Origin of the sequence: Achromobacter pulmonis (assembly GCF_021733725.1) — a bacterium.
GTDB lineage: Bacteria > Pseudomonadota > Gammaproteobacteria > Burkholderiales > Burkholderiaceae_B > Achromobacter > Achromobacter pulmonis.
The window spans coordinates 2,320,709-2,434,164 of the sequence record NZ_JAIFOT010000001.1; the positions used below are offsets into that span (position 1 = coordinate 2,320,709).

The window sequence follows — 113,456 nt, forward strand, 5'->3', positions numbered from 1 at the left end:
TGTCCGCGCGCAGCGCCACCGGGTCGGGGCGCGCCGAGAATTCATCGACGGCGCGGCGCAGGCGGGCATCGGCGTACAGGTCGCGCAACCGGTCGACGTTGACGGCGGGGGGCGCGGCGGCCGCGAGGGCAGCCGCGTGGGATGGCGTGTTTGTGACGGCGCGGGTCGCATCGGCGTCATCCGCCCGCGGCGAAGCGGCGGTGCGGGCGATGCGCTGGGCCTGCCAGGCGGCCTGGGCCTGCGCGCTGCGTTGCGCTTGGCGCGCGGCGGCGTTGCGGGCAGCCCATTCGGCCTCCCAGACGGGGCGGGTGTCGTCCAGCAGCGGAATGCGCGCGGCATACGGCGGGTCGACGCGGGCGATGGGGGAGACGGCGGTCACGTTCATGCGTGGGCTCCCTGTCTGTGGGGTCTACCAGTTGGTCCGGCGGGGACTTCGAAAGTTCAATATAGACGGCGGCGGGCGGGACGGTATGTCGATCTGTAAGAAAAAAAAGCCCCTGGCAAGCGCCAGGGGCGAGCGGCGGGTCCAAGCGGGCGCGCCGTACCGGACGGCCGTTGCGCCTGGAGCCCGGCGGGATCTCCAGGCCTGGCGGCCACCCAAACCGGAGCGGGTCAGGCGGGCGGCAGCGTGGCCTGCATCGAGGGGCGCTGGTTGAACGTCTTGAACCAGGCGGCGACGGCGGGGTGGCCGGCGCGCCAGTCGAAATCGGGATAGCGGAAGTCCAGGTAACCCAGGGCGCAGCCGATGGTGATGGTGCCGATGTCGAGGCGGCCTTCGAGGCTGGCGGCGGTTTTTTCCAGCAGCGCCAGGCCGTCGCGCACCTTGCCCATCTGGCCTTCGTACCAGCCGTCCCAGCGCAGCGGCTCGGGCCGCAGCGCGGTTTCGTAGCGCGCCAGCAGCGCCGCGCCCAGCATGCCGTCGCCCAGCGATTGCTCGGTCAGCGCGTGCCAGCGGGCGGCGCCGGCCGGGAACAGCGCGCCTTTGCCCAGGTCGTTCAGGTATTCGCAGATGACGCGGCTGTCGAACAGGCGCTGGCCGTCGTCGGTGATCAGCGTCGGCACCTGGCCCAGCGGGTTGTCGGGGATGATGGTCTGGTCGCGCGCCACGGGGCCGGCGGCGCTGGGCAGCTTTTCGATGCGGTCGGCCAGCCCCAGCTCATGGGCGATGACCATGCATTTGCGCACGAAGGGCGAGGCGGGCGAGAAGTAGATCTTCATGGGAGTCCTTGTCAGGGTGGAGCGTCAGTGTTGGCCATGAGCCAGATGTTGTCCAGCGACCCAGCCGAACGTCAGCGCGGGTCCGAGCGTGATGCCGGGCGCGGGGTAGGCGCCGCCCATGACCGAGTGCATGTCGTTGCCGGCCACGTACAGGCCGGCGATGACCTGGCCCGTGGCATCCAGGGCCTGCGCGTTGCCGTTGGCGGCGATGCCGCAGGCGGTGCCGATGTCGCCGGCATAGACTTTGACCGCGTAGTAGGGACCGGCGCCGAGCGGCGCCAGGCAGGGGTTGGGTTGGTGTTCCGGGTCGCCCAGGTAGCGGTTGTAGGCGGTGCCGCCCTTGCCGAAGTCGGGGTCCTGCCCCTGCGCCGCGTGTTCGTTGTAGCGCGCCACGGTGGCGCGCAGCGCGTCGGCCGGCACGCCCAGCTTCTGCGCCAGTGCTTCCAGCGTTGGCGCCTGCAACAGGTAGCCAGCGTCGATCAGGTGCTGGCGCGGGCGTCCGCCCGGCAGCGCCAGGCCGAGGCCCCAGGTGTCGATGAAGCGCTGATCGCACAGCAGGAAGGCGGGCACTGTCGGCGCCTGTTCGTGGCTGCGGTACATGGCCTGCACGAAGGCGTGGTACGAGGTCGATTCGTTGACGAAGCGGCGGCCGGCGCCGTTGACGGCGATCAGTCCCGGCTTGGCGCGGTCCCATACCAGGTGGGGGTAATGCAGCCGCTTGCCGCCGGGCTGCTCCAGGATCGAGACTGGGGCCCAGAAGGCGGGGCTGGAATAGCCCTGGCCCAGCGTCGCGCCGGCGGCTTCGGCCAGGCGGATGCCGTCGCCGGTGTTGTCGCGCGGCGCCATCGACCAGTCGCCGGTGGGATGCGGGTAGGTCTGGCGACGGCGGGCGGAATCCCAGGGAAAGCCGCCGGTGGCCAGCACCACGCCGCGGCGCGCGCGGATGTTCAGGCGCCGGCCTTGGTGTTCGACGGTGGCGCCCAGCACCGCGCCGCCAGCGTCGCGCAGCAGGGCCAGCGCCGGCGTGTTGAGCCAGTACGGCACCTGGCGCGCCAGCATGGCGTGGAACAGCTGCGCGGCCAACGCGTTGCCCAGCAGCAGGCGGGTGCCGCGGTGATAACCGCGCAGGCGGTCGGCGCCGTAGCGCAGCACCAGCTTCATGGCATGGCGCCAGGACGCAAACGCGCGGGTGGCGCGCAGCAGATGGCGCACGTCGGTGATGCTGACCATCATGCCGCCCAGCACCGTGAATTCCTTGAGCGGATCGCGCAGCGTCTTGAAATGGCGGCCCAGTTTGCGGCCGTCGAATTCCACCGGGTCGAGCGAGCGGCCGCCCATGGCCGCGCCGGGCCGGTCGGGGTAATAGTCGGGCGAGGCGGTGCGCGCGGCCACTTGCAGGAAGCCGCGCGCGACCAGGTCGTCCAGCATGCGCGGGCCGGCCTCCAGGTAGGCGCGCTTCATGGCGTCGGCAGCGCCGTCGCCGACGGTCTCCGTCAGATAGGTCCAAACCTTGTCGAAGCTGTCCGGATGGCCGGCGGCCTCGGTCTGGGCGTTCAACGGTATCCACAGCGCGCCGCCGGAAATGGCGGTCGAGCCGCCGATGCGGCCGGTCTTCTCGATGAGCAGCACGTCCAGCCCCGCCACGCTGGCGGTCAGCGCGGCGCTCATGCCGCCCGCGCCCGAGCCGACCACGAGCGCGTCGACTTCCTTGTCCCACTTGATGCTGTCCATGCTGCCTATGCTCCCGACCCGCCCAGCGACTTGCCGCCGTCCACGAAAATCACCTGGCCGGTGATGAAGTCCATTTGCGGCGAGGCCAGGAACGCCACCGCGTTGGCCACGTCCTGCGGCCGGCCAGCGCGGCCGGTGGGCTGCAGCGCCAGCTGGGCGGCCAGGCGCTCGGCGCTCAGGTTGCGCAGCAGCGGCGTGTCGATCAGGCCGGGGGCGATGGCGTTGACCAGGATGCCGCGCGGCGCCAGTTCCATGGCCGAGGCGCGGGTGTAGCCCACCAGCGCGGCCTTCGAGGCCACGTAATGGGGATGATTGCGGGCGCCCAGGTAGGCGCGCGAGGCGATGTTGACGATCCTGCCGCCGGCGGGCATGTCGCGCGCGGCCTCCTGCGTCAGCGTGGCCACCGCCAGCAGGTTGACGTCGTACATGCGGCGGTAGTCGTCGCTGGTGACGTCAAAGAACTTGCGCTCGTCGAACAGGCCGGCGTTGTTGACCAGCGCCGCCAGCGGCGCCAGTTCGCGCGCCAGGGCGCGGGTGGCGTGCTCGTCGGCCAGGTCGACCACGCGGTAGTCCACGTCCAGGCCTTGCGCGCGCAGCGCCTGGGTTTCCTGGTCGGCCAGGGCCGCGTTGCGGTCGGCCATGACGACGCGAAAGCCATCGCGCGCCAGCCGTTCGACGATCGCCAGGCCCATGCCGCTGGCGCCGCCGGTGACCAGCGCGGTGCCGGGGGAGGTGAGAGGTTCCATTTCGATTCCTATACGGCCAGGTAGCCGCCGTCCACCGGCAGCACCACGCCATTGACGTAGCTGGCCATGTCCGAGGCCAGGAACAGCACGGGGCCGACGATTTCGTCGGCGCGTCCGGTTCGCGCCATCGGCGCGCGCCGCAGGTACCAGTCGGTGCCGTGGGCCTGGGCGCGCTGGCCGGCGGTCATCTCGGTTTCCATCAGGCCGGGGGCGACGGCGTTGACGCGCACGCCGTGCGGCGCCAGGTCGCGCGCCAGCACTTCGGTGAATGAGCGCACGCCGCCCTTGGACACCACGTAGCCGGCGGTCGAGATGCCGCAGCCATAGGCCACGATCGAGCACAGGTTGACGATGGCGCCGCGGCTGGCCTTGAGCTGTTCGACGAAGGCGTGGGTGACGTTGAAGGTGCCTTGCAGGTTCACGTTCATCACGCGTTCCCAGATCTGCGGGGTCTGGGGATCGTCGAACGGCGCGCGCGCCGAGATGCCGGCATTGTTGACCAGCACGTCGAGGGCGCCGTGGCGCGCTTCGCATTCGGCGGCGAAGGCGCGCACTGCCTGCGCATCGGTCACGTCCAGCGCGGCATCGACGGCGCGGCCGCCCGCCGTGGCGATGGCCTGGGCGCTGGCGCGCGCCAGCGCGGGGTCGAGGTCGGCCACGATCACCGTGGCGCCTTCGCGGGCGAAGCCCTGCGCGATGGTGGCGCCCAGGCCGCGGCCGGCGCCGGTGACGAGAACCCGCTTGTCTTGCATCATGCCCATGGTGTTCTCCCTAGCCGCCCAGGTAGGCGCGCTGCACGCCTGCGTCGCTGGCCAGCGCGGCCGATGCGCCTTCCAGCGCGATCTCGCCGTTCTCCAGGATGTAGGCGTAGCTGGACACGGACAGCGCCAGCTTCACGTTCTGTTCCACCAGCAGGATGGTGATGCCTTGCTCGCGGTTCAGGCGCAGCACGATGTCGAAGATCTGTTCCACCACCAGCGGCGACAGGCCCATGGACGGTTCATCCAGCAGGATCATGCGCGGGCGCGCCATCATGGCGCGCCCGGTGGCCAGCATCTGCTGCTCGCCGCCCGAGAGCGTGGCGGCCTTCTGTTCGAAGCGCTCGCGCAGGCGCGGGAAGGTGTCGCAGACCATGTCCAGGTCGGTCTTGACCGCCTGGCGGTCCTGGCGCAGGTAGGCGCCCATCTCCAGGTTCTCGCGCACGCTCATTTCACGGAAGATCTCGCGGCCTTCGGGCACTTGCACGATGCCGCGGCCGACGATGGCGTCGGCGGACTGGCGGTGGATGGCCTCGCCGGCAAAGCGCACGCTGCCGGCGGTGGGCGTCACCAGCCGCGAGATCACGTTGAGCGTGGTGGACTTGCCGGCGCCGTTGGCGCCCAGCAACGCGACGATGGCGCCTTGCGGCACTGTCAGCGAGACATCCTGCAGGGCGCGGATGTTGCCGTAGGCGGCGCTGACCGATTCGACTTCAAGCAGGTTTTCAGCCACCGGCGGCTCCCTTGCCCAGATAGGCTTCGATGACGCGGGGGTTGCTGCGCACCTCCGCGGGCGTGCCTTCGGCGATCTTCTCGCCGAACGACATGACGGTGATGCGATCCGAGATCGACATCACCAGCTGCATCACGTGTTCGACCAGCAGCACCGTGATGCCGTCACGCTGGCACAGTTCGGTCAGGATGCGGTCGAGCGTCTCGATTTCTCGGTTGCGCAGGCCGGCGGCGGGCTCGTCCAGCAACAGCAGTTTGGGCGAGATGGCCAGGGCGCGCGCCAGCTCCAGCATCTTCTGGCGGCCGAAGTCCAGGCTGCACGCCGGTGTGTCGAGGAAGTCGGCCAGGCCGACGCGCTCCAGCAGGTGTTCGACGCGCTCGCGCGCCTCGGCATTGGCCGGGCGCAGCAGGCGCGCGGCCGTGTTGGCGCCGTTGGCATAGGTGCCCAGCAAGGCGTTCTCGCGCACGCTCAGGGCGCTGAACAGCTCCAGGTTCTGGAAGGTGCGGGCCACGCCCAGCGCGGCCATCTCGTGCGGCTTCTTTTTCGTGATGTCGACGCCGTCGAAAACGATGCGGCCCTGGGTCGGCCGGTAGTAGCGCGAGACGCAGTTGAAGGTGGTGGACTTGCCGGCGCCGTTGGGGCCGATCAGCGCATGGATGCGGCCGCGCTCGACCTGCATCGACAGGCCGTTGATGGCGGTCAGGCCGCCGAACTTCACCGTCAGGTCCTGGACGTCGAGATAGGGGTGGGCGCTCATGCGGCGCTCCTTTGCGTCGGTTTGGCGGCGGCGTCCTGGCGCGCGGGCAACGGCGCGGCCGGGGGCGGCGCGCGGCGGCGGGCCTCGCGGCCGGCGAACAGGCCCTTGGGCGCGAACATCATGAAGCCCATCAGAATCACGCCGTAGATGATTTCCTGGAACGACAGCGCCTGGCGCAGCAGTTCCGAGATCAGGCCGAAGCCGATCGCGCCGGCGATGGCGCCGCGCACCGAGCCGATGCCGCCCACCACCACCATGGTCAGGATCAGGATGGTGGTCTGGAAGCCCAGGCTTTCCGGGTGGATGAACGAGGCGAAGGTGGTGTACATGCCGCCGGCGATGCCGGCGTAGGCGGCCGACAGCGTGAAGGCGGTGCGCTTGATGGCATTGACGTTCACGCCCATGGCTTGCGCCGCCACGTCGCTCTCGCGCACGGCGCGAAAGGCCGAGCCCAGCTGCGAGCGCGACAGCGCCACGGTGGTCCACAGCAGCAGCGCGGCGATCGCGACCACGAAGGGGTAGGCCTTGATGTCGGACACCAGTTCATAGCCGAACAGCGTGGCCGGCGAGATGCGAAAACCGTTCGAGCCGTTGGTCACCGACTGCCAGTTCAGGAACACCCATTGCATTGCCTCGCCGAAGGCAAAGGTCGACAGCGCCAGGTAGATGTCGCGCATGCGCAGCGCCAGGGCGCCGATGACGTAGCCGAGCAGCGCGGCCAGCAGTCCACCCGCCACGATCGAGACGAAGAAGGGCGGATGCCACAGGTTGTTGATCAGCCCGGCGGTATAGATGCCGACGCCGTAGAACGCGGCGTGCGACAGCGCGAACTGCCCGGTCTCGCCGATGACGATATGCAGGCCCAGGGCCAGCACCACGAACACCATCAGCAGGTTGACGACATAGATCACGTAGCCGCTGGCCATGAACGGCAGGGCCGCCAGCACCACGGCCATCAGCGCCAGCACGGCGCGGTCGGTCTTGGATTTCATACTTTTTTCACCTGCAGTTTGCCGCCCAGCAGGCCTTGCGGGCGCAGCAGCAGCACCACCATGATGGCGACGAAGGGCGCCACGACGATGGCGTTGGTCGAAATGAACAGGCCCACCAGGTTCTCGGCCACGCCGATCACGAAGCCGCCGACCACCGCGCCGGGCAGGCTGGTGATGCCGCCGACGATGGCGGCCGCGTAGGCCAGGATGGCGATGTGGCCGATGTCCGGCGTGATCAGGATCTTGGGCGTGATGAGCAGCGCGGCCACGGCCGAGATCAGCCCGGACAGCGCCCACACCATCATGCGGATGCGCGTCAGGTTCACGCCCACCAGGCGCGCGGCCTTGGGGTTCATGCCGACGGCGCGCATGGCCTTGCCCACGCGGGTATGGGTGAACATCGCGTACAGCAGCAGCATCACGGCCACGGCCACGGCGAAGATCACCAGGTCCAGCTGTGTCAGCACCGCGTCGCCGATGAGGATGGCGTCGGTGGGGGCGAGCGGCGGCAGCGAGCGCGGCGTGTCGCCCAGCCCGCTCTGGCGCACCAGCCCCTTCAGGGCGTAGGCCAGGCCCAGCGTGGCGATCACCATCTGCACGCCCACGCCCTTGGAGGCGATGACGCGCTCCATCACCACGCGCTGGAACAGGCCGGAGACCACGGCCACCAGGGCCAGCGTCACCGGAATGACCACCAGGTAGGGCCAGCCCATCACCAGGGTCAGGAACAGGGCGATGTAGCCCCCGACCATGAAGATCTCGCCCTGGGCGAAATTGGGCACGTCGGTGGTCTTGAAGATAATGACGACGGCGACCGCCAGCAGCGCGTACACGCTGCCCGTCACCAGTCCCGACAGCACCCCCTGCTGCAGGAACAACCAGATATCGGCAAAGCTCATGATGGTCTCCGGCGGTCCGCGCGGCGCTGCGCCGCGGCGCGGACCGGGTGTGCTGTCCCGCAGATACGCCCGCACGAAATCCACCCCTTGACGCCATGGCGTCGTTGCAAATCCTCGCGCTACCTACGGGTAGCACTGCGGTTTGCGCCTAGCCCTGACGCCAATGGATGAATTTCGTCATGCGCACGTATCTACGGGACAGCACACTGCCTGTGGCGGCGGTTACGGTTGGTACTGCCAGACGCTCTTGAAGGCGCCCGGCACGAGCGACATGTTGCTGCCGTCGAACTTGATGTAGATGGCCGACTCCTGCGCGGCGCGGTCGTTCGGGCCGAATTCGATCGGGCCGGCCATGACGCCGGAATCGAACTTCATGGTCTCCAGCGCGGCCAGCACCTTCTCGCGGGTGGGCTGCGGGCCGGCGGCCTTGAGCGCGTTGGCCACCGCCATCGCCGACGGCAGCCCGTAGGGCATATAGGTCTGCGGATGGCCGGGCTTGGCGGCCAGGTCCGGATAGGCCTGTTTGTACATGTCGTAGACCCAGCTCAGCTTGGCGCCGCCAGGCATGTCGCTCAATACTTCCTGGATGTAGACGTTCTTGAAGGCGTCCTTGTTGCCGACGTTCTCGACCAGTTGCTTCAGGTCGGCGGTGCCGTTGACGGCCAGCACGATGGGCTTGTTCCAGCCCAGTTCCTGCGCCTTCTTGATGATCAGCGCGGCGGGCCGCGCGTAGGTGGTCAGCAGCAGCACGTCGGGGTTGCCGGCGCGGATCTTCAGCATCGGCGCGGTAACGTCGGTGATGTTGGGATTGACCGACTGCACCTGCAGGCTCACGCCGCCCAGGTGCTTGGCCTGGGCCTGGGCGGCCTCCAGGTTCCAGCCGCCGTAGGCGTCGTCGTGATTGATGTAGCCGATCTTCTTGCCCTTGAGGTGCTCGGCGGCGAACTGCACCATCGAGCCGCCCACGGCGTGTTGCGAGATCGAGAAGGCGCCGTAGATGTACTTGGACGGCGGGTACAGCGCGCCGTCGCCGGAGGCGTTGAGCATGACCAGCGGCACCTTCTCGCGCTCGACGTATTCGCGCGCGGCCACGACGGCGGCCGAGCATGAGCCGCCGTTCAGCAGGAACACCTTGTCCTGCTCGGTCAGCTTCTTGACCGCGGCCACCAGGTCGTTGGCGTTGCAGCGGTCGTCCTCGATCACCAGTTCGATCTGGCGGCCGTTGATGCCGCCTTCCTTGTTGACCTTGGCGTACCACATCTTGGCAGCGTTGAGCACGTCGAAGCCATAGGCCATGCCGCTGCCCGAGAGCGGGGCGAACAGGCCGATCCTGATGGTCTTGTCGGTGATGCCGGGTTCCTGCTGGGCCTGGGCGGAGGCGCCCAGGGCGAGGGCGCATAGCGCGGCAGCCGCATGGCGGCGAAGGTGCTTCATGGTTTGTCTCCCGTTTTATGTGTGCGCGCCTTTATCCATGGCGCGTTGCTGCGAGGGCGGCGGAGCCGCCGGATTGGGTTCACTGCATGCGGTAGCCGCCGTTGACGTCGATGACGCTGCCGGTGATGTAGCCCGCTTCTTCCGAGGCCAGGAAACGCACGGCGGCGGCCACGTCGTCCACGGTGCCGATGCGCCCCAGCGGAATCGCCTGCGCGGCGGCCGCGAGCGCGCCGCTGCTGGTGACGGTGCTGCGCAGCATGTCGGTGTCGATCAGGCCGGGCGCGATGCCGTTGACGGTGACGCCCAGGTGCGCGGACTCGCGCGCCATGGCCTTGGTCAGACCCAGCACGGCCGACTTGGCGGCGATGTAGGAGGCGCTGGAGCGGTAGCCGCCCAACTGCGCGGCGACCGAGGTGAAGGTGACGATGCGGCCATGCCGCAGCGGCGCGGCTTCGCGCCGGCGCAGGTAGGCGCGGCCGCACAGGAACACGCCGCGTGCGTTGACGGCGAAGCTGCGTTCCCAGATGTCGAGCGGGGTGTCCTTGATCAGCGGGCGTTCGCCGTTGGGCTGGAACAGCAGCAGGCCGGCGGCGCTGACCAGCACGGCGATGGGGCCGTGGGCCTGTTCGATCTGGTCGAACGCGGTTTCGACGGCGTTTTCGTCGCTGACGTCGAAGGCGTGGGCGCTGTGCGGCGGGCCCAGTTCGTCGGCCACGCGGGCGGCGCGGCGGGCGTCCAGGTCGGAGACCACCACGCGATAGCCGGCGCGGGCCAGCTCCTGGCAGATGGTGGCGCCGATGCCGCCGCCGCCGCCGGTGACGAGCGCGAGCCGCGCGGCCGGGCCCGCGGCCGGCGTGGATACATTGGACATGCTGTCTCCTGTTGCACGGATTCGCCTGCCTTGGAGCAGGCGTCCGTCGATCTGAATTTTTGGCGATTATGTATACATGAGCATGGTGCAGGTATAGGGGCTTTCCCGTAGTGGTGCGCTGGCTTTGATTGTTCTCATTGGGGAAAGCCCTAGCGGGGTGGTAAGGAGCGGTATCGCATGTATTCTTCATGTATACAATGCGGGCATGGATACGCTATCTCAACACGTGACCGATACGCTGCGGGACTGGGTGCTGCATGGCAAATTCAGCCCGGGCGCCCGCCTGGAGGAAATCCCGTTGGCCGAGAAGCTGGGGGTGTCGCGCACGCCGGTGCGGGCGGCCCTGGCGACGCTGGGCAATGAAGGGCTGCTGGAGCATTTGCCCAAGCGCGGCTATACGGTGCGGGCCTATGACCTGGCGGAGATCGTGGCGGCCTATGAGGTGCGCGCGGCGCTGGAGGGGCTGGCCTGCCGGCAGGCGGCGCTGCGCGGACTATCGAACGACGCGGTGGCGGTGCTGAAGAATTGCCTGGACGAAGGCGATCGGATTCTCGGCAAGGGGGTGTTGCTGGCGGAGGATCATCTGCCTTACCAGCAGGTCAACATCACGCTGCACAACGGCATCCTGGAGGCGGCGGGCAATCCGTGGGTGAAACGGTTCGCGACGCAGGCGCAGGCGATTCCTTATGCGTCGGATCGGATCATCCTTTGGGAAGATCACGGGATCATCCTGCGGTCGCATGACGATCATCACCGGATCGTCAATGCCATCATTGCGCGGGATGGGGCGCGGGCCGAGGATCTGATGCGCGAGCATGTCTACTACGCGGGGATCATTCTCAAGGGGAATTACGAGAGGTTGGCGCAGGCCTATCGGGTTTGAGGGGGATTGTTGTCGCTGTGGGCGGGGCTGTTGGGTTCTTTAGGCGCGGGTGACGGCTGTTCCTTCAGATTCCCTCGGGCGCATCTACACGCCCCGCCATCCCCCGCCGGCCCCGTCACCCGCTCGCGATGAGACTTAACGGCGGCCGTTGGGGCGGGCTGGCTGCTTGGCGTTTGGGGGGCTGGCGTCGGGGCGGTGGCGCTGCGCGCTGGCCGGGCCGCCGCGTTCGCGGAGCGATCAGCCGGGCAGGCCGGTATCCAGGCAGGGGCTGAATTCGCCGGTGGCGGGGTCGCGCAGGAACAGGACGCCGGTGGCGACGCCGAAGTAGGTGCCGTGCAGCTCCAGGTCGCCGTTTTCGACGCGGCGGCGGATGGAGGGGAAGGTCATCAGGTTGTTCAGGCTGTGGCCGATGACGGCGAGTTCGAGGCGTTTGAGGTCGGCGGCGCGGTCGTCGCCGCCGGGGCCGAGTTCGTCGGCGACGGGGGCGATCTGGGACATCCACTTGCCGATGAAGTCGCCCTTGGTGAGCGGCTTGGCGTCGTCGAAGAAGGCGCGGATGCCGCCGCAGGAGGCGTGGCCGAGGACGACGATGTGCTTGACGTTCAGGCCGTTGACCGCGAACTCGATGGCGGCGCTGGTGCCGTGGTACGAGGATTCGGAATCGGGATCACAGGGCGGGACCAGGTTGGCGACGTTGCGCACCACGAACATCTCGCCGGGGCCGGCGTCGAAGATGGCTTCGGGCGAGACGCGCGAGTCGCAACAGCCGATGATCAGGATTTCCGGGCTTTGCCCAGTTTCGGCCAGTTTTTCGTAGCGGCTGCGTTCGGAATGGAAGCGGCCGGCGAGAAAGGATTGATAGCCTTCGGTGAGTCTTTTGGGAAACATGATCTTTTCACTTCCTTGGTAACGAGGCCGGGCATGCCGGCGTGCCGGCGGACGCAACAAGGGGCTTCGTGTGGAAGCCCCTTTTGTCGAGTCGGCTGCCGAATTTTCCCACAATTGGGCGGCCGCCCGCTTGACTAAACCCTATCCAGATAAGGGTTTTTTGGTCACCGGGCGCGAATGTCCAGGGCGGTGACTTTGGCGAATCGCAGTGGCGTGATGGCGCGGATCGTCTTGATCTGGCCCGGCGCCAGCGGGCCGATGTCGTCGTCGCGCACGCGGCCGACTTCGCGGCCCTGTTCGTCGTAGAGGACAAAGGTGAGCATGACGTAGTTGACGGCGCGCATCGATTGGTTGGCGAGCGAGCCGGTGATGGTCGACAGGTTTTCGTTGGTGTCGCGGATGGCCTGGATGTTGCCCAGCGTGATGCCGTACAGGCTCTGCGCACCGGCCGCGCCAGTCAGGCCGGCCAGCAGTGCAAGGGAGGCAAGAGCGGTTCTCATGGCGGTCTCCTGTGGGACCCGGGTACCGGGTTGTCCGCGTCGCGGCCTCTGTGGGCCGCGTGTCCGGGGACATGTGCCTATCTCACACCTTTCCCGCCCGCCGCACAACGGCTCAAATGGATGAATGGGTAACAGGTTGCAGGGGATAGCCGCAGATTCTTCCGCGGATGCCACAAATGCGTCGGAATGTCTCCAATTTGTGGGGGTTGGCGGGGGGCTGGCGCCTGGCTGCCCCTGGCGCGCCGGCGTTGGCATTTATTGTCTTTTCGACGCTTGCGTCGTGCCCGGCTTTGTTCGATGATGACCACGCCGGCAATGTGGCCGGTGGATCTTGCGGCCCGGTTGCGCGCCAGGATGGCGTCCATGGGCGCTCAAGGGAGGAACTCATGCTTTCCCGTACCAGCCAATTGGCCTCGGCCATCGTGTTGTCCGCCTGTTGCTTTGGCGCCGTCAACGCCCAGACCTCCGCGCCCGCGCCGGCCAAGAAACCGACCGCGCAGCAGCAACGCATGGCCGACTGCAACAAGTCGGCCGAAGGCAAGAAGGGTGACGAGCGCAAGGCGTACATGAGCGCCTGTCTCAAGGGCGAGGCGCCGCCGCCCGCCAAGCAATTGACGCCGCAGCAGCAGAAGATGAAGGACTGCAACGCCAAGGCCAGCGAGCAGAAGCTGACCGGCGACAAGCGCAAGACCTTCATGAGCACCTGTCTGAAAGGCTGAATACCGCCTCATGCGAAAAGCGCCGGCCGTGCATTCGGACCGGCGCTTTTGTTTGCGCCGCTGGTCACGCCGTGGCGATCGGCGTGACCGGCGAGCCGATCGCGCGCGGCAGGCGCAGCGGCGGGCCGCTCATCGGCCGCGCTGCATGGCCTATTGCGTGAGGAAGTCGAGCACCGCGCGGGTGAAGGCTTCCGGTTGTTCCCAGTTGGAGATGTGGGAGGTGTTCAGTTCGAGGTAGCGCGCGCCCGGGATGGCGCCGGCCAGTTCCTGGCCCTGCGCGGGCGTGGCGGCCAGGTCGTGGGTGCCGCCGATGACCAGCGTCGGGGCCTTGATGGCCGACACCTGCTCGCGGAAATCGGCGTCGCGCAGCGCGGCGCAGTTGCCCGAGTAGCCGGCGTCCGAGGTGCGGCGCAGCATGTCCACCAGCACTTGCGCCAGGCCCGGCTCGGCGGCGCGGTAGCCGTCGGTGAGCCAGCGTTCGACCAGGGTGGGCGCCATTTTTTCCAGCGTCTGTTCGGCCACGGCGGCGATGCGGGCGCTCCAGCCTTCGGCCGAGCCGATGCGCGCGGCGGTGTTGCACAGGATCAGTTTGCCGATCAGTTCGGGGCGGTTCAGCGCCAGCCACAGGCCGGTGGGGCCGCCCATCGACAGGCCGCAGAAGTGCGCGCGTTCGATGCCCAGGTGCGCCAGCAGTTCGGCGACGTCGTTGCCTAGCTGCGCGAAACTGTATTCGCCGTCGGGGATCGAGGATTTGCCGTGGCCGCGGGTGTCGTAGCGCAGCACGCGAAAGTGCTTGCTCAGTTCGGGAATCTGGCGCGCCCACATGTCGGCGCAGGTGCCCAGCGAATTGGAGAGCACCAGCACCGGCGCGTCGGCGGGGCCATCGATGACGTAGTACAGCCGTGCCTGGCTGAGATCGGCGTAAGACATGCGGGAAATCCTCGGGGAATGAAGGCGCGGCCGCCCGCGGGCGGCCGCGTGGCGATTACAGGTGGCAGGTGCCGTCGACGTAGGCCTTGCGCCAGCGCGTGATGGTCACGCGCTGGAACAGCTGCGCCTGGGCGAAGGGGTCGGCGTCGATGAACTGCTGCGCGGCCTCGCGCGTGTCCAGGTCGACGATGTACAGGCCGCCGCCCAGGTCCGTGCCGTCATCCTGCAGCTTGGCGCCGCAGGCCAGCAGCAGGTGCTTGTTGGCGTCCAGGTATTCGAGGTGCGCGGCGCGATGCTGCTGGCGCACGGCCTGGTGGTCCGGCTTGTCGAAGGTCTCGATGATGTAGGGCATGGGCGGCTCCGTTCAGATGGCCGAGGGATGGCGCGCCAGCGCCGTCACCTGGATGTCCATGTAGGGGAACAGCGGCAGCGACGACAGCAGCGTGTGCAGTTCGTCGTTGTCCTGCACGTCGAAGATGCTGACGTTGGCGTAGCGGCCGACGACGCGCCACAGGCTCTTCCACTTGCCGTCGCGTTGCAGTTGCTGCGCCAGGGCCTTTTCGTCGGCCTTGAGCTTGTCGGCTTGCGCAGCCGGCATATCGACGGGCAGATTGACCTGCATTTGAACCATGAACAACATGATGGGTGTCTCCAGGAAATCGGCCCCGGCACGGCCGGGGCGCGGGGGAAGGATCAGTTGGAAAACTTCAGCGGCAGGCCGGTCAGGCGCAGCAGCTCGTCGGCGGTGATGTCGCCGAACATGTCGATCACCGTGACGCCGTCGGCGCGGATGTCGAACACCGCGACGTCGGTGTACACGCGCGACACGCAGCGCACGCCGGTCAGCGGGTAGGTGCAGGCGTCGACCAGCTTGCTCTGGCCTTCGCGGGTCTGCAGTTCCATCATGACGAAGACGTCCTTGGCGCCGATGGCCAGGTCCATCGCGCCGCCGACGGCGGGGATGGCGTCGGGCGCGCCGGTGTGCCAGTTGGCCAGGTCGCCGTGCTGCGACACTTGGAAGGCGCCCAGCACGCAGATGTCCAGGTGGCCGCCGCGCATCATCGCGAACGAGTCGGCATGGTGGAAGAACGAGCAACCGGGCAGCTCGGTGACGGGCTGCTTGCCGGCGTTGATCAGGTCGTAGTCTTCCTCGCCCTTGGCCGGCGCCGGGCCCATGCCCAGCATGCCGTTCTCGGTGTGCAGGATGACTTCGCGGTCGGCCGGCAGGTGGTTGGCCACCAGCGTCGGCAGGCCGATGCCGAGATTGACGTAGGCGCCTTCAGGAATGTCCTGGGCGACGCGGGCGGCGATCTGGTCGCGGGTCAGTTTGGTGCTCATTGCTGCTCCTTGGCGGCCTGGGCGGCGTCGATCTGCACGACGCGCTGCACGAAGATGCCGGGGGTGACGACGGTTTCCGGATCGAGGGCGCCCAGTTCGACGACTTCACGCACCTGGGCCACGGCCACGCGCGCGGCGCTGGCCATGATGGGGCCGAAGTTGCGCGCGGTCTTGCGGTACACCAGGTTGCCCCAGCGGTCGCCGCGCTCGGCCTTGATGAGCGCGTAGTCGGCGTGCAGCGGATATTCCAGCACGTACTGGCGGCCGTTGATCTCGCGGGTTTCCTTGCCGTCGGCCAGCGGGGTGCCGTAGCCGGTGGGCGAGTAGAAGGCGCCGATGCCGGCGCCGGCGGCGCGGATGCGCTCGGCCAGGTTGCCCTGCGGCACCAGTTCGAGTTCGATCTTGCCGCTGCGGTACAGGCCGTCGAAGATCTGCGAGTCCACCTGGCGCGGGAACGAGCAGATGATCTTGCGCACGCGGTTGGCGCCCAGCAGGGCGGCCAGGCCGGTGGTGCCGTTGCCGGCGTTGTTGTTGATGATGACCAGGTCCTTGGCGCCTTGTTCGAGCAGGGCGTCGATCAGTTCCATGGGCTGGCCGGCGGTGCCGAAGCCGCCGATCATGACGGTGGCGCCGTCGGGGACGTCGGCGAGGGCGGCCGCCGCGCTTGCAACAAGCTTAGAAATCATGGTGTTCGCTCATAGGTGGCGTGTCATAATTTGTTCTTAATTAGAACTTTCGTTCTTCTGAAGAACATCGTTTCATGGGGATGGTCGACCGTCAAGGCAAGCCGGCGCGGTGCGATCCCCCCCGTTCAGGGTTGCCGGCAGCGGCAACGTTTTTTCTCGCGGTAGACGGATGGCCGAGCAAGCAACCCAGCAACCCAGCGACAGCTACGTTCAATCTTTTGCGCGCGGCCTGTCCGTGATCCGGGCGTTCGGCCCGGAACGTTCCCAGATGACGCTGTCCGAGGTGGCGGCCGTGACCGGGCTGACCCGCGCCGGCGCGCGCCGCATCCTGCTGACGCTGGAACACCTGGGCTACGTCACGGTCGAGGACCGCAAGTTCGCGCTGACCCCGCGCATCCTCGAACTGGGCTACGCCTACCTGTCGGGCACGCCGTTGTGGAACCTGGCGCTGCCCTACATGGAAGAAGTGGCCGAGCAGACGCGCGAGTCGTGCTCGGTGTCGGTGCTGGAAGGCCCCGACATCGTCTACATCCTGCGGCTGTCGACCCACAAGGTCATGACCATCAACCTGGCGGTGGGCAGCCGCCTGCCGGCCTGGGTGACGTCGATGGGCCGGGTGCTGCTGGCCGGATTGCCCGCGGCCGAACTGGACCGGGCGCTGGCGATGAGCCAGATCCGGGCCTACACCAAGGACACCGTTACCGATATCGCCGCGCTCAAGGCCATCCTGGCCGGCGTGCGCGCCGACGGCTACGCCTGCGTGGCGCAGGAACTGGAACCCGGCCTGCAATCCGTGGCGGTGCCGATCGTCGATCGCAGCGGCCGCGTGATCGCCGCGATGAACGTCAGCGGCCATGCCAACCGCTTTACGCGCGAGGAAATGCTGGCGGCCTTCCTGCCGCCGCTGCGCCACGCCGCCGACCAGATCAACCACGCGCTGTTGCGCCGTTAGGCGGCGCGGGCGGGTGGGGGCGACCAAGCGGGCGGACATGGCGGCGGGCCTCAGATCGGGGCGACGCCCAGCGTCGTGCCGCCGCAGACATACAGCATCTGGCCGGTGACGAAGCCGTTGTCGGGCGACAGAAAGAACATGGCGGCGCGCGCCACGTCCTCGGGCGTGCCCAGGCGCTTGACCACGATGCTGTTGATGATGCGTTCGGTCTGCGGCGCGCCGGCCGGATTGCTCTTGGTGAACAGATCGGTGGCGATGGGGCCGGGGCCGATGGCGTTGACGGTGATGCCGTCGCCGCCCAGTTCCATCGCCAGCGTGCGCGTCAGGCCGACCAGGCCGGCCTTGGTGGCCGAATAGACCACGCGCTCCGGTTTGCCCAGCGCCGCCCGTGACGACATGTTGACGATGCGGCCGAAGCCGGCCGCGCGCATCGCCGGCAGCGCGGCCTGCACCAGGATCAGCGCGGTGCGCAGGTGCAGGTTGACCACGTAGTCCAGGTCGGCCAGCGTGGCGGTGTCGGCGGTGCCCGGACGGGTGGCGCCGGCATTGTTGACCAGGCCGACGATGTCGTAGGCGGCGGTCACTTCGGCGGCCACTTCCCTGGTGCGCGCCTCGTCGGTCAGGTCGGCCTGGTACGACACCAGTCCGGCCGGCGGGTGCTTGGGCAGGCGGTAGTCGATGTTGACCACTTTGTGCCCGGCATCCAGCAGCATGCGGATGATGGCGGCGCCGATCCCGGCGCTGCCGCCGGTCACCAGATACGCGGTAGGTTTGCTCATCTCAGCTCCCAATTCAATTCTCAATCGCGACATTCTCAAGAACACCGCCTTTCACCATTCCATCTGCCTCCCCAGCGAGGACACCGCCAGATCCGGCGCTGCCGGTCTTGCAGGTGTCGCCCCCTGGGGGGCGGGCGCAGCGCGTACGGGGGGCCCTCTCAATGGGTCAAATAGCCCCAAGCGAGGACGGCGGTGATGTGGATCACGCCGACCCACAGCATCATGATGACCGTATAACCCATCACGTCGCGCAGCTTGAGCTTGGACAGCGCCAGCGCCGGCAGAATCCAGAACGGCTGCACCAGGTCGTTCCAGGCGTTGCCCAGCATCACGGCCATGGTGGTCTGGTTGAGCGCGCTGCCGATCTCGCGGGCGGCGTCGATCATGAACGGCCCCTGGATGACCCAGTGGCCGCCGGCCGAGGGCGCGAAGAAGTTGATGACGAACGAGCTGATCAGCCCCCAGAACGGCAGCGTGGCCGGCGTGGCCACGTCGACGAACACCTTGGAGATCGACGTCACCAGGCCCGAGGCGGCCATGATGGCCATGATGCCGGCGTAGAACGGGTATTGCAGGATGATGCCGGAGATGGTCTTGATGCCTTCGGTCAGCTTGGCCACGTAAGCGGCCGGCGTGCCCAGCAGGATGATGCCCAGGAACAGGATGATGAAGTTGATCAGGTTCAGGTCGAGCGAGCCGCCATCCATGAAATGGAAGACGACATAGGCCACGCCCAGCGCGCCGATCAGCAGGCTCAGGAGGCGGCTGTTGTTGAGCTTGGAGGCCAGCGTGCCTTTTTCCAGCAGGTCGTCGGCGCCGCCGGCGGCGTGGGTGTCGCGGTCGATGGCCGGGTCCACTTCGACGATCTTCTCGCCCTTTTTCGGATGCAGCCAGGCGTTCAGCAGCGGCAGCGTCACGATGATCACCAGGCTGGTGATCAGCATCGGCACCGAGAAAATGGTTTCCGTCAGCGGAATGGTGCCCATCTGCTTGGCGGTCGGGTGGCCGGGGGTGGCCACCAGCACCGGGATGCTGGCCGACAGGCCCAGGCCGTACATGGTGAAGCCGCTGTAGGCCGCGGCGATGATCAGCGGGTAGTGCACGCCCTTGACCTTGAGCGCCAGCTTCTTGGCGACGATGCCGCCGATGACCAGGCCGAAGCCCCAGTTCAGGTAGCTGCCGATGCCGCCGACCAGGGTGGCGACGATGATGGCGGTGTGCGGCTTGTGCACATGGCTGACGATGCGGTTGAGCAGGCGGTCGGTCAGCGGCGCGGTGGCCAGCACGTAGCCCATGGCCAGGATCACGGCCATCTGGGTGGTGAAGGCCAGCAGGCTCCAGAAGCCCTTGCCCCAGGCGCGGGTCACGTCGCCGATGCTCTGGCCTTCGATGCCCATGGCCAGCAGCACGGTGAGCAAGGTCAGCGCGATCGCGAAGACAAAGGGATCGGGCAGATACTTGCGCATCAGCTCAGTGAAAAAAGATGCCAATTTATTCATGGTGCCTCCAACGAACTCCGGTAAGGCCTATTGCTCTGGTGTCTTGCGCCGTGGCGCGCCGGGTGGGGGCGCGGTGGCGGGACGGTCGGTTTCTTTGCGTGGTTGGGCCGGTGGCCCGCTGGCGCGTCGGGCGGGTCGCCGCGCGCCTTATGGTGTAGGTATTCGGTGCAGTGGTCGCCGCGTCAGGAGTCGCCGGCCTTGGCGTTGAGCCACGCGGCCAACTCGCCGAGCGCCGCGCTCTTTTCGCGCAGCACCTGTTCGCGGCGCTCGGGGCTCCAGGCATAGAAGCCCTGGCCGCTCTTGGCGCCGAGCTGGCCGTTTTCGACCTTGCTTTTCAGCAGCTCGGACGGCTCGGTGCGGTTTTCCAGATCTTTGTAGAGATAGCTGGCGATGGCGTAGTGGACGTCGATGCCGTTCATGTCGCGCTGCTCCAGCGGTCCGGACAGCGCCAGGCGGATGCCCAGGCTCCACTTGACCACTTCATCGATGTCCTCGGCGCTGGCCACGCCCTTTTCCAGCAGCGAGATCGCCTCGCGCGCCAGGGCGTGCTGGATGCGGTTGGCGATGAAGCCGGGGATGTCCTGGCGCACCAGCACGGGGCGCTTTCCGCCCTGCCGCAAGGTGGCCATGACGCGCGCCACGGTCTCTTCCGAGGTGGCGTCGTTGCGCACCACTTCCACCAGCGGGATGACGTCGGCGGGGGTGAAGAAATGCGTGCCGACGAAACGGTCGCGGCGCGCCACGGCGCTGGCGATGGCGTTGATCGACAGGCCCGAGGTGTTGGTGGCGAAGATCGCTTCGGGCTGGCACAGCGTGTCGAGCTGAGCGAACAGGCCGCGCTTGAGTTCCAGGTTCTCCGGCACCGCCTCGATCACCAGATCACAGGCGGCGGCCGCGTCCAGGCCGGGCGCCATGCGGATGCGTTGCATCACGGCGTCGATCTGGCCGGGGGCGTAGACATTCAATTGGCGCTCGATGACCGCGCGGGCGCGATCCAGCGCGCCGTCCATGGGATCGACCAGGACTACGTCCAATCCCTTCGACGCGAAGAGCGCGGCGATGCCGCTGCCCATGGCGCCGGCGCCGATGACGGCCAGATGCTTGAGGGGAGTATCCATGAGGGTTCGCTTGCAGCCTTACAGGCCGGTGCGGCAGAAGGGCACGGGCGGAACCAGGGAGCTGCGATCTGTCTCTTCCGTCGGTGTCTTCCTGTGCGCGGGCCAGAAAAATCGTTGTGTTCTATATACGAACATTTGTGCGTATATAGAATTTCTGGCGAAGATAGTACTAAAAGTTGCCGGGAGCGGACAAATACGCGATTTGAGATGTTCGTCTGGTGGACGTAATGGCGCGTGACGCGCCGGCGGCGGGGCACCAGGCCGGCAGGGACGGGCATCGCGCCCGCCCCTGCCGGCCTTCAATCTTCACCCCGAGTTGCGCAGCCCGGCCGCGATGCCGTTGATGGTCAGGTGGATGGCGCGCTGCACGCGTTCGTCGCCGTCGCCGCCGGCCGACTTCTGCGCCGCGCGGTGGCGGCGGATCAGTTCGACCTGCAGGTAGTTGAGCGGGTCGATATAGGCGAAACGCTCGCGCAGCGAGGCTTGCAGCGCGGGATTGTCGGCCAGCAGTTCGCGCCGCGTCAGCAGTTTCAGCATGGCCAGGGTGCGGGCGTGTTCGGCGCTGATCATGCCGAAGATCTTCTCGCGCAGCGCGCGTTGCGGCACCAGTTGCGCATAGCGCGCGGCGATGGCCAGGTCGGACTTGGCCAGCACCATCTCCATGTTCGACAGCAGGGTGCGGAAGGCCGGCCAGTCCTGCGCCATTTCGCGCAGCTGGGCCAGGCGGGCGCGCCGCGAGCGCGGCGCCCCCGGCGCGCCGGTTTCCAGGTAGGCCTCGATGGCCGAGCCCATGCCGTACCAGCCGGTCAGCATCAGGCGGCATTGGGCCCAGGAAAAGCCCCACGGGATGGCGCGCAGGTCTTCGATGCGCTGGCCCTTCTTGCGCGAGGCCGGGCGCGAGCCGATGTTCAGCCCGGCGATCTCGGCGATGGGGGTGGCCGCGAAGAAGTATTCGGCGAAGCGCGGCGTGTCATAGACCAGGCCGCGGTAGCTGCGCTGCGCGGCCTCCGACATGAACGACATGGCCGGGCCGTGCTGGGCCATGTGCGCGTCTTCGGCGCTGGTGGCCGCGGCGCGCGGCGCCAGGCTCGATTCGAGGGCGGCGGCGACCAGCAGTTCGAGGTGCCAGCGGCCGACCTCGGCGTCCTTGTACTTGCTCTGGATGACCTCGCCCTGTTCGGTCAGGCGGATCTGGCCGGCCACGGTGCCCGGCGGCTGGGCCAGGATCGCATCGAAGCTGGAACCGCCGCCGCGGCCCACCGAGCCGCCACGGCCGTGGAACAGGCGCAGGCGCACGTGGCGGCTGGAGAACACGTCGACCAGCGCGCGCTCGGCCTGGTACAGCGACCAGTTGGACGTCAGGAAGCCGCCATCCTTGTTGCTGTCGGAATAGCCCAGCATGACTTCCTGGGCGCCGTTCTGGGCGCGCTTCACGCGCTCGCGGATCTCGGGCAGGTCGAGCCAGGCGGCCATGATGCCGGCGCCGCGCTGCAGATCGGGGATGGTCTCGAACAGCGGCACCACCATCAGGCCATCCTCGGGCAGGATGTCCTGGCCGGGAGGGGCGGTCAGGCCCGCTTCCTTTTGCAGCACCATCACTTCGAGCAGGTCGCTGAGGGTTTCCGTGTGCGAGACGATGGTCTGGCGCACCGCCTGTTTGCCGTAGCGCTGGCGGCCGGCGGCGGCGGCGCGCAGCACCGCCAGTTCGCGCGTGGTGTCTTCGCTGTAGGCGATCCAGGGCGAGGCCAGCGGCCGCGCCTGCGCCAGCTCGGCGCGCAGCAGCGCCACCCGCGCGTCTTCGTCCAGCGCCAGGTAATCGAGCGGCCGGCCGTCGTGGGTGGCGCCGGCGCGGCTGAACAGTTCGGCCAGCGCGCGTTCGTGCACGTCGGAACTCTGGCGCAGGTCGACCGTGGCGAGGTGAAAGCCGAACACTTCGACGGCCTGCTGCAACCCGGCCAGCCGCAGCCGGGCGACGGGCGCGCCGTGGTGCGCGGCCAGCGAGGCGGCGATGACGGCCAGGTCGGCCGACAATTCCTGTGGCGTGTCGTAGGGCTGCGCGGCGACGGTGCTGCGGCGCGCCAGGTTCTGGCCGGTCAGGCGCAGCGCGGTGGCGGCCAGGCGCGCATAGACGCCGACCAGCGCGCGCCGGTAGGGCTCGTCGCTGCGATGCGGCGAGTCGTCGCCGCTGCGCTCGGCCAGTGCCTGCAGCGCCGGATCGACCGCGATCAGCAGCGTGGTGATGGACAGCTCGGCGCCGAGCGCGTGCACTTCCTGCAGGTAGTGCTCGAACAGCACGGTGGCCTGGCGCAGCAGGGCGCGTTCCAGCGTGCCGGCGTCGACATTGGGATTGCCGTCGCGGTCGCCGCCGATCCAGCTGCCCATGCGCAGGAAAGGTTCCAGCGGCGGCGGCGGGGCGCCGAACGGCTTGGCATCGCGGTTGAGCAGCTTGGACAGGTCGCCGTAGACGCGCGGGATGACCTGCAGGAAGGTGCTGCGGTAGTACGAGAGCGCGTTCTCGATTTCGTCGGCCACCGTCAGGCGGGTGTAGCGCAGCATGCGGGTCTGCCACAGCGTGGCCACGCGGCCGAGCAAGGCGGCGTCGAGTTCGGCCAGCTCTTCCGGCGTCAGTGGCTGGTCGCGCTGCGCCAGTGCGGCGGCGATTTCACGGTGCAGGTCGAGTGTGCTCTTGCGCTGCACTTCGGTGGGATGGGCGGTCAGCACCGGCATGACGCAGGCTTCGGCCAGCAGGCGGCGGATGCGCGCCGGCGTCACGCCGTGGCGGCCCAGGGTCTGCACGGCATCGCGCAGGCTGCCGCGCGCGGGCGCGTCGCCGGCCAGGGCGCGGGCCCGCTGGCTGCGGTTCTGGTCGCGGTCCTCGGCGATGTTGGACAGATGCAGGAAATAGCTGAAGGCGCGCGCCACCGAGTTCGGGTCGCTGCCCTGCAGGAGCTTGACGCGCTGTTCCAGCAGCTTGCCATCGGCCTTGTTGCCTTCGCGGCGGAATTTGACGGCGGTGCGGCGCAGGGTTTCGATGGTGTCGAAAACCCGTCTGCCTTCGCATTCGGCGATGACTTCGCCAAGCAACCGGCCTAACAGCCGGATATCGTGACGCAAGGGTTCTGCGGAGTCGGACTGCGGGCGGCTGGCATTCATCGGGCGGGGGATCCGTCGGGCTGCTGGAGAAAGAGGAAGGGTCAGGTGATGCGCACTGCGGGGTAAACCGTGAACGAGAACAGCATCGATTTTACGCAGGCTTCCTTACGGGCCAGGCCGCTGGCTGCGGTAAAGTCTGGCCTATCCCTTTGTCTTTGCAGAAGCCCCCTTTTATGCTGAATCACCAACGTCGCGCGCTCGTGCTGTTTTCGGGCGGCCAGGATTCCACCACCTGCCTGGCCTGGGCGCTGGAGCGCTATGCCCATGTGGAAACCGTGGCGTTCGATTACGGCCAGCGCCACCGCATCGAACTGGACGCGCGCCTGAACGTGCTGCGCGAGATCCGCGCGCGCTTTCCGCAATGGGCGCCGCGCCTGGGCGAAGACCATCTGCTGGACCTGAAGGTGCTGGGACAGGTGGGCGACACCGCCATGACCAGCGACCGCGCCATCGAGATGCAGGCCAACGGCCTGCCCAACACCTTCGTGCCCGGCCGCAACCTGCTGTTCCTGACGCTGGCGGCCGCCTTGGGCTACCGGCGCCAGCTGGACGTGCTGGTGGGCGGCATGTGCGAAACCGATTTCTCGGGCTACCCCGATTGCCGCGACGACACCATCAAGGCGCAGCAGGTGGCGCTGGGCCTGGGCCTGGGCAGCCGCGTCACCATCGAGACGCCGCTGATGTGGATCGACAAGTCCGAAACCTGGGCGCTGGCCCGGCAACTGGGCGGCGACGCGCTGGTCGAGACCATCGTCGAGGAAAGCCACACCTGTTACCTGGGTGAGCGCGGCGCGCGCCATGCCTGGGGCTATGGCTGCGGCGAGTGCCCTGCCTGCAAGCTGCGCCGGGCCGGCTGGGACAAGTGGCAGGCGCAGGGCGAAGCCTGAGCCGTCCGCCGGCCAGGCAATAACAACGAATCCCCGTGCCGGGATGTGCCAGGCGGCCCGCCGGGACGCGTTGCCGACTGACGCCGCAATGGCGTCAGAATCCGCGCGGACCGTAGCGGCGCGCGTGTCGCTACGTTTCACCAACCGGTGAGTTTTATTTCGATATATTGAATTCCACTCATTTAATAATGAGTGAAATTCAATTATTTTTGACTTTGCGCGGCAACACAGGGGGTTGAGCGCTTTTTTTTTGCGACCCTGTTCAAGGTATGGAGATGCAAAAAAACATTTCAATACCGTTCGATGGAAAGCGTTTTTCTCCAGGGCTCAATCATCATGAATCGGTCGCGCATTATCCTTATTTTCGACAATGAATTCGCCAAGCAGGGCATTTCCGATTCGCTCCAGCAGATCGGCTTCGTTCTGAATCCCGTATCGCTCCAGGAACCGGCGCCGGCGCGTCACGCTGGGGAAATCCAGGTGCACCTGTGCCTGCCACGGGACCTGGACATCACGATCGGCCAATTGCGCGCGCGTTTCGCCCATTCGACCATCATCGCCATCCGCCATATCGAAAGCCCGGCGGTGCGGATCAATGCGCTGCTGGCCGGCGCCGACAGCTGCTACGGCGCCAACATCAGCTACAGCGAGGTGGCGGCGGCGATCCAGTCGGCGCAGCGCAAACTGACCTTGTGCCAGCCCCCCGCGGCGTCCGCGCCGCGCCGGCCGGACGTGGTCGCCGGCGCGCCCGTGGCGGAACAAAGCTGGCGGCTGTGCGAGAACGAATGGACGCTGGTGTCGCCGGGCGGCCAGGGCATCACCCTCACGCCCATGGAGCGCGCGGTGCTCAAGGGCATGCATGATCACCCCGAGCGGCTCATCCGCCGCGCGGATTTTGCCGTCGCCAGCCTGGACATCGCCGGCAACGGCCGCGCGCTGGACCTGGTCATCAGCCGCCTCAAGCGCAAGGGCGCCGCCGCCGGCATGGCCATCCCGATCCGCAGCCTGCGCGGCAAGGGCTATGCGTTCTCGGCCGCGCTGTCCCAGGACGGCGAGGCCCAGGAAACCCCAGCCGCCCGCAAGGAGGGCGCCGTGTCGCCGCTGCTGGCCGCGATCCAGGGCGACCGGCTGCAGTTCCATTACCAACCCATCGTCACCGCCACGGATCTGGAGATCGTCGGCGCCGAAGCCCTGTTGCGCTGGCGCGCGGCCGGCGGCGAAACCATGGGCATCGATGGCCTGCTACGCGAAACCTGCGCCCCGGAGGCGGCGCAGGCCCTGATCAGTTGGGGCCTGCACACCATTGCCCGTGACCAGACGCGCTGGCGGCAGGCGGCGCACGGCTCAGGGCTGGCGGTGAACATCAAGATCTCGCCGCAGAGCTTTGCCCGCCGCGATTTCGTCGGCGCGATCCTGCGCGACATCGCCGCTTGCGGCCTGGCGTACGGCGATATCCGCATCGAGCTGACCGAAGAGGCGGCGCTGCACGCCGGGTCCGCCGACATCCGGTCGATGCTGGAAGCCTTCACCAGCCGCGGCATACAGGTGTGGCTCGATGATTTCGGCAAGGGCTACAACAACCTCGAGTGGCTGTCGACGCTGCCCCTGGCGGGCCTGAAGCTGGACAAGTCGATCATCTGGAGCGCCGCGCGGCAGGCGGAGGCGCAGAAGGTGCTGGCGTCGATCTGCCGGCTGGCGCGGGACCTGGACATCACCACTGTGGGCGGGGGCATCGAGACCGAGGCGCATTGCCGCGCCGCGCGCGAAGCCGGCTGCGACCTGCTGCAAGGCTTCCTGTTCTTCCGGCCCGGCACGGCCGATGAGCTGGCCGCGGCCCTGGCCGAGCAGCGCTGGCGCCGCGCCGGCGTGGCGCGGCCTCGCGGGCGCCCGGCGCCGGCCGCGGCGCTGCGCGACGGCGGCGCGCCGCTCAGTTCCGCGTCCGGGCAATAAAGCGCCACCGCAACGCCAGCGCCGCGGCCAGGATGAGCGTGGCCAGGCCGGCCGACAGCCCCATCGCGGCCTGCGCCCCGTGCCGCCCGACCACCCAGGCATAGGCCAGCGGCGCGGCGGCGGTCAGCAGGAAGCTGGGGATCAGCAGGACGCCGACCATCGCGCCATAGCCGCGCAAGTCGAACAGCGCCAGCGGCAGCGTGCCACGCGTGATGGTCAGCAGGCCGTTGCAGGCGCCATACAGCAGCGCGTAGGCGGCCAGGGCCAGGAGGTGGCCGCCAGACAGCAGCGCCAGCACGAAGCCCAGCGGCAGCAGGGCGGACACGGCCAGCGTCAGGGTCAGCGGATGCAGGCGCGAGCCCAGCGCGACGTCGGCCAATCGCGAGGCGAACTGGCCCACGCCCCACAGCGCGGCGACGTTGACCGCCAGCGCCTTGGCCAGGCCCAGGCCAGACAGCAGCGGGATCAGGTGGGCGGCGTTGCCGGCCGCCAGGAAGTTGGTGAGCATGGCGATTGACGCGTACAGCAGGCTGGCCAGACGCCGTTCGGAGGCGTTGCGTGCCAGGCCGGCGCCAGCCTGGCCGGCGGCCGGGACCGGCGCGGCGTAGCGGGCGCGCGGCAGCGCCAGGTACAGGGGCACGGTCGCCAGCGCCAGCGCGCCATAGGCCAGCACCGCGCCGCGCCAGCCGAGCCAGTCCGACAGCGCGTGGCCCACCGGCCACATGACGGTCGAAGCGAGGCCGCCGAACAGGGTGATCTGCGACATCGGCCGGCGTGCTGCCGGGCCGGCGGCGCGCGCCAGCGCGGCGAACGCCGCGTCATACAGGCACAGCCGCATGCCCACGCCCAGCAGCATCCAGGCGGCGAAATAGGCGGCCAGGCCATGCGCGGCGGCCAGCGCGGCGCAGGCGGCGGCCGCCAGCGTCGCGCCGACCGGCATGACACGGTGTCCGCCCCATTGGTCGACCGCGCGGCCGGCCAGCGGCGACACCAGCGCCATGACCACGATGGCGCAGGAGAAGCCGCCGTAGATGGTGGCCGGGTCCCAGCCCAGGTCGGCGGCCATGTCGGGCCCCAGCGCGCCGATCAGGTAGAAGGTCACGCCCCAGCCGACCAGTTGCGTCAGCCCCAGGCAGACCACCGCGCGCGGCGGGATCATGGGCGTTGCGGCGGCGTGCTGTCGCCTTCGCCCAAGGCGCGCTGCATCAGCACCGTGTCGCGCCATTCGCCATGCTTGTGGCCCACCGAGCGCAGCGTGCCGACCGGGTGAAAGCCCTGGCGTGCGTGCACCGCCAGCGACGCGGCGTTGCGGCTGTCTCCCACCACCGCCAGCATCTGGCGCCAGCCGGCCGCGGTGCAGCGTTCGACCAGCATGGCCAGCAGCCTGCCGCCGATGCCCAGGCCGGCGCGGCCGGCCTTGACGTAGACCGAATCCTCGACCGTGTGGCGGTAGGCGGGGCGCGGGCGATAGGGCGTGACGTAGGCATAGCCCACGACCTCGCCGTTGATCTCGGCCACCAGGTAGGGCATGTCCTTTTCCAGCACGCTGGCGCGCCGCTGGCGCATTTCCTGGATCGACGGCGGTTCCAGTTCGAACGACGCGGTGCCGTGCTGCACGTGGTGCGCGTAGATGGCCTTGATGGCGGGCAGATCGGCATCCGCGCTGTCGCGGATCAGGAGGGTGGGGGCGGCGGGTTGCGGCATGGCGGGTTCGCGGTCGGAGCGTCAGGATGGGTGAAAAAAACCAGCCGCCAGTGTGGCGCAAGGTCATGCATAAACATAGCTTTGGTCTATTATGATTTTCATAAGCAAAACTTTGGATCAGGCGGAGGCGTGAGGGCATGCGGGGACTCAATCTGGACGCCCTGCGCACCTTTGCGCGGGTGATCGAACTGGGCAGTTTTTCCGCCGCCGCCGAACAGGGCGGCATCACCCAACCCGCGGTCAGCCTGCAGGTGCGCCAGCTCGAGCGCCGCTTCGGCCTGAAGCTGGTCGAGCGGGTCGGCCGGCGCGCCGGGCCCACCGCCGCCGGCCTCGAACTGCTGACCCACATCCGCGCCATCGACGCCGCGCTGGCGCAGGCCGAGCAGGCCATGACGGCGCACGCCTCGCAAGTGACCGGGCGCGTGCGCCTGGGTACCGGCGCCACCGCCTGCACCTATCTGCTGCCGCCGCTGCTGGCCGGCCTGCGGCGGCGTTTTCCGGCGCTGGACGTGGTGGCCAGCACCGGCAATACCGCCGACATGCTGCGCGGCCTGGAAAACAACACGCTGGACATCGGCCTGGTGACGCTGCCCGCGCCCGGCCGCATGATCGAGGCCACGCCGGTACTGGAAGACGAGTTCGTGGCCATCTTCCCGGCGCGCGGCCCCTTGGGGATTCCCGACGCGGTGACGCCGCAGGCGCTGGCGGCGCTGCCGCTGGTGCTGTTCGAGCCGGGCGCGCGCACCCGCCGCCTGGTGGACGATTGGTTCGAGCAGGCGGGGGTGGCGGCCAAGCCGGTGATGGAACTGGGCAGTACCGAGGCCATGAAGGAAATCGTGGCCGCTGGCCTGGCCTGCGCGGTGCTGCCGCGGCTGGCAGTCAGCGGCGCTGGCCAGCGCGCCAGCCTGGCGGTGCGTGCGCTGACGCCGCGCCTGGCGCGCACGCTGGCCGTGGTGGTGCGCCGCGATAAGCCGCTCAGCCGCGGGCTGCGGCACCTGCAGGAAGCGCTGCTGGCGTTGCGCACGTGAACGCATAGGGGTGGAACACGTCCACCGGCAACTGGTTGCAGGCCTCGACGCAGTCGCGCACGGCCGCCATGTCGGTGAAGTTCAGGCCGCTGGCAATGCCCTGGCGGTCCAGGTTCAAGGCCAGCGTCACCAGGTCGACGTTGCCGGTGCGCTCGCCGTTGCCGAACAGGCAGCCTTCGACGCGCTCGGCGCCGGCCAGCAGCGCCAATTCGGCCGAGGCCACGGCGGTGCCGCGGTCGTTGTGCGGATGCACGCTCAGCACGATGCTGTCGCGCCGCGCCAGGTGGCGGTGCATCCATTCAATCTGGTCGGCGTACACGTTGGCGCTGGTGCATTCCACCGTCGACGGCAGGTTGACGATCATCTTGCGCGCCGGGGTCGGCCGCCAGATGGCGCTGACGGCATCGCATACCTCCAGCGCGAAATCCAGTTCGGCCAGGCTGAAGGTCTCGGGCGAATACTCATAGGTCCATTCCGTTTCCGGATGCGCGTCGGCCAGCGCGCGGATCTGGCGCGTGCCGGCCAGCGCGATTTCCTTGATCTCGGCGCGGCTCATGCCGAAGACGATGCGGCGCCATTGCGGCGCTATCGGGTTGTACAGATGCACGATGGCGCGCGGCGCGCCGCGCAGCGCTTCGAAGGTGCGTTCGATCAGGTCGGGCCGCGACTGGGTCAGGACCTCGATGGTGACATCGGCGGGGATGCGGCGTTCCTCGATCAGCTTGCGCACGAAATTGAAATCGGTGTCCGACGCGGACGGGAAGGCGACTTCGATCTCCTTCAGGCCCACGGCCACCAGTTGCTCGAACAGACGCAGCTTGCGCGCCGCGTCCATGGGGTCGATCAGCGCCTGGTTGCCGTCGCGCAGGTCGGTGCTCATCCAGACCGGCGGCGCGCTCGGGCGACGGGTCGGCCATTGGCGCTCGGCATAGTCGCGCGAGAAGGGCTGGACGGGGCGGTACTTGTGTTGGGGATGGTCGAGCATGGAAACCTCCGGCCGCGCGCGGGCGCGGCGTGTCTGGGGCCGCCGGTCTGCGGCGGCGGGGCGGGCAAGGGAGGTGGCGGACGGGCCCGTCAGAGGGCCCGGGGCTGCCGGGCGGCCACGGGGCGCAAGGCCCGGCAACCGCGCGCTAGTCGTAGCGTCGAGGGCACGGCGTCCGATGTCGCGGCCACGCGCGCGCGCCGGCCGTGCGCAGCGGCGCAGACGGCGGGGCAGTGGGAACGAAGACGCATGATCGGGGGCCGGTAACTGGAAAACGAAGGGGAAGTACGGCCAGCATAGGTACACTGGAAAAGACCGTCTACCGCCAGTTGGACATGAATCGTCGAGAAATGGACAAATCCAAACCCCCGCCACGCCCGTCCGGACCGCGCACGCCCGTCGATCTGGACCTGTTTCCGTACGAATCCTCGCTGCGCCCGGTGGCGGCGCTGGCGGTGGACTACGAAGACGGGCATCGCGTGCGCCGCCACCGGCACCGCCGCTCGCAGCTGGTGTATGCGATCTCGGGCGTGATGGTGGTGGATACCGACGCCGGCATCTGGGTGGTGCCGCCCACGCGCGGCGTGTGGGTGCCGGCCTGGGTCTCGCACGCCATCCGCATGAGCGGCGAGCCGCGCATGCGCACCGTGTTCGTCGAGCCCGGCGCGGCCGCGCACCTGCCCGCCGAGTGCTGCGTGCTGTCGATCTCGCCGCTGCTGCGCGAGCTGATGGTGGCGGCGGCCGAGGTGCCGCTGGACTGGAAGCCCGGCACCCGCGACGGCCGCCTGATGATGCTGTTGCTGGACGAATTGAAACAGGAACCGGTGCTGCCGCTGCACCTGCCGCAGCCGTCCGAGCCGCGCCTGGCGCGCATCTGCCGCGCCATCGTGCGCCACCCCGAGCGCCAGGCGGGCGCGGCCGACTGGGCGCGGGAATTGGGGGTGGATCCGAAAACGGTGCACCGCCTGTTCCTGCGCCACACCGGCATGACTTTCGGCCGCTGGCGCCAGCAGGCGCGGCTGCTGGCGGCGATGGAGCGGCTGGCGCGCGGCGAGCGGGTGCTGGACGTGGCGCTGGACCTGGGTTACGACAGCCCGAGCGCGTTCGCGGCCATGTTTCGCAAGGCCTTGGGCGAGCCGCCCAGCGCGTTCGCGGCGCGCGGCGCGGCGTCCGCCTGATGGCCGCGCGGCGGTCTTGGGGCGGCCTCGGCGCGGCCCGCGGCCGCTGTGGGCCGGAACCAGCGTATTATTTACCGTTTTGCCGCCCACGCTAATAGCCTGAGACAAGATCATGCCGCACTACCGTTCCCGCACCTCGACCCACGGCCGCAACATGGCCGGCGCCCGCGCCCTGTGGCGCGCCACCGGCATGAAGGACGGAGACTTCGGCAAGCCGATCATCGCGGTGGTCAACTCGTTCACGCAGTTCGTGCCGGGCCACGTGCACCTGCGCGACCTGGGCGCGCTGGTCGCCAAGGAAATCGAGGCCGCCGGCGGCGTCGCCAAGGAATTCAACACCATCGCGGTCGATGACGGCATCGCCATGGGCCACGGCGGCATGCTGTATTCGCTGCCTTCGCGCGAACTGATCGCCGATTCGGTCGAATACATGGTCAATGCGCACTGCGCCGACGCCATGGTCTGCATCTCGAACTGTGACAAGATCACCCCGGGGATGCTGATGGCCGCGATGCGCCTGAATATTCCCGTGGTGTTCGTGTCCGGCGGCCCGATGGAAGCCGGCAAGGTCAAGTCGCCGACCGACGGCAAGGTGATCGCCAAGATCGACCTGATCGACGCCATGATCAAGGCCGCCGACCCCAACGTGTCGGACGCCGACGTGGCCGAAGTCGAGCGCAGCGCCTGCCCCACGTGCGGCTCCTGTTCCGGCATGTTCACCGCCAACTCGATGAACTGCCTGACCGAGGCCATCGGCCTGGCGCTGCCGGGCAACGGCACCATCGTCGCCACGCACGCCTGGCGCAAGGGCCTGTTCGAGCAGGCCGGCCGCCTGGTGGTGGACCTGTGCCGCCGCTACTACGTCGAGGAAGACGCCTCGGTGCTGCCGCGCAGCATCGCCACCAAGAGCGCGTTCCAGAACGCCATGGCGCTGGACGTGGCCATGGGCGGCTCCACCAACACCGTGCTGCACCTGCTGGCCGCGGCGCAGGAAGCCGGCGTCGACTTCACCATGGCCGACATCGACCGCATTTCGCGCAAGGTGCCGTGCCTGTGCAAGGCCGCGCCGGCCACTGACAAGTACCACATCGAAGACGTGCACCGCGCCGGCGGCATCCTCGGCATCCTGGGCGAGCTGGCGCGCGCCGATCTGCTCGACGTGTCCTGCGGCAACGTGCACAGCGGCACGCTGGGCAACGCCATCGCGCAATGGGACGTGGCTGGCGGCGCCGGCGAAGCGGCGCAGAAGTTCTACCGCGCGGCGCCCGGCGGCATTCCCACCACCGTGGCTTTCAGCCAGGACGCCACCTTCCTGACGCTGGACACCGACCGCAAGACCGGCTGCATCCGCAGCAAGGAAAACGCCTACTCCAAGGACGGCGGCCTGGCCGTGCTGTACGGCAACCTGGCCGAGAAGGGCTGCATCGTCAAGACCGCGGGCGTGGATGAATCGCAGTGGGTCTTCACCGGCCGCGCGCGCGTGTTCGAAAGCCAGGACGACGCCGTCGAAGGCATCCTCGGCGACAAGGTGGTGGCGGGCGACGTGGTGGTGATCCGCTACGAAGGCCCCAAGGGCGGCCCCGGCATGCAGGAAATGCTGTACCCCACGTCCTACCTGAAGTCCAAGGGCCTGGGCAAGACCTGCGCGTTGTTCACCGACGGCCGTTTCTCGGGCGGTTCGTCGGGCCTGGTGATCGGCCACGCCTCGCCCGAAGCGGCCGAAGGCGGCACCATCGGTCTGGTGCAAGAGGGCGACACCATCGAGATCGACATCCCCAACCGCAAGATGCATCTGGCCGTGTCCGACGAGGAACTGGCCCGCCGCCGCGCCGCGATGAACGCGCGCGAGGATGGCGGCTGGCTGCCGGTGGGCCGCGAGCGCGTGGTGTCGCAGGCCCTGCAGGCCTACGCGGCGCTGGCCACCTCGGCCGACCGCGGCGCGGTGCGCGACCTGTCGCAGCTCAAGCAGAAGCGTTGATTCCCCGCCTGCCGCGGGTTCGATGACAAAGCGGCGCCTGGTGCGCCGCTTTTCTTTTGTCCGGGGCGATCGTGTTCCGGTCGTCCGGCGCGTGCCGCAAACCGGCGTGTTTGCCTTTTTTTGACGCATATCGCCGGGGTTCCCTGCGGGCGATGCCGCGATTGTCGCGGCCTCGCGCTATAAAATCCTGATACTTGTGATCAGGAGTCATGAATGGCGCTCAATTCCGAGGCCCTGCGGCTGTTCCTGGGCGTGGTCGACGCCGGCTCGATGAGCGCGGCCGCCGAGATGCTGGGCCAGACCGCGTCCGGCGTCAGCCGCGGCCTGTCGCGCCTGGAGGAAGACCTGGGCGTGACCCTGCTGAACCGCACCACGCGGCGCATGGAGCTGACCGCCGAGGGCGCGCACTTCCTGCAGAAGGCGCGCCAGATCGTGCAGTCGCTGGAAGAGGCCGAGGAGTGCATGCGCATCGTGCACCAGCAGCCGGCCGGCCGTCTGCGCGTGGATGCCTCGGTGCCGGTGATGCTGCATTGCGTGGTGCCGCATGTGGCCGATTTCCGCCGCGAGTATCCGGCGATTTCGCTGGAGCTGACCAGCAACGACCGCATCGTCGACCTGATCGAGCACCGCACCGACGTGGCCCTGCGCATGGGGCCGCTGAACGATTCCACGCTGCATGCGCGGCCCATGCGGCCGCGTCCGCGCTGGCTGATGGCCAGCCCGGACTACCTGGCGCGGCGCGGCGTGCCGCGGACCGTCGAGGATCTTGCCAGCCACGAACTGCTGGGCTTCACCCAGCCCGAAAGCCTGAACGTCTGGCCGCTGCGCCACGCCGGCGGCTCGACCTATCTGGCCACGCCCACGCTGGCCACCTCCAGCGGCGAGACCCAGCGGCACCTGGCGCTGCGCGGCGTGGGCATCGCCTGCCTGTCGGATTTCGTGTCGCGCGACGACCTGCGCGCAGGGCGGCTGGTGCGCATCATGGAAGACCTGCACACCGACTATCTGCAGCCGATGCACGCGGTGTACTACCGCAATACGCAGCTGTCGCGGCGTATTGCGTGCTTCCTAGATTTCTTCGCCAGCCGGTTGTAAAAACGGGCGTCTGGCGCGGCTGTTGACGGTCCGCGCCAGACGCCTTGCGCGTTGCCGCTTGCCTTAGCCGTGCAGCGCGCGGCCGAAGGCGGCCAGCACCGATTCGTGCAGCGTTTCCGACAGCGTCGGATGCGCGAACACAGTGTGCATCAGGTCTTCCTCGGTGGCCTCCAGCGCCGCCGCCACGCCGTAGCCGGCGATCAGTTCGGATGCCTCCGGGTGGATGATGTGCGCGCCCAGCAACTCGCCGGTCTTCGCGTCGAACACGGTCTTGACCAGGCCCTGGTCCTCGCCCATGGCAATGGCCTTGCCGTTGCCGGCGAAGGTGAACTTGCCCACGCGGATCTCGCCGCCCGTGGCCTTGGCGTGGTCGCGGGCGCGCGCCTCGGTCATGCCGATGCTGGCGACCTGCGGGTGCGAGTAGGTGCAGGCGGGAATGCGCAGCGGGTCGAGCGGATGCGCCGGCAGGCCGGCGATGGCTTCGACGCACAGCACCGCCTCGTGGCTGGCCTTGTGCGCCAGCCACGGCGCGCCGGCCACGTCGCCGATGGCGTAGACGCCGGGCTCGGCGGTGCGGCCCAGGCCGTCGGTGACGATGTGGGTTTTCTCCACTTTCACGCGGGTCTGCTCCAGGCCCAGGTTCTCGACATTGCCGACGATGCCGGCGGCGACGATGACGCGCTCGGCTTCCAGTTCGAACGATTTGCCCTGTTGCTCCAGCACGGCCTTCACGCCCGTGGCCGTCAGGCTGGACGACTTGACCGCGCATTGCGTCAGCACGCGGATGCCTTGCTTCTCGAAGGCCTTGCGCGCCAGCGCGGAGATCTCGGCGTCTTCCTGCGGCAGGATGTCGGCGGTCATGTCGATCAGCGTCACCTCCGCCCCGACCGCGCGGTAGAAGCTGGCGAACTCGGCGCCGATGGCGCCCGCGCCCACCACCAGCAGCGACTTGGGCAGCGCTGGCGGCGTCAGCGCCTGGCGGTAGGCCCAGATGCGCTCGCCCAACGGCAGCGCCGGCAGGTCACGGGCGCGCGCGCCGGTGGCCAGGATGATGTGGCGCGCCGACAGCGTGGCGCCGTTGTCGAGCGCGACGCGGCCGCCGCCGGCCAGCCTGGCGCTGGCGGCCAATACTGTCACGCCGTTCTTTTTCATCAGGTGCGCCACGCCCTGGCCCAGGCGGCCGGCGACCTTGCGCGAGCGCGCCACCATCGCGGCCAGGTCCGGCTGGGCCGCGCCCGCGCCGGTCACGCCGTACTGCTCGGCCTCGCGGCAGGCGCGCAGCACGGTGGCGCTGTGCAGCAGCGCCTTGGTCGGGATGCAGCCCCAGTTCAGGCAGATGCCGCCCAGCTCGGCGCGCTCGACCAGCGCGGTGGACAGGCCCAGCTGCGCCGCGCGGATCGCGGCCACGTAGCCGCCAGGGCCGCCGCCCACCACCACCAGGTCAAACGAAGTCTTGGTCATGGCGGGACTCACAGCAGGATGCGCACGGGGTTTTCGATCAGCGCGCGCAAGGCGGCCAGCCAGCGTGCGCCGACGGCGCCGTCCACCACGCGGTGGTCGGCCGACAGCGTCACGGTCATGACGGTGGCGGCCTTCAGGTCGCCGTTGTCGTCCACCACCGGGCGGCGCTCGGCCGCGCCCACCGCCAGGATGGCGGCCTGCGGCGGGTTGATGATGGCGGCGAACTGCTTGATGCCGTACATGCCCAGGTTGCTGACCGTCAGCGAGCCGCCGGTGAATTCCTCGGGCTTGAGGCGATTGACCTTGGCGCGGCTGGCCAACTCGACGATTTCGGCGGCGACGGCGGACAGCGGCTTGACGTCGGCGTCGCGCACGATCGGCGTGACCAGGCCGCCGTCGGTGGCCACGGCCACGCTGATGTCGGCGCCGGCGTGCAATTCGATGGCGTCGTCGTGCCAACTGGCGTTGACCTCGGGCACCTCGCGCAACGCCAGGGCGGCGGCGCGCACGATGAAGTCATTGACCGACAGCTTGACCGCGCCGCCCTGGTTGGCCTGCGCGCGCAGGGCCAGCAGCGCGTCCATGCGGCAATCCACCGTCAGGGTGAAGTGCGGCACCTGCTGCTTGCTTTCGGTCAGGCGGCGGGCGATGGCGCGGCGCATGCCGGAATGCGGCACGCGGCGGCTGGCGGCGCGGTGGGCTTGCGGCGCGGCGGGGGCGGGGGCGCGGTCGCGCGCGGCTTCGACATCGCGGCGCACGATGCGGCCGCGCGGGCCGGTGCCTTGCACGTCGAGCAGGTTCACATGCCATTGCGCGGCCAGGCGGCGCGCCAGCGGGCTGGCGAAGCGGCGGGCGCCGGGAGCGGGCGCCTCGGCGGCGGCGTCAGGCGCGGCGGGCGTGGCCGAAGCGGCGGAAGCGGCGGGCGTGGCGGCGGCCGGCTTGGCCGCCTGCGCGCCGCTTTCCGCCAGCGCCTGGTCGATCGCCGCGGCGTCTTCGCCCGGCGCCAGCAGCACGCCGATCACGGTGTTGATCGGCACCGATGCCGGGCCGGCCTGTACCACGATGCGGCCGAGTACGCCGGCGTGCTCGGCGTTGATCTCGACGATCGCTTTCTCGGTTTCGATTTCGGCCAGCGCATCGCCCACGGCGACGGTGTCGCCTTCCTGCTTGAGCCACTGGTGCAGCGTGCCGGTGTCGGCATCGGCCGCGACGGAGGGGAGCTTGATAAGGTGTGCCACGTGTCGTTCGTCCTATTCTGCGCGCGCGGCCAGGTCGGGCCGGTAGGCCGCCGGGTCGTCGTATTCGACCAGTTCCAGCACATTGCCTTCGGGGTCGCGGAAGAAGGCCAGCCAGGTGCCGGGCCGCACTTCCATCGGCGCCGGTTCGCTGTCGAAGGCCACGCCGCGCGCCCGCAGGCTTTCGACGGTGCCGGCCAGGTCATGCACGATGAAGGTCAGGTAGGTGTTGCCCTGGCGGTCGAGGATGGCGGCGCCGCGCGCCGCGGCTTGCGGCGCCACGGCCGGCTGCAGCAGCTTGATGCGCTCGCCGTATGAGGTCTGCAGCCGCGCCACGTCGTAGCCGTGCTGCGTCAGGCCGGTGGCGCGGGCCTTGTCGGCCGGTACGCTGACGCGGTTGACCAGGGTCAGGCCGACCACCTCGGTGTAGAACGCCAGTTGGGCGTCCAGGTCGGCGCAGCAAATGCCGACTTCCATCGGCACGCTCATGTGCAGGGCGGCGCTCATGCGCGTTCTCCCAGGTCGGCCAGCACGTCGTGCAGGCCGGCGATGACTTCTTCGGTATCGGCGAAGGCGGCGCGTTCCAGCACCTTGGAGATGCTGGGCGAGGCCTCGCCGCCGGTGACGCGCTTGACCGGTTGATCGAGCCAGTCGAAGTAGCGGCGCTGGATCTCGTCGGCCAGCATGGCGCCGTACGAGGTGCCGCGCGCGCCCTGTTCGACGATCAGCACGTTGTTGGTCTTCTGGATGCTGGCGCCGATGGTGTCCCAGTCGAGGTTGGCGCGGTCCAGCGTGCGCAGGTCGATGACTTCGGCGTCGACGCCGGTCTCTTCCGCCGCCTTCAGGGCGCGGCCGACCATCGACAGGTAGGTCAGCACCGTGACCTTGGAACCTTCGCGGCGCACGCGCGCCTTGCCGAACGGGATGGCATAGTCGAGGTCGTCGGCGGGCACTTCGCCCGACGAAGCGTACAGGTCGACGTGCTCGATCACCAGCACCGGGTCCTTGGAGGCCAGCGCGGTGTTCATCAGGCCGATGTACTCGTAGGGCGTGGACGGCGCGACGATGCGCCAGCCGGGCGCGGTGGCGAACACGCCGGCCGGGTCCATCGAATGCTGCGAGCCGTAGCCCGTGCCCATCGCGACCTTGGTGCGCAGCACGAACGGCACGTCGATGTCGCCGCCGAACATGTGGCGGGCCTTGCCGATCTGGTTGAAGATCTGGTCGGCCGCGACCCACATGAAGTCGGGGTACATGAATTCCACCACCGGTTTGTAGCGGCCGTCCATGGCCAGGCCGCCGCCCAGGCCGGCGAAGGCGTTCTCGGAGATCGGCGTGCCCAGCACGCGGTCGGGGTACTTGTCTTTCAGGCCGCGGGTGGCGCCGTTGGTGCCGCCCTTCAGGCGGTGCACGTCCTCGCCCAGCACCACGACGCCGGGGTCGGTTTCCATGCGGCGGTCGAGCACGTCGGCCACCGCGTCCACGAACTTGCGCTCGGCGCGGGCGCCGGCATGGTCGGCGGCGTCCTGGTAGCGCAGGCCGGCCAGTTCCGAGCCGTCGCTGCGCAGGCCCACGTCGCGGAAGTCGGGGCGCGGCCACAGATCGGCGCGCACGCGGCGCTTGCCGCCGTCGGTGGTCTCGGTCAGGCGGCCGGCGACGTCCGTCATCACGTCCTTGCAGCGCTGGCGCAGGGCATCGACCTCGGCCTGGGTGATCAGCTGGCGGCCGATCATCTCGGCGGCAATCTTGTCCAGCGGATCGCGGCGGCGCCATTGCGCTTCCTCTTCCTTGCTGCGGTAGCCGAAGGCGCTGCCGGGGAAGGGACCGTTTTGATGGAAGAAGCGGTAGACGTCCACTTCGATGATGGTGGGGCCGTTACCGGCGCGCATATGGGCCACGGCTTCCGACATGGCCAGGTGCACGGCCAGCGGGTCCATGCCGTCGACCCGCCAGGCCGGGATGTTGAAGGCCTGGCCGCGGGCCGACAGGCGCGGCTCGGCGGTCGATTCCTCGACCGTGGTGGACACGGCGTAGCGGTTGTTCTCGATGAAGAAGCACAGCGGCGTCTTCCACGCGGCGGTCAGGTTCATCGTTTCGAGCACCGAGCCGATGTTGACGGCGCCGTCGCCGAAATAGGTCACGGCCACGCGGTCGGTGCCAGCGTGGCGGTGGGCCCAGGCCGCGCCGGCGGCCAGCGGCACGCCGCCGCCGACGATGGCGTTGGTGCCGAGGGCGCCGGCTTCCAGCCAGCGCAGGTGCATGCTGCCGCCACGGCCGCGGCAATAGCCTTGCGCCAGGCCCATGATCTCGGCCAGGGTCTTGTGCAGCACTTCGTCGATGGCGGGCGTGAGCGGGTCGCGCGGGTCCAGGCCCCGCGGCGCGACGTGTTGCAGCGCCTTGGCTAGGAACTGGTGGTGGCCGCGGTGCGAGCCGTTGATCTGGTCGCCGGCGCCCAGCGCCAGCACCGAGCCGACGGCGCCGCCTTCCTGGCCCACCGACGAGTGGGCGGGGCCGTGCACCAGGCCCGCGGCGGCCAGGTCCAGCACCGCCTCCTCGAAGGCGCGGATCCAGTGCAGCTGCGTCAGCATGGTGGCCAGCAGCGTGGGGTCGGCCTGTTGCCAGTCCGAGGCCTCGACGGTCAGTTGCCGCCAGGGCGCCTGGGAGCCAAGCGGTTGGTAGGTGGCCATGAATGAATCTCCAGAATGTGGGTAAGCGTCGATGCGGCAGAGGTCAGAGGTAGCTGTAGCGGCTCCAGCCGCCGTCGGCCACCAGGGTGTGTCCGGTGATGTAGGCGGCCTGGCGCGATGCCAGGAACACCGCCAGGTCGGCCATCTCGCCCGGCTGCGCCAGGCGCCGCAGCGGTGTGCGCTGCTTGAGGCGTTCGGGGTCGAGGCGGCCGCGCGCGGCCAGGTCGCGCACCAGGTCGGTCTCGACATAGCCGGGGGCCAGCGCGTTGACGCGCACGCCCGCCGGGCCCCATTCCACCGCCAGGGTCTCGGTCAGCAGCACCACCGCGCCCTTGGTGGCGCAGTAGGCGGCGCGGTCGGGCGCGGCCACCACGCCGTACATGGAGGCCAGGTTGATGATGCAGCCCTCGCCCTTGGGCACCATGCGGCGGCCGGCGGCCTGGGCGCACAGGAACACGCCGGTCAGGTTGATGTCGACGGCGCGGCGCCATTCGTCGGGCGTGACCTCCAGCGACGGTTTGTTGGCCGAGATGCCGGCGTTGTTGACCAGCACGTCGATGCCGCCCCAGGCCTGCTCGACCTGGACGAAGGCGCGCTCGACCGCGTCGGCGTCGGTGACCGAAGCCTGCGCGGCCAGGGCCTGCCCGCCGGCCGCCTGCAGCCCGGCCACGGCGGTGTCCAGCGCCGCCGGGTCCATGTCCAGCAGCGCCACCCGCGCGCCCTGGCGCGCGAACGCCTCGGCGGTGGCGTAGCCGATGCCTTTGGCGCCGCCGGTGATCACCACGTTCTTGCCGCGCAGCTCGGCGTGGCGTACTTCGGGAGTATTGTCCAAGTGCTTGCCTCTACAGATAGGGCGGTCAGACCGCCAGCCATTCCTGGACCACGTCCTGGCGCTCATGCAATTGCGCGGGCGGTCCTTCGAAAACGATGCGGCCGTGGCCCATCACGCTCACGCGGGTGGAGACCTTCAGCGCGATGGTCAGCTTCTGCTCGACCAGCACCACCGACACGCCGCGCTGGTGGATGTCGCGGATCACATCGGCGATCACTTCCACGATCTTCGGCGCCAGGCCTTCGGTGGGTTCGTCGATCAGCATGACCTTGGGGTTGCCCAGCAGCGAGCGGCACATGGTCAGCATCTGCTGCTCGCCGCCGGACAGGTTGCCGGCGCGGGTATTGCGGCGTTCCTTCAGGCGCGGGAAATAGCCGAACATTTGCTCGATGGTCCAGGCCGGCGCGTCGGGGCGGACCGGCTGCTCGCCCATGCGCAGGTTCTCGTCCACCGTCAGGTTGGCGAACACCTCGCGCTCTTCCGGCACGAAGCCCAGCCCGGCGCGGGCGATCTCGAAGGGGCGCTTGTTGGTGATGTCGCGGCCTTCGATGGCGATGCGGCCACCGGTCACTTCCACCAGCCCCATGATGCTTTTCATGGTGGTGGAGCGGCCGGCGCCGTTGCGCCCCAGCAGACTGACCACTTCGCCGCGCCCGACCGCCAGGTCGACGCCGTGCAGGATGTGGCTCTTGCCATAGTGGGCGTGCACGCCTTGCAGGGCCAGCAGGGGGGATTGCATGCTCATACCGTTTCCTCTCCCAGGTAGGCTTCGCGCACGCGGGCGTCGCCGCGGATCTCGGCGGGCGTGCCGGTGGCCAGGATCTCGCCATAGACCAGCACACTGATGCGGTCGGCCAGCGAGAACACCACCTGCATGTCGTGCTCGACGATCAGCAGGGTGCAGTCGCGCGTCACGTCCTTGATCAGCTCGACGGTGTAGTCGACCTCGTGCTGCGACATGCCGGCCATGGGCTCGTCCAGCAGGATCACCTTGGGCCGCGAGGCCAGCGTCATGCCGATTTCCAGCGAGCGCTGCTCGGAGTAGTTGAGGTCGCCCGCGGCGGTATGCTGCTTGGGCGCCAGGCGCACTTTCTCCAGCAGTTGGTCGACGTTCTCGTTGACCGCGCGGTGGCGCGCGATGGGGCGCCAGAAGTTGTAGACCAGGCCGTGCATGCGCAGCACCGCCAGCCGCAGGTTCTCGCGCACCGACAGGCGCGGAAAGACGTTGGTGATCTGGAATGAGCGCGCCAGGCCGAGGCGGTTGATGCGCTCGGGCGGCAGGCCGCCGATCGGGCGCGAACGCAGGCTGATGTCGCCCGAGGTCGGCGCGAACGAGCCAGACATCAGGTGGAACAGCGTGGACTTGCCGGCGCCGTTGGGGCCGATGACGGCGTGGCGTTCACCGGCCTCGACCTGCAGGTTGACGCCGCGGATGATCTGCGCGTCGCCGAAGGACTTGCGCACGTCGGTCAGGGTCAGGATGGCGTGGCTCATTTTGCGGTCTCCAGCACGGGCGCGGCCTCGGTCTGGCCGCGCCACAGGGCCTGCGCCCAGCGGCAGGCCAGCAGGCCGCCCGCGAACAGCGCCAGCGGCAGCAGCCAGGTCGACAGCGCCAGCGGCGCCCAGTCGTGGCCGAACAGGGGAATGGCGGGCCAGCCGGCCTCGGGGTTCAGCGCCAGCAGCGAGCGGTAGTCGCGCGCGAACATGCGTTGCAGCATCTCCACCGTGAACACCGTGGCGCCGGTCAGCAGCAGGCCGCCGGCGACGGACACCGCCGCGCGCGGCAGCCAGTCGGCCAGGCCGCGCTGGCGCAGCGACTTGGCGGCGCGTTGCACCAGGCCCACCAGGCCATCCGGAACGAACAGCATCACCAGCACGAACAGGATGCCCTGGTACAGCAGCCACGAACGGGTGATATCGGCCAGCGTCTGCGACAGGAAGGTCAGGATCGAGGCGCCCAGCACCGGGCCGAGGAAGGCGTTGACGCCACCGATATAGGCGAACAGCACCGCGTCGGTCGACAGCTTGACCTCGAACAGCACGTAGTTGCCGGCCTCGATGTTCAGCGCCTGCAGGCCGCCGGCGATGCCGGCGAACATGGCCGACAGCGCGAACACCATGGTCTTGAGCGTGTGCGGCCGATAGCCCAGGTAGCGCAGGCGGTTGGCGTTTTCGCGCAGGCCCAGTGTCAGCCGGCCCAGCGGCGTGCGGGTCAGGCCATAGAGCGCGGCCAGCGACACCAGCACCCAGGCCAGCACCAGGAAGTACACCTCGATATCGGAGCCGAAGGTGAAGCCCCAGGCCGGCATGCGCATGGCCGACAGCCCGGCTTCGCCGCCGAACACGCCCTTCAGGTGCGGCGCCAGCGCGTGCAGCAATTCGGCCAGCGCCAGCGTGATCATCGAGAAGTAGACGCCGGCGCGCAGGGTGGCGAACCAGCCCGCGACCAGGCCGAACAGCAGGCCGGCCACGCCGCCGGCCAGCGGCATCAGCGGCGTCGGCAACAGGCCGGCGCCGCCCAGCGCATTCATGGCGTGAATGGTGGCGAAGGTGCCGACACCGAAGTAGGCGGCGTGGCCGAAGGACAGCATGCCGCCCTGGCCGGCCAGCAGGTTGAAGGCGCAGGCGAACAGGGCCGCGATCAGCATCTGCACCGCCGCCACCAGTTGGCCCGGCGGCAGCAGCCAGGGCAGCGCGCACAGCGCCGCCACGCAGACGAGCAGCAGCAGGGCGGCGCTGGCGCGGCGCGAGGAATTCTGGTTCATGCCTGCTCTCCCTTCAGGCCCGAGGGCTTGACCAGCAGTACCACCAGCATCAGCAGGAAAGGCAGCGTCGCCGCCAGGCTGGAGATCTTCACCGTCATCAGACCGCCAACGCTCTCGGCCCATTCGCCGGCGCCGAACAGGCCGAACAGGGTCGCCAGGCTGGCGTCGATGCCGACCGAGAACGAGCTGATCAGGCCGATCAGCAGCGAGGCGATCATGGCGCCTTCGAGCGATCCCAGGCCGCCCACCACGACCACCACGAACACCAGCACGCCCAGCTCCAGCGCCATGTTCGGATTGGTGGTGTAGAACGCGCCCGCGACCGCGCCGGCCAGGCCGGCCATCGCCGCGCCCACACCGAACACGCTCATGAACACCAGCGGCACGTTGTGGCCCAGGGCCTCGGCCATGCGCGGCCGATAGATGGCCGAGCGCACCACGATGCCGACGCGGGTGCGCGACAGCAGCAGGTAGATCACCGCGAACATGGCCAGCGACACGCCGCCCATCAGCAGGCGGTAGAAGGGATAGTCGGCATCGAACACGCGGAAGGCCGCGAAGTTCAGGAATTGCGGCACGCGGTAGTCGACCGGGAAGTCGCCGTAGAACAGCTTGATCAGTTCGGCCACGATGAACGCCAGGCCGAAGGTCACCAGCAGTTCCTGCGCGTGGCCGAATTTGTGCACGCGGCGCAGGAAGAAGCGCTCCACGCCCATGCCCAGCACGCCGGCGATGACGGTGGCCAGCACCAGCGCGGTCCAGAACCCGGTGACGGGCGTCAGGGTGTAGGCGGCATACGCGCCTATCATGTAGAACGAGGCGTGCGCGAAGTTGAGCACACCCATCATTCCGAAGATCAGTGTCAGGCCTGCCGACACCATGAATAGCAGCAGGCCGTAAATCACGCCGTTCAACAGCGAGACGGTAAAGTATTCCATGTCCGCTCCAAAATCCTTGCGCGCAGGCGCAGCGCGCCTGGCGATCCATCACGCCCTGGTTTTCCGGCCCCGCGCCGGCGAGCGTTTTATTGGCGGGTGACCGCGGGCGGCGCGCCGCCCGCGGCGACTCGCGGCATCAGTCCGGACGAACCATCTTGCAAGTGGCCTGCGGCGGCGCGGACACGTCCGCGGCGGACAGCACCTTGACCGGTTCGAAGCCCATGTCGGTGCCGTCGGCCTTGTACTTGGCGTTCTTGCTGACCTTGGACACCACCATCGGCAATTGCACCTGGTGGTCGGCCGCGCGCATGGTGTACGTGCCCAGCGCCGAGGTGTAGGTGACCTTCTCCAGCGCGCGCGCCAGGTCCGGCACCGACAGCTTGCCGTCCTTGGGCTTGACCTGCTTGAGCGCTTCGCCCAGGAAGGTGATGCCGATCACGGTCTGCGGCTCGGTGTAGCTCGGGTAGTGGCCGGTCTTGGACTTGTAGTCCTCGGCGAACTTGGCGCCTTCCTCGCCCGCGGCTTCGATGTTGTAGGGGTGGGCGATGTAATGGCCCAGCGCGACTTCGCCGGCGTTGGCGAGGTTGCCGACCTGGTCCAGGAACACGGTGGCAAAGCGCACCTTCAGCCCGGCCGACTGCGTCGCCTTCATCAGCAACAGCAGGTCGTTGGACCAGTTGCCGGTGATGACGGTGTCGGGATTGGCCGAGCGGATACGCGCCACGTAGGGCGCGAAGTCCTGAATCTTGTTGACTTCGTGCAGCGTCTTGCCGACCACTTCATAGCCGTACTGCTTGGCGAAGCGCTCAGTGGCGCCCTCCATGTCCTGGCCCCAGGAATAGTTCTGGTTGATGGCGTAGACGCGCTTGCCCAGCGTGCCGTCGGCCGCCATGACCGAGGTCAGCGCCTTGACGCGCAGGTCGGCGTTGGTGGCGAAGCGGAAATGGTAGAAGTGGCACTTCTGGCCGGTCAGTTCCAGCGCCTCGCCGCCCACGTTCAGGAACACGACTTCCTTGCCCGGGTTGCGCAGGTTGTGCTTGCGCACGTCTTCGGTGAGTTGGCCGGAGATGGCCGACGACGAGCCCTGCACCAGGATCTGCACGCCTTCGGCGGCCGCGGCGCGGAAGCGGTCGGAGGCGCCCACGGGGCCGCCCTGGTTGTCGAATTCGACCAGCTCCAGCGGTTGGCCATTCCAGCCGCCGGCGGCGTTGATGCGGTCCAGTTCGTACTTGACCGCGGCGCGGAATATCAGGCCGGTCGAGGCCTGCGGGCCGGACAGCGTCTCGATCAGGCCGATCTTGACGGGCGCGGCCTGGGCCGATGCGGCAATGCCGGCCAGGCACAGCAGGCCGGTGGTGAAAGCCAATTTCATGCGTGTCTCCTCCGTGGAACGGGAGTGGTAGGTCCGTGAATCAAGCAAGCGCGCTTTACCGCGGCTCTTCTATGCCCAGGAAGCGGGCAATTTCGGTGAGTTGTCCTTCCAGCATGTAGAGGCCGGGATGGGTGCGGCAGCCGCGCGCGGCGGCGGCGCGCAGCAGCGGCGTGTCGACGCGGCGCATTACGGCATCGGCCACCACGGCGCCGGTCGCCAGCGCATCCAGCTGGAAGGGCAGGGGATCGTTGTCGTCCAGGCCAAGCGTGGTCGCATTGATGGCGATGTCACAGGACTCGGGACGGGGACCGGCCAGCGAGATGGCCAGGCCGGGGAAGTGTTGCGCCAGGCGCGCGGCGAAGGCCTCGGCCTTGGCGGCCGAGCGGTTGTACAGGCGCAGGCTGGCCGGACCGGCCTCGGCAATGGCGCAGGCGATGGCCTTGCCGGCGCCGCCCAGGCCGGCCAGGTAGACATGGCGGCCGGCGGGGTCATGCCCCTGGCCGCGCAGGCCGGCGACAAAGCCCAGGCCGTCGAAGTTGCCGCCGGTCAGGCAGCCGTCGCGCACGCGCACGGCATTGACCGCGCCGATCAGTTCGGCGGCGGGGGTGAGGGCGTCGCACAGCGCGGCGGCGCTTTCCTTGTGCGGCACGGTGACCACCAGGCCGCCCAGGTTGGCCAGGCCGCGCAGGCCCGCGAACAGGCCGGGCAGGCCGGCGGCCGCGACGTGGAACGGCACCATGACGGCGTCGATGCCGCGCTCGCGCAGCAGGGCGTTGAGCCGCTGGGGCGTCTTGACGTGCACGATCGGGTCGGCCGCGATCGCGAATACGGTTGTGCTGCCGGTGATTTCCACCTGATTGTCCCCTGCCTGTCATGCGGCTATTGGCCGTGTTTTCTTGACGCCCTTGCTTGAAATCGCCAGTTGCTTTACGCTTTCAGTACAAGTTGTCAGGCAACTTTATTAAGTTGTCCGATAAATCATAGGGCAAGCGTTTTTCCCGTGTCAAGCGCTGCAATCAGCGGTTCAATCGAATTGCTGGCGGCGCCCCGGGCGCGGGCGCGGGCCGTCGAAAAAAGCTCTGGAGACAGCATGATTTCGTTTGAAGGACAGGTCGCCGCCATTACCGGCGCGGGCAATGGCATCGGTCTGGCGACCGCGCGGCTGATGGCCGCCCACGGCGCCCGCCTGGTGCTCACCGACATCGACAAGGCGCGCCTGGACGAGGTGGCCGCGGAACTGGACCCCAGCGGCCAGCGGGTGTTGGTGCAGGCGCTGGACGTGTCCGCCTCGCACGATTGCGACCGGGTGCTGGAACGCGCCGCGCAGCATTTCGGCGGCATCGACCACCTGGTGCACTGCGCCGGCATCTATCCCGAGCAACTGGTCAAGGACACCAGCGACGAGGCCTGGAAGAAGCTGATGGGGGTGAATCTGGACGGCACCTTCTACGTGTGCCGCGCGGCCCAGCGCCACCTGCGCCAGAATGGCTCGGTCGTGCTGTTGACGTCGTTGGCGGCGCAGCGCGGCAGCTACGCCCATGCGGCGTACTCGGCGTCCAAGGGCGCGGTGCAGAGCTTCACCCGCAGCCTGGCGCTGGAACTGGCGCCGCAGATCCGCGTGAACGCGGTGGCGCCGGGCATCATCGCCACCTCCATGACGCACGACCTGATCGGCCAGAAGGGCGCGCAACTGCTGGAAAGCACGCCGTTGCGGCGCTTCGGCACGGCCGATGAAATCGCCGGCGCGATCGCCTTCCTGTGCTCGCCGCTGGCCGGTTTCGTGACCGGCGAGGTGATGCAGGTGAACGGCGGCATCTATATCGCGTAAAGTCTGAAACGGCCGCGCCCCTGCATCCGGCAAAATCCTATAATTTTCAAGGGCGTGGCGGCAGTGAAACGTCGAAAATTCCTATAACCACGGGCTGGCGCGCCCCAGGGTCCCTCCGGTGCGAGCCGCCTTCACGTTTTAACGATTCCTCATGCAGCCCATTCATCCTCAGGACCGGCGCGACCCCGAGCCGCAGCGCGGGGCGCCGAAACACTCGCTCTCGGCGGGCGTGGCCGACGCGCTGGCCGAACAGATCCGCCAGGGCACGCTGGCGCCCGGCGACCGCCTGCCCACCGAAAAGCAGCTGACCGAGCTGTATTCGGTCAGCCGCGCCGTGGTGCGCGAGGCGCTGGCGCGCCTGAAATCCGAAGGCCTGATCACCTCGCAGCAAGGCAGCGGCGTGTTCGTCGATCCCAATTTCCAGCGCAACGCCTTCCGCATTGCCGCGCCCACGCCGGGCGATAACCAGGACCTGGAACACATCCTGGAACTGATGCTGTCGATCGAAGTCACCGCGGCGCGTTACGCGGCGCAGCGCCGCAGCGATGCCGACCTGAAGAAGATGCGGCAGGCGCTGGTGGGCATGGAATACGCGCTGATCAACGACAAGCTGGGCGATGAAGAGGATTATCAGTTCCACCAGGCCATCGTGCAGGCCACCCACAACCCGCATCTGGTGGCGCTGAACGATTACCTGGAAGCGAATGTGCGGCGGGTCATCCGCAGCGCCCGCAACAACACGGCGCGCATGTATGCTGAGCGCATGGCGGCGGTGCAGAGCGAGCACCAGGCGATCTTCGCCGCCATCGAGGGCGGCGATTCCGATGCCGCCGGCAAAGCGGCCGAGCAGCATCTGCGCAATGCGGCCGACCGCCTGCGCCTGTTCCAGGCCGAGCGGGCGCCCCCGGTCTGAGCCTCAGGCGAAGGTCTGCTCCATTTCGCGGCGGAACTGCACGGCGGCCGCGCGCTCGTCGTATTCGACGTCGCTCCAGCGGATCGCCTGCGACTGCCGCACCGGGTGCTTGAGCTTGACCTGGTGCGACAAGCCTAGCGGCAGGTAGCCTTCGTCGACCGAGTCGCGCGCCGGCATCAGCCGGCCATACACGGTATAGCCGCCTTCGCCGTCGAGCAATTGGCCGGCCTGCAGGTCGCGCTTGGCGGTGGCCACCACGTCGCCATGCCAGCCGGCGGGCGCGCCGGTGGGCTCGCATCGCAGGCCGACGCTGGCCACGCTGATGCCCAGTTCCAGGCCGATCAGGTGATACGGCTTGTACATGGCGGTGTAGTTGCCGCTGGGGTCGGTGACCAGGCCATATTCCTTGAAGCAGCGGCGCACGTAGTCGCTGTCGGCGGCCAGCGTCACGTACACGCCCCAGCGCAGGTCGCGGAACACCGGCCGGCCGTCGCGTTCCAGCGAGGAAATCACTTCCACCTGGCCGCGATGGTGCAGCATGCCGCCGTCCGCGCGCGGCCGCAGCACCCGCGCCAGGTCGTCGACGCCGCAGGGCGGAAAATGCAGGCCGGAGGGCGAGGGCAACAGGCCGGTGGCATTGGCGACCGACGCCATTTCGATGGCGCTCTTGGTGCCGTCCAGGAAGCTGTTGAACACCTGCGCGTTAAAGTCGCCGGCGGCCACCATCTCGGCGGTGAAGCCGTAGTAGGGCCAGACGGTGTCGGGCGTGGAGGTATGGAATTCGGGCAGGTACTTGGTGCCCTTGCCGGCGGCCATCACTTCGAAGCCGGCGGCGCGGGCCCAGTCGACCATTTCGCAGATCAGCGCCGGCTGGTCGCCGTAGGCCAGCGAATAGACAATGCCGGCCTCGCGCGCGCGCCGCGCCAGCAGCGGGCCGGCGAGCGCGTCGGCCTCGACGTTGACCATGATGATGTGCTTGCCATGCTCGCAGCAGGCCAGCACGTGAGCGATGCCGGCCGCCGCTTGCCCGGTGGCGTCGATGACGATGTCGACGTCCGGGCTGGCGATGACCGCGTGGGGATCGTCGGTGAAATAGACCTTGCCCTGCTTGAGGGCGTCGCCGGTGCTGGCGGCGTTGAGCGCCGTGGCCGGCCAGCCGACCCGGGTCAGCGCGGCACGGGCCCGGTCGGGCGTCAGGTCGGCCACCGCTACCAGCCGCATGCCGGGCGTGCGGGGGGCCTGGCTCATGAACATCGCGCCGAACTTGCCGGCGCCCAGCAGCGCGACACGCAAGGGCTTCTGGTCGGCTTCTCGCTGCTTGAGCAAGCGGTGCAGATTCATGGTGCAGGCTCCTCCGGGGGGTGGGGATACAGCACCACAGAATAGTCCCAACCCCGGCCGCTGAACAGGGCCGGGCGCGGCCGCGCCGGCGCTGTCCCCGGGGCGTCATCGGGCCTCGGGCCGGCCTTGCCGCGCAGCTTTCATTCGTCTGCCGTATACAACTCACCCGCCAGGACGTTGCGCCAGTTGCGCCAGGTGATGCGGGGGCGGTCGGCGACGTCGCGGTTATAGGGGGCGTCGAACAGGATGTGCTTCCAGCGCGGCTGGGCCGCGCCCTGGATCAGGGGCTTGTCGTCGATCAGCAGGTGGCCGTGCACCAGGGTCTTGTCCTTGGTCAGGATCAGCCGGTTGGTGGCTTCGCGCCCCAGGTGTTTCTCGACCCACAGGTATTTCTCGGCCACGCAGTTCTCGAACTGCGACAGCGGCGAGGTGCAGATGCGCACGTCCATGCCCAGCGCCAGCAGTTCCTTCACGGCCTCCAGCGCCCCCGGCACCGGCGGCAGGTCGCGGATGAAACCGGGCGCGGTGTAGATGGCCTCGGCCATGCCGCGCAGCTCGGGCGCGTAGTCCTCGCGGATGTAGAAGGACTTGCGATCCTCGAACGCCACCGGCGCGATGTCGGGGTGACGCGCGCGCCAGGCGTCGATGAAGGCGTGTTCGAAGTCGGCCAGCACGCCGTCTTGGTCGAGCAGGATGATCATGGCGATCCTAAGTCGTTGCGACGCGCTCGATTGTGCCAGAGCGCCGGGCCCGGTCTCAGCCGGGTTGCGGCCGGGAGCGGGCGACGACGCGGTAGCGGCTGCCGCCGTCGGTGGATTCGGACGCCACCAGCACCATGCGGTCATAGCGCCAGGTCAGGGGCGGCGGGGCGCTGGCGGGCGGATCGTGGCGTTCGATGTTGCGCAGCAGCGTGACGTGGGGGCGGAAGGGTTGGGCCGGCGGGGCGAAGCCGAAAGCCGACAGCCACAGCCAGAGGCCGTCATGGCTGGCCTGCAGCCCATCTGGCGTCTGCGCCGGGCCGGCCCACAGGATGCGGGGGCGGTCGAAGACGCCGTACCGATCGAGGGTGACGCTGCCGGGTTGCAGGCGGTGGTAGGCCGTGGCGTCGATCAGTTCGTCGGCGATTTCGCGTTCCACCTGCCCCAGGAAGGCCAGCGTCATGTGCAGGGTTTCGGTGCGCATGGGGCGGCCGTGGCTGTGCGGCTGGGCCAGGGCCGCCCAGGTGGACAGCGTTTGTGCCATGGGCGGATCGGGCCACAGGGCATAGAAGAGGCGGGCGGTGGGCATGACGGAATTGTAGGGCGCATTGCGGCGGTGCCGCCGGCCCGGGGTCAGATGATTCTGAATCACGCGTGCCGCGGCCGGCCTGGCAGGCGTACCGGAATTGTCTGATTCAAGAACAGGGTTCCCATTGCTGTAATGCGTTTCGCACCGCAACACGCCTACGCCGATGCGGAAAGTTCCCTCTCCCTTCACTGAGTCAGACCAGAGCAATCCTATGAAGAACACCCTCCTGAGCGCCGCCATCCTGGGCGGCTGCGCTTTTTCCGCCGCGGCGTTCGCTGCCGATCCGCCCGCCCCGACCTACTCCTCTGGCGAGGTGCGTGGCCAGCTTGCCGTCGAGCTGACCATCGGCAAGGGCTGCGAAGTGATCAACGGCACCGTCAACGGCGCCAATGCCTTCGGCACGCTGAGCTTCGGCGAGGTCTCGTCGCTGGCGAACAACGTGATCGACGCGCAGGCCAAGGGCTCGGGCGGCGCCATCGTCAAGCTCAACTGCACCAAGGACGTGGCCTATCGCGTGTCGCTGGATGACGGCCGCCACTCGGCGGGCGCAGGCGCCCGGCGCCTGGCGCTGGTCGGCGGCGCCACGGATGCCTTTGTGCCCTACAACCTGTACCAGGACGCTGCCCGCAGCAAGGTCTGGGACAGCCAGAACCCGTACACCGGAACGGGTAGCGGCGCCGCCGAAGAGATGGTGGTGTATGGCCGCATCCCGACCATGAAAGAGACGCCCGCCTCCGGCAAGTACGCGGATGTCGTCATGCTGACCGTCAGTTGGTAAATCGCCTTTGAGGAGGGGGCCGGGCCAACGCCGCGAGCCCCCGATCACCATGTTTCCCCGCGCTCTACTTTCCCTCGTCTGCATGTGCGCCGCCAGCTCCGCCGGCGCGCAGAGTTTCGCGTATTCCGGCAACGCCACCCTGGGCGTGCGCGTCGTCATCGCCAACCTGTGTTCCGCCGGATCGGCGGGCGCGGGCAGCACCGCGATCGCGTTCGGCAAACTCGACTTCGGCACGCATGCCAGCCTGTCGAGCGCGTTGAGCGGCCGCGGCGGCGCGGGCCAGGCCGGCATACGGGTGCAATGCGCCGTCGGCGTGCCGTATCGCGTCGTGCTGGGCGCGGGCGACAACGACGCGGGCCCGCAACGCCGGTTGAAAGGACCCAGCGGCGCGTTCGTGCGCTACGGGCTGTATAGCGATGCCTCGCTCAGCCGGCCCTGGACCGAGGCCGCGCCGGTGGCGCGCGCCGGGACCGGCGCGGAAGAGGTGATCCCGGTCTACGCTGCGATTGAACCCCAGGCCACGCCCGCCGCCGGTGTCTATCGCGACACCGTCAAGGTGACGATCCAATGGTAAGCGCGCCGCCTCGCCGGCGCCGGGGATGGGCGCTGGCCTTGCTGGCATGCGCCCTGGCGCATGCCTCGGATGGCCGTGCCGAGACCGTCACGCAGGTGCTGACGGTGCGCGCGGCGATCACGCCCGGTTGCTGGTTCGGCACCAGCCGCACGCCGTTGCTGTCGCTGGGCACGATCGACTTCGGCACGGTGCCGCGCCTGGACAAGGACGTGAAGACCAAATCGTCCGTCGGGGCCGGCACGATCGTGATGACCTGCACGCCCGGCACGCAGTTCCGGGTGGACATCAACGACGGCAGCAACACCAGCGGGATGCTGATGTGGTACTCCGGCCGGCAATTGAAGCACGCGGCCAGCGGCAATGTACTCAAGTACGACCTGTATCGCGACAGCGGTTACAGCCAGCGCTGGGGCACCGGCGGCGAGGGCGTGCAGATGACCGCGACGGGTGGGCCCGTTGAACTTCCCGTCTACGCCAAGTTGCAGAGCACGACGACCCAGCCTACGCCGGGCGTCTACACCGACGACCTGATCGTCACCGTCTACTACTGAGCATGTTTTCCATGAAATCCCTTGTCCGCCTGACCGCCGCGGTGATCGCGCTGTGCCTGACCGGCACGGCCTTCGCGGCCGCCTCCATTCTCGTCTGGCCCATCGACCCGGTTATCGAACACGATGATTCCGGCGCGGCGATCTGGCTGGAGAACAACGGCAAGTCCGCCTCCCGCATCCAGATCCGCGCCTTGCGCTGGACCCAGGCCAATGGCGCCGATGAGCTGGTCGCCCAGGACAGCATCGTGGTCAGCCCGCCCGCCGCCGAGATCCAACCTGGGCAACGCCAGCTACTGCGTCTTATCCGGACCGTCGCGGTTCCGCCAGGCAAGCAGGAAGCCTATCGCATCCTGATCGACGAGATTCCCGGCGATAGCGGCGCGGCCCCGGCCGGCGACGGCAGCGGGCGGCACGGCCAGGCGCCGCAGGCAGCAGCCGACGGGGGCGCCGGACTGGCTTTCCAACTGCGCTACTCCGTGCCCCTGTTTGTCAGCGGAGAGGGCGCCTGGACGCGCGAGGACCTCCGCAAGCATCCGGACCCGAAGACCGCCGCGCAGCCGGTACTGACCTATTCGGTGCAGAACAAGGCTGGCCAGCGCTGGCTGGTCGTGCGCAACAGCGGCGCCGTCCATGCGCGCCTGTCGCAGGTCGGCTACACGCTGGCAGGGCGTGAGGTCTGGACGGTGCCGGGATTGCTCGGCTACGTCCTGCCCGGCGCCGAAATGCGTTTCGAAGTTCCCGCCGCGGTCCAGGCTGGCGGTGTGCTGAAGGCGCACGTCAACGCCGATCGCGAAGCCCGCGTGATTGCTGCCCGTTGAACCAATCGTGAATCCTGTCCGCCAACGTCTCTCGTATCGCCATATGGCATGCGCCGTCCGTCGCCTTGCCGCCCTGTCGCTGGCGGCCGCCGGCTGGGCCGCCCACGCGCAGGGCGCGGCGGCGGCCTTCTCGATGCCGGATGGCGTGCTGTATCTCGATGTCCTGGTCAACGGCAAGTCGGTGGGGCCGGTGCAGCGGGTGGATTACCGGCAAGGGCACTATTACCTGCCGGCGTCCGTGCTCAAGGGCGTGGGCGTAAAGGTGGAAGCGCCTGGGCAGGACCCGGTGGCGGTTGACCAGATTCCCGGGGTGCGGGTGGAGCTGGACAACGCGACCCAGCAACTGGCGGTCACCGTGCCCTCGGAGTGGTTGCCGCGGCAGGTCGTGGACATGGACGCGCGTGAACAGGCATCGTTGCCAGCCGCCAGCTCCACCGGCGTGCTGGTGAACTATGACGCGTATCTGAACCGGAACCGGCGCATAACCGCGCTGTCGGTGTGGAGCGAACAGCGGCTGTTCAGCCCCTATGGCGCGGTGTCGTCGACCGGTACGTGGCGCGGCACCGTGAAGGGGGAGGCGGGAGCCGGTTCACCGGGCTTCATGCGCTACGACACGCAATGGCGCTACAACGATCCCGCCACCATGAACAAATATGTGGTGGGCGACCTGATTACCGACGCCCTGGCCGACTCCAGCTCGGTACGCATGGCGGGTTTGCAGTTCGGCCGCAATTTCGCCACGCGCCCCGACCTGGTCACCTATCCCGTGCCGCAGTTCGCCGGCCAGGCCGCGGTGCCGACCGCTGTAGACCTGTTCATCAATAACTACCGGATGGGTACGCAACAGGTGGACCCGGGCCCATTCACGCTGCAAAGCCTGCCCTATATCAATGGCGCCGGCACCGCGACGGTGGTGACGCGTGACGCGCTGGGTCGCGAGGTCAGTCAGGAAGTGTCGTTCTACGTGTCGAACGACCTGTTGCGGCCGGGCCTGTCCGACTACAGCGCCTCCGTGGGATTCCTGCGCCGGCGCTATGGCGTGGCTTCTTTCGATTATGGCGATCTGGCGGCCAGCGGGGTGTTCCGGCGTGGCTTGACGCCCGGATGGACCGCGACCGGCTGGGCGCAAGGCGCGCCGGGCTTTGCCGCGGGCGGTATCGGTTCGAATGTGCAAATGGGCGTTTTCGGTGTGTTGAACGCCACGGCCGCGGCCAGCCATGCCGCGGCGGGCAGGGTCGGACGGCCGCTCAGCGGCGAATGGGGGCCGCGGGCCTCCTACGAAGCGCTGCTCGGGCGCGGCACGGGCGTCGCGACCACCGACTACAACCGGGCTGCGATGAGCGGCGGACAATGGTCGCTCGGCTATTCATACGCCAATCAACGCTTCAGCGTCGGCCTGCGCCATACGCGGCGCGACGAAGGCTTTGCCAATCTGGGCTTATATCGCAGCGCGGGCCGCCTGGCCCGCCAGGAAAATCAGGCCACCGCCAGCGTTTCGCTGGGGCGCTACGGCTCGGTGGGCATGGGGTGGTTCGACATGAACTACGGACCCGGCCAGCGCACCCGCCTGCTCAACCTGTCGTATGGCGTGGCGCTGGGACACGGCGTCAGCCTCTATACCAGCGCCAACCGCGAGATCGGCTCTCCCGGTTACAGCGCGCAGTTGTCGTTGTCGATCTCGCTGGGCGATGGGACGTCGGCCAGCGCCGGGGCCACCCGCGACCGCGAAGGCCGCCGCACCGAACAGGCCAACTACATGAAAGCCGCGCCGCTGGCCGGTGGCATCGGCTGGAGCCTGGGGGCGAGCCATAGCGCCGCCAGCAGTGTCTACAGCCAGGCCGAGGTCAACTGGCGCACCCAGCGCTTCGACCTGCGCAGCGGCGTCTACGGTCCGGCGGGCGACCTGTCGCAATGGGCGCAATTGGGCGGTTCGATCATCGCCATGGATAGCGCGCTGCATCTGTCGCGCCCGGTGACGGATGCCTTCGCGCTGGTGTCCACCGACGGCTATGCCGGCGTGCCCGTGAGCTTCGAGAACCAGTATGTGGGCGATACCAACGCCAGCGGCCATTTGCTGATTCCGTCGGTCACGTCCTGGTACGCCGCCCATTTCGAGATCGATCCGGTGAACCTGCCGGCGGATGTGAAGATTCCCGTCGCCAAGACCGAGGCCGCCATTCGCGACGGCAGCGGGCTGTTGCTGCGCTTCCCCGTCGAGAAATTGCGGGCAGGAGTGTTTGCGGCGATGGGCGCAAATGGACGGCCAATCGCCGCCGGCAGCCGCGTTCAGGCGGACGGCAAGGACGTCGCCTGGGTCGGCCGCGAGGGCGAGGTGTACCTGGAAACGCTTCCCGCCACTCCGATCCTGCGGATCATCCCGGCCGATGGCGGCCCCGCGTGCCAAGTATCGCTCGGGTCCCTTCCGCCGCAGTCCGGCATCGTCCGGCTCGGCTCCCTTTTCTGCCAATGAGTCCACTCATCATGCGCCTCAAGATCCGATCCTTGCTGTCCTTCTTCGTCCTGATGGCCGGCCTGGTCGCAGGCGCCCAGGCGGCCGAGAACTGCCAGGGCGGCACCGCGCCACCAGTCAACTTCGGTGCCTTTTTTTCCTGGGAACTGTTCAAAAGCCAGAACTCGCGGCAGTTCGATTCCAGCTTCCAGTGCAACTTCTTTTCGCTCATCAATCTGGGGACGAATTCCGAGCTCAAGGTGACGGCGCAAAGCGCCGGTAACGGTGCGATGAACGCCCTATTTGGCCTGACCCGGTTGTCGTACAAGCTGTACAGCGACGCGAAGGGCACCGTCAACCTGCCGTTCGGTCAGCAAGTCAGCATACCGCAGGGGGGGTTGAGTTTCCTGGGAATGGGCGGATCGGTCGGAGGTAGCGTGCAGCTCTTTTTGGAGACGCAGGCCGGCGCGGTGCCTGTCGCGACGACCTACACTGATACCATCACCCTGAAATGGGAATGGGGCTATTGCTCGCTGGGAGCGCTCGGCGTGTGCGCGCCGTTCTCCTGGCACAGCGGTACGTCGATCACCACCGTCAATGTGTCGCTCGACGTGCGCAAGTCCTGCGCCTTCAACGGCGCCACGGCCACGCTGAACTTCGGCGCGCAGCCGCTAGTGTCGATGTTCAAGCCGTCGACCGCCAATCTTGGTATCTACTGCACCGCGCTGGCGCCGTACAAGCTGTACATCGGCGATGGGGAAAACGCCGTCAACGGCATGCGCAGGATGAAAGGGCCGGGCGATAACTATATCGAGTACCAGCTATACCAGCCCGGCACGGATATCGTGATCGCCGCCGGCACCCCCCTCAGTGGGATGGGGCTGGGCAGCTTTCAGCCGGTTGCCATCGAAGGACGCATCAATACCAAGCAGGCCGATGTGCCAGTGGGTGACTACATCGATCGGCCGATCATGGTGATCGAGTATTGAGGCGGCGCCTAGCTGGGCGCTTGAGGGGGGGCATGACCGCGAGGCAAGGGGGGTCGGCAAGCGCCGCCCCCCTTGCCGGGCATCACGGATTGGCTGCGACCGTCTCGGCGCCCGGAACGGGGTTGCCCCAGCCGCCGCCGATCGCGCGAATCAGATCCACCGCCGACCGCGCCTGTTCCCCGCTCAACTGCACCGCCACGCGTTGCTGCAGCAGCACGCTGCGGTCCGCCTCGATCACGTCCAGATAGCTGATCGAGCCTTCGCGGTATTGCGTGTGCGACAGCTTGGCGGCGCGGGCCGACGCTTGCACCGCCGCGTCCTGCGCGCGCGTCTGGTCGGCCAGGATGCGCAGGTTGGCCAGGTTGTCCTCGACCTCGCGGAACGCGTTCAGCACCGTCTGGCGATACATCGCCACATCTTCCTCGTAGACCGCGCGGGCGCGGTCCAGCCCGGCCTGGCGGCGGCCGCCGTCGAAGATCGGCATCGACAGCGCGGCGCCGACCAGCGGGCCCAGCAGGAACGTGCGGCTCGACCATTGGAACAGGTTGCCCAGTTCCGACGATTCATAGCCAAAGGCCCCGGTGATGTCCAGGCGCGGGAAGAACGCCGACTTGGCGGCGCCCACGCGGGCGTTGGCGGCGGCCATGGCGCGTTCGGCCGCGGCGATGTCGGGGCGGCGTTCCAGCAGCGTCGAGGGCAGGCCGGCCGGAATCGACAGGGCGACCTTCTCGATCGGCTTGGGCGGCATGGCGAATTCCGACGGCGCGCGGCCCAGCAGCACGGCCAGCGCGTGTTCGCCGGCGGCGCGGCGGCGGTCGATGCCCAGCGCCTCGGATTGCGCCGAGGCCAGTTCGGCCTTGGCGCGCGCCAGGTCCAACTCGCTGATGTCGCCCGCGTCGTAGCGACGCTGGATCAGCTGCAGGGTCTCGCTGCGCAATTGCACCGTCTGGCGGTACAGCGCGGCTTCGGCGTCCTGCTCACGCACCAGGAAGTAGGTGCTGGCGACGTCGGCCTGCAGCGCCAGCAGCACCGAGCGGTACAGCGCCTCGCTCTGTTGCGCGTCGGCGGTGGCGGCATCGGCGGTGGAGGCGACGCGGCCGAACAGGTCGGCCTCGTACGACACCGTGCCTTGCGCGCGCCAGGTGGTGGACGGCTGCGTCGGCGTGCCATCGGGCAGGCCTTGCGACACCGCCGAGGGGCGCTGGCGGCTGGGGCCGAAGCCGGCGTCCAGGCTGGGGAAGAAGCCGGCGCGGGCCTCGCGTTGCAGCGCGCGCGCCTGCGCCAGGCGGGCGGCGGCGGCCTGCAGGTTCTGGTTGGCCTTTTGCGCTTCTTCCTGCAATTGGTTCAGGCCGTCGTCGCCGAACACCTTCCACCATTCGCCGCGCAACTGTTCTTCCGAGGGTTGGGCGGGTTTCCAGTTGCCCGCCTCGGAGGCGGGCAGGGCGGCTTCCTTGTAGGCCGCCGGGGTGGCGGCCGCGGGCCGTTCGTAGGTCGGGCCCACCGCGCAGCCGGCCAGCACGAGCAGGACGGCAAGCAGGGCGGAACCGCGGATCAGTCTTTTGGTCTTCATGACGATTCTCTTGGGGGCGCGCCCCGCCATGCGGGACGGGGCGCGCTGGCTGTTTTTCCAGGCCGGATCAGGGGTTGTGCTGCGGGGCGGGCGGCGCGTGCGGGTCGATGTGCGGCACGCACACCGGCGCTTCATGCGGCGCGGCCGAGTGCAGCGTCTTGCCCCCCAGCGAACGCAGCAGCACGTAGAACACCGGCGTCAGGAACAGGCCGAACAGGGTCACGCCGAGCATGCCGAAGAACACCGCGACGCCCATGGCGTGACGCATCTCCGAGCCGGCGCCGGACGACAGCACCAGCGGCACCACGCCCATGATGAAAGCGATCGACGTCATCAGGATCGGACGCAGGCGCAGGCGGCTGGCCTCGATCGCGGCTTCCAGCGGCTTGCGGCCGTTCATCTCCAGCTCGCGGGCGAATTCCACGATCAGGATCGCGTTCTTGGCCGACAGCCCCACCAGCACCATCAGGCCGATCTGGGTGAAGATGTTGTTGTCGTTGCCCGTCAGGTAGACGCCGGTCAGCGCCGCCAGGATGCTCATCGGCACGATCAGGATCACGGCCAGCGGCAGGGTCAGGCTTTCATACAAGGCGGCCAGCACCAGGAACACCAGCAGCACGCTGATCGGGAACACCCACAGGCCGGCGTTGCCCGCCAGGATCTGCTGGTAGGTCAGGTCGGTCCACTCGAACTTCACGCCGCGCGGCAAGGTCTCGGCCGCCACGCGCTCGGCCGCGGCCTGCGCCTGGTTGGTCGAGTAGCCCGGAGCCGGGCCGCCGTTGATGTCGGCGGCGGTATAGCCGTTGTAGCGCACCACCATTTCCGGGCCGAAGGTCTGCTTGACCGTCACCAGCGACGACAGCGGCACCATCTCGCCAGCGGCATTGCGCGTCTTGAGCTGCAGGATGTCGTCGGCGTGGGCGCGGTACGGCGCATCGGCCTGGGCCCGCACCTGGAACACGCGGCCAAAGCGATTGAAGTCGTTGACGTACATCGAACCCAGGTAGATCTGCATGGTGTCGAACACTTCCGTCACCGGCACACCCAGCTGCTTGGCCTTGACCCGGTCCAGGTCGACGTCCAGTTGCGGCACGTTGATCTCGTAGCTCGAGAACGCCGGGCCCAGTTCGGGCGTCTGGCGGGCCTTGGCCAGGAAGGCCTGCTTGGCCTTGTCCAGCTCGGCATACCCCAGCGCCGCGCGGTCTTCCAACTGCAGCTTGAAGCCGCCCAGCGTACCCAGGCCCAGCACCGGCGGGGGCGGGAACACGGCAATGAAGGCATCCTGGATGGCGCTGAACTTCTGGTTCAGCGAACCCGCGATGGCGTTGCCCGACAGCGCCGCGCCCTTGCGTTCTTCGAACGGCTTGAGGGTCACGAACACGATGCCGGCGCTGGAACTGTTGGTGAAGCCGTTGATCGACAGGCCCGGGAAGGCGATGGCGCTCTGCACGCCGGGTTCCTTCAGGGCGATGTCGCTCATGCGGCGGATCACGTCTTCGGTGCGGTCCAGCGAGGCGCCGTTGGGCAACTGCGTGAAGCCGATCAGGTACTGCTTGTCCTGCGCCGGCACGAAGCCGCCGGGCACCAGGTACGACACGCCGATGGTGGCGGCCACCAGCACGGCATAGACGCCCATGGCGCCGGCCTTGCGGCGGATCACGCCGGACACGCCCACGCCGTAGTTCTCCGAGGCGCGGCCGAACATGTTGTTGAACCAGTTGAAGAAGCGGCCGAACACGCGGTTCATGCCACGGGTCAGCCAGTCCGGCTTGTCGTGGTGGCTCTTGAGCAGCAGGGCCGACAGGGCCGGCGACAGCGTCAGCGAGTTGAAGGCCGAGATCACCGTCGAGATGGCGATGGTCATGGCGAACTGTTTGTAGAACTGGCCGGTCAGGCCGGTCATGAACGCCAGCGGCACGAACACCGCGCACAGCGTCAGCGCGATGGCGATGATGGGCCCGCTCACCTCACGCATGGCGCGATAGGTGGCGTCGCGCGGACTCAGGCCCGCGGCGATGTTGCGCTCGACGTTTTCCACCACCACGATCGCGTCGTCGACCACGATCCCGATGGCCAGCACCATCCCGAACAAGGAAAGCGCGTTGATCGAATAGCCGAACATCAGCAGCAGGCCGAAGGTGCCGACGATCGACACCGGCACCGCCAGCAGCGGGATGATGGAGGCGCGCCAGGTCTGCAGGAACAGGATCACCACCAGCACCACCAGCGCGATGGCTTCCAGCAGCGTGTGCACCACGGCCTCGATGCTGGAACGCACGAACTGGGTCGGGTCGTATTCGATGCGGTATTCCACGCCCGGCGGGAAGTCCTGGGCCAGCTCGGTCATGGCGGCGCGCACCTGCGAGGACACCTCCAGCGCGTTGGCGCCCGGCGATTGCATGATGCCCATGCCCACCGCCTGCTTGTTGTCCAGCAGCGAACGCAGTCCGTATTCCTGGGCGTCCAGTTCCACGCGGGCCACGTCCGACAGGTGCGTCACGGCGCCGTCGGGCGAGGTCTTGAGGATGATGTCGCGGAATTCCTCTTCGGTCTGCAGGCGGCCGCGCGCATTCACGTTCAGCTGCAGCGGCACGTCGCCCTGGGTCGGGGACGCGCCGATCACGCCGGCGGCGACCTGCACGTTCTGTTCGCGGATGGCGGCCACCACTTCGCTGGCCGTCATGCCGCGCTGCGCGACCTTCTGCGGGTCGAGCCACACGCGCATCGAGTAGTTGCCCGCGCCCCACACCGTGACTTCACCCACGCCGGTGATGCGCGCCAGGCGGTCCTTGATGTTCAGGATCGCGTAGTTGCGCAGGTAGGTGATGTCGTAGCGGTCATTGGGCGAGATCAGGTGCACCACCAGTGTCAGGGTGGGCGAGCTCTTGGTGGTCGTGACGCCCAGCCGCTGCACGTCCGGCGGCAGGCGCGGCAGCGCCTGCGACACGCGGTTCTGCACCAGCTGCTGCGCCTTGTCCGGGTCCACGCCCAGCTTGAAGTTGACCGTCAGCGTCAGGTTGCCGTCGCTGTTGGCCTGCGACTGCATGTACAGCATGTTTTCCACGCCGTTGATGGATTCCTCCAGCGGCGAGGCGACGGTTTCGGCGATGACCTTGGGGTTGGCGCCCGGGTACTGTGCGCGCACCACCACCGAGGGCGGCACCACTTCCGGGTATTCCGAGATCGGCAGCTGGAACATGGCCAGCAGGCCGCCCAGCAACACCAGCACGGACAAGACCCCGGCAAAGATCGGCCGGTCGATGAAGAATTTCGAGATATTCATGAACGTTCTCGTTCTGCTTTGCGGTTCACCGGCGGCTTAGTTGACGGCCGCGGTCTTGACCGGGTTGCGTTGCGCCGCGACCATGGGCACCACGGTCGGGCTTACGGCATCGCCGGGGCGCACGCGCTGCAGTCCATTGACCACGATGCGTTCGCCGGCGGCCAGGCCGGCGTCCACCACCCGCAGGCCTTCCTGGTTGGCGCCCAGCTTGACCTGGCGGTAGTTGGCGTGATTCTTGTCGTCCAGCACCAGCACGTAGCGCTTGTCCTGGTCGGTGCCGATGGCCTTTTCGTCGATCAGCACGGCGCTGCGCGGTTCGCTGCCGCCCAGGCGGATGCGGGCGTACAGGCCGGGCAGCAGGGTGCCGTCGGCGTTGTCGAACTCGGCGCGCACGCGGATGGTGCCGGACGTGGTGTCCAGGCGGTTGTCCACCGATTGCACGAAGCCGGTGCGCGAATAGCCTTCCTCGTTGGCCAGGCCCAGTTCGACCGGCACCGAGCCGGCCTTGTCGTTGCGGGCGGGGTTCACGTACTTCAGGAAGGTCTGTTCGTCGACGTCGAACGAGGCGTACATCTTCGAGACCGACACCAGCGTGGTCAGCGGCACCGAGGCGGCGCCGGCGGCGACCACGTTGCCGACCGTGACTTCGGCGCGCGAGACGCGGCCGGTGACCGGCGCTTCAATGCGGGTATAGCCCAGGTTGAGCTTGGCGTAGTCGAGCGCGGCCTGCGCGCCCTGCAGATTGGCCGCGGCCTCGCGGGCGGCGTTCTGCTTTTCCTCGAAATCGCGGCGCGCGATGGCGTTGTCGGCCAGCAGGCGCTTGCCACGCGCCAGTTCGGTGGCCGTGTACGAGGCGCGGGCCTTGGCGGCGGTCAGCGCGGCGGCGGCGCGGTCGACTTCGGCGGCATAGGGGCGCGGGTCGATGGTGAAGAGGACGTCGCCTTTCTTGACGATGCTGCCGTCCTTGAAATGCACGGCGGTCAGGGTGCCGGAGACCAGCGGGCGGATATCCACCCGGTCAATGGCCTCCAGCCGGCCGGAATAGCGCTGCCAGTCGACGATGGTCTTGCTGACCACTTCCGCCACTTCGACCGGAGGCGCGGCGGGCGCGCTCTGCGCCTGGGCCGCATTGGCGCCGGCGGGGGCGCGAAGCAGGGCGTAGCTACCGCCGGCCGCGATGACGGCCGCGAAAACGACGAGCACAGCAATACGATTACGCGAAACCATGATGTTCCTTGAGGTTGGTGTCGGGGTGAAGCGCGCTGGCCAGGACCGCGAGGGGGCGGGAGGGCGGCGGGGGCGGGCATCGCGGCGGGGCTGTCAGTCCTGAAACACCGATGTCATATTGCAGTGCAACATGCGGGGTGATTACCCTTCCCTGGTGAAATCCGTCTTTTTGGGGACGGATTTTGCCGGGATCGGAATCTGAGGATTGACAGGCCCTGGGATGGCGCCGGGCGGCACGGGCACTTCAAGATGGTTTGCATTCTGAATGTTTTGCCCGCGCGGATAAACCTGTCTATCTCGGCAACACTGTTCGACAGAATTGTCTAATCCAGGCCGAATTCGGGTTATGCTCCGTACACCCCGACCCAATTGCCCTAAAAGGACACCGTCGCCATGGACCGTTTTCAGGCTATGCAGGTGTTTGTGCGCGTCGTGGATGCCAATAGCTTCACCCGGGCGGCCGACAGCCTCTCGCTTCCGCGCACCACCGTCACCACCATCATCCAGAATCTCGAACGCCTGCTGGGCGTGCGCCTGCTCAACCGCACCACCCGCCGCATCGGCCTGACGCCCGACGGCGCCGGCTACTACCAGCATTGCGTGCGCATCCTGGCCGATGTCGAGGAAACCGAGGCCTGCTTCCAGGAAGCGGCGCTGCGCCTGAAGGGCCGGCTGCGCATCGACGTGCCGACCTGTATCGGCCGCTTGATCCTGATCCCCTCATTGTGTGATTTCCACGACAAGTATCCCGATGTCGAGCTGGTGCTGGGGATGGGCGACCGTCCCGTGGATATGGTGCAGGAGGCCGTCGACTGCGTCATCCGCGCCGGCGACCTGGAAGACTCCAGCCTGGTGGCGCGCCGCATCGGCACGCTGCAGACCGTGACCTGCGCCTCGCCGACCTACGTCGCGCGCCATGGCATGCCGCAGACCATCGAAGAACTGCGCAATCACCACGCGGTGCATTATTTTTCGAGCCGCACCGGCCGCAACTGCGCCTGGGACTTCAAGATCGACGGCAAGCACCAGGAAGTGGACATGCGCGGCACCGTGGCGGTGAACGAAGCCGGCGCCTATCTGGATTGCGGCCTGAAGGGTTTCGGCCTGATCCAGGCGCCGCGCTACATGGCGCTGCCCTATCTGCAGTCGGGGGAACTGATCGAAGTGCTGCCGCAATGGAAGCCCAGCGCCACCGCGATCTCGGTGCTGTATCCGCAAAGCCGCCAGCTCTCGCCCAAGGTGCGCGCCTTCGCCGACTGGGCGGCGGAACTGTTCGCCAGCTGCCCGCTGCTCAGCGGCCGCGACGAAACCGATCCGGCCGCCGCCAGCTGCGGCGTGTTCCAGCAGCGCCAGGTCAGCCAGGCCAGGCAAATGGCCATGGCCGGCGTGGCCGCCGCCAACGAGCCCATGCCGCGCCGCCGCACCGCGCGCGAAGAGGCCGCCGAATACGCCTTGTAGCCGTCAATCGTGCCGGTCGGCGTGGCGGGCCCCGGGGGCGCGCCGCGCCGGCAAGTCGCCGGCAAAATCCCGAAACACCGGGAAACCCCGTAGTAAATACAGGGCTGGTGTCCTTCGTGTGTTTCGAAACGTCTGTATAGTCCGACAGTCAAAGCCTCAACGCATTCTCTGTCGATCCGCGCTATGCAGCCTGTACTCCCCGCTTATCTGATCGCCCGTTGGCTTTTGCTGCTCGTCCTGCTGGCGGGGGTGTACTTCCTCAGCGGTTTCCTGGTGCCCGCGCTGGCCGCGCTGATCATCGGCCTGGCCAGTTGGCCGCTGTACCAGCGCCTGGTGGTGCGTTGCGGCGGCCGCACCGCGCTGGCCGCCTCGCTGGCGTTGCTGATGGTGATCGTGGTGCTGATCGTGCCGCTGTCGCTGGCGCTGTCCTACGCCATCAAGGAAGCCAGCACGTTCTTCGCCTGGGCCATCGCCGCCAACCGCCACGGCGTAGAGGTGCCCAACTGGATCACCTCGATGCCGGTGCTGGGCGACCGGCTCTCCGAATACTGGCAGGCGTACATTGGCCAGCCGCATGCGCTGGGCGCCCTGGTCGAGGCCGTCAGCGGCGAACACCTGGGCAATATCTACCGCATGGTGCTGGCCGCCACCGGCAACGTGTTCCAGCTGCTGCTGACGGTGCTGTTCATGCTGATCACGCTGTTCTTCGTCTACAAGGACGGCATGCGCATGGTGGCGCAACTGGACGTGCTGGGCGAACGCATCCTGCCGGCGCGCTGGCAGCGCTTTTCGCGCGTGGTGCCGGCCACCATCAATTCCACCGTCACCGGCATGGGCCTGATCGCATTGGGCGAGGGCCTGGTGCTGGGCGTTGCCTACTGGGTTGCCGGCGTGCCCTCGCCGGTGCTGCTGGGCGTGGTCACCGGCTTCATGGCGCTGATCCCGGGCGGCGCGCCGCTGTCGTTCACGCTGGTGTCGCTGTACCTGGTGGGCTCCGGCCACGTGGTGGCGGGCATCGCCCTGATGGTGTGGGGCAGCGTCGAGCTGTTCATCGTCGACAAGACGCTGCGGCCGCGCCTGGTAGGCGGCCCGGTCAAGCTGCCGTTCCTGCCGACCTTTTTCGGGCTGGTGGGCGGGGTCAAAACCATGGGCCTCGTCGGCCTGTTCGTCGGCCCTGTGCTGATGGCGCTGCTGGTGGCCGTATGGCGCGAATGGGTGCACCACGAGGAAGTCGAGCGCGACACGGCCCGGATCAAGGCCGCGGCGCCGTCCAACAAGACCGCGGCCGGCGGCTAGCGCGGCCTTGGGGCGCGGATGGCGGCAACGCCGCTGCTGACTCGGCAAGCGGGCCTGCGTTCCGGCCGCGTGGGGTTTGGGTGTAATCTAGCGCTCCCCGCGCCCGCCGGCGCCTCGTCCGGCACGCGCCTGCCCTGTGCGCAGACGCTTTGCAGCTTACGCCGCGGGGTCTGAGGGTTGGCAGGTTCAGCATGTCCCGGTCATTGCAAGAAGATGAGTTGGCGGTCCTGCGCGAGCAGGGTTTCGTGGTCGCGCGCCAGTTCGCGGACCCGGCGCGGGTCGCGGCGCTGCGGGCATTGGCCGAGCGCCATCTGCGCGAACACGTGGCACCGATCGAATACGAAGCGGATCTGCGCTATCCCGGCGCGCCTGCGTCGCGCGAGGCGGCCGGCGGCCTGACCGTGCGGCGCCTGCTCGGCGCCTATGGCCGCGACCCGCTGTTCGCGCAATGGGCCACGGATGCGGCCATCGGCCAATCGCTGTCCCGTTATTTCGGCGAGACGCCGGTGCTGTCGACCGTGCATCACAACTGCGTGATGACCAAGCACCCGGCCTACGGCAGCCTGACCGGCTGGCACCAGGACATCCGCTACTGGTCGTTTTCCGACACGGACCTGGTGTCCTGTTGGCTGGCCCTGGGCGATGAAACCTGGGACAACGGCGGGCTGTCGTTCATTCCCGGTTCGCACGCGGCAGCTTTCCAGCCGGCGCAATTCGATGCGCAGAAGTTCTTCCGCGACGACGCGCCGGAGAACGCCGCATGGATCGCGCGCGCCGTCTGCCCCGAGTTGCGCGCCGGTGATCTGGTGTTCTTCCATTGCCGCACCTTGCACGCGGCCCAGGGAAACCGCAGTGACCGCGTCAAGCTGTCGCTGGTGCATACCTACTATCCGCAGTCCTGCCACCCGCTGCCGGGCACGCGATCGGCCAGCCAGCCGGGCGTACCGCTGGCCGGTTAGCGTGGCGCGCGCCGGCGCCATCAGCGGCGCCGGGCCAGCCACCACAGCAGCAGCACCGAGGCGCCGATGGCCGCCAGGTTGAAGCGCATCGCGCTGGCGAAAGCCTGGGCGTAGCGGTCGCCGAGGGCCGCGCCGGCCATGGCATCGAGCGTGCCGCTGAACAGCATGCCGGCGGCGGACACGCCCAGCGCCGCGCCCACCTGTTGCAGGGTGGCCACCACGCCCGCGGCCATGCCGGCCTGATGGTCGTCGACCAGTCCCAAGGCCAGATTGACCAGCGGCGTGTTGACCGCGCCTTGCGCCGCGCCCAGCCAGACCAGCGCGGGCACCAGCGACCACGGCGCGAGCGCGGCGCCGGCCGCTCCCACTTGCAGCATCAACGCGGCCGTGGCGCCGCCATACAGCAGCGCGGCCACGGTGACCGCGCGCGTGCCGAAGCGCGCCACCAGCCGCGGCGCCGCCATCGACCCGGCCACGAAGCCCACGCTGGCCGGCGCGAACACCGTGCCAGCCGTCAGCGCATCCACGCCCAGCCCGGTCTGCAACAGCAGGGCGTAGCACAGGAACATCGCACTGGCGGTGGAGAACACCAGCGTCACCAGCAGGCAGCCCGCCGCGAAACGCGGCTGCGCCAGCAGCGCCATGTCGATCAGCGGCACGCGGCCGGCGGCCCCGGCGCGGCGTTGCAGCCACACGAACAGCGCCAGCAATGCGACCGCCGCCGCGCCGCAGGCCAGCGTCCACGCGGGCCAGTGGCGCGCCGGCCCTTCGACCAGCGCCAGCAGCAACAGCCCCAGCCCCGCCCCGACCAGCGCCGAGCCGCCCCAGTCCATCGGCGCGCCGGCGGCGTCGCGCGATTCGGGGATGTGGCGCGCCAGCCGCCAGGCCAGCACGCCGAGCGGCACGTTCACCAGGAAGATCGTGCGCCACGCCAGGCCGAACAGGTCGGCATGCACGATCCAGCCGCCCAGCACCTGGCCGGCAATGGCCGCCAGCCCCAGCGTCATGCCGAGCAGGCCGAAGGCGCGCCGCCGCGCGTGGCCGTCGTAGCTGACGCGGATCAGCGCGTAGACCTGCGGGAACAGCATGGCCGCCGCCACGCCCTGCAGCACGCGCGCGCCGATCAGCGTGTTGGCGTCGGGCGCCAGTCCACATAGCGCCGAGGCCAGCGCGAAACCGGCCATGCCCAGCATGAACAGGCGCCGGCGGCCATGGCGGTCGCCCAGCCGGCTGCCGGCGATCAGCAGCACGCCATAGGCCAGTTCGTAGGCGACGATGATGAAGTTGATCTGCGCGAAGCTGGCCGACAGCGTGCGCTGCATGCTGGGGATGGCGACGTTGACCACGAACAGGTCGAAGATCGTGATGAAGCCGCCGGACAGCAGCACGGCCAGGCCGAGCCGGCCGGGGGTGGCGGGCTTGGCGGGTTTGGCGCAGGCATCGGGGCGGGGCGAGGGCAGGGTGGCGGAGGGCATGAACAGGCCTTCAGAGTGGGAATCGGCGCTATTCTGTGGGCTGTTCGAGCCTCATACAATTTAGCTGTTTATGCTATTACTGAAGGCAATAGTCCATGCCCCGTCCTGCCCTGCGTGACCCGGCCGCCGCGCCCCTGCCACCCGCGCGTCCCGACGCCGAGACAGGCGCCCAGCGCCTGGATCGCACCCGCGCCGACCTCGCCGAATTCCTGCGCCTGCGCCGCGAGCGTCTGAGCCCCGCCGCGTTGGGCCTGCCGGCCGGCGGCCGCCGCCGCACGCCCGGGCTGCGGCGCGAGGAAGTGGCGGCGCTGGCCGGCGTGGGCCTGGCCTGGTACACCTGGTTCGAGCAGGGCCGCAACATCAGCGTGTCGGCCACTTTCCTGGAGAACCTGGCGCGGGTGCTGAAGCTGGACGCGGCCGAACGGCGCCACCTGTACCTGCTGGCGCACCAACGCCCGCCGGCCGAGCCGGGCCGCACCTGGTGCACCGTGCCGCCGCAGGTGCGGCGCCTGATGGACGACCTGCCCGCGCGCCCCGCTTATGTCCTCAACCTGCGCTGGGACGTGGTGGCGTGGAACGCCGCCGCCGAACGCGTGTTCGGCTTCGGCGCGCAACCGGCCGGACGGCGCAACTTGCTGTGGATGCTGTTCGTGGCGCCGGCGATGCGGGATTTGTTCGTCGATTGGCCGGCGCAGGCGCCGGCCATGCTGTCCACGTTCCGGCGCGATTTCGCCTCGGCCTCGGGCGCGCCGGACATCACCGAACTGGTCGATGAACTCGAACGCGTCGCCCCCGAATTCAAGGCGTGGTGGCGCGAGCACGACGTGCATGGCGCCTGCATGGGCGTGCGCAGCCTGCGCCTGCCGGCGCTGGGCGAGGTGGCGTTCGAGCATGCCACCCTGTCGGTCGATGAAAGCCGCCATCTGCGCCTGGTGGTCTACGCGCCGGCGCCGGATGAACCGCTGGCCGCGGCCTTTGCGCGCTGGCTGGCGCGCAAGCCGCGCGCGGGCGCGCGTGGCTCCAGGGAATAGGCGCCGCGTGGCGCTACGGCGGGGCGCGGCGCGCTTCTATAGTCGGGGCGGTTCGCCCCTTCCCCGTTCGCCATGTCCACCGAAATCCTGTCCCGCCGCAAGGCCTTGTCGCTGCTCGTCGTGGTGGTGCTGGCCTGGGGCTTCACCTGGGTCGTCAGCAAGCTGCTGCTGCAATACCTGACGCCGCTCTGGGCGGTGGCCGCGCGCAGCGTCGTCGGCGCCGCCGCATTGCTGTTGCTGGGCCTGGCGCTGCGGCGGGTGGCCCGGCCGGTCAAGGCCGACCTGCCGGTGATTCTGAGCGTGGGCCTGCTGCACATGGGCGCGTTCGCCGCGCTGGTCAGCCTGGGCCTGCAATACGTGCCGGCCGGCCGCTCGGTGGTGCTGGCCTACACCACGCCGCTGTGGGTCATCCCGGCCGCGCGCATGTTCCTGGGCGAGCCGATCGGGCGCGGACGGCAACTGGGGCTGGCGCTCGGCCTGCTGGGGCTGGCGGTCATCTTCAATCCGCTGTCCTTCGACTGGGGCAATCACGATGCCCTGTTGGGCAACGGCCTGGTGCTGCTGGCGGCGTTGTGCTGGGCCGCCAACATCGTCTACGTGCGCGCGCATCGCTGGGTCACGCCGCCGTTCGAGCTGGCGTTCTGGCAGGCGTTGCTGGCGTCGGGGGGGCTGGCCGCGGTCGCCTGGGCGGCGGAGGGCGCGCCGCGCGTGGCGTGGCATGCGGACCTGGCCTGGCTGCTGGGTTATGGCGGCGTGTTCGGCATCGCGGTGGCGTACTGGGCGGCGGTGAATGTGAACCGGTCGCTGCCGGCGGGCGTTACCGCGATCGGCCTGCTGGGCGTGCCGGTGGTGGGCCTGCTGTGCTCGGCGGCGGTGCTGCATGAGCCGCTGGACCTGCCGTTGTCGCTGGGGATGGCGTTGATCGTGGGCGGCATCGCCGCCGGGGTGCTGGACAAGGCGCGCGGATAGCGGCGGGCCAAAAAAGGCGCTTGACGCCTGGAATCGGGTCTGTGTATCGTACGATCTATATCTTAAGATATATCGTAAGTAAAACGTCAGACACCCGCGAGGCCCTTCATGCGCCATTTCCATTTCCTGACCGCCTTTGCCCGTGGCGCCCGCCACGCCCATCCTGAGCGCCACGGCCATCATCACGACCGTCACGCCCATCAACACCATGACGGCGATCACGGCCCTCAAAGTCATCACGATCACCCGGCATTCCATGCTCATCGCGGCCACGGCTCGGACTTCGCGTTCGGCGGCTGGCACGAGGGCGGCCGTGGCCGTCACGGACGCCACGCCGGGGGCGGCGGCTGGTTCGGCGGCGGCCCGTGGGGCGGCCGCGGCGGCGACGCCGACGACGGCTTCGGCGGCGATGGCCGCCACTTTGCGCGCGGTCGCAAGGTCACCGCCGACGACCTGCAGTTGATGCTGCTTGGCCTGCTGGAGCAGAACCCCAGCCATGGCTACGAACTGATCAAGGCGCTGGGCGCCATGTCCAACGGTTTCTACACGCCCAGCCCCGGCATGGTGTATCCCGCGCTGACCTACCTGGAGGAACTGGGCTACGCCACCGTCGAGCAGGAAGGCAGCAAGAAGCGCTATCACCTGGCCGAGCCGGGCCGCGCGCACCTGGACGCCAATCGCGAGCGCCTGTCGGTGATGTTCAACAAGCTCAAGCACGTGGCCCGCAAGATGGACTGGATGCGCCAGGCCTGGAGCGGCGAACCGCGCGCGGCCGCCGGCGATGATGAAAACGCCGCCGGCTGGATCGACGAATTCGTGCATGCGCGCCAGGCGATCCGTCACGCGCTGCTGCAACGCACCGACGCCTCGCCGGCCGAGCAGCGCCGCATCGCCGCCATCCTGCGCCGCGCCACCGAGGAAATCACGGGCAAGGACTGTGGCTGATCCCGGCCCTTTCCCGTCCATCCCTTTGGAGACTTCATGACCCAGACCGACCTGACCGTCGAACGTGTGCGCCATCCGCTCAAGATGCGCATCCTGACCGTGGCGCGTGTCGAACGCATCGCGGGCCTGTTGGCCCGCATCACCTTCACCGGCGAGGATCTGCATGACTTCGTGTCCGCGTCGTTCGACGACCACGTGAAGCTGTTCTTTCCCGCCGATCCCTCGCAACCGCCGGCCCTGCCCGAAGTCGGCCCCGACGGCATCACGTTCCCCGAGGGCATGCCGCGCCCGGCGGCGCGCGACTACACCCCGCGCCGCTTCGACGCCACGCGCCAGGAACTGGACATCGATTTCGTGCTGCACGGCGATGGCCCGGCCGCCACCTGGGCCGAGCAGGCCACGGTTGGCCAGCGCCTGGGCATCGGCGGCCCGCGCGGCTCGTTCGTGGTGCCTGCGGGCTTCGACTGGCATGTGCTGATCGGCGATGAAACCGCGCTGCCGGCCATCGCCCGCCGCCTCGAAGAACTGCCCGCCACGACGCAGGCGCTGGTGCGGGTCGAAGTGCCCAGTGCCGGCAACGAGATTCCGCTGACCACGCGGGCCCAGGCCTCAGTGCGCTGGCTGCATCGCAATGGCACGGCCGCCGGCTACAGCACCCTGCTGCTGGAAGCGGCGCGCGAACTGACGCTGCCGGCGGGCGCGGGTTATGTCTGGGTGGCGGCCGAATCCGCGGTGGCCAAGGCGGTGCGTGAAATCATGGTGGCGCAGCATGGCATCGACAAGCGCCGCATCCGCGCGGCCAGCTACTGGAAGCGCGGCGCCATCGCGGTGCACGAATCGCACGACGACTGAGCCACCGTGGCGGCGACGGGCGGCTTGAGGGCGGCACCGGCCAGCGGCCCGCCATGGCCACGGCGCCTAAGCGTGCGCCAGCGCCAGCAGATTGGCCACGCGCCCGCCGGGCGCGTCCTCGCGCACCGCCAGCCCCAGCACCGCGCGCGGCCAGTCCAGCGCGAACGGGCGGTACACCACGCCGTCCGGCCGCAGGTGCCGCAGCGACGCGGGCACGATCGCCACGCCCATGCCGGCCGCCACCAGGTTCACCGCCGAGGACAACTGCGGCGCGCGCTGGCCGGGCAGCGGGTTCAGTCCGTGCTGGCGGCATGCCGCCATGATGTCGGCGCTCAGGCCGTAGCCGGACTTGCGCGAATACTGGATGAAGCGTTCGTGCGCCAGGTCGGCCGGCGCCAGCCGCTTGCGCCGCGCCAGCCGATGGCTCAGCGGCAGCGCCACCATCAAGGGTTCTTCCGTCAACTGCATGAAGCGCAAACCGCCGTCCATGGCGAACGGCGGCCGCACGAAGGCCGCGTCGATCAGGCCGGCGCGCAGGCGCGCCACCAGCGTTTCGCTGTCGTCTTGGGACAGCGTCATTTCCACGTCGGGATATTGCTGCCGGTAGAGCCGGATCAGTTCCGTCACGACCGGGTGGAACGAGGCCGATTCGGTGAACCCCAGCGACAGCTCGCCGACTTCGCCTCGCGCGGCGCGCTGCGCCATTTCCACCGCCGCCTGCGCGCGTTGCAGGATGTCCTGCGCGCACGCCAGGAAAGCGCGGCCGGCATCGTTCAGGCTGACGCCGCGTCCGCGCCGGTCGAACAGCGGCGTGCCCACTTCCTCTTCCAGTTGCCGTATCTGCTGCGACAGCGGCGGTTGCGCCATGCCGAGCTGTTCGGCCGCGCGGGTGAAGTGCTGGGCTTCGGCCGTGGCCACGAAGTAACGCAGATGGCGCAGTTCCATTTGATATCCATAAAGTACTAATATTCAATTTTCCATATATTGGACATTCTAGTTCGGCGGCGGGATGATGCGGGCATCGACGTATCGTTTTCCAAAGGAATGCCCCATGACCCAGACCCTCACTCCCGGCGCCCGGTTGCGCCAGCATCTCGCCCAGGACATCGTGGTGGCGCCCGGCGCCTATGACGGCCTGTCGGCCCGCCTGGTGGCGGCCGCCGGCTTCAACGCGGTCTACGCCAGCGGCGGCGCGATCGCGCGTGCTGCCGGTTATCCCGACATCGGCCTGCTGAGCTTCACCGAGGTCATGGACCGGGTCGAGAAAATCGTCGACGCCAGCGGCCTGCCGGTGGTGGCCGACGCCGACACCGGTTTCGGCGGCTCGGCCAACGTCGAGCGCACGGTGCGCGCCATGGAGCGCGCCGGCGTGGCGGCCTTCCATATCGAGGATCAGTCGTTTCCCAAGCGCTGCGGCCACCTGGATGACAAGAGCCTGGTCGATACGCAGGAAATGTGCCGCAAGGTGCACATCGCGCGCCAGACGCTGGCCGATGCCGACACGCTGGTGATCGCCCGCACCGACGCCATCGCGGTCGAGGGCTTCGAGGCCGCCATCGCGCGCGCGGAACACTACCTGCGGGCGGGCGCCGACATGGTGTTCGTCGAGGCCCCGGAAACGCTGGAACAGATCCGCGCCATCGCGGACCGGCTGCCCGGCCTGAAGCTCATCAACATGTTCTATGGCGGCAAGACGCCGCTGGTGCCGCTGCCGGATCTGGCGGCCATGGGCTATCGCCTGGCGATCATTCCGTCGGACCTGCAGCGCGCCGCCATCCACGCCATGCAGGCCACGCTGGCGGCGATCCGCGAGACCGGCGACAGCAGCGCGCTGGCCGACCGCCTGACCAGCTTCAAGGAACGCGAGGAGATCGTGCAGACGCGCCGCTACCTGGCGCTGGACACGCAGTAGGGGCTAAGCCATTGCGGACGCGGGCGAGCGCGGCGCGCGCCGCCCGCGCGGCGTCACTGGCGGCAGCGCTGCGGCATCGACAGCGGCCACAGGCGCTGGTTGTAGGCGCCGTAGAGCGTGCGGATGCCGCACACCAGCGTGACGCGCGCCACCATCGCGCCGCGTTCGTCCAGGATCATCGACTGCGCGCGCGTCGACACCACCGCGCGCTGGTTGGCGTAGTCCGAGGCCCACAGATAGGCGGGCGCAACCGCCATGCGGCCCTGGCCATCGGCGTAGCCGAAGTAATCGCCGACGGCGGCGACCGACAGGCCGTTGCGGCGCGGCCCCAGATGGGTGAAGGTCGGCCCGGACGCGACGCCCTTGTCGTTGATCGCGCGCATGCCACCATCGGGCAGCACCAACGCGGCCTGGCCCTCCGAGAACGCGGTGCCGTTGCCGGCCAGCGTCAGGCGAGTCTTGCCGGCGGTGTCGACGTAGGCGGTGATCGGTTTGCCGTTATCGTCGCTGCCATGCCGCACCAGCCAGGCCGATCCCGCCGGCCAATACCATTGGCCGGCCGGCAGGTTGATGACGGTCTTGCCATGCTCGTCGATCAGGCGCGCGCCGCCGTCGCCGCTGATCAACGCGCGCGCCGGCCTGCCCTGGAAGGGCGTGCCCGCCACCGGGCCGGGCGCGACTTGCCAGCGGCCCTGGCTGTCAACGTAGCCGTGCCGGTCGGCGCGGCGGATCGCCAGCCAGTCGCCCATCGGGACGTATTGGGCGTCTTCCAGGTCGAGCGTGCCGGAGGCGTCGGGCGCGATCAGCCAGCGCTGCTTTTCGCTGTAGGCGATGTAGCTGCCATTGGCCTCGCGCGACACCTCCAGCGCCGGCTGGAAGGCGGTCAGGACGCGCCCGTCACGATTGACCAGTGCGGCCGGCCGGCGGTAATCGTCCGCTTGCGGCCCGGCTTGCAGCACCCGCCACAGCTTGTCGCTGACGCGTTCGACGGCGTGGTGGCGGGGCGGCACCACCCACTGGCCCTGCGGATCGATCACGCCGGCCTTGCCGGCGCCGAGCGAGGCGGCGGCCTGGCCGTGCTGGAATCGGCCGATGTGCTGGAAGGCCAGCGGCGACACTTCCTTGCCGGCGATGAAATCGTACAGGCCCCACGGGTCGCCCTCGGCCGCGGTCTTCAGATAGCGCACCCGTCCGGGCGCCACCACCTCGGCCTCGAAATAGTCCGGCAGCGCATAGATCCTGCCGGTCCGGTCGATCAGCCGGGTCTGGCCCTTGGCGTAGATCAGCGCATAGCCCTGATGGAAGGCGCCGATGTACTGCTGTAGCGGTAGATCCATGGGCTGGCCGCGGCCATCGAGCAACTGCACGCCGGCCTCGGTCTGCGCGGCAAAGCGCAGGTCGCCAGCGCCGAGGGGGGCGGCCCCGGCCTCGTCGTCGGCGCCGTTGTCGTCGCGCGCCCCGTCCAGCGGCACGATCTCGGTCCAGTCCTTATGCGTGGCAACGCTGCCGTCGGCCAGCAGCAGGCCGGCGCCGCCGTCCGTGCAGTGGCAGTAGCCCTGGCCCAGCAGGCCCAGCGGGCCGCCCGGCACGTCCAGCGGCAGGTCGCGCAGTTGCGCCCCTTGCGCCGCTGCCAGGGCGTCGGGCTGCAGGATCGCGCGGCCGTCGGCGTCCAGGGCGTTGAGCAATTGGCCGTCCTGGCTGGACAGCCACAGCTTGCCCTGGCGCAGCGCCATCCGGCCGACATCGGCTAGCCACTGCGGCGCGCTCTCGCCATGCAGCCACACGCCCTTGGGCGTCAGCAGGCCGGCCACCTGGCCCGCCGGATTGCGGAACAGCAGATAGCCGCCTTCGTTCTGTTCGGCGCGCATGCCGCTGCCCAGCACCACCGGTTCGGCCCGGCCGGCCACATAGGCCTTGAGTGTGTCGCCCGACGCGTACACCAGCGTGTCGTCATGGATCGCCGAGGTGCGCGCCTCGGCCGGCGTGAGCGTCGCCAGCGGCCGTCCCCCGGCATCCAGCAGGGCATACCCCTTGCCGCGTGGCAGCTCGGCGCTCCAGAAGGCCCGGCCCACGCGGGTCAGGCGCTCGTAGCGCATGCCCTGGCCAATCACATTGCCGTCAGCGTCGATCAGCACCTCTTCTTCCATGCCGGCGCCAAGCGCCAGGGCGTCGTCGTCGCGCCGCGAGATGTCGTGGTATTGCGGCGGCACGCGCCAGTTCCAGTCGCTATCGAGCAGGCCGTACATACCGTGGTTGTCCACGCCGATGAACAGGCCGTTGCCGTAGCTGGACAGCACTTGCACGCCGGGCTTGGCGTAGCGGCGCTCGCCATTGGCGGCGCGGAATTCCTCGCGATAGGTGATCGACAGCCGGGCCGGCTTGCCTTCGCCCAGGCGCACGCTGTCGACGCTGGCATCGATGGCGTCGCCCACCGCCTTGCCGGCGCGGTCGATCAATTGGTACTGGCCGTCCTGCGTCACCACCGCCAGCCCGCCCGCGACGAAATCCGAGGCGCTGTCGTAGCGCGGCGGCACCGCCATCTTGCCCTTGGCGTCGATATAGCCCCACTTGCCTTTCCAGCGCACCGCGGCCAGGCCATGATGGAAATCGCCGACCCGTTCGAACTGCGGCGCCACGGCCAGTCTGCCGTTGGCGTCGACAAAACCCCAGGCGTGGCGGCGCAGCGAAGCGTCGGTGGGCACGCGGTCGATCTCTTCGAGCGAGGAGGGCAGCAGCACCGCGGCGCGGTCTTCCGACAGCGGGCCGATGCAGCCGGCGGGGCCGGCATCGCCATGGCGGGCATCGCGTACGGCGGTCACGTCCATGGGGCCGTCGACGCAGGAGATGCCATCATGGCGGTACTGGGCGGTGGCGGATAGCGAGCACCCCAGCGCGGCCAGGGCGCAGGCGAGGCGGGTAGCGTGAAACGCGCGTGAAATCATGGTCATTGTGCCTGGGCGGATTCAGGGGGCGGCGCGCGTCCGAGGTCGCGGGCGTCAGGGCAGGTCAGTGTTTCGCGCGGCCAGGTCAGCCGTCCGTGCGCGTCGAACACAACGACCTGGCCGCAGATCAGGCCGAACAGCGCCGTGGTGGCGCCGCGTGTGTCGATGAATTCCAACTGCCCCTCGCGGCGCACCAGGGCGCGGCCTTCGCTGAAGTCATCGGCCCAGCCGAACGCCGGCGCGATGACGTAGCGGCCGGTCAGGTCGATGTAGCCCAGCAGCTTGCCGCTGCGTTGTTCGCGCCGCGCCAGCGCCAGGCCGTCGCGCAACGGGCCGAGCCGGTCGAAGTAAGGGCCGACCACGCGCTTGCCGTCGGCATTGACGAAGCCATAGCGGTCGTTCTGGCCGCGATAGACCACCACGCCTTCGCTGGCATTGCGTTCCTCCAGCGCGAATTCGCCCTGCAAACGGGTGATTTCGCGGCCTTGTAGATCGGTCATCACGCTTTGCGAATTCTTGCCGTCGCGGAACACCACGCGCTTCATCGAAGCCAGCGGCGTGCCGTCGCCACGCGCGGCCAGCAGCGTCTTGCCGTTCTCGTCCATCAGCCGGTAGCGCTGGCCGTCGAAGACGCGCGCCAGGCCTTCGGGCTGCACGAAGAAGGGGTTGAATTCGCCCTGGGTGGCGGGCACCTTGAAGTTGCCCCGGGCGTCGATGGCGCCGTTGCGCGAACGGTACTGCACGTAGATCCAGTCGCCGAATGGTTCCTTGCGCTCGGGCTCGCCTTCGAACAGCCGGGTCATGCCGCCCTGGGCGTCGAACAGCAGCGTGGCGCCGTCCTTGCCCTGCGCCAGATAGCGGCCGCGCTTGAGGTCCTGCGGACGGTCGTGCAGCACCACGCTGCGCTTGCCGGTGCGCAGGTCGATCAGGCGATAGTCGTCGCCGTAGCCGGTGTCATCCTCGCGCTTCGGTTCCCGCGCCAGCAGATAGCCGTTCCCCAGGTAATCGAGTTCATAGCTGCTGGAGTAGGTGGCGGCGACTACCCATTTGCCGTGGCGGTCGATGACGCCCCAAAGGCCCTGATCCTGCGCCTTGGCCCAGTCGTCGGTGAAATCCTCGATGCGTTCGAGTGTCGGCTTGACGGCCTCGCGGGCGCTGCGGATGTTCCACAGGCCCCAGCGGCGGTCGCGGCGTCCGTCCAGCGCATAGAAGTAGAGCAGATCGCCGTCGAGCTTGTCGCCGTTGACCTCGATGCGCGCCGGCAGCTTCTGCGGATTGCCGCGGGTATCGATCAGCACGGCGGCATTGCGGTCCGTGTCGGGCATGCGGGCCCACGCGTAAGCGCCCTTGAAGCCGCCGATGCTGGCGAACCTGGGCGGCAGGATCCAGTTGCCCTCGGCATCAATGGCGCCGACGGTGCGCTTGCGGGTCTGCACCAGCAGGGGGGCGCTGGCGTCATAGCTGCTCATGTCGTCCCATTCCGGGTTGGTGACGATCTTGCCCGAACGCGTCAGGATGCCGGTCGGCTGGCTGTAGTCGTGGGGATGCAGCAACGCCAGCGGCAGCGCTTCGGCCTGCGTCTTGCCGTCGCGCCGGGGGCTGAACGGCGTGACGCGGTATTGGGCCAGCCGTGCGACCGTGCCGGCGTCCAGCAACGGCGTGCCGTCGGCGCGATAGATCTGCGTCAGGGTCGCTTCGGTGTCGTAGCCCCCCGCATCGGCGCTGACCGCAGCGTCGGCGGCGGCCATGGCAGCGTCGGCGGCAGCCGCGGCGGTGTCGGTCGCCGCTTCGACGGCTTGCGGCGCATCGGCGGCTTCGGCCGCCTCTACGGCCTGCGGTGGGGCCGGATCGGTGGGCGATGCCATGGCCGCCGCGGCGGCCGGCTGCCGGTCGCTGAGCCAGGCCAGGCCGTGTCTGACGCTGACGCGGCCGAAGTCCGCGCGCACCACCTGCGGCTTGCCGTTGGGCGGGATCAGGATCACCGCGTCGATGTCGCTCAACACCTTCCAGCCATCGGTCGCCTCGACGCCGACGTACGGCTGGGAGAAGGTATGCAGCGGCTCCAGTCGCGCGTCCAGCAGCGCGTCGGGGCCTTGCCCTTTGGGCCGCTTCACCAGCCACAGCCCGCGCGCCACGCGCGTCACATTTTCATAACCGTCGCCGTTGAGCGCCGTGCCATCGGGCCGCACGAAGCGCCAGGCGCCCTCGCGCAGCACGGCCAGCGTGTCGCCGTCGCGCAGCGGCGCTTGCTGCGAGCGCAGCACCTCCGGCGCGATGGCCCAGCGGCCGTCGGCATCCAGCAAGCCCCACTCGCCGCCATAACGCGAACTGCGCCGTTGCGCCGGCAGGTCGCCGGAGTCGGACGGCGCCAGCATCATCACATCGGCGGGCAGCGTCAGCGCGCGGCCGGTCGCGGTGTTGAACAACCGCGGCGGCTGCGGCACTTCCATTTCCGCGAGTTTCTGGCCGCGTTGGAAGCCCCACGAGCGCGTGCCCAGCACGAAGGTCTTGACCACCTGGCCCTGGCGATCGATCAGCACGTCGCGTTCGTCCTGCTCGACCAGCGCGGTGCCTGCGGCGTTGAAGCCCGAGGCGCGCGTGAAGCGCGGTTCGATGGCCCAGTTGCCACGCGGGTCGATGTAGCCCCACAGGTCTCCCTGGCGCACCGCCGCCAGGCCGTTCTGGAACGACTCGGCTTCCTGGAACGCTGGCGCGATGACCATCCCGCCCTGCTTGTCGATGTAGCCCCAGGTGCCGGCCGCATCGTCGGCCTTGCCGGTGATCACGGCGGCCAGGCCTTCGGCATACCCGCGCTGGCAACTGACGTCGGGGGTGACCGCATAGGTGCGGCCGACGCAGTCGCGTTGCCAGTCGGCGTATTCGTCGGCGCTGGCCGGCGCGGAGCCCAGGCTCAGGCTGGCCAGCGCCGCGACCAGCGCCAGCGGCCGCCGCCCCGGCCGGCAGAGCGCGCGCGAGCGGAAAGCGCCCCTCATGATGCGACGGGCGCGCAGCGCGCCTGATCGCGCGCGGGCGCAATGGATGGGAACGGGCGGGGCCGGGCGTGCCGCATGATGGAAGTGCCTGTGGGGATAGGAACGAGGACAGCACTGTAACCAGCCATCGCCCGCAAAAAGACGGCATATGTAACGATAGAAAACCAACCGTTAACATCGCCCGCCTTGGCGGCTGCCGGCCTGCCAGGCAGGGCGCGGCGGCGGGCCCGGGCGATGCCTGCTGGCATTCCCGCGGCGCATGCAGCCGGCGAAAAATAATCGGTTGAAGGGCGGCCCGGGCGCCCCTGTAATAGCGGCATTCGCCCCTGCGCGGGCGCCGACGTTTCACGCCAGAGGTTCGCCATGTCCGCCGTTCCCGCCGTCGCCGCTCCGTCCGACCCCGCCCCCCCGTCACGCAAACTGTGGCTGATGGTGCTGGCCGGAGGCATCGTCATGGGCCTGGCGCTGGGCGTGCGGCACGTGCAGGGCCTGTTCCTGCTTCCCGTCACCATGGATCGCGGCTGGTCGCGCGAGGCCTTCGCCATGGCCATGGCGGTGCAGAACCTGACCTGGGGCGTGGCGCAGCCCTTCACCGGCATGATTGCCGACCGCTATGGCTCGGCCAAGGTGGTCCTGGGCGGCCTGGTGTTCTATGCGCTGGGGCTGGTCGGGATGGCGCACGCTACCAGCGCGGCGGCCTTCATGTGGAGCGCCGGCATCTGCATCGGCATCGCCTTGTCGGGCACCGCGTTCGCCGTGATCTACGGCGCGCTCAGCCGGCTGGTGCCGCCCGAGCGGCGCGGCTGGGCCCTGGGCGTGGCCGGCGCGGTCGGCGGGCTGGGGCAGTTCACCCTGGTGCCAGCGGCGCAGTGGCTGATTGGCGGCTGGGGCTGGGTGAGCGCCTTGCTGATCTTCGCGTCGGTGCTGGCGGCGGCGCTGCCGCTGGCCTGGCCGCTGAAGGAAACCGTCCGCGTGGCGGCGGCGCCCGGCGCCGCGCAGCCCGGGCAACGGTTGGGCGCGGCGATCCGCGAGGCCTTCGCGCAACCGGGCTTCTGGCTGCTGAACCTCGGGTTCCTGGCCTGCGGCTTCCAGTTGGCCTTCATCGGCACACACCTGCCGGCCTATCTGATGGACAAGGGCATGCGCGCGGCGGACGCCGTCGCCGCGCTGGCCATCATCGCGCTTGCCAATGTGGCCGGCACTTACGTCTGCGGCATCCTCGGCGCGCACCATCGCCGCAAGTACCTGCTGGCCGGCATCTACCTGCTGCGCACCGCCGCCATGGCGCTGTTCTTCCTGTTGCCGCTGTCGCCAGCGTCGGTCTACGTGTTCGCGGCGGTCATGGGCTTTGTCTGGCTCGGCACGGTGCCGCTGACCAACGGCCTGATCGCGCAGGTGTTCGGGGTGCGCTACATCACGACGCTGTTCGGTTTCGTTTTTTTTGGCCACCAGCTCGGTTCGTTCCTGGGCGTTTGGCTGGGCGGCGTCGTGTTCGAGGCGACCCATTCGTACGACCTGATCTGGCTGGGCGCGATGGCGCTGGGCGTGCTGTCGGCGGCGCTGCACTGGCCCATCGACGACCGCGAGCTGCCGCGCGCACGCGCCGCCGTGGCCGCCTGAGCGGCGGACGGCGGGACTACAGGGGCCGGTGCTGCGTGCCCGCGCCCAGCGTGACGTGCAGCATGCGACAGGGTTCGATGACCTTGACCGTATGCCAGACGCCTTTGGGAATCACGTAGGCGCTTCCGGCTTCCAGCCGCACCGACTGGATGCCGGTGGGCCATTCCAGCTGCAGCTCGGCCGTGCCGGACATCAGGCGCACGATCTCGTCGGCCTGCGGGTGCATTTCCCATTGCGGCCAGTCGGCGCTGAAGGTGTATTCCGACAACAGCCAGCCGTGGCCATAAGGTTCCAGCGCCTCGCGCGGCAGGGACCAGAAGGCGTTGCCGCCCTCGACCGTGGCGGCGTGGCCGGCGGTATCCAGAAAGAGGTAGTGCGACGACAGATCGATGGGCATGCGGTTTCTCCAGGGAGCGGCCTATACGCGTTATAACAGTGTCGCGGGCCGCGTCGGCGGCACGCCTTTGCGTCAAGGAGCCCCGCATGCAGATCGAATCCCGTTGGTTGTTTCCGTGCGAGCCCCGCCACATCTGGCCGCATTTCCTGCACGCGCGCATGGACGACACCCGGCCGCTGCTGTTTCGGCTCGGCGTGCCCAAGCCGATCAGTTGCAAGGTGCTCGAAGGCACGCCCGCCGTGGGCCTCACGCGCCAGTGCACCACCGACCGTGGCACCATCGATCAGCGCATCCTGATCCTGCAGCCCGACGAACGCCTGCGCTACCAGATGCAGCGCAGCACCGTGTGGTGCGCGGGCTGGGTCGGTTCCCTGGTCGACACCTTCGAGTTGCGGCCGGTGCCGGGGCGCGGCACCGAGGTCCGGCGCGTCACGCAGTTCGAGGCCGCGGGCATCCTGCGCTGGGCCAAGCGCCTGGGCCTGTGGGCCGGGCTGCGCCAGGCGCATGCCTATGCCAGCCGCAATTGGCGCCGCCTGGCGGCGGCCAGCCAGGCCGCGGAAAACGGCTGAAACCGTATGCCCCGATCCGGGCAAAACTGCGATAATCCCGGACTTTCGAGCAGGCGCCCGAGCGCCTGCGGGGCAGGGGGCATGAGCAAAGGCTTCGACGGCGTCAGGCCGGCATCCGAATCGTCCATCGAGATCGGCTTCTTCCACCAGGGCCGACATTGCGTGGAGCGTATCCGCGTCAAACCCACTGCGGCCAACCTCAAGCGCGCCGCCGAACGACGCGCCGCCATCCTGGCGGCCATCGCGCGCGGCGACTTCGACTACGACGCCGAATTCCCCCGGCGTGCCATTGCTTCCCCTCCCGCAAAGGACCCCACATGACCGGCGCCGCCGCCTTGCCCGTGCACGACCTGACCGCCGATGCCTTCACCGCCTACGGCTGGATGCTGGGCAAGCCCATCCCGCTGGGCAACGGCGTGCCGATGTTCAGCAACGAGGCCACCGACTTCTGGCAGGAACATGTCTTCAACACCGGCGCCGGCGGCGACGCCGAGGTGCTGTGGGTCAATTACCGCAGCGCCGCTTCCGAGATCGCCAGCCTGGAAAAGCACCTGCTGACGCAACAGGCGATCGTGCCGCTCACCGGCGCCATCATCCAGGTGGTGGCGCGCAGCGCGGCCGACGGCAGCCCGGACCTGGCAACCCTGGCGGCGTTCCGCGTCGAGCCGGGGCAGGGCGTGTGCATGCGCCCGGGCTGTTGGCACGCCACGCGCGTGGACGAGGCCGAAGTCACCTGCCTGATGCTGACGCGCCGCTCGACCACGCTGGACCTGATCCAGCACCTGACCATCGACGCCACCCCCAGCGAAAGCGCGATTACGGCGATTCCGGCGCGGCAACTGGAGCCGCTGCGTTTGCCGGACTGAATCCTGGCGGACGGACAGGCGGTGTCCGGCGCATGGTGTTGGCGCATTGCATCGCCGCCCCATGGCCCGCAAAAAGATAGTGCCGTCATCTCCGTGCGCTTTCACTACCCTGGTGAAATGTGCCAGAATTTCAGCGACTGTTTGTCCTGTCCGCGACGCTGCCGCCATTCGGGCGTTGCCAACCGCTATCCGAGTTGGAGCATGGAATGCGCATACGCCGCGCTGGCGTCGGATCTTCCACCGGAGCTTTGCCCGGCCTTTTCCTTTGGCTCCGAGGCGTCGCCGCGCTGGCATTGATTGCCGGCGCCAGCGGTTGCAGCTTCACCTCGCCCGACGCGGCGACCGGTTCGCAGTACGTCGGCATTGACGGTGTCACGGCGCCCGAGGCGCAGCGCATCGCCAAAGAGGCCTACATCTACGGCTATCCGATGGTCGCCAACTACCAGGCCATCCACGCGGCCAGCATCGACACCGGCAATCCGCAGTACAAGGCTCCGTTCAACACCATCAGCCACGCCCCGCCCCAAGACATGGCGGCGGTGGCGCCCAGCGTCGACGCGCCCGAGTCCTCGGCGGTGCTGGATCTGCGCGCCGAACCCGTCGTCATCCGCGTGCCGCCGATGGAATCCCGCCGCTATTTTTCGCTGCGGCTGCGCGATCTGTATGGCTACAACTTCGCCTATGTCGGCAGCCGTGTCGGCGGCAACGGCGGCGGGCGGTACCTGGTGGTCGGGCCGCGCTGGAACGGCGCCGAGCCCCCGGGCTTCACCAAGGTGATCCGCGCCGAGACCGAACTGGTCAGCATGACGGCGCGCACCCAATGGTTCGGAGCGGCGGACCTGCCGCATCTGAAGCGCATCCAGGCCGGCTACAAGGTCCAGCCGCTGTCGGCCTACCTGCGCAGAAAACCGGCGCCCGCGCCGGCCGCCGTGGCCTGGCTTGCGCCTGAGCCGCCCGCGCAAATGCGCAGCTCGCTCGAGTTCTACAACCAACTGGGCTTTGTGCTGCAATTCGCGCCGGTTCTGCATAGCGAGCGGACATTGCGCAAGCGCCTGGACAGCCTGCGTATCCGTCCCGGCGCGCCGGTCGTCACCGATACCCTGAACCCACGGCTGCGGCAGGTTATGCGCGAAGGCATGCACGACGGCCAGAACGACATCGACAAGCATCGGGTGGCGCTGGCCGGCAAGACCGATACGCTGTTCGGCGACCGCCAGACCCTGCGCCACGACTACCTCGCGCGCGCCACTGGCGCCCAGGTCGACCTGGGCGGCGACAATCGCGAAGAGGCGATGGCCACGGTGCTGGCCACCGACGCGGCGGGGCAGCCGCTGGACGGCGCGCATTCGTACACCCTGCGTTTCGCGCCGCGCGGCCTGCCGCCGGTCAACGCGTTCTGGTCGGTGACCTTGTATCGCATGCCGGGGCGGCAGTTGGCGCCCAATCCCATCGGCCGCCACGCGATCGATGCCGCGATGCTGCCCACGCTCAAGCGCGACCGCGATGGCGGGCTGACGCTGCGCATCCAGCATCAAGCGCCCGGCAAGGGCGACCAGGCCAACTGGCTGCCGGCACCGGCCGGACCGTTCATGCTGACGCTGCGCTACTACTGGCCCCAGCCGGCCTTGCTGGACGGCGCGTGGCAGCCGCCGCAGGCGCAGCGCGTCGGGCCGTAGCGGCGTCGCGGCGGGTGGCCGCAGCGGCCGGCGTCGTGCCTGGCCGCGCGCCGTGGCGGGTCATAGATCCTCGCTGCGCCAGACCTTCAGGACCCGCCCGAAGATCTGCAGGTCCATGTCTTCGGTGATGTCCCAGGCGTCGTACTTGGTGTTCTCGGATTTGGCGCGGATCAGCAGCCCGTTCGCGCTGGGAATGCGCTGCAGGCGCTTGATGAAGCCTTCATTGCCGACGCGAAAGAAAAACACGCCATCGACGTCGGCCTTGACCACTCCCAGGTCCACCAGCAGCGGATCGCCCGGGTTGTACATGGGCCGCATGCTGTCGCCAAAGCCGGTCACCACGCACAGATTGGCCGCCGCGGTGTAGTGGCGCAGGTTCTTGTGCAGCCACTCCTGGCTGACGCGCAGGCTCTGGATCACGCCGGGCTGGTCGCGCAACTCCACCCCCGGGCCCATGGCGCCGCCGGTATCGAAACGGGGAATGCGCAGGTCGTCGGCGGCGCCGTCGTCGGCCGGCCCGGCCAGCACGATGTCGGGCGGATGCTGCGCGGCTTCGTCCAGCAGTTGTTCCAGTGACAGCCCCAGCCCCGCCGCCAGCCGCGCGGCGTATTTGGAGCGTTCGCTGTCGCGCCCTTCGAGGGCGGCGATGGTGCCCACCCCCACGCCGGTGCGCGCTTCCAGCTGTTCCAGGGTAAGACCGAGGGCGGCGCGGTAGCGCCTGATTTGTTTTCCGAGAGCCATGATGCGGACGCTAAACAGTTGTGGAAAATTGTGCAACAACAAGTGTTGAAATCACGATTATACATTTGTAGAATTCTACTCATGGATTACCCGAAACGTGTGTTGCTATCAGACGGAAGCGTGGGTAGCGTATCGCTACCAAAATCCCACAGCAAGGAGCGGCAAATGAATCAGGCAGGAAACATGGCGCTGCGGGCGCCGCAGGACTGGGTCGCCACGGCATCGCAGGCGGGCGCCGTGATCGCGCGTTCGTTCACCGCGCGCCCGGTGGCCGCGCCGCAGGGGGCGCGCCGCAGCCTGCACGCGCAAAACCCGGAGGGCCATGGCATGACGCGAGAAGAATCAGACCAGGTCGAAGCACTGATCATGGAGTGGTACCACTGGAGTCGCGGCTACCGGCCCCAGCTCGGCGTGGGCAAGGTGTCCGCGTTCGCGCGCGGCATGGTGTCCGAGGAGGCCTATGACGACGAAGACGTCGACGCCCGCCTGGCCGCCACGCGTGGCGAGCAGACCGAGCTTTGCATCGATGAACTGCCCTGGCAGCAGCGCTCGGCGATTGGCGTGCACGCCGGCAACAAGGCCGCCGGCGCCCGCGTTTTCAGCAATCCGCGCCTGACGCCCGCGCAGCAGCATGCGGCCTACCAGGAAGCCAAGGCGGCGCTGTTGCCGGCCCTGCGGCGGCGCGCGCTGGTGACGGCGCCGCCGGCGCGACCGTCCATCCGCTAGTGCCAGACCCGCGGCTGTCCGCCAGCACCCCGACTCGACCTAGAATCGGGTACCAGGCGGAGCGCGGCTCCGCCCCAACCGGAGCGCCGCGACGCCGCATGAAGCGCAATTTCAACATCCACGACCTGCGCATCTTCTACACCGTGGTCATGACCGGGTCCACCCGGCAGGCCGCGCAGGCCATGCACATGACGCAGCCCGCCATCAGCCACGCCATTTCGCGGCTCGAGCACGCCACCGGCGTGCAGCTGTTCGACCGTTCCCACAAAACGTTGCGCCCGACCGAGGCCGGGCAGTACCTGTACGGCGAAGCCAAGTTCGTGCTGGACGAGCTGGTGCGCATCGACGAGGCGCTGCACAGCATCGAGCAGTTCGGCGGGCGCGGCCTGCGCATTGCCACCTCGCCGGCGCTGGCGCTGGCCTACGCGCCGGATGCCTTGCATTGCTACGTGCAGACCCATGGCACACGGCCGTTCTCGATCGACCTGGAATCCTCGGTGCAGGTGATCAGCGCCGTGGACACCATGCGCGCCGACTTCGGGCTGGGGGCCGTGTCGCAGGACAGCGCCCGGCTGGCCTTCCGGCCGTTTCTGCGCGCCGAGGTGATGGCTATCGCGCATCGCGAGCATCCCCTGGCGCGCGGCGAGGTCGTGGCCGTCGGCGACATCCGCCCCGAAAGCTATGTGCAGCCGTTGTGGTCCGACTACGTCATGCCGCAAGGCGACATCGCCGAGTCGCTGCAGCTGCGTTCCGGCATGCAGGCGCATATGTCGCTGCTGCCGGGCACGGTGCGCGCGGTGCGTGGCATCAGCCTGATCAACGCGCTGTCGGCGGCCGACATCGTGGCGGCCTATCCCGAGCTGGTGGCGCTGCCGCTGGCCGCGCGCCAGTGGTTCGATTTCGTGCTGATCGCGCGCAACGAGGCAGCCAGCCTGGAGCTGGCCGAGCGCCTGCTGGACGCCTTGCGGGCCGCGGCCCGGGCGCGGCAACAAGGCGTCTACGCGCGGACGATCCAGCTGTTGTCGTAGCGGCCCGGCCCTGAAGGAGGGGGGGCGGCCTCAGTCGGCGGGCGGCTGCCACGGCAGCGATTGCAGGTCGCCGTCGATGCTGATGGCCTGGCCGCTGATCAGCGCGCCAAACGGGCTCGCCAGGAACAAGGCCATGTTGGCGATGTCCGCCGCGCGCACGAATTGCCCCAGGCTGACGCCGGCCAGCTCCAGCCGGGTTTCCTCGGCCACCGTCACCCCCATGTTGCGGGCGCGGGCCTCGATCACCCGGTCGATGCGCGGACCGGCCACCAGACCCGGCAGCAGCGCGTTGACGCGGATGCCATGGCCGCCCAGTTCCACCGCCAATGAGCGCGTCAGGCCGATCACGCCCCACTTGGTGGCGGCGTAGGGCGTGCGCATCGGCACGCCCATGCGGCCAGCGACCGAACTGATGTTGATGATGCTGCCGCCACCGGCCTGGCGCAGCGCCGGCAGCGCGTGGCGCACGGTGTGGAATTGCGCGGCCAGGTTGATGTCGAGCGTCGCGTCCAGCTCCTGCGGCGCAATCTCGCCAATGCCGGCCGTGGGCCCGGCGATGCCGGCGTTGTTCACCAGCACGTCCAGCCCGCCCAGGTGCGCCAGCGCTTCGCCCATATAGCGGTCGATTTGGTCGCGCCGGCTCACGTCCGCGCGCGACCAGGCATGCGGGCAGGCCGACAGGGCCTGCTCGTCCACGTCGCACACATGCACGCGCGCGCCGCGCGCCGCGAACGCGCCGGCGATGGCCGCGCCGATGCCGGCCGCGCCCGCGGTGACGATGACACGCTGGCCGGTCAGGTCCACGGGCAGGGCGCCGATGTCTGCCGGGATGGGATGCTTCACAGCCATGCTTGTTCCTTGTGGGACAGACCCGCGCGGGGTCAGGGCTTCATCAGGCGGCAGGTGGACTGGGCCGGCGAGGTGTAGATCTGGTCGCCTGGCGCGCGCGCCACCAGCTTGTAGTAGTCCCACGGGCCTTTCGACTCCGCCGGCGTTTTCACTTGCATCAGGAACATGTCGTGCACCATCAGGCCATCGGCGCGAATCCTGCCGTCCTTGACGAAGAAGTCGTTCACCGGATTGGCCTTGAGCCACTTCATCACCGTATCGCCATCGGTGCTGCCAGTGGCCGCAACCGCCTTCAGATAGGTGGTCGCGGCGGAGTAGTCGCCGGCCTGCAGCATGGACGGCTTCTTCTGCATGGTCTTCTCGAAGCGCGCGGCCCATTGGCGCGAGGCGTCGTCCTGGTCCCAGTACCAGGCCGTGGTCAGGTACATGCCTTGCGCCGCCGGCAGGCCGAGCGCGTGGATGTCGCTGATCAGCACCAGCAGGCCGGCGATCTTCATTTTGGGTGTCAGGCCGAACTCGGCGGCCGCCTTCACCGCGTTGCTGGTGTCGCTGGCGGAATTGGCCAGGCCCAGCACCGAGGCGCCCGAGGCTTGCGCCTGCAGGATGAACGAGGAGAAGTCGGCGGTGTTGAGCGGATGACGCACGCGTCCCTTCACGGTGCCGCCCTCGGCCTGCACCACGGCCGACGCATCGCGCTCCAGCGCCTGGCCGAAGGCGTGGTCCACCGTCAGGAAGAACCAGTCCTTGTTGCCCTCCTTGAGCATCGCGCGCGCCGTGCCGCGCGCCAGCGATACGGTGTCGTAGGCGTAGTGGACGGTATAGGGCGTGCATTGCGAATTGGTCAGCTCCGAAGCGCCCGCGCTCACCACGAAGAAGGGCGTCTTCTTTTCCTCGGCCACCTTGGCCATGGCCAGCGCGGCCGCCGAGTTGGCGCCGGCGATCAGCATGTTCACGCCTTTTTGGTCGAGCCATTCGCGCGCCCGCGCCGAGGCGATATCGGCGCGGTTCTGGTGATCGGCCACCAGCACCTCGACCTTCCTGCCCGCCACTTCGCCGCCCAGGTCGGCCACCGCCATCTTGATGGCCTCGGCGCCGCCCGGACCATCGGCGTCCGCCGACAGGCCCGACATGTCGGTGATGAAGCCGATACGGATCACGCCGTCATCGGCGCGGGCCGCGCCCGTCCAGCCCAGTACGGTGGCCAGCGCGGCTGCGCACAGTGTCTTTTTCATGGTGGTCTCCTCGATCCTGCGGATCTTGTGGTGTTCAAGTGCCCCGGTGGCGGGGATGCTGTCGCGCCGCCGCCGCGGCGCCTGGCCCCGGCGGGGGCGGCAGGCGCCACGGGACGGGCGTATTCAAAAGGCGACGGCGTGCCCGCCCTTCAGGCCTAGCGTGGCGCGCGCCTCGTCGGGCGTGGCGATGCGCAGCGACAGGTCTTCCAGGATGCGGCGGATGCGCCGCACCTGGTCGGCGTTGGAGCGCGCCAGTTCACCCGGCCCGTCCCACAGCGAATCCTCCAGCCCCACGCGCACGTTGCCGCCCAGCGTCGCCGCCAGGGTGGCCAGGGGCGTCTGCTTGCGTCCGGCCGCCAGCACCGACCAGACGTAGTCGGCGCCGAACAGGCGGTCGGCGGTGCGCTTCATCATCATCACGTCCTCGGGGTGCGTGCCGATGCCGCCACGGATGCCGAAGACGGACTGGATCAGGAAGGGCGGCTTGAGCAGTTGGCGGTCGACGAAGTGGGCGGCGGTGTACAGATGGCCGATGTCGTAGCACTCGATCTCAAAGCGCGTGCCGTTGTCGCCGCAGGACACCAGGATGTGCTCGATGTCCTTGAAGGTGTTCTTGAAGATCAGGTCGTTGCTGCTTTCGAGGTAAGGGCGCTCCCAGGGGTGCGTGAAGGTCTTGAACCGTTCCAGCAGTTCATACATGCCGAAATTCATCGACCCCATGTTCAGCGAAGCCACCTCGGGCTTGAAGCGCAGTGCCGGCGCCATGCGGTCGGCCAGCGGCAGCACCGGCGAGCCGCCCGTGGTGATGTTGATCACCACATCGCAGGCGGCCTTGATCCGCGGCAGGAACTGCGCGTATAGCGCCGGGTCCTGCGTTGGCTGGCCGGTTTCGGGCTGGCGCGCGTGCAGGTGCACGATGGCCGCGCCTGCCTCGGCCGCCTCGATGGCGGCGCGGGCGATCTCGTCCGGCGTGACCGGCAGGTGGGGCGACATCGACGGCGTGTGGACCGAGCCGGTGATGGCGCAGGTGATGATGACCTTGTTCCTGGATGGCTGCATGGGCCTGGCACCTCTTGGATGGTGGAGCCCGGCTGTCTCCCGCCGGGCGCAGGCCATTCTGTCGCACGCCACCGGCCGCTGTCACCTGAACAGAAATTATCAATTGATAGGGAATCCGGTGCTGCGGCGCAGCGGTGGCGGGCGTACGCCGCTCACGGCCAGCCGCCATGCCCTGAAAAAAAACCGCCGCCGGAAATTTCCGGCGGCGGCGTGGTCCTGCGTTGCGGCGGGGACTCAGTCCTTGCGGCTGGTCACTTCCACCAGGTGGTAGCCGAACTGGGTCTTGACCGGACCCTGGACTTCACCGACCGGGGCGCTGAACACCACGGTGTCGAATTCCTTGACCATCTGGCCGGGGCCGAAGGTGCCCAGGTTGCCGCCGTCGCGGCTGGACGGGCAGCTGGAGTTTTCCTTGGCCAGTTGCGCGAAGTCGGCGCCGTTCTCGATGGCGGTCTTCAGTTCGTTGGCCTTGGCTTCGGTCGAAACCAGGATGTGGCGGGCGGAGGCTTGTGCCATGTTGAGGCTCCTTGCGGGGAATGATTGGGGTGGGGAGAGTAACGCATTTGCGCCGACTCGCTACCGTGCCATCATAAACGCGCAGCGGAAATGCCGTGGAAGGGACGGATCACGGCTGCGCCAGCCAATTCTTGAACGGCTCCAGATCCAGGTGGCCCGGGACGTACCATACCTTTCTCGTGCGATCCCACTGAGCGCCCAAAGCCTTCACCACATCCCTATTGGCATACGCAACTTTCAGGTCCCGTTGGCCAACAGACGCGGTGGGCAGGGCCAGATTGCGGCGGACGGCGTTGTTGGCGCGGTTTTGCGTGCTGGTCAGCTGCATCTGGGCAATGAAAGGGCTGCGCTGCGCGGGGTCTTCCGTTGGAATCAGGGTGAGTCGCGATTTCGCGCGCGTTGCCGCGACGTAGAAGAGGTTTTCTTCTTCGGGGCGTGCGCGTAGCGGGTTGGGGAATTCGCCCTGGTCGAGAAAGGGCAGGATCACATGCTCGAATTCCTTGCCTTTGACGTTCGCCACGCAATCCAACAACACCATGTTCTTGCTGGGCCGCGCCCCAACGAACATCTCCGCGGCGCCAATCCAGGCTGAGAAGTCCGGCAGGTTCAGTTTCAGGTCACGTGCCGCCGCGATGAATCCCTTTACAGACTTGGTCACGACCGCGGCTTCGTACGGGTGAACGTAGAGCCGCCGCGCCAGTTTTTCCATGTCGACGAGTTCGCAGACGGCTTCGAATGCCGTATGTGCGGGGGCGCCGGACTCGAGGCCGCGCAGATGCATCACCGCGTTTTCGATACGCGTTCGAGCGGCGGGGTTTCCAACACGCTGGATCTGGCCTTTGAAGAAATACTCAAGTGTCGCCGGGTCCTTGGAGATCGTCGCTTTGGCCTCGTTGAGTTCGTCCGGCGTCAGGGGGACTTCGGCGAAAGTGGCCAACGCTTCCACAATGGCCGAGCGCGTGTCGGCCGACGCCACGTTATGAAAGTCGCCCAGCGCGATGGCAAGCATGCCGCGCAGGAAAAGAATTTCATCGCGCTGCAGATAACTTTTCATCGTCAACGTGCGATATTGCACTTGCGCCCGCATCAGCGCGTTTTCAACCTCGATGGACTGGTGATGGTCGCGCAACAGGATGCAGCAGCCATCCAGCGCCTTCCCATCGCTTTTCCACTGAAGGATGGCCTGCACGACCTGTTGCCCGCAAGCGCCCGGCACGGCGCCATAGGGCGCTTCGCGGATCTCGGTGTGCAGCGGCAGAGTCGAATCGACAATCTTGTTCTTGAACGCTTCCATGGCATATGCCAGATGCGGTCCGTGGCGGTATGTCATCGACAACGGGAAAGCGACGCAACCCGGGAAGCTGGCCGCGATTCGATACTGCAGGAACGAGCAGTCGGCTCCCAGATGCGAGTAAATGACCTGATCTTTGTCGCCGACTCCGACAAAGTAGGGCTTGTGAACGTTGAGCAGCGATTCAATGATGCAGAACGAGGCTTCATTGACATCGTGCAGCTCGTCGCAGACCACCAGCTTGAAGGCGGGAAGGGCCTCATGCATTTCTGGCGTTGCGCGCAGGGTGCACGCCAGATCATAGGTGGCGTCGAAAAAGCCGCGCGCCTCCACATAGCCGAAGGCATCTATACGCTGCCTTTCATATTCCACGGCCCACAGATAGTCGCCCAGCGGAATGCCCAGGCTTTCCGCCGCGGAGTCGGGGTCCGTGCCTGCCTCGTCGCGGGCCAGCGTCATGGTGGCCTTCAACCTGAGCAGATTCTCCAGGAACTGACTGATCGCCGTGTTGTGGGTGCTGATATCGAGCGCATCCGCCCTGTCTGGATTATTCGGCCCCACGTTCTCCAGCGCCGAAAGCGCAAAAGCCCTCTGCTCGCGGGCGGCGTGAAGGCTGACGGGCACATTGTCTTCGAGCCTGGACAGCACGGTCCGCGAAAATTCCTCGACCGTCTGCACGCGAACGCGCCTGGCCGTGTTGTACGCAATGCCGATGGCGGTCAGGCGAGTGTGCATCACCTGCTTGGCTTCATCGGTGAAAGTCAGCGCAAGGATATCTTCAGGCGCCATCCCCCTGCTGATGGCCTCGCCGATGCGCAGCGCGAGCGTGGTCGTCTTGGCCGCGCCCGCATTGGCGATGACAAGATTGATCCGATGGCGGGAAGCCTGGATATTTCTCTGTTCGTCGGTCGGGGTAAAACCCGTGGGCGTGAATTGAACGGAGATCGATGAAGTGGTCATGTACGTGGATGAGGGGGAGACAAAGCTGGCCGCGGTCATCAACGATACTACTTAAGGTGAAACGCAGGCGTTCTGCGGCTGACCTGCTATGTATTGCCGGTATGCCCCCAAAAAAAACGAGCGCAATGTGCGCTCGCTTTTTGATGCCAAGGCCGCCTTTACCGCAACGGCCACCCATACATCAACCCGCCATCCCGATATGACGCATTCAAGCCCCGCGTCAGCTTCATCGGGCTGGATTCCCCGAGGTTCTTTTCGAAGCTCTCGCCGTAATTGCCGATCTGCTTGATGATGTTGTAGGCCCACTTGTCATCCACGCCCGGGTTCTTGCCCATGCCGGGCGTCACGCCCAGGATGCGTTGGATGTTGGGATTGGTGCTCTTGAGCATCTCGTCCACGTTCTTGGACGTGATGCCGTATTCCTCGGCTTCCAGCATCGCGTTCAGCGACCAGCGCACCACGTTGAACCATTGCTCATCGCCCTGGCGCACCATGGGGCCCAGCGGCTCCTTGGAGAAATTCTCCGGCAGGATGTCGTACTGTGCCGGGTTCTCCAGATTGGTGCGGGCCGCGGCCAGCTGCGACTTGTCGCCGGTGAAGGCATCGCAACGGCCCACCGCGAAGGCGCGGATGATCTCGTCCAGGCGCTCGACCACCACGGGCTTGAAGGCAATGTTGTGTGAGCGGAACCAGTCGGACAGGTTCAGTTCGGAGGTGGTGCCGGGCTGCACGCAGACGGTGGCGCCGTCCAGCTCCTTGGCGCTCTTCACATTCAGGGCCTTGTTCACCATGATGCCCTGGCTGTCGTAGTAGTTCACGCCCACGCCGATCAGGCCCAGGGTGGTGTCCCGGGTCAGAGACAAGGTGGTGTTGCGCGGCAGCACGTCGACCTCGCCGGACTGCAGCGCGGTAAAGCGCTGCACCGCGCTGACGGCCATGATCTTGGCCTTGGAGGCATCGCCGAACATGGTCACGGCGATGGCGCGGCACAGGTCCACGTCCAGGCCCATCCAGCCGCCCTTGCTATCGTTGACCGAGAAGCCCGCCACGCCGGTGGACACGCCGCACTGCACGAAGCCCTTGTTCTTGACGCTGTCGAACGTCACGCCCGCGCTGGCGCCCCACGACGAAAAAAGGAGCGCGGCGCCTGCCGCGACGGTGGTCAGTGCTTTCATGGTGTCTCCGCGCAGGGGCGCAACGTATTGGTTTGGGTCCGCCGGTCGGCGGAAATGCGGCGAATGGTATCGGCCGGACCCCGGGGGGAGAATCGGGGAATTCCCCTTAAGTCCACTGGGCGGAATTTACGGGGCCATATCGGCCGGGTGGCCCCGCCGCACCAGATGAAATCCACTGAAACCGCCTACGCCCGGCGCGTAACGATTTCGACAATTCCTTCCGAGCACACTGGCCTCACCGCGTCCGCATCGGCGGACGCGACTGCGAGGAGATGCATCATGAAGAGTCTTGTCAAAGCCGCGATGACCGCGGGCACCGCGGCGATCCTGTCCCTGGGAGCGCTGGCGGCGCCCGGCGTGGCGCAGGCCGGCGTGGCCATCAGCATCAATGTCGCGCCGCCGCCTCCCCGCGTGGAAGTGGTGCCGCCGCCGCGCGCGGGTTACGTCTGGGCGCCAGGTCATTGGGAATGGATCGGCGGACGCCACGCCTGGGTCGGCGGCGTCTGGGTGCCGGCGCGGCCGGGTTACGTGTACCACCGGCCCGAGTGGCGTCATCGGCACGGGCATTGGGTGTATTACGCGGGGCGCTGGGGGCGTTATTGACGGCTTGCCAAGGGGGTGGGGCCGGGATCAGGTGAGGCCGGTCTGCCCGCGCAGCGGTGATATTCCGCGCTGATGGCGGCTGTTCCGTTTTTGGCCAAGGGAGTGACGCACGCATGGGGGGGCCGGAATCGAACCGGCACGCCTTGCGGCGGGGGATTTTGAGTCGGCGATTTACAGTGTTGCTACAGGGAAATGGGGCGAATTCTAGCGTAGGTTGAAATAGGTAAAACCAGTTTCAAATCAGTGGGTTAGCATATTTTAGCTAAATTGGTGAAGACTGGTCACTGTACCTGTACTGTACCGAAATTTCGGTACAGTAGCAGTCTTGAAAACGCTAGAGAGATCCGCCAAGCGATGTAGGTTACTAACGAAGGACTGCTCTCTTGTTCCTCACTCCTTCACGAACTAGCGCGAAAAATATAGCGATTATGTTAATCAATCCCGCCAAAGAACAAAGTGGCCCACGGTCTTTCTGCTGGTGAAGTAGTTTCCTCGCAAGCAATGACTCTGTGATGAATCGAATTTCAATATAGCCGCGCCTTCGTATGAATGACTGGCATGGGCGGTCATCTGCTTAGGTACTACTCGATAAACATAGTAAAGGAGAGGTCGTCCCGACTCCGGATCTTTCTTCGGCTTTGCCATCAAAGTTTCGGAGTCTGATCCATCTGACGCAACCTCCATACTAATGCGCAAAAAGTCCTGTCGGATAGTCGCTGTTGCACTGACATTTCCGTGCGCCTCGGAGCCAACCCAATGGATTTCCATACGCCAGCGTCCGTTAAGATCAGGGAAAAGAACAGTGTTGAGTTTTGGATACTTGGCCCACAGCCATTTCCATATGAAATGAACGCCCGCAAGTAAAGCAATATCTAAGGCCAGCGCTCCCGAGAAGGCAACCTTGAGTGCAATCCACAGTTCGACATCGGAGGCAAACGCCATATACACCATTAAACAAAGCACAACTAGCACTGCGTAGCCGATTGCGATGATAGATATGACTCGCAGGGGGGATATGAGGCTCAACATCAGATACTCTCGTAATGGACTTCACGCCCGGCCATAAAAATAGCGATTCCGAGTGACGATGTTGCAATGCCGCTGACTATCACGCCTGGTAGCGCCGAGCCGAATTGAGCCGCTAGGTATCTTCCTCCAAACTTCCTTGCCCATTGAATTTCGGCGTTCGGCAGGATAGGTGGCGAGAAATACTGAGCTACTGCAGTTAGCTTCCAATCGACAGATAGCAAATGAAAGCCATCATGAAATTCACTTTTGTTGGAAGCAATCAAAGCTAGCGATTGCTCGATGTCAGCGTTTACGGGGGGGGCTGCGTGCAATCGCAAAGGGAAAACTGGCAAACAAGCTTCTTGGCTATGGACTATAAGACCAATTCCTGAAAACTCCTCTCCCGCAAGTTTTTGTACTCGTCCAAGGGTTGCTCTCAAGCGTTCGATCATTGTTGTTCCGGGGCGATTTGTTACAAAATCTTCCATTTAATCAAGCTGGAGGAGGCAGCGCTAAGTCTACCGAGATTTATGCTGAATTTGCTAAACTCAACACCTGCGCTGAGTAAAGAGTTATTCCTTCGTCCAACCCGAAAGGATTATCGCTTGCTTGCTGATTTCTGAACGTTTCCGTCAATAAATACAATTTCAGAAGGGTTAAGACCTGCTTGTATCACGACAGAGCGGGCGTCGCTTAACTGTTTGATTCGCATGGGAGTGAGGTTCCCAATGTCAATCACAACGTAGTAGGCTCGAGTTGTGCCTTCAGCCGCTCGGTAGGCATCCAACTGTTTGGTGTAAGCATCCACAAGCTTCGAATTAGTCGAGCGTTTCAGCTCTAACAGCACTTTAGAATTTGCACCGTTGGACACTTTGAAGTCAACGGGGCCTGCGCCGCCGTCGGACTCCGGGGATATGTCAAGATTATTTGCGTCGCAATAAGATAATGCAACGGCATAAAAGAGCCGTTGCATGGCTTTTTCAAGGCGGGCATTTTCCTGCTTGTCATCCCACAATTCTTTCCAGAGTCCTCGGTCTTCTATTAGGCTCTTAAATTGGTTGATGATTGAGCATACGATCTCGTCCACTTCCGAAAGATTCAACGCTCTATTAGAAAATCGAACTAGATCGAGTGGTTGCGCCGTCGATATGTTTCTTCGAATATTGGCTGGGTAAATCTCGCCGCGATGATCGTTTTTTATGTCATAAGGTTCATCCGCGGCATAGCTAATTAGATCCAACAAAGTGTCGAATGTTTTTTTGCTCTGCAAGGCTCTGTTAAGAACATCATCCTTCTCTCGGCGGGTTCTTGCCTTCCAAATCTCACCAATTTGACTGTTTACCCGTTCACGTAATTCTTCGGTTTCTCGAGCTGCCGCACTAACCGAGCTCCAGTCAGAAGCGATTGGTAGGTCTCGAACAATGTCAGCAGGGACCAAAAGTATAGGTTCGCTGGGTTTTATAGGGTTTACCGGAAGTTCGTGCTTGCTTCCTTTGATATCAAACGTCTGCGTGTCTATCTTCATCTGAGTGCATACTGACGCCGTGAATCGAGCAAGGCACTCAATAATTATGTTGGTGGTCATATCGCTAATTCGATCTGCCCCAACCCCATCTTCAAATAATGCTAGGGCGACGAATAGGTTTGGATTAGTGACCCCAAGGCCGATGACTTCCTTCGCTGTGGTAAGCAGATTTTGAGCTAGCTTCTCACCGAAACCGGAGCCTCCTGTCCCTGAGGAATAACCGAGATGAGTGTAGCCAATCTCATGAAATGAAATTCTCTTTTTTGCAGCTCGCCATGCGATGTCATCGACTTCCTTCGACGCAGTGAGGAGTTCAATGAGTTGGATGAATCGAGCTTTGTATGCCGCACTTGCGCATTCGCGGAAGTCCTTATTTGCCGATTCGGCTAAAAGCAAGGGGTCAATAAAGAGGTTCGTGTCACAGTTAAGTGTCACATCTATGACGCCGATTTTCTTGACCACATCCTGATCAAGGTTCCACGCCATCGACAGCGTGATTGGTTCATTTGTAGCCATACGAATCCTCCCTGTGTTCAGTGCAACATATTCACCGGCGACAGCCTATCCTGCACTAGTCCCCAAATCCTAAATTTCTTCGTCATGACGAAGACTTTGGGAGCGTTCACGCGTCAGCAGCGCGGCTGCACAAACTCTTGCAGGCTTATCTGACCATCGACGAAACGCTGGACGTGGGCCTCATCTGCTTCACTGAGCGAGAAACTTTCTAGACCGACCGAGGCCCGCGCGTAGTTAACAGCCGATTGGCGTCGACCGCGTTCGGCATCTGATATGGTTTTGTGGGGCTGTAACCTGCATGTACCTTCGCCAGCCATGATGTCCCCTTGCCGTAGGTAACTCGATCTTACAAGAAGTATGGGTAATATGGTTTAGGTATGCGCAGCCACAGAGGTGGTGTGACCCTAACCCCGAATTAGTCCGGATCAGAATTAGAGATTTCCGGCTCATTGAGGTTGGTACTTTGGCCGCTGGCCAAGTGCTGGCGCGCGTATTCAGCAGGTGCCTGCCACTTCAGCGCGGAGTGGGGACGAACCTCGTTTAGTACGTCCGCCAGGCGTCGATTTTCTCCTTGGCGTCAGCAAATGACAAGAACCAGTGGCTGTTGAGGCATTCCTGACGGAAGCGGCCATTGAAGGATTCGCACTGCGCATTGTCCGTCGGCTTGCCGGGTCGGCTGAAGTCGATTTCCACGCCGTTTTCGTATGCCCATTTGTCCATGGCTTTTGAGATGAACTCGCTGCCGTTATCGGTTTTGATGACGCGCGGCAAGCCGCGCAGTGCGCATACGCGACCGAGCGTCGCCACCACATCGTCACCCCGCAGGTTTTGCCCAATGTCGATGGCCAGACACTCTCTGGTGTAATTGTCGACCAGAGTCAACGCACGCAGGCGGCGACCATCGAACAATTGGTCCATGACAAAGTCCATGCTCCAGATGTCATTGATGGCTTGCGCGACCGCTTTGGGTTGGCGACGTTGCGCCGACTTATTGCGCTTGAGGCGCTTGTGCCGCAACGACAAGCCTTGTTCTCGATACAAACGGTAGACCCGTTTGTGATTGTCTCGATAGCCTTCGCGGCGCAGCATCACGTGTACACGCCGGTATCCGTAGTGAACGCGCGTATGCGCTATCTCGTGGATTCGCATGACCAGCGCGCCACTGTCGCGTCGGCACGATTCGTAGCGATACAACGACCGGGAAATCATGACTGCGGCGCATGCCTTGGTCACGCCGACGCCGTAGCGCTTCATCAGATCATCCACGAGTACGCGGCGCCGCGAAGGCTTCAGAGCTTTTTTGCCAGAACGTCCTGCAACATAGCCTTGTCCAGCGACAAGTCCGCGACCAGGCGCTTGAGGCGATTGCACTCCTCTTCAAGCTGGCGAAGTCGTCGCAGCTCGGAGGGACCAAGCCCGCCGAATTTCTTCTTCCAGTTGTAGAAGGTGGCTTCGCTCACGCCCATCTTGCGGCAGACCTCGGGTACGGCCGTTCCCAGTTCGGCCTGCTTCAGCGCAAAGGCGATTTGCTCTTCGGTGTATTTCGACCTCTTCACGGCATGGCTCCTATTCCATATGGTGAAATCATGCCGGATTTCTCTAATTTAGATCGGTACTAAAAACTGGGTTAGGGTCACAGAAGCTATTTTCTCAAATACCCAGTGGTACGAGTTTCTCAGAGCAGGTCAACTAACCAATCACACCCAAAAATTCGCCCACCACGCGATAACGATGTTCGCTGTCTTCCATGCTGAGCTCAATTGGACGTAGCGCAGGATTAGTAGATCGCGGATTCAATAGGATCTTTTGATTTTCGACGCCGTCTTCGGTGCTCACCTTGAAGCTCTGATATTCCTTCACCGTGTATCGCGAACCAGCATCGCCGTCCTGCGTGTCGGCGCATTCCACCAGCACGATTTTTCCGTTCCGGCTGCCGCCCGGGTTCAAGCGGAACAGGCAGATGGAGCCGTTGGGGATGATCTTGTCCATGGATTCGCCGACTACATGGCAAGCAAAGATGTTCTTTCCCACGGGCATGCCATCGGGGACGGCTACCCAGTTTTCATGTTCGACTTGCTGGAGCGCGCTGAAACCGCCTGCCGCCGCTCGCAGGTCGTAGAGCGGGACTGCGTTGACATAAGGTTCCAGGAGGCGGTCAAACCTCGGAAAGGCGATGATGTTGGATCTATAGCTCTCCACATGCCGCTTCAGATATCGCCTCAAGCTGTCGTCGCACGCATAGAGAAACGTGCCGCGTATGCCACGCAACATGATGGTCCGATAAATGTTCAGGATGTACTGCTTGAGTGCATTCGGGTCTTCAATGGCCTGCTTTCCGTTCCGGTCATGATAGTTTTTCCGGTCAATGACGATCTGGCCTAGTTTCTCGTCATAGCGAATTTCGCGTCCGAAGATTACGCCGGTGTAGTTCAGGTCATAGCCCTGGGTGGTATGAATGCAACCGACCTCGCTTGCGGCGCCTTTCGCGTTGATCCAATCCAGCGTGGTGCTGTTCCAGCGCAGTTGCACGTCATCGATTTCGATGTCGTGCAGGTGGGGGGACTTCTTGGAAATCCAGGGCCAGGAGTAACCAGCCACCAGTCGCGCCAAACCGTAGCTGGAGTTTCTTTGCTCTATCTCCCTGACCATGTCTGAGAGTTTGTCAAAAACCAGAAATTCGTACTTGCTGGAACTGAACCTCTCATCCGCCGGAAGCCGAATATGCAGGAGATCATCGACAAATCGCACGTAGTGTTGCCCGGCACGTACCCGGAACTGGGACGCCAGCGTTATGACCGTACTGTCGGGCGAAGACTTTATCTTCTCGAAGTCGGACGCGTCGGCATCGGATGGTTTGATACTCTGGTTCGGGTCGTAGAAGAAGACTGCTTTATCCGACTGGCGCTTGACCCAGTCCACCTCGCTGCAGGTGTTCTTGTCCAATCCAAGAACTGCGCAAGCTGTGTCGAAGCTTCCGAAATAGGCACCCAGGTTGACGCGCTTGCGCAGTCGGTGTGACTCATCGACCAAGACAATGTCGTAACGTTTCTTCGTCAACTCGGACGGGCTGATGACCATATCAGGACGTAGGTCTGCCACGTTCCTGAATGCCTTCTTCAGCGTGCTCCTGAACGAGCTCATGGGTACGACAAGGGCCATGCGGGGGGTTGGATGCGATTTCTTGATCTGTCGCAGCAGATCCCGCACTTCCTGCTCTTCCTCGGAAAACTCGCGCAGATCCAGCTCTTCAAGGTTGGAATGAATGAGCTTGAAAAGGAATATCGCTAATACCGACTTTCCGGTTCCGGCGCCGCCTTGGACCACAATGTGTTGGAGACTTGGGTCTACAAGCGATCGCATTATCTCGATCAGACCCTGTTGTTGATCTGCCGACAGCGATTTGTACGGCGAGTATTTAAAAACATCGGAATTGTCGATGGCCTCGATTGACCTTTGGGCGATTCCTTGCTCGCGCAGTCTGTCCCAGGTTTGGCGGAATATCCTGGAATAGAGTTCATCCCTCTGATAGTAGTTGTGGTCGCTCAGGCCGAGGTTGCCGTTCAACATGCTGAAACGACCGTCGGCTGACATGTACTTAATGAGGGAAGACTCTATATCGAGAGTCGCTGACTTGTTGAAGCGTTCACTGCTGACGAGGTGTACCGTCGTCAATGATTTTTTCTGAGGATGTTTGAGATGCGTGCCCAGGCGGGCCAGCGTGTCTGTCGTCTCACCGACATAGGCGCAACGCGTTGTTCCATCGCTGAGGATATAAACAAGCGGCCAACAATTCGCTGCGTATGCGTTGGTCTCGATTTCGGTCAGCGTTTCTGCGGAGAACCGATAGCGGTTCACTTCGACGAGGTGCGGCTGGGTCATAGCTCGTTGTATTTCTTCGCGGTTCCCTTTGCCTTGTGGACGGGGTACTTCTGTTCGTTCTTTTCGATTTTTTCCAGAACGATCTTCTTTATATCGAAGTCATACGCGTCTGACAGCAGCAGCGCATAAGCCAAGACGTCGGCAAGCTCTTCTTTCACTTTTTCCCGATCGGCGGCTTCCGGGGGTTTCCATAGGAAAACCTCCAGCAGTTCGCTGGCCTCGATGCTGAGAGCCAGGGCCAGGTCTTTAGGGTTGTGGAACTGTTGCCAGTTGCGCTCGTCGCGGAACTGGCGCAACCGCTGAATGACTTCTTCCATTTCTTGTCTTTGCGGACGTGAGAGCGTTGGAATGCATGATAGACCGCTTGGCGTTCCGTTGCACTTTGGGCCTATTTCGAAATGCCGCGCGCGCTGGCTGCCCTTGGCCTGGGCATCGCATCCGTCTATCTTTTTGGGGAATTCCCGTTACAGGGAATAAGGCAAGGAACCGTACGCGATGCTGTGAACAACGGCGATTCTAGAGATGGTGCCCGGGGCCGGAATCGAACCGGCACGCCTTGCGGCGGGGGATTTTGAGTCCCCTGCGTCTACCAATTTCACCACCCGGGCAGGCTGGTCGCGGAACCGTCCAGGTGACGGTCGCGGGTAAAGCGAAGACCGCGATTATATGCGGTCTGGGAAAAATTGTCAGGCAAGGGGCCGGCGCCCGTGGACGCCGGCCCGGCCGGCCTACTTCTTTTCCGGCAGGAACCAGTTCATTACCAGCGCGCAGATGCCGCCGGTGGCCACGCCCGATTCCAGGACGCTTTTCACCGCGTGCGGCAGGTGCGACAGGATCTCGGGGACCTGCGACACGCCCAGGCCCAGGGCCAGCGACACGGCGATGATCAGCAGGGCGCGGCGGTCCAAGTGGATGCCGGCCAGGATGTTGATGCCGGAGGCGGCCACGGCGCCGAACATGACCATGGCGGCGCCGCCCAGCACGGGTTCGGGCACGGCCTGCAGCACGCCGGCAACGGCGGGGAACAGGCCCAGCAGGATCAGCATGCCGGCGATCCACACACCGACGTGGCGGCTGGCGATGCCGGTCAGCTGGATGACGCCGTTGTTCTGGGCGAAGACCGAGCTGGGGAAGGTGTTGAAGACGCCCGCCAGCAGCGAGTTGGCGCCGTTGACCAGCACGCCGCCCTTGATGCGCTGCATCCACAGCGGGCCTTCGACCGGCTGCTTGGACACCTTGCTGGTGGCGGTGACGTCGCCGATGGCTTCCAGCGAGGTGACCAGGTAGATGATCAGCATCGGCACGAACAGCGCCCACGAGAAGCCCAGGCCGAAGTGCAGCGGCATCGGCAGCTGGAACAGCGCGGCTTCGCGCGCGCCGGTGAAGTCCAGGCGGCCCATGTAGGCGGCGGCAATGTAGCCGACGGCCAGCGCCAGCACCAGCGCGGTGCTGCGGATCCACACCACCGGCACGCGGTTCAGCAGGATGATGGTGCCGAGCACCAGGCCCGACAGTGTCAGGTTCTCGGCGCTGGCGAAGGTGCCGTTGGCCATGGCGCCGAAGCCGCCGCCCATGCTGATCAGGCCTACCTTGATCAGGGTCAGGCCGATCAGCAGCACCACGATGCCGGTGACCAGCGGCGTGATCAGGCGCTTGACGAAGGGCAGGATGCGGCTGATGCCCATTTCGACGAAGGAGCCGGCGATGACGACGCCGAAGATCGCGGCCATCACGGCTTCGACCGGCGTGCCTTGCTTGACCATGACCGAGCCGCCGGCGATCAGCGGGCCGACGAAGTTGAAGCTGGTGCCCTGCACGATCAGCAGGCCCGCGCCCAGCGGGCCGAAGCGCTTGCATTGCACGTAGGTGGCGATGCCGGAGATGACCAGCGACATGGACACGATCAGGGTGGTGTCGCGGCTGCTCACGCCCAGGGCCTGGCAGATCAGCAGGCCAGGGGTGACGATGGGCACCAGGATGGCCAGCAGGTGCTGCAGGGCGGCGACGAAGGCGACGGGGGGCGCGGGGCGGTCGTCGGGGCCGTAGACCAGGTCGTGGCGGGGGGCGTCGTCGGCGGGCGCGCCGTGGGCGGCGGGTGGGGTCAGGGAGGCGGGTTGCATGGCGGCAGGGTCGGCCGGGGGCGGGAGAGGAAAGTGCGGGATTTTAGCGGGGAAGGTCCCCGGGTGCAGCGCGTCCGCCGCAGGGCTGCCCTGGGGGGCTTGATAGAATTCTGGTCCGTCAACCAGGGGCCGCCGGCCTGGGAATCGATGCAGAAGCGCACCAGAGGGATCGTGATCTTACTGGTCTTGTTGGCCGTCATCCTGCCGCTGGGCCTGCTGTCGTGGCTGATCGCCGGCGGCGACGATTTCACCGCCATCGACCATGGCGAGTCCTATGGCAGCAGCATCTACAAACGCTACCAGGGCGAGGTCTATGCGGCCGTGCCCAGCAATGGTTATTACCGGATGCGCGATGCGGATCCGGCGGCGTTCGAAACCTTCGACACGGGCCGCTATGACGGCCGGCAGGCGGCGCGCGATGGGCGCCACGTGTATTGCGGCAATCGGGTGCTGCCGGGGATGCGGCCCGCATCGACGCGCTACCTGGGGAACAGCTATTTCAGCGACGGCGCGGTGACGTATTTCTGCGATTTTGCCTCCGAGCGCAATGGCGAGCTGGGCAAGATGGACGAGCTCTGGCAGACGATCCTGTACCGCGCCGGCAAGGGCGACAAGCCGCAGACCTACCTGTACCCGTTCCTGGCCCTGCCGGCCAGCGCGCAGCCCTACCGGCCGCTGCTCGATCGGCAACTGGCCACCGACGGCGCACGCGTGTTCTACGAAGGCCGCGAAATGCCGCAGGCGGATCCGGCGCGGCTGCGCCGCATCGCCGCGATCCAGCGGGGCGAGGCGCGGCCGGGCGAGAATTTCTTCGGCGATGGCCGCCGGGTCTATTACCGGGAGACGTTGCTGCCGCTATCGGACGATCCGGCGCTGTATACCTTTACGGTCGGCAACCTCCATCGCCAACCTTATCTGCATGACCCGCGCGACGGCATGGTGTACCTGGGCGCGCTGGCGTTCGACCGCGCGCATGCGCCGTACCGGCTGCTGAGCGAGGCGGGCCGTCACATGCTGCATGCGCTGTTCGCCGGCAAGGACGGCATCTATTTCTACAACAGCGAGAAGCGCGTGGTGGAGCGGGCCGGCGACGATCCGTTCGCGGCGGGCGGCTTCACGGCGTTGTCGCCGTATGTGTTCTGGGACGGCCGCCAGCTGCTGTTTCTCAAGGGCAAGGCCGTGTGGAACCGCTCGCGCACCGGCGGGCGCCTGATTTCCCGTTCCACGCTGATCCTGCGCATGAAGGACGCGCCAGCGGGCCAGTGGACCCGACTGGGCGGTGTCTACCACGGCTTCGGGTCGGTCTGGCGCAACGGCGACGCGCTCTATTATCTCGACGAGCTGGGCCCGGACCAGCTGATCCCCAGCGCGATCTATCGCATCCTGGATCCAATGGCGGCGGATTTCCTGCTGCGCTCGCGGCAGACGCGGCAGATCAAGACGGACGACATTCGCAATCTGGTGCGCAGCGGGAAGCTGGCGGCGCCCGAGTCCGACGAGGTGCTGGAGGCCAAAACGCGTTACCGGCGCGGCGTGCTGTCGTTTTTTCTGGACTGATGCCGGGGGCGGCCGGCCAGATCGTGGGGCGGGCCGGGCAGCCTGGTCGGCCGCTGCATTTTCCGGTCTTGAAATATTTCACATGGCCCCCATCACAATAGGGTTTCCCGGAGACCGCCTGGGCCATGCGCCCCGCTATCCGGCTTCCTTTTGTCCCTAATTTTCCGACTTTTCATACAACGATGAGCCAGACCGCCACGTCCGAAACCCTGGGATTCCAGGCCGAGGTGAAGCAACTGCTGCACCTGATGATCCATTCGCTGTACAGCAACAAGGAAATCTTCCTGCGCGAGCTGGTGTCGAACGCATCGGACGCCTGCGACAAACTGCGCTTCGAAGCCATCGACAATCCGGCGCTGCTGGAAGGCGATGGCGAGCTGGCCATCACCGTCAGCTACGACAAGGACGCGCGCACCATCACGATTTCCGACAACGGCATCGGCCTGTCGCGCGACGAAGCCGTGGCCAACCTGGGCACCATCGCCCGGTCCGGCACGCGCGAGTTCTTCTCGCAGCTGACGGGCGACAAGCAAAAGGACGCGCAGCTGATCGGCCAGTTCGGCGTGGGTTTCTATTCGTCGTTCATCGTGGCCGACAAGGTCACCGTGGTCAGCCGCCGCGCCGGCGCCGCCGACGCCATCCGCTGGGAGTCCGACGGCCAGGGTGAATTCACCATCGCCGCCGCCGACAAGGCCACGCGCGGCACCGACGTCACGCTGCACCTGCGCGCCGACGAAGACGAACTGCTCAACGGCTGGAAGCTGCGCGAGATCCTGCGCCGCTATTCCGACCACATCTCGCTGCCGATCCGCATGGCCAAGGAAGAGTGGGATTCGGAGAAGAGCGAGCAGGTCAAGAAGGACGAGCTCGAAACCGTCAACCAGGCCAACGCGCTGTGGGCCCGCAACAAGGCCGACGTCACCGAAGAACAGTACCGCGAGTTCTACAAGACGGTGTCGCACGACTACGACGACCCGCTCGCCTGGACCCACAACCGCGTCGAAGGCCGCAGCGAATACACGCAGCTGCTGTACGTGCCCAAGCACGCGCCGATGGACCTGTGGGACCGCGACGGCCGCCGTGGCGTCAAGCTGTACGTCAAGCGCGTCTTCATCATGGACGATGCCGACCAGTTGCTGCCGTCGTACCTGCGCTTCGTGCGCGGCGTGATCGATTCGGCCGACCTGCCGCTGAACGTCTCGCGCGAAATCCTGCAGGAAAGCCGCGACGTGCGCGCCATCCGCGAAGGTTCGGCCAAGCGCATCCTGTCGCTGCTGGAAGACCTGGCCGAGAACAAGCCGGAAGACTACGCCACGTTCTGGTCGGAATTCGGCCAGGTGCTCAAGGAAGGCGCGGGCGAAGACCACGTCAACCTGGAACGCATCGCCAAGCTGATGCGCTTTGCCTCGACCCACACCGGCGACCAGGCCCAGACCGTGTCGTTCGCCGACTACGTGGCGCGCATGAAGGAAGGCCAGGACAAGATCTACTACGTCACGGCCGATACCTTCGCCGCCGCCAGCAACAGCCCGCACCTGGAGATCTTCCGCAAGAAGGGCATCGAGGTGCTGCTGCTGTCCGACCGCGTCGACGAATGGATGCTGTCGTACCTGCGCGAGTTCGATGGCAAGTCGCTGGTGTCGGTGGCCAAGGGCGGCCTCGACCTGGCCGAGCTGGCCGACGAGGAAGAAAAGAAGCACCAGGCCGAAGTGGCCGAGGACTTCAAGCCGCTGGTCGAGCGCCTGCAGAAGACCCTGGAAGACCAGGTCAAGGAAGTGCGCGTGACGCTGCGCCTGGTGGATTCGCCGGCGTGCGTGGTGGTGGGCCAGAACGAACTCAGCCCGCACCTGCTGCGCATGCTGAAGGCGGCCGGCCAGGAAGCGCCCAACGTCAAGCCGGTGCTGGAAATCAATCCGGAACACCCGCTGCTGGCGCGCATCCGCGCCGCCGACGACGGCGAGTTCGACCAGTGGGCGCGCCTGCTGCTCGATCAGGCCCTGCTGGCCGAAGGCGCGCAGATCGCCGACCCGGCAGCGTTCGTCAAGCGCTTGAACGCGCTGCTGCTGAAGTAAGCGGTTGGCGTGACAGGTGAAAGGGCGCCCGCGAGGGCGCCTTTTTCATTGGAGAGGGCGGGATCGCCGTGCGCTTGTTGGATCCGGCGCAACCGGCCCTGGTCGCTGAAAACGCCGACGGGGCGCGTATTTCACTGGCGGGCGCGCAGGACAAGCTGCTGCTGATGGTCATGCCGGATGGCTCGCCGGCCTGGCCGGAGGGCGCCGCGCCCTCCACGCACATCCTCAAGCCGGACATGCGCGGTTTTGATGGCGTCTGGTCATCGGCGCTCAATGAAACCCTGGTGATGCAATTGGCGGCGCGCCTGGGGCTCGGCGTGGCCGAGGCAAGCCTGCAACCGGATACCCGCGCGTGCCTGGTCACCCGCTACGATCGCGCGGCGGACGGCGCGGGGGGCCTGCTGCGCCAGCATCAACTCGATCTGTGCCAACTGGCAGGCAAGCCCTCGGACGTGAAATACGAAGCCGATGGCGGGCCGTCGCTGGCGCATTGCTGCGAACTGCTCGGGGGCATGGGCGTCAACGCGGCGGACCTCAAGCGGTTCCTGCTGTGGGTGCTTTTCAACCTTTGCGTTGGCAACAACGATAGCCATGCAAAGAACCTGTCCGTGCTGCAAACACCAGATGGCCAGTACCGCCTGGCGCCGTTCTATAACCTGATGTGTACCGCGCTGTATCCCGGCCTGGCCCGCAATTTCGCGTTTGCCGTGGGTGGCGAGTCCAGGCCGGGCCACATCGGCCGCGGGCATCTGGATGCGATGGCCCGGGAACTGGGCTTCAGCCCCCGCTATGTGGCCGGCGTGGCGCAGGCGTTGGTGACGGAATTGCCGTCGGCGCTGGAAACGGTACAGGCCGACCTGGCGCGGCAGGCCACGGCAAGAACGGAAAGCACGCTGATCGAGCGTCTGGTCCCGTGGATTCGGGCCAATATTCGCAAGCTCGCCAAACGCTGGGAATTGCCGGGCTGATCCGGTCCGCTCCCCGGAACCCCCCCCTCATATCATTCATGACTCCAGGTCAAAAGTCTTTCGCCGTTTAGTCGCTTTTTCCGCAAGGGTATACCCGTCATACTGGCCGCCTGTCTTCCGATCAGACCCGCCCCACGCTGCGGCCTTCGCCGCGACGCTTCCGGTTTTCCCTGGTCGGCGCACCCAACCAAGGAACCCGTATGTCTACCCATGAAACCCCGCCGGTGAAAGCCGGCCTGCCATTGCTGGCATTGGCCGTTGGCGCCTTTGGCATCGGCGTCACCGAATTCTCTCCCATGGGCCTGCTGCCCGTGATCGCCGACGGCGTGGGGGTGTCCATCCCCAGCGCCGGCATGCTGATCAGCGCCTACGCCATCGGCGTGATGCTCGGCGCGCCGCTGATGACGCTGGCGCTGTCGCGCTGGTCGCGCCGCAAGGCGCTGATCATGCTGATGGCGATCTTCACGCTGGGCAACCTGCTGTCGGCGCTGTCGCCCAACTACACCACGCTGCTGCTGGCGCGGCTGGTGACCAGCCTGAACCATGGCGCCTTCTTCGGCCTGGGGTCGCTGGTGGCCGCCAGCGTGGTGCCGCGCCACAGGCAGGCCAGCGCGGTGGCGACGATGTTCCTGGGGCTGACGATCGCCAACGTCGGCGGCGTGCCGGCGGCTACCTGGCTGGGTCAGGTGATCGGCTGGCGCATGTCGTTCGCCGCGACCTCGGTGCTGGGGCTGGTGGCGATGCTGTCGTTGTGGCTCGCGCTGCCGGCGGGCGAGGCGGGCCGGCGTCCGGACATCCGTCATGAACTGGCGGTGCTCAAGACGCCGGTGGTGCTGGTGGCCCTGTTGACCACGGTGCTGGGCGCGGGGGCGATGTTCACGCTGTACACCTATGTGGCCCCGACGCTGGCCGAGTTGACCGGCGCGTCGCCCCACTTCGTGACGGCGATGCTGGTGCTGATCGGTATTGGCTTCACCATCGGCAATACCGCCGGCGGCCGCTTCGCCGACCGCTCACTCGACGGCAGCCTGATCGCCTTCCTGGTGCTGGTGATCGCCGACCTGCTGGCGTTCCCGTGGCTGGCCCAGACCCCGGCGGGCGCGGCGATCGGGCTGCTGATCTTCGGCTTCGGCACCTTTGCCGTGGTGCCGCCGCTGCAGATGCGGGTGATGCGCGCCGCCACCGACGCGCCTGGCCTGGCGTCGTCGGTGAACGTGGGCGCCTTCAACCTGGGCAATGCGGTGGGCGCGGCGGCCGGCGGCGGGGTGATCTCGGCCGGCCTGGGGTATGCCGCGGTGCCGGTGGCGGGCGCGGTCATTGCCGCCGCCGGGCTGGCGCTGGTGCTGTGGCAGCGCGCCGCCAACCAGCGCCAGCGCAAGTTGGCGGTGCAGGGCTGCTGAGCCTCAGAACTCGAAGGTCGCGCCCAGTTCGTAGGTGCGCCCCGGCGCCAGCAGCACCTGGCTGGTGGCGCGGCCGCCGTAGTAGGCGTAGAGCTTGTCGGTCAGGTTGCGCACGCGGAAGGTGATCAGCGCCGGACGGATGCGATAGCTGATCGCCGCGTCCACCGTGGTGTGGCTGTTGATGCGGATCTGATTGGCGTTGTCGGTGTAGATCTTGCCGGTGTGATTCAGGCCGACGAAGACGTCCATCGGCACGTCCTTCAGGCGATAGGTGGCGTACAGGTTGGCGATGCGCTCGGGCACGTTGGGCGGGGTGTTGCCCACGCGCGAGGTGCCGTCGCCCTCGGTCAGCGAATCGAAGCGCGCATTCAGCGCGGCGATATTGCCCGACAGCGTCAGTTGCGGCGTGACGCGCCAGGCCGCCGACAATTCCACCCCGCGCGACGATTGGCGGCCGTTGTTGACCGTCACGCGCGGGTCGTTGGCGTCGCGCGTCAGCATGTTCTCCAGCTTGATGTGATAGACCGCCGCGGTCCATTCCACGTCGCCCAGGCTCTGCTTGAAACCGGCTTCCCATTGCTCGCCCTTGGCCAGCGGGAACGAGGCACTGGCCTGCGACAGCAGGAACAGCGTCCCCACCGGCAGGGTGGCGTTGGTGTACTGGGCGTATACCGACGACGACGGCGTCACGTCGTACACCGTGCCCAGCCGCGCGGAGTTGGCGCTGTAGCGGGTGCCGAAAGTGTTGCGGGTGCCGGCGTTCAGGTCGGTGACGCCGCGTTCGACGCGCATGCGGTCGTAGCGGTAGCCGCCCACCACGGTCCAGCGCTCGGTCAGCTTGAGCGAATCCTCCAGGAACAGCGCGGCGCCGCGCACGTCGGTGGTGTAGTCGGTGCGGTTGCCGGGGCCGCTCATCAGCGCCGGGTCATCGTTGAAATAGCCCACGTCCGGGTTCCACAGCGACACGCGCAGCGCGTCGGCGGTGCTGGCCGACCGGTTGGAGAAGCGCCGCTCGCTGTCCAGCGTGGTCTTGCTGAGTTCGCCGCCGATCACGAACTTGTTCGACAGGCCGCCGATGACGCCGTCATGGCTGGCGTCGAAGCGGTCGATGAAATAGCGCTGGTGGTGCGTGATGAGGGTCTGGTCGCGGTCGATCGACGCGGGGGCGCTGTAGGTGGCCGATTCCGAGTTCTTCCACAGCCGGTCGACCTTGTTCATCGCGAATTCGTTGCGCAGCGTCCACGACGGCGTCAACCGGTGCGTGACGCGCGCCCGCAGCCAATAGGATTCGGCCTCGTTGCGGTCGTCCAGCACGTTGTAGTTCTTGCCGGCCAGGGCGCGGTCCAGCACGCGGCCATCGGGCGTGCTGACCACGCCGGTGGGGTCCTTGGCCAGGCTGCGCGGGACCAGCGGCGTGCCCCAGTAGGCGTGGCCGGTGTCGCGCGAGTAGTCGAACGACAGGTCCAGGCGGGTGGCGGGCGCGATGTCGAAGGCGATGCCGGTGGTCAGGTGGTCGAGCTTGTTGCTGTTGCGGTCGATGGTGCCGACGCGGGTGTCGTTGTGGCTGTAGTCGATGCGGTAGGCGCCGGTCTCGCCGAAGTTGTCGCCCAGGCCGATGCCGGTGCGCGTGCTGCCGTAGCTGCCATACGAGAACATCGCTTCGCGCGACGGGTTGTTCCGGTCGGGGCGCTTGGTCTGGAAGTTGACGATGCCGCCGATGGCGCTGTCGCCCTGCAGGACCGAGGCGGGGCCCTTCAGGACTTCGATGCGCTCGTAGTTCCAGGTGTCTTCGACCCGGTTGGTCGAGCCGGCGCCGGACATGCGCAGGCCGTCGTACAGGTACAGGATGTCGGTGAAGCCGCGCGAAGACAGCGTGGTGGGCGAGGACGGCGGGCCGCCGCCGGCCAGGCCGGTGGCGCCGCGCAGCGCCTCGCTGAGGGTGCTGGCGCCGCGCTCGCGCATGGCCTGCTGCGAGACGATCTCGACCGAGGCGGGCGTTTCGCGCAGGGTCAGGCCCAGCCGCGAGGCGCTGCTGCTGCGGCTGTCCAGGTGCAGGCTCTCGGCGTCGCCGGCGGCTTCCACGCGGATAGCGGGCAGTTCGGCCTCCTGGGCCTGGACGTTGGGCACGGCGGTGCAGGCCGCGAGGGCGGCGGTGGATACGACTCTTCTCATGACGCTTTCCCGAAACTCGATGGGGGTGAAAAATCTGTTTCTAGACCACGCGGTAGCGGCGCAGGCGCCAGCCGGCCAGGGCCAGCAGCAGCGCGGCCGGCGCCAGCAGTTGCATCAGGGCGCGCAGGGCCCGGGCGCGCACGGCGGCGGGGTCTTCCTCTTGCCAGTGAAAGACCGGCATGGCGGCGAAGTCGGCGGGCGTGATGGCGCGGCTGGCCTCGATGCGGGGCAGGAAGAAGTCCTTCCAGGCGCGGTGATAGGCATCGATCTGCCGCATGAAATGGGCGTGGCGGCGTTGGCCGGTGCCGGCCAGCGCGGTGATGCCTTCGTACGCGACCGCCGCCGGCGACAGCACGCTGTAGCGTGCCACCAGCGCCTGCTGGCGCGCCATCTGCGCGTCGAAGCGTGCCAGTTCCGGCTGCATCGCCGCGTCCACCTGCCGCTCGACGCGGGCATGGCCCAGCGGGCGGCCGGTGATTTCCAGGCGGCCCTCGCGGGGAATCAGGGCGTCGGGCTTGTCCATGTGGCCGTAGTCGGTCGACAGCAACGCGGCGTTGTCGCGCATCGCCAGCGCCGTGGCCACGCGGGTGCGCGTGGCCAGTTCGGCGCGCGACGGCGCCGGGCTGGCGTAGGCCGCCACCAGGTTGAGCAGCACCGGCACCACCAGCACCAGCAGCACCCAGCCGACCATCAGGATCATGGCGTTGGCGGCCGACGACTTGCCGAAGGCGTTGACGGCCACCACCGCCGCGAACCAGAACAGCGCGTAGGCGCCGACCAGCAGCGCCCACCACAGCGTGGCGCTGGCGGCCTGC

General features: G+C 67.3%; 99 protein-coding genes, 1 tRNA gene and 2 pseudogenes (2 of these 102 running past the window's edge). 37 read left to right on the forward strand and 65 right to left on the reverse strand.

Annotated features, from left to right (window positions below):
• The 11 genes from K2W61_RS10700 to K2W61_RS10750 all read right to left on the reverse strand — a co-directional run.
• Positions 1-385, reverse strand: partial view of a hypothetical protein gene (locus K2W61_RS10700; RefSeq protein ID WP_236755574.1) — the 5' portion only. Its footprint begins 200 nt before the window's first position; 385 of the gene's 585 nt are visible here — the first part of the coding sequence; the start codon lies at positions 383-385; its stop codon lies off the left edge, out of view.
• A 227-nt stretch (positions 386-612) separates the two neighbouring features.
• The gene (locus K2W61_RS10705) at positions 613-1,218 is read right to left on the reverse strand and encodes a glutathione S-transferase (protein ID WP_236755575.1); all 606 of its coding nucleotides are present in this window, start codon (positions 1,216-1,218) and stop codon (positions 613-615) included.
• A gap of 24 nt (positions 1,219-1,242) precedes the next feature.
• Positions 1,243-2,949, reverse strand: a complete 1,707-nt coding sequence (locus tag K2W61_RS10710; RefSeq protein WP_236755576.1) for an FAD-dependent oxidoreductase — start codon at positions 2,947-2,949, stop codon at positions 1,243-1,245.
• 5 nt (positions 2,950-2,954) lie between these two features.
• A complete protein-coding gene (locus tag K2W61_RS10715; RefSeq protein WP_236755577.1) occupies positions 2,955-3,695 on the reverse strand; it encodes an SDR family NAD(P)-dependent oxidoreductase in 741 nt (246 codons plus the stop codon).
• A gap of 8 nt (positions 3,696-3,703) precedes the next feature.
• Positions 3,704-4,456 (reverse strand): SDR family NAD(P)-dependent oxidoreductase, encoded by a 753-nt coding sequence (locus K2W61_RS10720; protein WP_175132759.1) that lies wholly within the window; start codon positions 4,454-4,456, stop codon positions 3,704-3,706.
• A gap of 10 nt (positions 4,457-4,466) precedes the next feature.
• Complete coding sequence (locus K2W61_RS10725) at positions 4,467-5,186, reverse strand: ABC transporter ATP-binding protein (protein ID WP_175141254.1); 720 nt, start codon at positions 5,184-5,186, stop codon at positions 4,467-4,469.
• Complete coding sequence (locus K2W61_RS10730) at positions 5,179-5,943, reverse strand: ABC transporter ATP-binding protein (RefSeq protein ID WP_236755578.1); 765 nt, start codon at positions 5,941-5,943, stop codon at positions 5,179-5,181. The genes K2W61_RS10725 and K2W61_RS10730 overlap by 8 nt, the downstream gene beginning before the upstream one ends.
• Entirely contained in the window at positions 5,940-6,935 is a 996-nt protein-coding gene (locus tag K2W61_RS10735; RefSeq protein ID WP_236755579.1) for a branched-chain amino acid ABC transporter permease, read from the reverse strand. Before K2W61_RS10735 ends, K2W61_RS10730 begins: the two co-directional genes overlap by 4 nt.
• Positions 6,932-7,834, reverse strand: coding sequence for a branched-chain amino acid ABC transporter permease (locus K2W61_RS10740; RefSeq protein WP_175132755.1), 903 nt, complete (start codon positions 7,832-7,834; stop codon positions 6,932-6,934). Before K2W61_RS10740 ends, K2W61_RS10735 begins: the two co-directional genes overlap by 4 nt.
• A 222-nt stretch (positions 7,835-8,056) precedes the next feature.
• Positions 8,057-9,268 (reverse strand): ABC transporter substrate-binding protein, encoded by a 1,212-nt coding sequence (locus tag K2W61_RS10745; RefSeq protein WP_236755580.1) that lies wholly within the window; start codon positions 9,266-9,268, stop codon positions 8,057-8,059.
• Between the two features lie 79 nt (positions 9,269-9,347).
• A complete protein-coding gene (locus K2W61_RS10750; protein WP_175141251.1) occupies positions 9,348-10,139 on the reverse strand; it encodes an SDR family NAD(P)-dependent oxidoreductase in 792 nt (263 codons plus the stop codon).
• 226 nt (positions 10,140-10,365) lie between these two features.
• Between K2W61_RS10750 and K2W61_RS10755 the strand changes: the two genes are divergently transcribed.
• Positions 10,366-11,022 carry a GntR family transcriptional regulator gene (locus K2W61_RS10755; protein WP_236755581.1) on the forward strand — a complete coding sequence of 219 codons (657 nt, stop codon included), beginning with the start codon at positions 10,366-10,368 and terminating at the stop codon, positions 11,020-11,022.
• A gap of 237 nt (positions 11,023-11,259) precedes the next feature.
• Here the strand turns inward: K2W61_RS10755 and K2W61_RS10760 are convergent, their stop codons facing one another.
• Both K2W61_RS10760 and K2W61_RS10765 read right to left on the reverse strand, forming a co-directional pair.
• Positions 11,260-11,910 (reverse strand): carbonic anhydrase, encoded by a 651-nt coding sequence (locus K2W61_RS10760; RefSeq protein ID WP_175141250.1) that lies wholly within the window; start codon positions 11,908-11,910, stop codon positions 11,260-11,262.
• A gap of 164 nt (positions 11,911-12,074) precedes the next feature.
• Entirely contained in the window at positions 12,075-12,410 is a 336-nt protein-coding gene (locus K2W61_RS10765; protein WP_175132750.1) for an FxLYD domain-containing protein, read from the reverse strand.
• 386 nt (positions 12,411-12,796) lie between these two features.
• Between K2W61_RS10765 and K2W61_RS10770 the strand changes: the two genes are divergently transcribed.
• Positions 12,797-13,129 (forward strand): PsiF family protein, encoded by a 333-nt coding sequence (locus K2W61_RS10770; protein ID WP_175132749.1) that lies wholly within the window; start codon positions 12,797-12,799, stop codon positions 13,127-13,129.
• Between the two features lie 150 nt (positions 13,130-13,279).
• On the opposite strand, the gene pcaD is transcribed toward K2W61_RS10770, so the two are convergent.
• The 5 genes from pcaD to K2W61_RS10795 are packed head-to-tail and all read right to left on the reverse strand — an operon-like array spanning position 13,280 to position 16,083.
• Entirely contained in the window at positions 13,280-14,059 is a 780-nt protein-coding gene (gene pcaD, locus K2W61_RS10775; RefSeq protein WP_175132748.1) for a 3-oxoadipate enol-lactonase, read from the reverse strand.
• A gap of 55 nt (positions 14,060-14,114) precedes the next feature.
• The gene (locus K2W61_RS10780) at positions 14,115-14,411 is read right to left on the reverse strand and encodes a YciI family protein (RefSeq protein ID WP_175132747.1); all 297 of its coding nucleotides are present in this window, start codon (positions 14,409-14,411) and stop codon (positions 14,115-14,117) included.
• Between the two features lie 12 nt (positions 14,412-14,423).
• Positions 14,424-14,699 (reverse strand): muconolactone Delta-isomerase, encoded by a 276-nt coding sequence (catC, locus tag K2W61_RS10785; RefSeq protein WP_054429400.1) that lies wholly within the window; start codon positions 14,697-14,699, stop codon positions 14,424-14,426.
• A 53-nt stretch (positions 14,700-14,752) separates the two neighbouring features.
• Positions 14,753-15,397 carry a 3-oxoacid CoA-transferase subunit B gene (locus tag K2W61_RS10790; protein WP_175132746.1) on the reverse strand — a complete coding sequence of 215 codons (645 nt, stop codon included), beginning with the start codon at positions 15,395-15,397 and terminating at the stop codon, positions 14,753-14,755.
• On the reverse strand, positions 15,394-16,083 hold the full coding sequence (locus K2W61_RS10795; RefSeq protein WP_006390038.1) for a 3-oxoacid CoA-transferase subunit A: 690 nt from the start codon (positions 16,081-16,083) through the stop codon (positions 15,394-15,396). Before K2W61_RS10795 ends, K2W61_RS10790 begins: the two co-directional genes overlap by 4 nt.
• 169 nt (positions 16,084-16,252) lie before the next feature.
• Here K2W61_RS10795 and K2W61_RS10800 point away from each other — a divergent pair, with 169 nt between their 5' ends.
• The gene (locus K2W61_RS10800) at positions 16,253-17,035 is read left to right on the forward strand and encodes an IclR family transcriptional regulator (protein ID WP_175132745.1); all 783 of its coding nucleotides are present in this window, start codon (positions 16,253-16,255) and stop codon (positions 17,033-17,035) included.
• A 50-nt stretch (positions 17,036-17,085) separates the two neighbouring features.
• Here the strand turns inward: K2W61_RS10800 and K2W61_RS10805 are convergent, their stop codons facing one another.
• The 4 genes from K2W61_RS10805 to ppc all read right to left on the reverse strand — a co-directional run bounded on the left by K2W61_RS10805 (position 17,086) and on the right by ppc (position 23,584).
• Positions 17,086-17,814, reverse strand: coding sequence for an SDR family NAD(P)-dependent oxidoreductase (locus K2W61_RS10805; protein ID WP_236755582.1), 729 nt, complete (start codon positions 17,812-17,814; stop codon positions 17,086-17,088).
• A gap of 158 nt (positions 17,815-17,972) precedes the next feature.
• Positions 17,973-19,313: a short-chain fatty acid transporter gene (locus K2W61_RS10810; RefSeq protein WP_175132743.1), complete on the reverse strand. Its 1,341-nt coding sequence runs from the start codon at positions 19,311-19,313 to the stop codon at positions 17,973-17,975.
• 182 nt (positions 19,314-19,495) lie between these two features.
• On the reverse strand, positions 19,496-20,431 hold the full coding sequence (locus tag K2W61_RS10815) for a 3-hydroxyacyl-CoA dehydrogenase family protein (RefSeq protein ID WP_175132742.1): 936 nt from the start codon (positions 20,429-20,431) through the stop codon (positions 19,496-19,498).
• Positions 20,432-20,737: 306 nt separating this feature from the next.
• Complete coding sequence (gene ppc, locus K2W61_RS10820) at positions 20,738-23,584, reverse strand: phosphoenolpyruvate carboxylase (RefSeq protein WP_175132741.1); 2,847 nt, start codon at positions 23,582-23,584, stop codon at positions 20,738-20,740.
• 173 nt (positions 23,585-23,757) lie between these two features.
• On the opposite strand from ppc, the gene queC reads away from it, so the two are divergent.
• Both queC and K2W61_RS10830 read left to right on the forward strand, forming a co-directional pair.
• Positions 23,758-24,471, forward strand: a complete 714-nt coding sequence (gene queC, locus K2W61_RS10825) for a 7-cyano-7-deazaguanine synthase QueC (RefSeq protein WP_175132740.1) — start codon at positions 23,758-23,760, stop codon at positions 24,469-24,471.
• Positions 24,472-24,807: 336 nt separating this feature from the next.
• Entirely contained in the window at positions 24,808-26,421 is a 1,614-nt protein-coding gene (locus K2W61_RS10830) for an EAL domain-containing protein (RefSeq protein ID WP_236755583.1), read from the forward strand.
• Here the strand turns inward: K2W61_RS10830 and K2W61_RS10835 are convergent.
• On the reverse strand, positions 26,399-27,580 hold the full coding sequence (locus K2W61_RS10835) for an MFS transporter (protein ID WP_175135887.1): 1,182 nt from the start codon (positions 27,578-27,580) through the stop codon (positions 26,399-26,401). The two genes, K2W61_RS10830 and K2W61_RS10835, sit on opposite strands and share 23 nt — an antisense overlap.
• Positions 27,577-28,125, reverse strand: a complete 549-nt coding sequence (locus K2W61_RS10840) for a GNAT family N-acetyltransferase (protein ID WP_175135886.1) — start codon at positions 28,123-28,125, stop codon at positions 27,577-27,579. The genes K2W61_RS10835 and K2W61_RS10840 overlap by 4 nt, the downstream gene beginning before the upstream one ends.
• 137 nt (positions 28,126-28,262) lie before the next feature.
• Between K2W61_RS10840 and K2W61_RS10845 the strand changes: the two genes are divergently transcribed.
• Entirely contained in the window at positions 28,263-29,153 is an 891-nt protein-coding gene (locus K2W61_RS10845) for a LysR family transcriptional regulator (RefSeq protein ID WP_175135885.1), read from the forward strand.
• Here the strand turns inward: K2W61_RS10845 and K2W61_RS10850 are convergent.
• Positions 29,101-30,138 (reverse strand): 2-isopropylmalate synthase, encoded by a 1,038-nt coding sequence (locus K2W61_RS10850; RefSeq protein ID WP_175135884.1) that lies wholly within the window; start codon positions 30,136-30,138, stop codon positions 29,101-29,103. The two genes, K2W61_RS10845 and K2W61_RS10850, sit on opposite strands and share 53 nt — an antisense overlap.
• Positions 30,139-30,470: 332 nt before the next feature.
• On the opposite strand from K2W61_RS10850, the gene K2W61_RS10855 reads away from it, so the two are divergent.
• The 3 genes from K2W61_RS10855 (at position 30,471) to K2W61_RS10865 (ending at position 34,386) form a co-directional block, all read left to right on the forward strand.
• Positions 30,471-31,313 (forward strand): AraC family transcriptional regulator, encoded by an 843-nt coding sequence (locus tag K2W61_RS10855; RefSeq protein WP_175135883.1) that lies wholly within the window; start codon positions 30,471-30,473, stop codon positions 31,311-31,313.
• A 112-nt stretch (positions 31,314-31,425) separates the two neighbouring features.
• A complete protein-coding gene (gene ilvD, locus K2W61_RS10860; RefSeq protein WP_175135882.1) occupies positions 31,426-33,291 on the forward strand; it encodes a dihydroxy-acid dehydratase in 1,866 nt (621 codons plus the stop codon).
• A 213-nt stretch (positions 33,292-33,504) separates the two neighbouring features.
• A complete protein-coding gene (locus K2W61_RS10865) occupies positions 33,505-34,386 on the forward strand; it encodes a LysR family transcriptional regulator (protein WP_236755584.1) in 882 nt (293 codons plus the stop codon).
• A gap of 63 nt (positions 34,387-34,449) precedes the next feature.
• Here K2W61_RS10865 and lpdA read toward each other — a convergent pair whose 3' ends face one another.
• From lpdA to K2W61_RS10920, 11 genes are all read right to left on the reverse strand, one after another.
• Positions 34,450-35,847 carry a dihydrolipoyl dehydrogenase gene (gene lpdA / locus K2W61_RS10870; RefSeq protein WP_236755585.1) on the reverse strand — a complete coding sequence of 466 codons (1,398 nt, stop codon included), beginning with the start codon at positions 35,845-35,847 and terminating at the stop codon, positions 34,450-34,452.
• Positions 35,848-35,855: 8 nt separating this feature from the next.
• Positions 35,856-37,085 carry a pyruvate dehydrogenase complex dihydrolipoamide acetyltransferase gene (locus tag K2W61_RS10875; protein ID WP_236755587.1) on the reverse strand — a complete coding sequence of 410 codons (1,230 nt, stop codon included), beginning with the start codon at positions 37,083-37,085 and terminating at the stop codon, positions 35,856-35,858.
• Between the two features lie 12 nt (positions 37,086-37,097).
• Positions 37,098-37,589 (reverse strand): VOC family protein, encoded by a 492-nt coding sequence (locus tag K2W61_RS10880; protein WP_175133009.1) that lies wholly within the window; start codon positions 37,587-37,589, stop codon positions 37,098-37,100.
• Positions 37,586-39,769 (reverse strand): alpha-ketoacid dehydrogenase subunit alpha/beta, encoded by a 2,184-nt coding sequence (locus tag K2W61_RS10885; protein WP_236755588.1) that lies wholly within the window; start codon positions 39,767-39,769, stop codon positions 37,586-37,588. The genes K2W61_RS10880 and K2W61_RS10885 overlap by 4 nt, the downstream gene beginning before the upstream one ends.
• Before the next feature lie 43 nt (positions 39,770-39,812).
• Complete coding sequence (locus K2W61_RS10890; protein ID WP_175141241.1) at positions 39,813-40,601, reverse strand: SDR family NAD(P)-dependent oxidoreductase; 789 nt, start codon at positions 40,599-40,601, stop codon at positions 39,813-39,815.
• Between the two features lie 25 nt (positions 40,602-40,626).
• Positions 40,627-41,346, reverse strand: a complete 720-nt coding sequence (locus K2W61_RS10895; protein ID WP_236755589.1) for an ABC transporter ATP-binding protein — start codon at positions 41,344-41,346, stop codon at positions 40,627-40,629.
• The gene (locus tag K2W61_RS10900; RefSeq protein WP_175133005.1) at positions 41,343-42,095 is read right to left on the reverse strand and encodes an ABC transporter ATP-binding protein; all 753 of its coding nucleotides are present in this window, start codon (positions 42,093-42,095) and stop codon (positions 41,343-41,345) included. The genes K2W61_RS10895 and K2W61_RS10900 overlap by 4 nt, the downstream gene beginning before the upstream one ends.
• Positions 42,092-43,366 carry a branched-chain amino acid ABC transporter permease gene (locus K2W61_RS10905; RefSeq protein ID WP_236755590.1) on the reverse strand — a complete coding sequence of 425 codons (1,275 nt, stop codon included), beginning with the start codon at positions 43,364-43,366 and terminating at the stop codon, positions 42,092-42,094. The genes K2W61_RS10900 and K2W61_RS10905 overlap by 4 nt, the downstream gene beginning before the upstream one ends.
• Positions 43,363-44,304, reverse strand: coding sequence for a branched-chain amino acid ABC transporter permease (locus tag K2W61_RS10910; RefSeq protein WP_006386228.1), 942 nt, complete (start codon positions 44,302-44,304; stop codon positions 43,363-43,365). Before K2W61_RS10910 ends, K2W61_RS10905 begins: the two co-directional genes overlap by 4 nt.
• Before the next feature lie 136 nt (positions 44,305-44,440).
• On the reverse strand, positions 44,441-45,676 hold the full coding sequence (locus K2W61_RS10915) for a branched-chain amino acid ABC transporter substrate-binding protein (protein WP_236755591.1): 1,236 nt from the start codon (positions 45,674-45,676) through the stop codon (positions 44,441-44,443).
• Between the two features lie 55 nt (positions 45,677-45,731).
• Positions 45,732-46,529 carry a shikimate dehydrogenase family protein gene (locus tag K2W61_RS10920; RefSeq protein ID WP_175133002.1) on the reverse strand — a complete coding sequence of 266 codons (798 nt, stop codon included), beginning with the start codon at positions 46,527-46,529 and terminating at the stop codon, positions 45,732-45,734.
• 237 nt (positions 46,530-46,766) lie between these two features.
• Between K2W61_RS10920 and K2W61_RS10925 the strand changes: the two genes are divergently transcribed.
• On the forward strand, positions 46,767-47,504 hold the full coding sequence (locus K2W61_RS10925; protein WP_175141239.1) for an SDR family NAD(P)-dependent oxidoreductase: 738 nt from the start codon (positions 46,767-46,769) through the stop codon (positions 47,502-47,504).
• Between the two features lie 151 nt (positions 47,505-47,655).
• Positions 47,656-48,417 carry a FadR/GntR family transcriptional regulator gene (locus K2W61_RS10930; protein WP_175133000.1) on the forward strand — a complete coding sequence of 254 codons (762 nt, stop codon included), beginning with the start codon at positions 47,656-47,658 and terminating at the stop codon, positions 48,415-48,417.
• Between the two features lie 3 nt (positions 48,418-48,420).
• On the opposite strand, the gene K2W61_RS10935 is transcribed toward K2W61_RS10930, so the two are convergent.
• From K2W61_RS10935 to thpR, 3 genes are all read right to left on the reverse strand, one after another.
• Positions 48,421-49,758: an NAD(P)H-dependent oxidoreductase gene (locus tag K2W61_RS10935; RefSeq protein ID WP_175141238.1), complete on the reverse strand. Its 1,338-nt coding sequence runs from the start codon at positions 49,756-49,758 to the stop codon at positions 48,421-48,423.
• 140 nt (positions 49,759-49,898) lie between these two features.
• Positions 49,899-50,459 (reverse strand): 5'-3'-deoxyribonucleotidase, encoded by a 561-nt coding sequence (locus K2W61_RS10940; RefSeq protein ID WP_175132999.1) that lies wholly within the window; start codon positions 50,457-50,459, stop codon positions 49,899-49,901.
• 55 nt (positions 50,460-50,514) lie between these two features.
• On the reverse strand, positions 50,515-51,045 hold the full coding sequence (gene thpR / locus K2W61_RS10945) for an RNA 2',3'-cyclic phosphodiesterase (protein ID WP_175132998.1): 531 nt from the start codon (positions 51,043-51,045) through the stop codon (positions 50,515-50,517).
• A gap of 211 nt (positions 51,046-51,256) precedes the next feature.
• Here thpR and K2W61_RS10950 point away from each other — a divergent pair, with 211 nt between their 5' ends.
• Genes K2W61_RS10950 through K2W61_RS10975 form a run of 6 tightly spaced genes read left to right on the forward strand, consistent with a single transcriptional unit; the run spans position 51,257 to position 57,204 of the window.
• Positions 51,257-51,823 (forward strand): Csu type fimbrial protein, encoded by a 567-nt coding sequence (locus K2W61_RS10950; RefSeq protein WP_175132997.1) that lies wholly within the window; start codon positions 51,257-51,259, stop codon positions 51,821-51,823.
• A 49-nt stretch (positions 51,824-51,872) separates the two neighbouring features.
• Positions 51,873-52,397, forward strand: a complete 525-nt coding sequence (locus K2W61_RS10955; RefSeq protein ID WP_175132996.1) for a Csu type fimbrial protein — start codon at positions 51,873-51,875, stop codon at positions 52,395-52,397.
• Positions 52,391-52,948, forward strand: coding sequence for a Csu type fimbrial protein (locus tag K2W61_RS10960; protein ID WP_236755592.1), 558 nt, complete (start codon positions 52,391-52,393; stop codon positions 52,946-52,948). Before K2W61_RS10955 ends, K2W61_RS10960 begins: the two co-directional genes overlap by 7 nt.
• Positions 52,949-52,959: 11 nt before the next feature.
• Positions 52,960-53,766 (forward strand): fimbrial biogenesis chaperone, encoded by an 807-nt coding sequence (locus K2W61_RS10965; RefSeq protein ID WP_236755594.1) that lies wholly within the window; start codon positions 52,960-52,962, stop codon positions 53,764-53,766.
• A 43-nt stretch (positions 53,767-53,809) separates the two neighbouring features.
• Entirely contained in the window at positions 53,810-56,236 is a 2,427-nt protein-coding gene (locus K2W61_RS10970) for a fimbria/pilus outer membrane usher protein (RefSeq protein ID WP_236755595.1), read from the forward strand.
• Positions 56,237-56,247: 11 nt separating this feature from the next.
• Positions 56,248-57,204 (forward strand): Csu type fimbrial protein, encoded by a 957-nt coding sequence (locus K2W61_RS10975; protein WP_175141235.1) that lies wholly within the window; start codon positions 56,248-56,250, stop codon positions 57,202-57,204.
• Between the two features lie 82 nt (positions 57,205-57,286).
• Here K2W61_RS10975 and K2W61_RS10980 read toward each other — a convergent pair whose 3' ends face one another.
• From K2W61_RS10980 to K2W61_RS10990, 3 genes are all read right to left on the reverse strand, one after another.
• Entirely contained in the window at positions 57,287-58,774 is a 1,488-nt protein-coding gene (locus K2W61_RS10980; RefSeq protein ID WP_175141234.1) for an efflux transporter outer membrane subunit, read from the reverse strand.
• Positions 58,775-58,841: 67 nt separating this feature from the next.
• Positions 58,842-62,057 carry an efflux RND transporter permease subunit gene (locus K2W61_RS10985; RefSeq protein WP_175141233.1) on the reverse strand — a complete coding sequence of 1,072 codons (3,216 nt, stop codon included), beginning with the start codon at positions 62,055-62,057 and terminating at the stop codon, positions 58,842-58,844.
• A gap of 36 nt (positions 62,058-62,093) precedes the next feature.
• Entirely contained in the window at positions 62,094-63,284 is a 1,191-nt protein-coding gene (locus K2W61_RS10990) for an efflux RND transporter periplasmic adaptor subunit (protein WP_175132989.1), read from the reverse strand.
• Positions 63,285-63,677: 393 nt separating this feature from the next.
• Between K2W61_RS10990 and K2W61_RS10995 the strand changes: the two genes are divergently transcribed.
• The 3 genes from K2W61_RS10995 to K2W61_RS11005 all read left to right on the forward strand — a co-directional run bounded on the left by K2W61_RS10995 (position 63,678) and on the right by K2W61_RS11005 (position 66,997).
• Positions 63,678-64,742, forward strand: a complete 1,065-nt coding sequence (locus tag K2W61_RS10995) for a LysR family transcriptional regulator (RefSeq protein WP_236755597.1) — start codon at positions 63,678-63,680, stop codon at positions 64,740-64,742.
• A gap of 183 nt (positions 64,743-64,925) precedes the next feature.
• Entirely contained in the window at positions 64,926-66,038 is a 1,113-nt protein-coding gene (locus K2W61_RS11000; RefSeq protein WP_175132987.1) for an AI-2E family transporter, read from the forward strand.
• A 191-nt stretch (positions 66,039-66,229) separates the two neighbouring features.
• A complete protein-coding gene (locus K2W61_RS11005; protein WP_175132986.1) occupies positions 66,230-66,997 on the forward strand; it encodes a phytanoyl-CoA dioxygenase family protein in 768 nt (255 codons plus the stop codon).
• 20 nt (positions 66,998-67,017) lie between these two features.
• On the opposite strand, the gene K2W61_RS11010 is transcribed toward K2W61_RS11005, so the two are convergent.
• Entirely contained in the window at positions 67,018-68,472 is a 1,455-nt protein-coding gene (locus tag K2W61_RS11010) for an MFS transporter (RefSeq protein WP_236755598.1), read from the reverse strand.
• 95 nt (positions 68,473-68,567) lie between these two features.
• Between K2W61_RS11010 and K2W61_RS11015 the strand changes: the two genes are divergently transcribed.
• From K2W61_RS11015 to K2W61_RS11030, 4 genes are all read left to right on the forward strand, one after another.
• Entirely contained in the window at positions 68,568-69,503 is a 936-nt protein-coding gene (locus tag K2W61_RS11015; RefSeq protein WP_236755600.1) for a helix-turn-helix transcriptional regulator, read from the forward strand.
• Between the two features lie 72 nt (positions 69,504-69,575).
• On the forward strand, positions 69,576-70,472 hold the full coding sequence (locus K2W61_RS11020) for a DMT family transporter (protein ID WP_175132984.1): 897 nt from the start codon (positions 69,576-69,578) through the stop codon (positions 70,470-70,472).
• 108 nt (positions 70,473-70,580) lie between these two features.
• Positions 70,581-71,417, forward strand: a complete 837-nt coding sequence (locus K2W61_RS11025; RefSeq protein WP_236755602.1) for a PadR family transcriptional regulator — start codon at positions 70,581-70,583, stop codon at positions 71,415-71,417.
• Positions 71,418-71,453: 36 nt separating this feature from the next.
• Positions 71,454-72,269: a siderophore-interacting protein gene (locus K2W61_RS11030; RefSeq protein ID WP_175141229.1), complete on the forward strand. Its 816-nt coding sequence runs from the start codon at positions 71,454-71,456 to the stop codon at positions 72,267-72,269.
• A gap of 66 nt (positions 72,270-72,335) precedes the next feature.
• On the opposite strand, the gene K2W61_RS11035 is transcribed toward K2W61_RS11030, so the two are convergent.
• A complete protein-coding gene (locus K2W61_RS11035; RefSeq protein ID WP_175132982.1) occupies positions 72,336-73,214 on the reverse strand; it encodes a LysR family transcriptional regulator in 879 nt (292 codons plus the stop codon).
• Positions 73,215-73,320: 106 nt separating this feature from the next.
• Between K2W61_RS11035 and K2W61_RS11040 the strand changes: the two genes are divergently transcribed.
• Positions 73,321-74,181 (forward strand): isocitrate lyase/PEP mutase family protein, encoded by an 861-nt coding sequence (locus K2W61_RS11040; RefSeq protein ID WP_175141228.1) that lies wholly within the window; start codon positions 73,321-73,323, stop codon positions 74,179-74,181.
• 53 nt (positions 74,182-74,234) lie between these two features.
• On the opposite strand, the gene K2W61_RS11045 is transcribed toward K2W61_RS11040, so the two are convergent.
• Together K2W61_RS11045 and K2W61_RS11050 are read right to left on the reverse strand one after the other, a co-directional pair.
• Positions 74,235-77,123 (reverse strand): WG repeat-containing protein, encoded by a 2,889-nt coding sequence (locus K2W61_RS11045; protein WP_236755603.1) that lies wholly within the window; start codon positions 77,121-77,123, stop codon positions 74,235-74,237.
• A gap of 2 nt (positions 77,124-77,125) precedes the next feature.
• Positions 77,126-80,116 carry a WG repeat-containing protein gene (locus K2W61_RS11050; RefSeq protein ID WP_236755604.1) on the reverse strand — a complete coding sequence of 997 codons (2,991 nt, stop codon included), beginning with the start codon at positions 80,114-80,116 and terminating at the stop codon, positions 77,126-77,128.
• Positions 80,117-80,545: 429 nt separating this feature from the next.
• Between K2W61_RS11050 and K2W61_RS11055 the strand changes: the two genes are divergently transcribed.
• Positions 80,546-81,736, forward strand: coding sequence for an MFS transporter (locus tag K2W61_RS11055; RefSeq protein ID WP_419761643.1), 1,191 nt, complete (start codon positions 80,546-80,548; stop codon positions 81,734-81,736).
• Positions 81,737-81,752: 16 nt separating this feature from the next.
• Here K2W61_RS11055 and K2W61_RS11060 read toward each other — a convergent pair whose 3' ends face one another.
• Positions 81,753-82,133 (reverse strand): cupin domain-containing protein, encoded by a 381-nt coding sequence (locus K2W61_RS11060; RefSeq protein ID WP_175132978.1) that lies wholly within the window; start codon positions 82,131-82,133, stop codon positions 81,753-81,755.
• Between the two features lie 86 nt (positions 82,134-82,219).
• Between K2W61_RS11060 and K2W61_RS11065 the strand changes: the two genes are divergently transcribed.
• The 4 genes from K2W61_RS11065 (at position 82,220) to K2W61_RS11080 (ending at position 85,244) form a co-directional block, all read left to right on the forward strand.
• Positions 82,220-82,702: an SRPBCC family protein gene (locus K2W61_RS11065; protein ID WP_175132977.1), complete on the forward strand. Its 483-nt coding sequence runs from the start codon at positions 82,220-82,222 to the stop codon at positions 82,700-82,702.
• Positions 82,703-82,783: 81 nt separating this feature from the next.
• Entirely contained in the window at positions 82,784-83,023 is a 240-nt protein-coding gene (locus K2W61_RS11070; RefSeq protein ID WP_175132976.1) for an Arm DNA-binding domain-containing protein, read from the forward strand.
• Entirely contained in the window at positions 83,020-83,568 is a 549-nt protein-coding gene (locus K2W61_RS11075) for an ureidoglycolate lyase (RefSeq protein WP_175132975.1), read from the forward strand. The genes K2W61_RS11070 and K2W61_RS11075 overlap by 4 nt, the downstream gene beginning before the upstream one ends.
• A 206-nt stretch (positions 83,569-83,774) precedes the next feature.
• Entirely contained in the window at positions 83,775-85,244 is a 1,470-nt protein-coding gene (locus tag K2W61_RS11080) for a DUF1254 domain-containing protein (protein ID WP_236755606.1), read from the forward strand.
• Positions 85,245-85,304: 60 nt separating this feature from the next.
• On the opposite strand, the gene K2W61_RS11085 is transcribed toward K2W61_RS11080, so the two are convergent.
• Complete coding sequence (locus tag K2W61_RS11085; protein ID WP_175132973.1) at positions 85,305-85,985, reverse strand: XRE family transcriptional regulator; 681 nt, start codon at positions 85,983-85,985, stop codon at positions 85,305-85,307.
• 165 nt (positions 85,986-86,150) lie between these two features.
• Between K2W61_RS11085 and K2W61_RS11090 the strand changes: the two genes are divergently transcribed.
• Positions 86,151-86,711, forward strand: a complete 561-nt coding sequence (locus K2W61_RS11090; protein WP_236755607.1) for a hypothetical protein — start codon at positions 86,151-86,153, stop codon at positions 86,709-86,711.
• Positions 86,712-86,809: 98 nt separating this feature from the next.
• Positions 86,810-87,739, forward strand: coding sequence for a LysR family transcriptional regulator (locus K2W61_RS11095; RefSeq protein WP_175132972.1), 930 nt, complete (start codon positions 86,810-86,812; stop codon positions 87,737-87,739).
• 30 nt (positions 87,740-87,769) lie between these two features.
• On the opposite strand, the gene K2W61_RS11100 is transcribed toward K2W61_RS11095, so the two are convergent.
• From K2W61_RS11100 to K2W61_RS11125, 6 genes are all read right to left on the reverse strand, one after another.
• Positions 87,770-88,588 (reverse strand): SDR family oxidoreductase, encoded by an 819-nt coding sequence (locus K2W61_RS11100; RefSeq protein WP_236755608.1) that lies wholly within the window; start codon positions 88,586-88,588, stop codon positions 87,770-87,772.
• A 32-nt stretch (positions 88,589-88,620) separates the two neighbouring features.
• Positions 88,621-89,820 carry an ABC transporter substrate-binding protein gene (locus K2W61_RS11105; protein WP_175141222.1) on the reverse strand — a complete coding sequence of 400 codons (1,200 nt, stop codon included), beginning with the start codon at positions 89,818-89,820 and terminating at the stop codon, positions 88,621-88,623.
• A 123-nt stretch (positions 89,821-89,943) separates the two neighbouring features.
• Positions 89,944-90,879: a 3,5-dioxohexanoate:acetyl-CoA acetone transferase gene (gene kce / locus K2W61_RS11110; RefSeq protein ID WP_175132969.1), complete on the reverse strand. Its 936-nt coding sequence runs from the start codon at positions 90,877-90,879 to the stop codon at positions 89,944-89,946.
• Between the two features lie 234 nt (positions 90,880-91,113).
• Complete coding sequence (locus tag K2W61_RS11115; RefSeq protein ID WP_006385706.1) at positions 91,114-91,395, reverse strand: peptidylprolyl isomerase; 282 nt, start codon at positions 91,393-91,395, stop codon at positions 91,114-91,116.
• 109 nt (positions 91,396-91,504) lie between these two features.
• Positions 91,505-93,646 carry an ATP-dependent helicase gene (locus K2W61_RS11120; RefSeq protein WP_236755610.1) on the reverse strand — a complete coding sequence of 714 codons (2,142 nt, stop codon included), beginning with the start codon at positions 93,644-93,646 and terminating at the stop codon, positions 91,505-91,507.
• Between the two features lie 158 nt (positions 93,647-93,804).
• Entirely contained in the window at positions 93,805-94,821 is a 1,017-nt protein-coding gene (locus K2W61_RS11125; RefSeq protein WP_236755611.1) for an amino acid ABC transporter substrate-binding protein, read from the reverse strand.
• Between the two features lie 279 nt (positions 94,822-95,100).
• On the opposite strand from K2W61_RS11125, the gene K2W61_RS11130 reads away from it, so the two are divergent.
• Positions 95,101-95,424, forward strand: coding sequence for a YXWGXW repeat-containing protein (locus tag K2W61_RS11130; protein ID WP_175132967.1), 324 nt, complete (start codon positions 95,101-95,103; stop codon positions 95,422-95,424).
• 435 nt (positions 95,425-95,859) lie between these two features.
• Here K2W61_RS11130 and K2W61_RS11135 read toward each other — a convergent pair whose 3' ends face one another.
• From K2W61_RS11135 to K2W61_RS11170, 9 genes and pseudogenes are all read right to left on the reverse strand, one after another.
• Complete coding sequence (locus K2W61_RS11135) at positions 95,860-96,453, reverse strand: Cap15 family cyclic dinucleotide receptor domain-containing protein (protein WP_236755613.1); 594 nt, start codon at positions 96,451-96,453, stop codon at positions 95,860-95,862.
• Positions 96,453-96,920 (reverse strand): hypothetical protein, encoded by a 468-nt coding sequence (locus K2W61_RS11140; RefSeq protein ID WP_236755614.1) that lies wholly within the window; start codon positions 96,918-96,920, stop codon positions 96,453-96,455. The genes K2W61_RS11135 and K2W61_RS11140 overlap by 1 nt, the downstream gene beginning before the upstream one ends.
• A gap of 110 nt (positions 96,921-97,030) precedes the next feature.
• On the reverse strand, positions 97,031-98,473 hold the full coding sequence (locus K2W61_RS11145) for a hypothetical protein (RefSeq protein ID WP_236755615.1): 1,443 nt from the start codon (positions 98,471-98,473) through the stop codon (positions 97,031-97,033).
• Positions 98,474-98,579: 106 nt separating this feature from the next.
• Positions 98,580-98,790, reverse strand: a pseudogene (locus tag K2W61_RS27875) (antitoxin VbhA family protein).
• Between the two features lie 98 nt (positions 98,791-98,888).
• Positions 98,889-100,029, reverse strand: a pseudogene (locus tag K2W61_RS11150) (IS3 family transposase).
• Positions 100,030-100,162: 133 nt separating this feature from the next.
• Positions 100,163-102,352 carry a DNA/RNA helicase domain-containing protein gene (locus K2W61_RS11155; protein ID WP_236755616.1) on the reverse strand — a complete coding sequence of 730 codons (2,190 nt, stop codon included), beginning with the start codon at positions 102,350-102,352 and terminating at the stop codon, positions 100,163-100,165.
• Positions 102,349-102,669 carry a nucleotide pyrophosphohydrolase gene (locus K2W61_RS11160; protein WP_175140316.1) on the reverse strand — a complete coding sequence of 107 codons (321 nt, stop codon included), beginning with the start codon at positions 102,667-102,669 and terminating at the stop codon, positions 102,349-102,351. The genes K2W61_RS11155 and K2W61_RS11160 overlap by 4 nt, the downstream gene beginning before the upstream one ends.
• 206 nt (positions 102,670-102,875) lie before the next feature.
• Positions 102,876-102,960, reverse strand: a tRNA-Leu gene (locus K2W61_RS11165).
• Between the two features lie 120 nt (positions 102,961-103,080).
• On the reverse strand, positions 103,081-104,472 hold the full coding sequence (locus K2W61_RS11170) for a uracil-xanthine permease family protein (protein WP_175140317.1): 1,392 nt from the start codon (positions 104,470-104,472) through the stop codon (positions 103,081-103,083).
• Positions 104,473-104,643: 171 nt separating this feature from the next.
• On the opposite strand from K2W61_RS11170, the gene K2W61_RS11175 reads away from it, so the two are divergent.
• The 4 genes from K2W61_RS11175 (at position 104,644) to K2W61_RS11190 (ending at position 110,469) form a co-directional block, all read left to right on the forward strand.
• A complete protein-coding gene (locus K2W61_RS11175; RefSeq protein WP_236755617.1) occupies positions 104,644-106,029 on the forward strand; it encodes a DKNYY domain-containing protein in 1,386 nt (461 codons plus the stop codon).
• Between the two features lie 182 nt (positions 106,030-106,211).
• Entirely contained in the window at positions 106,212-108,101 is a 1,890-nt protein-coding gene (gene htpG, locus K2W61_RS11180; RefSeq protein WP_175140319.1) for a molecular chaperone HtpG, read from the forward strand.
• 68 nt (positions 108,102-108,169) lie between these two features.
• Entirely contained in the window at positions 108,170-109,069 is a 900-nt protein-coding gene (locus K2W61_RS11185; RefSeq protein ID WP_236755618.1) for a HipA domain-containing protein, read from the forward strand.
• 200 nt (positions 109,070-109,269) lie between these two features.
• Positions 109,270-110,469 carry an MFS transporter gene (locus tag K2W61_RS11190; RefSeq protein ID WP_236755620.1) on the forward strand — a complete coding sequence of 400 codons (1,200 nt, stop codon included), beginning with the start codon at positions 109,270-109,272 and terminating at the stop codon, positions 110,467-110,469.
• Between the two features lie 3 nt (positions 110,470-110,472).
• Here K2W61_RS11190 and K2W61_RS11195 read toward each other — a convergent pair whose 3' ends face one another.
• Both K2W61_RS11195 and K2W61_RS11200 read right to left on the reverse strand, forming a co-directional pair.
• Positions 110,473-112,641, reverse strand: a complete 2,169-nt coding sequence (locus tag K2W61_RS11195; protein WP_175132962.1) for a TonB-dependent receptor — start codon at positions 112,639-112,641, stop codon at positions 110,473-110,475.
• A gap of 40 nt (positions 112,642-112,681) precedes the next feature.
• Positions 112,682-113,456: the 3' portion of an ABC transporter permease subunit gene (locus K2W61_RS11200; protein WP_175140322.1), read on the reverse strand. 686 nt of this gene lie beyond the right edge of the window; the window shows 775 of its 1,461 coding nt (coding positions 687-1,461); its start codon lies beyond the right edge, outside the window; it ends in the stop codon at positions 112,682-112,684.

Bases quoted from the DNA above. Each gene is read 5' to 3' on its own strand.
- K2W61_RS10705 (WP_236755575.1), bottom strand. From the start codon at position 1,218: ATGAAGATCTACTTCTCGCCCGCCTCGCCCTTCGTGCGCAAATGCATG.
- K2W61_RS10710 (WP_236755576.1), bottom strand. From the start codon at position 2,949: ATGGACAGCATCAAGTGGGACAAGGAAGTCGACGCGCTCGTGGTCGGC.
- K2W61_RS10715 (WP_236755577.1), bottom strand. From the start codon at position 3,695: ATGGAACCTCTCACCTCCCCCGGCACCGCGCTGGTCACCGGCGGCGCC.
- K2W61_RS10720 (WP_175132759.1), bottom strand. From the start codon at position 4,456: ATGGGCATGATGCAAGACAAGCGGGTTCTCGTCACCGGCGCCGGCCGC.
- K2W61_RS10730 (WP_236755578.1), bottom strand. From the start codon at position 5,943: ATGAGCGCCCACCCCTATCTCGACGTCCAGGACCTGACGGTGAAGTTC.
- K2W61_RS10735 (WP_236755579.1), bottom strand. From the start codon at position 6,935: ATGAAATCCAAGACCGACCGCGCCGTGCTGGCGCTGATGGCCGTGGTG.
- K2W61_RS10740 (WP_175132755.1), bottom strand. From the start codon at position 7,834: ATGAGCTTTGCCGATATCTGGTTGTTCCTGCAGCAGGGGGTGCTGTCG.
- K2W61_RS10745 (WP_236755580.1), bottom strand. From the start codon at position 9,268: ATGAAGCACCTTCGCCGCCATGCGGCTGCCGCGCTATGCGCCCTCGCC.
- K2W61_RS10750 (WP_175141251.1), bottom strand. From the start codon at position 10,139: ATGTCCAATGTATCCACGCCGGCCGCGGGCCCGGCCGCGCGGCTCGCG.
- K2W61_RS10760 (WP_175141250.1), bottom strand. From the start codon at position 11,910: ATGTTTCCCAAAAGACTCACCGAAGGCTATCAATCCTTTCTCGCCGGC.
- K2W61_RS10765 (WP_175132750.1), bottom strand. From the start codon at position 12,410: ATGAGAACCGCTCTTGCCTCCCTTGCACTGCTGGCCGGCCTGACTGGC.
- K2W61_RS10770 (WP_175132749.1), top strand. From the start codon at position 12,797: ATGCTTTCCCGTACCAGCCAATTGGCCTCGGCCATCGTGTTGTCCGCC.
- pcaD (WP_175132748.1), bottom strand. From the start codon at position 14,059: ATGTCTTACGCCGATCTCAGCCAGGCACGGCTGTACTACGTCATCGAT.
- K2W61_RS10780 (WP_175132747.1), bottom strand. From the start codon at position 14,411: ATGCCCTACATCATCGAGACCTTCGACAAGCCGGACCACCAGGCCGTG.
- catC (WP_054429400.1), bottom strand. From the start codon at position 14,699: ATGTTGTTCATGGTTCAAATGCAGGTCAATCTGCCCGTCGATATGCCG.
- K2W61_RS10790 (WP_175132746.1), bottom strand. From the start codon at position 15,397: ATGAGCACCAAACTGACCCGCGACCAGATCGCCGCCCGCGTCGCCCAG.
- K2W61_RS10795 (WP_006390038.1), bottom strand. From the start codon at position 16,083: ATGATTTCTAAGCTTGTTGCAAGCGCGGCGGCCGCCCTCGCCGACGTC.
- K2W61_RS10800 (WP_175132745.1), top strand. From the start codon at position 16,253: ATGGCCGAGCAAGCAACCCAGCAACCCAGCGACAGCTACGTTCAATCT.
- K2W61_RS10805 (WP_236755582.1), bottom strand. From the start codon at position 17,814: ATGAGCAAACCTACCGCGTATCTGGTGACCGGCGGCAGCGCCGGGATC.
- K2W61_RS10810 (WP_175132743.1), bottom strand. From the start codon at position 19,313: ATGAATAAATTGGCATCTTTTTTCACTGAGCTGATGCGCAAGTATCTG.
- K2W61_RS10815 (WP_175132742.1), bottom strand. From the start codon at position 20,431: ATGGATACTCCCCTCAAGCATCTGGCCGTCATCGGCGCCGGCGCCATG.
- ppc (WP_175132741.1), bottom strand. From the start codon at position 23,584: ATGAATGCCAGCCGCCCGCAGTCCGACTCCGCAGAACCCTTGCGTCAC.
- queC (WP_175132740.1), top strand. From the start codon at position 23,758: ATGCTGAATCACCAACGTCGCGCGCTCGTGCTGTTTTCGGGCGGCCAG.
- K2W61_RS10830 (WP_236755583.1), top strand. From the start codon at position 24,808: ATGAATCGGTCGCGCATTATCCTTATTTTCGACAATGAATTCGCCAAG.
- K2W61_RS10835 (WP_175135887.1), bottom strand. From the start codon at position 27,580: ATGATCCCGCCGCGCGCGGTGGTCTGCCTGGGGCTGACGCAACTGGTC.
- K2W61_RS10840 (WP_175135886.1), bottom strand. From the start codon at position 28,125: ATGCCGCAACCCGCCGCCCCCACCCTCCTGATCCGCGACAGCGCGGAT.
- K2W61_RS10845 (WP_175135885.1), top strand. From the start codon at position 28,263: ATGCGGGGACTCAATCTGGACGCCCTGCGCACCTTTGCGCGGGTGATC.
- K2W61_RS10850 (WP_175135884.1), bottom strand. From the start codon at position 30,138: ATGCTCGACCATCCCCAACACAAGTACCGCCCCGTCCAGCCCTTCTCG.
- K2W61_RS10855 (WP_175135883.1), top strand. From the start codon at position 30,471: ATGAATCGTCGAGAAATGGACAAATCCAAACCCCCGCCACGCCCGTCC.
- ilvD (WP_175135882.1), top strand. From the start codon at position 31,426: ATGCCGCACTACCGTTCCCGCACCTCGACCCACGGCCGCAACATGGCC.
- K2W61_RS10865 (WP_236755584.1), top strand. From the start codon at position 33,505: ATGGCGCTCAATTCCGAGGCCCTGCGGCTGTTCCTGGGCGTGGTCGAC.
- lpdA (WP_236755585.1), bottom strand. From the start codon at position 35,847: ATGACCAAGACTTCGTTTGACCTGGTGGTGGTGGGCGGCGGCCCTGGC.
- K2W61_RS10880 (WP_175133009.1), bottom strand. From the start codon at position 37,589: ATGAGCGCCGCCCTGCACATGAGCGTGCCGATGGAAGTCGGCATTTGC.
- K2W61_RS10885 (WP_236755588.1), bottom strand. From the start codon at position 39,769: ATGGCCACCTACCAACCGCTTGGCTCCCAGGCGCCCTGGCGGCAACTG.
- K2W61_RS10895 (WP_236755589.1), bottom strand. From the start codon at position 41,346: ATGAGCATGCAATCCCCCCTGCTGGCCCTGCAAGGCGTGCACGCCCAC.
- K2W61_RS10900 (WP_175133005.1), bottom strand. From the start codon at position 42,095: ATGAGCCACGCCATCCTGACCCTGACCGACGTGCGCAAGTCCTTCGGC.
- K2W61_RS10905 (WP_236755590.1), bottom strand. From the start codon at position 43,366: ATGAACCAGAATTCCTCGCGCCGCGCCAGCGCCGCCCTGCTGCTGCTC.
- K2W61_RS10910 (WP_006386228.1), bottom strand. From the start codon at position 44,304: ATGGAATACTTTACCGTCTCGCTGTTGAACGGCGTGATTTACGGCCTG.
- K2W61_RS10915 (WP_236755591.1), bottom strand. From the start codon at position 45,676: ATGAAATTGGCTTTCACCACCGGCCTGCTGTGCCTGGCCGGCATTGCC.
- K2W61_RS10925 (WP_175141239.1), top strand. From the start codon at position 46,767: ATGATTTCGTTTGAAGGACAGGTCGCCGCCATTACCGGCGCGGGCAAT.
- K2W61_RS10930 (WP_175133000.1), top strand. From the start codon at position 47,656: ATGCAGCCCATTCATCCTCAGGACCGGCGCGACCCCGAGCCGCAGCGC.
- K2W61_RS10935 (WP_175141238.1), bottom strand. From the start codon at position 49,758: ATGAATCTGCACCGCTTGCTCAAGCAGCGAGAAGCCGACCAGAAGCCC.
- K2W61_RS10940 (WP_175132999.1), bottom strand. From the start codon at position 50,459: ATGATCATCCTGCTCGACCAAGACGGCGTGCTGGCCGACTTCGAACAC.
- thpR (WP_175132998.1), bottom strand. From the start codon at position 51,045: ATGCCCACCGCCCGCCTCTTCTATGCCCTGTGGCCCGATCCGCCCATG.
- K2W61_RS10950 (WP_175132997.1), top strand. From the start codon at position 51,257: ATGAAGAACACCCTCCTGAGCGCCGCCATCCTGGGCGGCTGCGCTTTT.
- K2W61_RS10955 (WP_175132996.1), top strand. From the start codon at position 51,873: ATGTTTCCCCGCGCTCTACTTTCCCTCGTCTGCATGTGCGCCGCCAGC.
- K2W61_RS10960 (WP_236755592.1), top strand. From the start codon at position 52,391: ATGGTAAGCGCGCCGCCTCGCCGGCGCCGGGGATGGGCGCTGGCCTTG.
- K2W61_RS10965 (WP_236755594.1), top strand. From the start codon at position 52,960: ATGAAATCCCTTGTCCGCCTGACCGCCGCGGTGATCGCGCTGTGCCTG.
- K2W61_RS10970 (WP_236755595.1), top strand. From the start codon at position 53,810: ATGGCATGCGCCGTCCGTCGCCTTGCCGCCCTGTCGCTGGCGGCCGCC.
- K2W61_RS10975 (WP_175141235.1), top strand. From the start codon at position 56,248: ATGCGCCTCAAGATCCGATCCTTGCTGTCCTTCTTCGTCCTGATGGCC.
- K2W61_RS10980 (WP_175141234.1), bottom strand. From the start codon at position 58,774: ATGAAGACCAAAAGACTGATCCGCGGTTCCGCCCTGCTTGCCGTCCTG.
- K2W61_RS10985 (WP_175141233.1), bottom strand. From the start codon at position 62,057: ATGAATATCTCGAAATTCTTCATCGACCGGCCGATCTTTGCCGGGGTC.
- K2W61_RS10990 (WP_175132989.1), bottom strand. From the start codon at position 63,284: ATGGTTTCGCGTAATCGTATTGCTGTGCTCGTCGTTTTCGCGGCCGTC.
- K2W61_RS10995 (WP_236755597.1), top strand. From the start codon at position 63,678: ATGGACCGTTTTCAGGCTATGCAGGTGTTTGTGCGCGTCGTGGATGCC.
- K2W61_RS11000 (WP_175132987.1), top strand. From the start codon at position 64,926: ATGCAGCCTGTACTCCCCGCTTATCTGATCGCCCGTTGGCTTTTGCTG.
- K2W61_RS11005 (WP_175132986.1), top strand. From the start codon at position 66,230: ATGTCCCGGTCATTGCAAGAAGATGAGTTGGCGGTCCTGCGCGAGCAG.
- K2W61_RS11010 (WP_236755598.1), bottom strand. From the start codon at position 68,472: ATGCCCTCCGCCACCCTGCCCTCGCCCCGCCCCGATGCCTGCGCCAAA.
- K2W61_RS11015 (WP_236755600.1), top strand. From the start codon at position 68,568: ATGCCCCGTCCTGCCCTGCGTGACCCGGCCGCCGCGCCCCTGCCACCC.
- K2W61_RS11020 (WP_175132984.1), top strand. From the start codon at position 69,576: ATGTCCACCGAAATCCTGTCCCGCCGCAAGGCCTTGTCGCTGCTCGTC.
- K2W61_RS11025 (WP_236755602.1), top strand. From the start codon at position 70,581: ATGCGCCATTTCCATTTCCTGACCGCCTTTGCCCGTGGCGCCCGCCAC.
- K2W61_RS11030 (WP_175141229.1), top strand. From the start codon at position 71,454: ATGACCCAGACCGACCTGACCGTCGAACGTGTGCGCCATCCGCTCAAG.
- K2W61_RS11035 (WP_175132982.1), bottom strand. From the start codon at position 73,214: ATGGAACTGCGCCATCTGCGTTACTTCGTGGCCACGGCCGAAGCCCAG.
- K2W61_RS11040 (WP_175141228.1), top strand. From the start codon at position 73,321: ATGACCCAGACCCTCACTCCCGGCGCCCGGTTGCGCCAGCATCTCGCC.
- K2W61_RS11045 (WP_236755603.1), bottom strand. From the start codon at position 77,123: ATGATTTCACGCGCGTTTCACGCTACCCGCCTCGCCTGCGCCCTGGCC.
- K2W61_RS11050 (WP_236755604.1), bottom strand. From the start codon at position 80,116: ATGAGGGGCGCTTTCCGCTCGCGCGCGCTCTGCCGGCCGGGGCGGCGG.
- K2W61_RS11055 (WP_419761643.1), top strand. From the start codon at position 80,546: ATGGTGCTGGCCGGAGGCATCGTCATGGGCCTGGCGCTGGGCGTGCGG.
- K2W61_RS11060 (WP_175132978.1), bottom strand. From the start codon at position 82,133: ATGCCCATCGATCTGTCGTCGCACTACCTCTTTCTGGATACCGCCGGC.
- K2W61_RS11065 (WP_175132977.1), top strand. From the start codon at position 82,220: ATGCAGATCGAATCCCGTTGGTTGTTTCCGTGCGAGCCCCGCCACATC.
- K2W61_RS11070 (WP_175132976.1), top strand. From the start codon at position 82,784: ATGAGCAAAGGCTTCGACGGCGTCAGGCCGGCATCCGAATCGTCCATC.
- K2W61_RS11075 (WP_175132975.1), top strand. From the start codon at position 83,020: ATGACCGGCGCCGCCGCCTTGCCCGTGCACGACCTGACCGCCGATGCC.
- K2W61_RS11080 (WP_236755606.1), top strand. From the start codon at position 83,775: ATGCGCATACGCCGCGCTGGCGTCGGATCTTCCACCGGAGCTTTGCCC.
- K2W61_RS11085 (WP_175132973.1), bottom strand. From the start codon at position 85,985: ATGGCTCTCGGAAAACAAATCAGGCGCTACCGCGCCGCCCTCGGTCTT.
- K2W61_RS11090 (WP_236755607.1), top strand. From the start codon at position 86,151: ATGAATCAGGCAGGAAACATGGCGCTGCGGGCGCCGCAGGACTGGGTC.
- K2W61_RS11095 (WP_175132972.1), top strand. From the start codon at position 86,810: ATGAAGCGCAATTTCAACATCCACGACCTGCGCATCTTCTACACCGTG.
- K2W61_RS11100 (WP_236755608.1), bottom strand. From the start codon at position 88,588: ATGGCTGTGAAGCATCCCATCCCGGCAGACATCGGCGCCCTGCCCGTG.
- K2W61_RS11105 (WP_175141222.1), bottom strand. From the start codon at position 89,820: ATGAAAAAGACACTGTGCGCAGCCGCGCTGGCCACCGTACTGGGCTGG.
- kce (WP_175132969.1), bottom strand. From the start codon at position 90,879: ATGCAGCCATCCAGGAACAAGGTCATCATCACCTGCGCCATCACCGGC.
- K2W61_RS11115 (WP_006385706.1), bottom strand. From the start codon at position 91,395: ATGGCACAAGCCTCCGCCCGCCACATCCTGGTTTCGACCGAAGCCAAG.
- K2W61_RS11120 (WP_236755610.1), bottom strand. From the start codon at position 93,646: ATGACCACTTCATCGATCTCCGTTCAATTCACGCCCACGGGTTTTACC.
- K2W61_RS11125 (WP_236755611.1), bottom strand. From the start codon at position 94,821: ATGAAAGCACTGACCACCGTCGCGGCAGGCGCCGCGCTCCTTTTTTCG.
- K2W61_RS11130 (WP_175132967.1), top strand. From the start codon at position 95,101: ATGAAGAGTCTTGTCAAAGCCGCGATGACCGCGGGCACCGCGGCGATC.
- K2W61_RS11135 (WP_236755613.1), bottom strand. From the start codon at position 96,453: ATGTTGAGCCTCATATCCCCCCTGCGAGTCATATCTATCATCGCAATC.
- K2W61_RS11140 (WP_236755614.1), bottom strand. From the start codon at position 96,920: ATGGAAGATTTTGTAACAAATCGCCCCGGAACAACAATGATCGAACGC.
- K2W61_RS11145 (WP_236755615.1), bottom strand. From the start codon at position 98,473: ATGGCTACAAATGAACCAATCACGCTGTCGATGGCGTGGAACCTTGAT.
- K2W61_RS11155 (WP_236755616.1), bottom strand. From the start codon at position 102,352: ATGACCCAGCCGCACCTCGTCGAAGTGAACCGCTATCGGTTCTCCGCA.
- K2W61_RS11160 (WP_175140316.1), bottom strand. From the start codon at position 102,669: ATGGAAGAAGTCATTCAGCGGTTGCGCCAGTTCCGCGACGAGCGCAAC.
- K2W61_RS11170 (WP_175140317.1), bottom strand. From the start codon at position 104,472: ATGCAACCCGCCTCCCTGACCCCACCCGCCGCCCACGGCGCGCCCGCC.
- htpG (WP_175140319.1), top strand. From the start codon at position 106,212: ATGAGCCAGACCGCCACGTCCGAAACCCTGGGATTCCAGGCCGAGGTG.
- K2W61_RS11190 (WP_236755620.1), top strand. From the start codon at position 109,270: ATGTCTACCCATGAAACCCCGCCGGTGAAAGCCGGCCTGCCATTGCTG.
- K2W61_RS11195 (WP_175132962.1), bottom strand. From the start codon at position 112,641: ATGAGAAGAGTCGTATCCACCGCCGCCCTCGCGGCCTGCACCGCCGTG.